A 115343-nucleotide genomic window follows, 5' to 3' on the forward strand; every position below is an offset into this window, starting at 1 on the left:
AAAAAACGTATCTTCCGTATGTAAACGATATATCTATGAAACCGACGATGAATTTAGTATTGGTCTTATTGCATTTAATGAAGCAATTGAAAAATATTCAGCTGAGAAGGGCAGTTCCCTGCTAAGTTTTGCTGAAGTAATCATTAAACGAAGGGTAATTGATTATATTCGGAAGCAGACGAGAAACCAACATGTTAGTATTGACTTAACTTATACTACAGTTGAAGAAGAGTCCGCCGGTATGGTAATTGTGAACGAGTTGTCACTAGAAGAATATAAGAGAAAGTCTGATGATGAAATACGGAAAGAGGAAATTATTCAATTTCAAGCATTATTAACATCATTTGATTTAAGCTTCAGTGATTTGGTTGAAAATTCACCAAAGCATACCGATGCAAGGGAGAACGCAATCAAAGTAGCTAAGCTAATAGTTGAAAATAAAGAATTATGGGACTCCTTATATGAGAAAAAGCGTCTTCCCATAAAGCAGCTAGAAAAAATGGTGAATATCAGTAGAAAAACAATTGAACGTAACCGGAAATATATTATCGCAATTGCACTTATATTATCTAGTGATTATGTATATTTAAACGATTATTTAAAGGGGGTGCTTGAAACATGAAAAGGGGAGTTGTAATGGAAGTTAATGACCCTTATTTGACATTATTAACTTCTAATGGAGAATTTTTGCGTGCCCGCAAAATGGAGAGAGATTATTCCATTGGTGAAGAGATAGATTTTTTTCCTGTAACGGATTATTTAGAAAAAACAAAATCATTTAAAAACTTTTTTACCTTCAAAACAGTTTGGATGACAATGGCTGTTATTATAATTAGTTTAGGGTCTATTATCCCAGTGTATCAAGATAATAAAGCTTACGCGTATATGGCTATCGTTGCTGGCACTGATATTGAAATGGGATTAAATAAGGATATGCAGGTAGTTGAATTAAAAGCATATGATAAGGAAGCTGAAAAGTTTATTTCTCAGCTGGAAGGCTGGAGAAAGATGGACGTTTCTGAATTAACTTCTATTATCCTAAATGAGTTGAAAGATGATGGTCAAATAACGGAAGCTAAGCCAGTTGTAATTTCTACTGTTAAAACGGATGGGCTAAAGGCGATTGGAACAACAAATCTCAAAAAAAACATCAAGGAAATTCAACAAACAGTGGATAAAAATTATATAGAAGTCAACATGTATTCTAGTACAGAAGAAGAAGTTGAAAAAGCCCAAAGTTCAGGTGTTCCAGTCGGGGTCTATCATAGAAATAAGAATAAATCCGCACAAAAAACAAAAGTAAAAAGTCAGCAGACAAAAATGGATAAAGTAGAACCTGCTGTTATCACTCCACCAGATTCTTCATCGGCTGTTTTGCCTCCGGGACAGCAAAAGAAACAAGAAATTGACAATAACAATACTAATAATAAACAACAACAAGGTGAATTGAACCAAGATATAAAACAAGGTGATTTGAACCAAGATATACAACAAGGAAATGGACAACAGACTCCACCTGGATTAAATGAAGATGGCAATGGAAAAGGTAAACAAAATCAAGTCAACCATAAAGAAAAAATTAAACCGGATATGCAGGAAGCCAATAGTCAAAAGCAACAAGAGAAAAATGATAAAAAATAAGTCCGGCAAAAATGCCGGACTTCTTCCATGTTTATTTAATTCAATTATTGTTGTTGTCCAGCCATTTGAGCTTGCGCCTGTTTTACTAATCTTTTTGTGATTTCGCCGCCAACAGATCCATTCGCACGGGACACTGTATCAGAACCTAAATTAACCCCAAATTCTTGAGCGATTTCATATTTAACTTGGTCCAGGTATTGCTCAATTCCTGGAACTAATAATTTATTGCTGCTGTTAGCCATTTTTTTCAACTCCTTAATATCTATACAGAGATTGAATTCTCTGTAGTTGTATTATGATTCAATTCGCTATTAAAATAAGTGGTAATGTTTTGCGGTTATGGTACGAATAAGTAAATAAATTAATCAGTACCTTTGCTGACATCGATTGTTGGGTGCATAAAGGGATAGGCTTTGGGTTTCTTTTTGCTTTCAAGCAGTTCCCGATTTTCCGCCGTATTCCAGCCAATATCATTTGTAGGATGAACCCACTCATCCCCCGCCATAATTTCTGGGTCGGTATTCTCTGTCCAATTCTCTAATGGAGAGTTTGGAGAGGAATAATTGCTGTCACCAATTACAACCCCATGCTCATTTACAAATGGAGGCTGCATTTTAATACCGGTACCCTCAAAACTTGGGGCATTTATTTGATGCGGCATAGTTTCGTCGATCGTTAAATTTTCATCAGTTTCTTTGTTGTTTCTCGTCATTTTTCCTCACTCCTATTTTTCTTTATTTTTCGCTGCTGTGACAATTTTATTTATGAAAAATAAGGAAGTGATTGAATTTCTGCTTTTGTACAAGCTAATGATGTAACATAATAATGGGAGGCTGAAAAAATGGCTAAAAGAAAAGCAGAACATGACGCTGTAAATAAGTATTCGAAAACTCCTCATAAGAACGTTCAGGAAAGTGAATTTTCAGCAGAATATGCTGGTACAGAAGATGCGATTAAAGTTCAAAACCGTAACTCGAAGCTTGGAAAAAAAGGAAGAAGTTAATGAAAGATAAAAAAAAATTGCAAAAAACACGTGAGGAATTCAGCGTCGAATTTGGTGACGTTAATGGCATAAAGTTATACGAAATACTTCAAGCTAGAGACAACAATAAAAAGACTTCCAAAAAAGAAAAGTAAGCCGGCTATAATAAGCCGGCTATTTTTTAAATCTTAAATGGAAAAATAATCGTTCCTTTATTTGACGGGTCAAAATATGCTAATAAAAATGAACGGTGTTTTACAACTCTATCTGAAGCTAAGTACACGGACAGATCAAAAGACAATTCTTCAATCATGGTATGCTTATATAAATCTTTTTCATCCAGTTTCAGAGCCAAATAAGTTTCTCCCAAAAGGGTTGGGGTTTCTATAATTTGCTTATATATTTCTGTTCTAGTTTGTTTATTAGAGCTTTGCTCCCACCAAGGCTTACGCGGTTTGTACTTATGATTACTTAAGTAATCATATTTCATTAGACCAGCAATGATATCAATGTCGCTTACCTCTTTTGATTCTAGAAAAGAGAATAATCTTCGAAATAAATCTTCTAATTGATGGCCGATTCTAGACCAGCTCTGCTCATCCCAATAGGTCCCAAACTCCTGAAAAAAGTCAAAAGGTGAAGGAAAAGCACTGGTTACTAAATACTCAATCGTATGATTCATACGATGGTCATTCCAATATTTTTCTAAAACATCCTCTACCTGTTTAATTCTAAGAATGTCATTAAATGTAAGGACATTATTTCCTAAGATTTCATAAGGAGATTGATCCATGAAAATATAATTATGGTCAGACGCACGAAGTCTAAGACCGGTCCCTCTTAACATTTTTAAAAAACCTAACTGCAATTCTTCTGGGCGAAGTTCAAAAACATCATTAAAGGTTTTCCGGAACGAGGAATAATCCTCCTCTGGAAGACCGGCGATTAAATCTAAATGCTGGTCAATTTTTCTGCCTTCTTTCACCATCGTGACCGTCCGAGTCAATTTTTCAAAATTTTGTTTTCGCATTACAAGCTCGTTCGTATAATCATTGGTTGATTGTACACCAATTTCAAAACGGAACAGCCCTTTTGGTGCTTCCTTGTTTAAGAATTCGATAACTTCAGGTCTCATGATATCTGCTGTAATTTCAAATTGAAATACCGTTCCTGGCAGATGTTCATCTATTAAGAAGCGGAACATTTCCATCGCATAGCTTCTGCTTATATTAAAAGTGCGGTCAACAAATTTAATGGTTTTGGCACCGTTTGCCATTAAATAGCGTATATCATCCTTAATTTTTTCTCTATCAAAATAGCGTACTCCGACTTCAATGGAAGAAAGACAAAATTGACAGTTAAATGGACAACCTCTGCTTGTCTCAATATAAGTGACACGCTTTCCTAAATGTGGTGCGTCTTCAGGAAACCTATATGGAGAAGGAAGTTCTTTAAGGTCGAGTTTGTTCATTTGAGGGGTGACTCTTATTTTTCCATTATCACGGTAGGCGATTCCCTGGACGTTTCTATACTCTCTTTTTCCATTCAATTCAGTAAGTAATTGTTTAAAAGAATGTTCGCCTTCCCCAATGATAATAAAATCAACATTTGGCAGTTTTTCCATCCATTCTACTGTATCGTACGTAACCTCAGGACCGCCTAAAACAATTTGAATAGAGGGATCAATCTTTTTCAGCATATTGACAACTTTTATGGTCTCTTCAATGTTCCAAATGTAACAGCTAAAGCCAATTAGTGTTGGTTTTTGCTGATAGAGGTCAGCTACGATATTCATGGCAGGATCTTTGATTGTATATTCCTTCAGCTGGACATTAAATTCCGGAGCTGCAAAAGCCTTTAAGTAACGGATTGCTAAATTAGTATGAATATATTTAGCATTTAAGGTGCTGCAAATTATGTTCATTGTAAATCTCCTTCGACAAAATAAAAACAATAGTATATTATACCCCATTTTTAATAAAAACGATAATCGAAGCAGCGAAATACATCTGTTATACTACTGTCTGTTGGCTGTTGCATAATTATATCAATGAATAAATCCATATAAATAAGCGTTTTTTTTTGTTATTTAAATGTGTTATAGAATTTTTTTTAATATGTTTGATAATTGTCACAGCTTGAAATAAATTTATATCCTACAATGAATGAAGGGAATTTGTATTGTATGTATTTTCAGTCTTTTTGACATGAAGGGGGAGGGACATAATGTCTATATTACCGAAGAAAAATGAGCTTGGGTTCTTTGAGATTCGCCTGGAATCTATTGGAGGTCTTGGAGCAAACCTAGCCGGGAAAATGCTAGCTGAAGCAGGAGTATTAGGTCTTGGTTTGAACGGATCGAACTTCTCATCATATGGGTCCGAAAAGAAGGGGTCACCTGTTAAAAGCTTTATTCGTTATTGTGAGCCAGAAGTAGAAATAAGGGATCACAGTCCCATTGAGCAGCCGCATATTGTAGCGGTTTTTCATGAAGCACTTTATAAGACAGTTGATGTAGTCAGCGGATTAAATGCTGATGGTATTGCACTTGTAAATACTGCCAGAGAGTTTGATTCAGTCAAAAGGGACCTAAAATTAGAATATGGAACCCTTGCTATAGTTGATGCATTAACGATTGCAGTTGAGGAAAAAACAAAAGTTAACACAGCAATGCTTGGCGCTTTGTATCGTATTTGTAATTTTTTAGACCCTGATTCAATGAGAAACGTTATTCGGAAAACATTTGAAAAGAAGTACCCTCATCTTGTTGAACCGAATATACGTACGTTCGATCGTGGGTTTAATGAAGTTCAATTTAAGAAATATGAAGTACCCGAGGGTGCAGAGGGAAAAAGTTTTACACGTCCACTTCCGCAATTGGGCTACTTAACACAAGAAATTGGCGGAGTCCTGACCGCACAGGCAAATAGTATTTTAAAAGATTTAAGCGGATCACGACAAGGATTCCTTCCAGAGTTTCAACAGAAGAAGTGTATTAATTGTGCTGCTTGTGATAATGTCTGTCCAGACTATTGCTTTGTGTGGGAAGCTGGTGAAGATAAAAAAGGCAGAAAGCAAATGTTCCTGAAAGGGATTGATTATCAATATTGTAAGGGCTGTTTAAAATGCGTGGAGGCCTGCCCAACTGATGCACTTGGAGATCTTCGTGAAATGATTGGATATGCCGAAACTAACACAGTAAAACAAAACTTTCCTTATGTGGCAGGGGGGATTTCATAATGGCAATGTTAGAGGATAAAATCAATAGCTTAGCTGTTGCTGAGCAACTTTCAACCTTTGAGTCTGGAAATGAAATGGCTGCAATGGCAGCTGCACAAATTAATTACCATATTATGGGGTACTTTCCAATCACCCCTTCCACTGAAGTAGCCCAATTCTTAGACCAGATGAAAGCCCGCGGGGAACATGATATTAAGCTAATCCCAGCGGATGGTGAGCATGGCTCAGCCGGGATCTGCTATGGTGCAGCAGCTACTGGTGCCAGGGTATTTAATGCTACCAGTGCGAATGGCCTGCTTTATATGATCGAACAGCTTCCAGTACAAGCAGGGACTCGTTTTCCAATGGTAATGAACCTGGTTACGCGGGCAGTAAGTGGACCTCTCGATATTAGAGGAGACCATTCTGACCTTTACTTTGCCCTGAATACTGGATGGGTGATTTTAACTGCAAGAACACCACAAGCAGTTTATGATATGAATATTATGGCGCTTAAAATTGCAGAACACTCTAAAGTACGATTACCAGTCATCGTAGCCTACGATGGATTCTTTACTTCCCATCAGAAGCGCAGAGTGCAGTACTTTAAAGATAGAAAAGTTGTTCAACAATTTGTCGGTGAGTGTCCGACAGATTATCATTTTGCTAGAGATCCGAAAAAACCAGTCACAATTGGTGCACATATGAATGGTGAGGATTTAATTAATAACCATTTCCAACAATCTGAAGCTATCTATGCTGCTGGCGAGGTATTTAGAGAGGTTGCGGCAGAATATGCCCGCATTTCTGGCCGTGAATATCCAGTATTAGATTTATATAAGATGGAAGATGCAGAAGTTGCTTTATTCTTATTAAACTCTGCTGCTGAATCTGCGAAAGATGTAGTGGATCAATTACGTGCACAAGGAATTAAGGCAGGTGTGATCAGTCCAAATATCATTCGACCATTCCCGGCTAAAGAAATTCGTGAAGCGCTTAAAAATGTAAAAGCATTATTAGTGGGTGAGCGAGCAGATTCATATGGCGCAAATGGACCGAACTTAACTCATGAGGTAAAATCAGCACTTCAAGAAGACCGAAATAATCAAACTATTGTTCTTAGCCGTGTTTTTGGTCTTGGTGGTAAGGATTTCTACGCAAGTGACGCTGAAAAATTCTTCGATATGACAATTGAAGCGATGGAAAAAGGGTTTGCTGAAAAACCATTTGATTATTATGGACATGTACCAGGTAATCCGGAAAAGATTCTTAAGCCTGTCATTACACCACAGCACGGTGATGTATATAAATCTGGTTTAATCGATGTGAAAATGGACGAAGAAACAAATAAACTAAAGGTGAAAATCCCGCCGCTTCGAGCATTAACCGGAAAGCCTAAGCGAATTGCTTCCGGACATGGAGCATGTCCAGGCTGTGGTATTTTTGCTGGACTGGAACTATTCTTTAAAGGGATTGAAGGGGATATTGTCACATTATTCCAAACTGGTTGTGCATATGTAACAACTACTTCTTATCCGCACAGTTCTCATAAACAAACGATGATCCATAACCTATTCCAAAATGGGGCCGCTACGTTATCTGGAACATTAGAAGCATTCCTTGAATTAAAACGTCGTGGTGAAATAGAAATTTCAGATGATGCGACATTTGTAATGATAACTGGAGACGGCGGTATGGACATTGGAATGGGCTCTGCTATTGGTACAGCTCTTCGTGGACATAAGCTTATCATGCTGGAATATGATAATGAAGGTTACATGAATACTGGCTCACAAATGTCCTATTCAACACCAATTGGGCATATGACAAGTACTTCAGGTGTTGGCAAAGCTCAAAAGGGTAAAGGATTCCATCATAAGGATACGGCGCAAATTATGGCAGCAGCCAATATACCTTATATATTTACAGGGGCTGAAAGCTTTCCTCAAGACTTAATTAAAAAGGGTGCTAAAGCTCAATGGTATGCACAAAATGTAGGTACAGTTTATGGTAAGATATTAATAACCTGCCCGCTGAACTGGAAATCTGAAGACCGTTACGGAACAACAATATTAGAAAAGGCTGTTAATTCCTGCTTCTTTCCTTTATATGAGGTAGAGCAAGGTGTGACCAGCATTACCTACAACCCAGAAGATAAAAACAAACGTATAGCTATCTCTGAATGGCTGAAATACATGGGAAAAACAAAACATCTGCTTAAAGAAGAAAACAAATCTATTTTAGATGAGTTTGAGGCAGAAGTAGAGAAGAGATGGCAGCGTCTTAAGGCAAAGCACGAAAATCCATTCCTATAAATGATAGAAAGGTAGAACGGAAAATTCCGTTTTACCTTTTTTATTGGATTTTTCCCAACCAGATTTACTATCAATGTCATTATTTTTTTGTCAAGTAAAAAGGATTTTCTATTATAATGTAGAATATAGGATAAATAAAATTACCTTAATTTGGTTTCATGGGGCAGGTGTTTTAATGGAAAAAGAATTGCTTAAAAGCGAACAAAAATTCCGAAGAATATTTGAAGATTCCATGGACGGACTGATTTTATGGAATGACATGTACCAGATTGTCGATACCAATTGTTCTGCATTGAGAATATTTGGACTACCAAAAGATAAATTGGTAGGACGTTCTGTACTAGAATTATTTAGTCACTTAAATGAAAAAAAACAGGAAATAATTAATCATATTGAACAAGTTACAAATAATGGTAAGCAATCTTCATCTATGGTGATTGAAGGAATTGACGGGGGAGTGAGACATTTTGATTACTCCACAAAACGTGGAATTATCGATGGATTGAATCTCACTGTTATTATTGATGTAACAGAAAAGGCCCAAATGCAGGAACAGTTAAGAAAATCAGACCGGCTAAACCTAATTGGTGAACTTGCTGCAGGAATTGCACATGAAATTAGAAATCCAATGACTGCTTTGAAAGGGTTTATTCAATTACTTGAGCCAAGTATAAAAGCCGAACACTCAATGTATTATGAAGTCATTACCTCAGAGTTAGCGAGAATTGACTCTATTATTAATGAATTCTTAATTCTAGCAAAACCTCAAGAAACCAAATACCTAGATAAAGACATTTGTCAAATAATGAGAGAAACCATTGATTTATTAAGTGCACAAGCAGTGCTGTACAATGTTCAATTCTATACTCATTATGAAGAGCAATTACCGCATGTTTATTGTGAACCCAACCAATTAAAAAAGGTCTTTATCAATCTAATAAAAAACGCAATTGAAGTTATGCCGAATGGCGGAGAAATTACAATTGCGATCAATTCCATCAAGGACCAATTTATACAGATATCCATTCGTGATGAAGGAATGGGAATTCCCGTGGATAAAATAAAAAAACTTGGAGAACCGTTTTATACTACAAAAGAAAAAGGCACGGGGCTTGGATTGATGGTAAGTTACCGAATTATTGAGGAACACAATGGGAGTATAGAAGTAGATAGTGAAGAGGGAATAGGAACTTTATTTAAGATTAAGATACCATTGAAACCTTTTATTAAAGTATAAAAAAACCACTGCCGCATCAGGGGAAGTGGTTTTTTGGTTTAGTATAAATCTGGCCTTCTATCTTCGAAAATTGGGATTTGCCTTCGAATATCTTTTACAAGGTCTAACTCGATTACTGCAGTTAGTATTTCCTCGCTTGGGCCTGCTTCAGCAATTACCTCTCCCCATGGGTCAATAATCATGGAGTGACCGGCAAATTTATTATTTGGATCAGAACCGGCTCTGTTGCAAGCAATGACAAAACATTGGTTTTCAATCGCTCTTGCAATCAGCAAGGATCTCCAGTGTGCTAAGCGGGGAGCTGGCCATTCTGCAACAACGAATAATGCTTCTGTTCCGGCAGCGGTATGTGCACGAATCCATTCTGGGAAACGTATATCATAGCAAATAACCCCGCCAAAATTTAGATTATCTAATTTAAATAACCCTTTCTCCTCACCAGCCTCTAGGTAAAGATGTTCATCCATTAATTTAAAAAGATGTAGTTTGTTATATTTGTGAACAAGCTCACCTTCATTACTGATGATAAGGAGGGTATTTTTAACTCCTTGATCCCCGCGGTTTGCCACCGAACCTCCAACAAAATGAACTTGATATTTTTTCGCTGCTTTCTTTAAAAAATCAATGGTTTTTTCTGCATTCCTGTCTGCAATCTTGTCAAGTCGTGTCAAATCATACCCTGTTGTCCATAACTCCGGTAACACAATAATATCAGGATTGTCTTTCATTGCATTTTCGATAAGTTTTTCGGCGTGTTGATAGTTTTTATTTGGATCTCCAAAGGCAATATCCATTTGCAAACAAGTTATTTTAAATTTCACTCAACTTCACCTCGTTTGAAATTTCGGAATTTTTTCTTTACAAGCTGTCTTAAAAGTTATATCATTTGTGACTAGAATTCAACAATAAAATTTATACATTAAAGCAGGTGATATGATGAAAAAATTTCCAACATCTGAACTTTTAAACAATCTTCCGAAACAGTTTTTTGCCTCTTTAGTAAAAAAGGTAGGGAAATACATTGAAGCAGGTTATGATGTAATTAATTTAGGACAGGGTAATCCTGATCAGGCTACCCCCAGCCATATCGTAAAAAAAATGCAGGAAGCAGCTGCAAATCCTGCAAATCATAGGTATTCTCCGTTTCAGGGACATCGTTATTTAAAGCAGGCAGCTGCAGATTTTTACAAAAGAGAATATGGGGTAACCATTGATCCGGATAAGGAAGTAGCCATTTTGTTTGGAGGCAAAGCAGGATTGGTAGAGATTCCGCAATGCCTATTAAATCCTGGTGATATAATGCTTGTTCCTGATCCAGGTTATCCCGATTACTTATCTGGGGTAGCGTTGGCAAAGGCAGAAATGGTAACAATGCCGTTACGAGAAACGAATCATTTTCTGCCAGATTATAATGAATTATCTTCTGAGGTGATTGAAAAAGCCAAATTAATGTTCCTTAATTATCCAAACAATCCAACAGGGGCTGCTGCAACGAAGGGGTTTTTTGAAGAAACGGTCAAACTTGCAAGCCTTAATGATATATGCGTGGTTCACGATTTTGCCTATGGTGCAATAGGATTTGATGGAGAAAAGCCCGTGAGCTTTTTACAAATTGATGGGGCAAAAGAAGTAGGGATTGAAATCTATACTCTCTCGAAAACCTACAATATGGCAGGGTGGCGTGTAGGATTCGCTGTAGGCAATAGCAGTGTTATATCAGCGATTGAGCTTATACAAGACCATCTGTATTGCAGCTTATTTGGCGGCATTCAGGAAGCGGCAGCGGAAGCATTATCCGGTCCGCAGGATTGTGTTCAAGAATTGAATAATCTCTATGAGCGTAGAAGAAATGTTTTAATTAATGGTCTTCGTTCACTTGGCTGGAATGTTACGGCGCCAAAGGGATCATTTTTTGCTTGGCTAAAGGTTCCTGAAGGGCTTACGTCTACTGAATTTGCTGATATGCTGCTGGAGAAGGCACATATTGCCGTGGCACCTGGGATTGCATTTGGAGAATTAGGTGAAGGTTATGTCCGGGTAGGTTTGCTTACAAGTGAGGAACGTTTAGGAGAAGCCGTTAGAAGAATTAGTGAGTTACAAATTTTCAAAAAATAGATTGACAAAAAATAGGATTCTTGGGATAATGCAAAATATAGTTTACCAACATGATAATAGTAAATAATACGATCGTTTTCTTATCAAGAGCAGGCGGAGGGAAAAGCCCTATGAAGCCCGGCAACCGACTTAACACTTATGTTAGGCACGGTGCTAAATCTTGCAGCACAAGCTGAAAGATGAGAAGATGTTAGTTTGCGACGCTAACCTCTTCTTTTTGGAAGAGGTTTTTTATGTTTTTTGAGAAAGGAAGAGTAAAATTGACAGAATTAATAGCCACATACCTAGTTCATGGTGAAAAAAATCTTGAAAAAAAAGCTGAGGAAATAGCTTTAGGTTTGACTGTCGGTTCATGGACGAACTTACCTGAACTAGAACAGAGTCAATTACGCAAGCATAAGGGCAAGGTAGTATCGACTGAGGGTTTAAATGAGGATCAGTCGATAATCCGTATCGCATATCCAACAATTAATTTTTCTAATGATATTCCTGCAATTCTAACTACCGTTTTTGGAAAACTTTCATTAGATGGAAAAATAAAATTAATCGATTTACAGTTTGAGAATGAATTAAAAAGTAAATTCCCTGGCCCCAGATTTGGGATTGAGGGGTTACGAGAAAAGCTTGGGGTTTTTAATCGTCCCCTGTTAATGAGCATTTTTAAAGGAGTTTTAGGGAAGGATATTCGTTTCCTGACAGAGCAGTTAAAGCAGCAGGCTCTTGGCGGTGTTGATTTTGTAAAGGATGACGAAATTCTTTTTGAAAATGATCTGACTCCGTTTGAAAAAAGAATATCAGAAGGCAAAAAAGTTTTACAGGAAGTATTTGAACAAACTGGACATCGCACTTTGTATGCGGTAAATCTAACAGGAAGAACATCACAGTTGAGGGACAGAGCACGGAAAGCAAAAGAACTTGGTGCAGATATGATACTGTTTAATGTTTTTGCCTATGGATTGGACGTTCTGCAGGAGCTGCGCGAGGATGATCAAATTGGATTGCCATTAATGGCTCATCCTGCTGTAAGCGGGGCATTAACATCATCTTCTCATTATGGTCTCTCTCATTCCTTGTTATTAGGGAAGCTGCTCAGACTTGCTGGTGCCGATTTGTCATTATTTCCATCACCATATGGAACAGTGGCATTAGAGAAATCCTCTGCCATTTCTATAGCAGAGGAATTAATCAAAACGGACACTATAAAGCGGTCGTTTCCTGTCCCTTCAGCAGGAATACATCCAGGTTTAGTGCCATTGTTGATTCGTGATTTCGGAATTGAATCTGTCATTAATGCTGGGGGCGGCGTTCATGGTCATCCAAATGGTGCCCGCGGCGGCGGACTTGCATTCCGCCAAGCAATTGAAGTAAATCTGCAAGGTAAGACCCTAGCTGAAGGTGCCGAGCAATACCCAGAGCTTAAGATTGCATTACAGTTATGGGGAAATGCAGAGGGGACAGTATAAATGAGGTCCGTCATCTACTGCGATTTTGATGGTACGATTACCGAAAGTGACAACATTATTGCTATCATGAAAGAATTTGCTCCGCCTAATTGGGAAGATATTAAAGACCAAATTTTGTCACAAGAGATTTCCATTCGTGAGGGTGTAGGAAAATTATTTTCGGAATTACCGAGCAGCCAAAAAAATGAAATCACAAAGTTTGCAATAGAAAATGCCAGGATTCGTGAAGGGTTTGCTGAGTTCGTAGAGTTTGCTAAAAGTGAAAATATTCCACTTTATATTGTCAGCGGGGGAATTGATTTCTTTGTGTATCCAATACTTGAGAAATTCGGTCCATTTGAAGGGATTTATTGTAACCATAGCGACTTTTCAGGGGATCACATAAAAATACTTTGGCCGCATACCTGTGATTCTTTATGTGAAAATGAATGCGGCTGCTGTAAACCTACTATTATACGTAAGTTAAATGCAGATGAAGATACCTTTACAATCGTAATCGGTGACTCCGTAACCGATCTTGAGGCAGCTAAACAAGCAACATTTGTGTTGGCAAGAGATTTACTGGAGAAAAAATGTATTGAATGGGGTTTAAATCATAAAGGATTTAACACCTTTTATGATTGTATAAATGCAATTAAAAATCAGATTGAGGTGAGAGGACATCATGTTAAAGGAAAAATGGCTGGAGTTAGCGGATATAAAGGATGAACTAGCTGAGCGTGATTGGTTTATGGGAACAAGCGGTAACCTTGCTATTAAGGTAAGTGATCATCCTCTGCAATTTCTGGTGACGGCGAGTGGTAAGGATAAACGTAAACGTACAGAAGAGGACTTTTTGCTAGTAGACGAATATGGGCATGCAGTAGAAGAAACTCACTTAAAGCCTTCTGCAGAAACGCTGCTTCACGTCGAAATTTACCGAAAAACTAAAGCAGGCTGCAGTCTCCATGTTCACACTATTGATAATAATGTGATTTCAGAAGTTTATGGAAACCAGGGTGAGGTAACCTTTAAAGGGCAGGAGCTAATTAAGGCTTTCAACAAATGGGAAGAAGACGCAGAACTGACGATTCCAATTATTGAAAACTATGCTCATATTCCAACACTTGCCCAGGCTTTTTCTGAGCATATTCAAGAGGATTCAGGTGCTGTATTAATCCGTAATCACGGAATTACTGTATGGGGAAGAAATGCATTTGAGGCAAAAAAAATTCTTGAGGCATCTGAGTTTTTATTTAAATATCAATTACGTTTATTAGAACATAAAACATATCAATTGTTTAAAGTTGTTTAAATAATTAGGGAGAGGGAGATTTGATTATGGCATATATTACATTTCAAAATAGAGAAGACAAGATTCAAAACCATGCAGAAGTAGCAAGCTTTCTAGCATCACAAGAGGTCATCTATGAAAATTGGGATATTTCTAAACTTCCAGACAAACTAGTTGAAAAATATCTTTTAAGCGATGAAGAAAAAAATGAAATTCTAAATGTTTTTTCACTTGAGATTTCAGATATTTCTGCTAGAAGAGGATACAAAGCGCAAGATATCATTTCTTTATCTGATAATACTCCAAATCTAGACACCTTGCTGACGAACTTCAAAAATGAGCATCATCATACGGATGATGAAGTTCGTTTTATCGTAAGTGGTCATGGAGTATTTGTAATTCAAGGAAAAGACGGCGAGTTTTTTGAAGTTCATCTTAATCCAGGAGATTTAATTTCAGTTCCAGAAAACACAAGACATTATTTTACATTAGAAGAAGACCGTAAAGTAGTTGCTATTCGTATTTTCGTAACTACAGAGGGATGGGTGCCAATTTACGAAAAAGAAGAAATTCATCAATAATTTACATCAACTGGCTGCTGAAGAGCCAGTTTTTTTTGTTGTTTTAGTAAATTTGTTTACTAAAACATTACCAAGTGTAGCATGAAAATTGTCGTAAAAACACAGTGAAGCCTATGAATATTGTCGAAAATTGCAATAAAATGCTTGTTTTGTCTACTTTTGCGAAAGTATTTACTTTTTACTAAAATCTTGTCATAATTCATCAAGTAATCAATTTTTTAACAGTTTAGTGTAAAAGAGTAAGGAGTAGGTGAGAGATTGGAAATGGAAAGTAATAACCCTTCTGAGATGCTTAAAGCAATTAAAGTGAAACGTGCGATGATGATAAATTGTGCAAATAAAAAAGGATTTACTAGTGATGAGACGATAAAATACAGCCAGGAATTAGATGTACTTATAAATGAGTATCAGAAAGCTTCCCAGCAATTTTCCCAGCCAAACGAAGAAGTGAAATTTGCCTTTAATCAAATGATTATGATTTGGCCAAAAGTATTTGTATAAGCTTTACATTTGTACTTAAAAATGTCTATTAAAAAAACCATTACTGAGAGACCAGTAATAAATGCATAAGTTGAAACTCGTTCATTGCCATCTCCGTGGCTTTCTGGGATTAACCCTTTATATATGATAAACAACATCGCTCCAGCCTCAAAAGAAAGACCATAGGGGACAAGCCCTTCTACAAACGAGGTTAAATAATAACCAATAATAGATGTGACAATTTCAATTGTACCCATTAGAATTGCCAGTAAAAAGGCCTTGAATTTGCTTATTTGTTGATTGATTTAACAACAGTGCAACAAGAAGGCCTTCTGGTGCATTTTGAAACCCAATCGCAAGTGCGATCAAATTCCCCGTATCCTCTGTTTACGAAGCATAGCTGACACCAGCGGACAATGCAGTCATCATGATCCCAGCCTCAAAACCTTTCACAATTAAAAATAGTTCCAAATAAAATAAACTACATATTTAGACAGAAACTGTGATTTTTATCATTGTTTATATCTGAATATTTCTTATAGTTAAATTAGTGCTATTTTTACTATTATTCACCTAACAAAAAACTGCCTATCTTACACTACTAGATTTTACCTCAAATGTTAAATTTATCAATTTAAAAAAAGAAATCTATTATTGTTTGGTACTATGCTTGTGTTGCGATACATATATCGTAATATGGCATTTTTTATAACCAAGGAAGGCAAACGCTTTCAAAACAAACATAGCAAAAACGGGGGAGGGAAAGTACTACATGCACATTGTCGTATGTGTAAAACAAGTACCAGATACAAAAATCATTAAAATCAATCCCAAAACAAACACACTCGACCGACGAAGCGCACCAGCCATTTTAAATCCTTATGATGCTCATGCTGTACAAGAAGCTGTAAGCATTCGTGAAAAGAATGGCGGTACGATTTCAGTTTTGTCGATGGGACCGCCGCAAGCAACAGCTGTTATTAAAAAAAGTATTGAGATAGGTGCTGACCGGGGATATTTGATTACCGACCGTGCCTTTGCAGGGGCTGATACACTTGCAACCAGCTATGCCTTATTTAAAGCTTTAGAAAAAATCAACAAGGAAATTCCAATTGATATGATTATTTGCGGCAAGCATGCCATTGATGGAGACACTGGTCAGGTAGGACCTGGTATTGCCAGAAGACTGGATATTCCACCGGTAACCAATGTTATTGAGGTCTCTGAAGTTAACTTAGAAGAAAAAACTGTATTAATCAAAAGAAAACTATCCAGCGGGTATGAATTAATTCAAGCAGAAATGCCATGTCTGCTGACTGTTGAAAAAGAAATTAACCAGATTGAATACTCGCCCATGCCAAATATGATTAAAGCTGCTAGATATGAACCAATAATATGGGCTGTTAGTGATCTTGAAAATGTGGATCGTGTACAGCTCGGATTAAAAGGTTCCCCCACAATTGTTGGTAAAATGTTTACTCCTCCACGTCCTGAAGGCGGGAAAAAAATTGAAGGCTCCCCTGATGAGCAAGTTCAACAACTTATGGATATCTTACTGGAGCAAAAAGACGTTTTAACATTACAGCCATCTAAACAATAAAGATTACTCTATGATGCAAGGAGGGGTTTACATGAATTTTGATGATTACCGCGGCGTTTGGGTATTTATTGAACAAAATGGCGGTAAAATTGAAGGAGTTTCACTTGAATTGCTTGGTGCAGGCAGAAAGCTTGCTGATAAATTACAAGTGCCATTGGCCGGATTTTTACTGGGGAGTGGAATAAAACCATTGGCGAACCAAGTAATAGCTTATGGTGCAGATGAAGTATATCTGGTTGACCATCCGGTTTTGAAAGATTATCGGACAGAATCCTATATGAAGGGTGTCATGCAGCTTGTTCCAAAATACAAGCCCGAGATTATTCTTTATGGAGCAACGCCAAATGGCAAAGATTTAGCGAGTGCTGTAGCAACTGATTTAGTTACAGGTCTGACAGCTGATACAACCATGCTTGATGTTGACGTAGCTAACCGTTTGCTTGAAGCTAGTCGTCCTGCATTTGGCGGTAATATAATGGCAACAATTCTCTGTAAAAAGCACCGTCCGCAAATGGCAACTGTAAGACCTAAGGTAATGAAGGCCCTTGAACCAGATACAGGACGAACAGGTAAAATAATAGAAGAAAGCATAACGCTGAGAGAAGAAGATATGCGTACCAAAGTGCTGCAAATTGTGAATGACGTAACAAAAAAGGCAAATTTAGCCGACGCACACGTTATTGTCTGTGGCGGGAAAGGCATGGGCGATGCACAAAACTTTCAAATCCTTTATGAATTAGCGGATACGATTGGAGCCACTGTCGGCGGAACAAGAGATGTAGTTGAAGCAGGGTGGTTACCTCATGAATTGCAAATAGGTCAGACTGGCGAAACCGTAACACCAAAAATCTATTTTGCGGTTGCCCTATCCGGAGCTATCCAACATGTAGTAGGTATGAAAAATTCAGACTTAATCATCGCTATTAATAAGGATCCAAATGCACCGATATTTGATGTAGCCACTTACGGAATTGTAGGAGACGCATTGGAAATTGTCCCTAAATTAATACAACAATTTAAACAGCTGAGAACTGAAAAAGGCGGTGAAATGAGCTATGCCAGAAAAATTTGATGTTATTATTGTTGGGGCAGGACCAGCAGGTACTTCTTGTGCGCTTGTTTGTGCCCAAAATGGCTTAAACGTGCTGCTTATTGAAAGGGGAGAATATCCGGGAAGCAAAAACGTAATGGGCGGTGTGTTGTATCGGAAGCAAATGGAAGAGTTAATTCCAGAGTTTTGGAAAGAGGCTCCGCTTGAAAGACCCGTTATCGAGCAGCGTTTTTGGATGATGGATAAGGAGTCAGTGGTTCAATTTGGTTACAAAGGTCTCGAATGGGGAGTAGAGCCGTATAATAACTTTACGGTATTGCGAGCGCAATTTGATCAGTGGTTTGCAAAAAAAGCAGTTGAAGCAGGTGCACTGTTAATCAATGAGACAGTTGTAACAGAATGTATTGTTGAAAACGGTAAGGTTATTGGTGTCCGTACTGACCGTCCAAACGGAGAAGTCTATGCTGATGTTGTTGTCCTGGCAGATGGGGTAAATTCCCTGCTTTCAAAGCAGTTAGGCTTCCATAAAGAATTCCGGCCAGATGAGGTTGCATTAACGGTTATGGAAGTTATTAATTTACCAAAAGAAAAAATTAATGACCGATTTAACTTAGAAGATAATCAGGGCTGTACAATTGAAATTTTTGGTGATTCAACAAAAGGGAATCTTGGGACAGCATTTTTATATACCAATAAGGATAGTTTGAATATCGGGGTGGGAACCACTCTATCAAGTATGATCAAATCAAAAATGAAGCCTTATGATCTCTTAGACTATCTAAAAACACATCCAATGGTTAAGCCAATGCTCGCAGGCGGAGAATCAGCAGAGTATCTTGCCCATCTCATTCCAGAGGGAGGATATCGCTCAGTACCAAAGGTAGCAGGAAACGGTGTAGTGGTAGTCGGTGACGCCGCACAGCTTGTAAACGCAATCCATCGTGAAGGTTCGAACATGGCAATGCACTCCGGCTTACTGGCTGCAGAGACCGTCATTGAGGCGAAATACCGCGGGGACTTCTCCGAGTCTAGTTTAAATCTTTACCGACAAAAGTTATATGATAGCTTCATAATCAAAGATTTGGAGAAGTACAAAGATGCTACACACACATTTGAAAATAATCCACAATATTTTAAAGAATATGTTCCGATGATGAACAAGGCTATGAGCAAATTCTTTACAGTAGATGGAACACCAAAACGTGATAAGCAGAAAGAAATTATGAAAAGTATAACGGCTGAAAAAGGGACGTTTAAGGTTATACAAGATATTTATCGTGCTTGGAAGGCGGTGAAATAATGTCAACTAAGAATATCGAAGAAAAACAGTACCTTCTTCGTTTTAAAGCTGATACGAAATCCCATCTAACTGTTATGGACCATGATATCTGTATGACAAAATGCCCTGATAAAATTTGCACAATCTTCTGCCCTGCTGAAGTATACAAATGGGAAGGATTAAGGATGCAGGTTGGATATGAGGGCTGCCACGAATGCGGCAGCTGCAGGATTGGCTGCCCGTACCAAAATATTAAGTGGGAATACCCAAAAGGCGGACATGGTATTGTGTTTCGACTAGCATAATTTTAAAGGTGCTGCTTGCAAAGGCGAGCAGCACCTATTTTTTAACTTGCAATATTTTGCAGGTCTTCCTTATTAGTATGTAGTTGAATTTCACTATTTGTGGTTTTTTTCACAAGTAAGGTCAAAAAGAAGGTGAAGCTGAAGGGGAGTAATTTTTGAAGATTAACTAATTTTCTCTTGTAGGCTGATGGCAGTAAGTTGATCCAGTTTACCTGACGTAACTAATGAGCATGCCAGCTCATGCGCACTATCTATAGATACCATGATTGGAGAACAATAAAAAGGTCTCTTCCAATTAAAATCACCCTCAACATTTGACGGATAGATACTTACTTTCCAATGAAAGTATATATTTGACTGTGGGAGCTGTTCTCCTTCAACTGCAATCAGCCAATGGGTCGAAGGTGAATCACAATCATAAGTTCCATATTCCTTTAGTGCGAGTAAGTCATTATAACCAATGGGAATCAATGCCTTTTGATAAAAATCATGATAATTAGGTGTTTTCACGATTATAGCCCTCCCTTTTACGTTCTAACTATATTATATGATAGTTTTTTAGCTTTTTTGAGTACAAATGTTAAAATTTTTTGAAAATTTTAGATTTTTTATTAGTAATCTAAATTCTTGGTTATTGTGTGATGGGTGTCACAACGTTAATTGAAGGCAGCCCTTATACTAAAGATAAGATTTTTTAGATGAGGTGTTTGCAGATGAGCGGCTGTATAAGTAATTTTGGAGGGACATCCCCGGTAGAACTCAGTAAAGGACTTCGTCAATTGAAGTCGGAGCATCCTCCGTTATTAGCACAATTAGAGGGGTTATTCAATTTAACTTCTCAAATTCAAGAAAATTCTAATATAGAAAATATATTCGAGGAATTGATTATTAAGGTTAATGAATTTAAGGCCGCACTTGATCCTCACTCTAAACGAGAAGAGGGAGTTTTATTTCCGATGATGGGTGTATATATCGGCACAACATCTGGACCTATTGCAGTTATGGAATATGAACATGATCAAGCTAAGTCAAAAATTCACGAGTTCTTGGAGAAAGCCGATAGCAGTATTACAGAGCAAGAAAAGAAAATCTTAAGTGACTTGGTAAAGGACGCGTACTTTATCTTAACAGAGCATTTCGCAAAAGAAGAAAATGTCCTCTTCCCTATGGCAGAGCGTATGCTTTCAGATGATGAAAAAGAAGAATTATACAAAAGAATTCAATAAATTAATTAAGGATGGGCAACATGCCCATCCTTTTCTAAACCTCTTGATTCCATTCTCTCACCATTTGATCACTTGGCAGGAAGAAGGCCAATAACCCCAGCAATGGAAGAAACCCAATGGAAGAAACCATGGCTGACATACTAAATAGATCTGCAATATATCCAAGTCCTACCGAGCCGATAGCCCCCATACCAAAGGCGAGTCCCACAGTTAAACCAGACATTGTTCCAATTTTTCCAGGGACAAGCTCTTGAGCAAAAACCACAGTTACCGAAAAATTGGTCATTATAATAAATCCTGTAAGTGTTAAAAAGATGAATGCAATAGAAGATGGTACAAAAGGAATGAGGATCGAAAATGGTATAGTCAGTAACATTGAAACAGATATCAATTTTTTCTTCCCGAACCGGTCAGACAGCGGACCGCCAAAAAAAGTACCGAACGCACCAGCAATTAAAAAGGCAAATAGGAAAAGCTGTGATTCCTTAATCGTCAGTGAGTATTCCTCAATTGCAAAAAAAGCATAAAAATTAGTCATTCCCGATATATACCAAGACCTTGCAAATATAAGTAAAAGTATTAAAATTAGAGACTGTTTAACCCTTTTTGTTAGACCGGTATTTTTATCTGTTTTTGAATTTTTTTTCTTTATTAATGGTAGATTTTCAACTAATCTCCGTCTATACCAATTAGCGATATAGATTAGTAACAATACTGCCAATGCTGCAACAAGTGAAAACCACGAGGCTCCTTTTTGTCCTAGTGGAACAAGGATTAGCGCGGTAATAAGGGGAGCTAATGCCTGCCCTGTATTGCCGCCTACTTGATATATCGATTGTGCAAGTCCTCTTCTTCTGCCTGCAGCCATAAAGGCTACCCGAGATCCTTCTGGATGAAACACTGCAGATCCAAAGCCAATGAAAATGACCGATAATACAATGAAACCAAATGAAGGGGCAAACGCTAATCCAAGAACACCGCATAATGTAAGTGTAAGACCTATTGGTAAAGCGAAAGGCATTGGTTTTTTATCAGTCACTGCTCCAACTACTGGCTGAAGGACTGACGAAACCATATTTAAGGAAAAGGCAATAATACCAAGCTGAGTGAAGGATAACCCCATTGATTTTTCTAAAATGGGAAACATCGCAGGAACAACCGCTTGTATGGCATCGTTTAGCAGATGGCATAGCCCGATGATAAATAAAATATTAAACATAGTCGTGTCTGACACTTTTGCTGTGTTTGCAGACATGGCAGCTGGTTGGCTCATTTCTACACCTCTTTTTATGAAAATAACAATCTTTTATTATCCTTATCTTACATAAATTCTATAAAAATGAGAAATGGAATATTTCTAAGTTCGGAATATTTAAATATAATTAATGTGAGACTCGGCAGCCTGGCAATTGTAAAAACTAGGTTAAATTGACACCAACCCAAAAGTTTTTTATAATAATCTTGAAGTCGAGATAATAAGAAAAGCGTAGCGCCTAAAAGGCAAAAGCTAATAGGTGCTGGAGCTGGACAGCTCGAGATCTTATAAAAAGGATGATTCTCTATGGAAAATGATTCTGTAACCCAATCACTAAAGCTATATATTGTTCTATCAAGAGCCTATAAAGCGATTAATGAGCATGTTAATAAAGTTATACAAGCTAGTGGATTAAATCCAACGGAATTTGCGGTATTAGAGCTTTTATATCACAAAGGCGATCAGCCTATGCAGCAAATCGGCGGGAAGATATTACTTGCCAGCGGAAGCATTACCTATGTTGTAGATAAGTTAGAACAAAAAGGATTTTTAAAAAGGATTGCATGTCCTAATGATAGGAGAGTTACCTTTGCACAGATTACAGATAAAGGGAAAGAGTTTATTCAAGAAATATTTCCTGAACACGCTCAGCAGATTCATTCACTCATGTCTAGTTTGACAGATTCCGAAAAACAGGAAGCGATTGAATTGTTGAAAAAACTTGGATTACCAGCTGGCAAATTTTAATACGGCAATGGCCGTATTTTTTTTTGCATGAAGGAATATTAATGGTTAGTGTCGAAAGTAATTAGTTGCAAAAGTTTGCTATAAAGGGGTTGTATCAATGAAATTTGAGCAATATACATATACCCGTCCAAACCTTGACGAGGTAAAGGAGAAATTAGAGACTGCAATTCAAAAGTTTACGAATGCATCTTCTTTAGAAGAGCAAAGTGCAGCCATGAACGAAGTAAATGAAATTAGAAATGATATTGGGACGATGTTTAATCTTTGCTATATTCGTCACTCTGTTGACACCAATGATGAGTTTTATAAAGCCGAGCAGGATTATATGGATGAAGTTCAGCCTGAAATTGAGGGGCTTGTTACAAAATATTATCAGGCCCTAGTAACTTCTAAATTTCGGAACGAATTAGAAGTAAAATGGGGTAAGCAATTGTTTGCACTTGCAGAAGGACAATTAAAGACTTTTAAACCTGAAATTGTTCCTTTACTACAAAAGGAAAACCGTTTATCAACAGAGTATACAAAACTAATTGCTTCAGCAAAAATTAATTTTGAAGGGGAAGAAAGAACACTTGCTCAATTAGAGCCTTTCACCCAATCAACAGACAGGGAAACTAGAAAGCTTGCTTCTGAAGCAAAGTTCGGTTTTTTGGCTGAGCATGAAAGTGAGTTTGATCGTATCTATGATGATCTTGTTAAGGTAAGGACTGAAATTGCCCATGCATTAGGTTATAAAAACTTTGTTGAACTCGGCTATTATCGAATGATGAGAACTGATTATAATTCGGAAATGGTTGCAAACTTCCGCCAGCAGGTCAAGGACTTCATTGTTCCAATTGCAACCAAATTAAAAAGAAGACAACAGGACCGTATCGGTGTGGAACAGTTAAAATACTTTGACGAAGGCTTTAACTATAAAACAGGAAATGCTATGCCTAAAGGATCACCAGAATGGATTATTGAAAACGGTCAAAGGATGTATGAAGAATTATCAAAGGAAACAGGAGAGTTCTTTAAATTCATGCAGGATAACAACTTAATGGATCTTGTGGCCAAAAAAGGTAAAGCTGGCGGAGGCTATTGTACCTATATAGAAAACTATAAAGCGCCGTTTATCTTTTCTAACTTCAATGGAACTTCTGGTGATATTGATGTACTGACACATGAAGCAGGCCATGCCTTCCAGGTTTATTCGAGCAGGAATTTTGAAATCCCTGAATATTATTGGCCAACTTATGAAGCTTGTGAGATTCATTCCATGAGTATGGAATTTTTTACTTGGCCATGGATGGATCTTTTCTTTAAGGAAGACAAAGATAAATATAAATTTTCTCATTTAAGTGATGCATTATTATTCCTTCCATACGGAGTATCCGTTGATGAATTCCAACACTGGGTTTATGAAAATTGGGAAGCAACTCCCGAAGAACGGAAGCTGCAATGGCGTAAAATTGAGAAAAAGTATCAGCCGCATAAAGATTATGATGGAAATGCTTATTTAGAGAACGGAGGCTTCTGGCAGCGCCAGGGACATATATTTAACTCACCTTTCTATTATATCGATTATACTTTAGCTCAAATCTGTGCCTTCCAATTCTGGAAACGTTCGAGAGAAAATCTAGAAGAGGCTTGGGCAGACTATGTAAATCTTTGCAAACTTGGGGGAAGCATGTCATTTACAAAGCTTGTTAAAGAAGCTAATCTGATTTCACCGTTTGAGGATGGCTGTGTAGAATCAGTAGTCGGTGAAATTGAAAACTGGTTAAATTCCGTTGAGGATCAAAAATTGTAATAACGAAAGAAAAAAGCGAAGCCTCGTAGCTTCGCTTTTCCAATTAATGAACGTTTACACTTACTGCTGCTGTTACCTTCAATTGTTCATCTTCTAAAATGGCAGATAATTTATTTGCCTCAGGCTGGTCTAAAATATAGTCTGCAATTTTATCTTCAATATGTTCTTGAATTACTCTTCGAAGCGGGCGTGCACCGAATGCTGGATGGTAGCCTAGCTCCGCAAGTTTTTCTTTCGCTTCAGGTGTAATCGTAAATTCAATATTTTGATCTTTTAATGTTTCCTGTAAATCATTAACCATTAAATCGACGATTTGCATGATATGCTCTTTTTCAAGTGAGTTAAATTCGATAATACTATCAAAACGGTTTAAGAACTCTGGCTTGAAAAAGCTGCCCAAAGAATCAAGGATAGAAGCCTCTTCAATTGCTTCGTTTGTTCCAAAGCCAACATGGATAGTTTTGTGTCCCACACCAGCGTTGCTCGTCATAATGATTACTGAATCCTTAAAGCTTACTGTCCTTCCTTGACTATCTGTCAGACGTCCATCTTCGAGAATCTGTAAAAACATATGCTGAACATCTGGATGAGCTTTTTCAATTTCATCTAATAAAATGATGCTGTAAGGGTTTCTTCTGACTTTTTCAGTCAGTTGTCCTGCCTCATCATGCCCTACATATCCTGGAGGAGAACCAATTAATTTGGAAATACTGTGTTTTTCCATATACTCACTCATATCGAGACGAATCATTGATTCTGTTGAACCGAATAATTCCTCAGCCAATGTTTTGGTGAACTCGGTTTTACCGACGCCTGTTGGTCCGACAAATAGGAAAGAGCCAATCGGACGATGTTTTGATTTTAAGCCGGCGCGGCTTCTTTTAATGGCTTTTGAAACCTTTTCTACAGCTTTCTTCTGACCGATGACTTTTGCATTTAAGCTTACCTCAAGAGCTTTAAGTTTTTGCTGCTCATCCTCTTGTAATTTGCCAACAGGAATACCGGTCTTTTGTTCAATGATTTCATGAATATGTGATAGCTCAACAACAGGTCTGTTCATTTCTGAAGTTTCAGTTAACTTTTTCTCAAGTAAAACTTCTTCATCACGAAGTGTGGCAGCTAATTCATAATTCTCATTTTTGAGAGATGTATCTTTTTGAACAGCTATTTCTTGTAAACGTTTCTCAATCTGATCCTTGCTATGACCTTCCAAAGTAAGGTTTATTTTAGATCCTGCTTCATCAAGTAAATCAATCGCCTTATCTGGTAAGAAACGATCCTGGATATAACGGTGAGACAACTGAACACAAGCTTTTATAGCAGCATCAGAATAGGTTACTTCATGAAAATCCTCGTATTTATTCTTAATCCCTTTAAGGATTTCAATTGCTGAATCAGGTGTAGGTTCAGCTACTTGAACAGGCTGGAATCTTCGTTCTAGTGCTGAATCTTTTTCGATTTGGCGGTACTCTTTCAGTGTTGTTGCGCCTACAAGTTGAAGTTCGCCGCGTGCAAGAGCTGGTTTTAATATGTTACCAGCATCCATGGAGCCTTCAGCTGAACCCGCGCCAACCAGGAGATGAATCTCGTCAATGAAAAGAATTATATTTTTACGCTCCTGTAATTCTGCTATCAACTGCTTCATTTTTTCTTCAAATTGCCCGCGAATACCAGTGTTCGCGACCAAAGAAGCCACATCTAGTAAATAAACTTCTTTATTTTTTAATTTACCAGGTACCTTCCCATCTACTATTTTCAATGCTAAACCTTCGGCGATAGCGGTTTTACCGACACCTGGTTCGCCAATTAACACCGGATTGTTTTTATTACGACGATTCAATATTTCGATGACCCTTTTAACTTCTTCATCACGGCCAATTACAGGATCAATGAGACCAGCAGTAGCCATATGAGTTAAATTGCGGCCAAATTGATCAATAAACCCTCCCTTGTTATTCCGAGCATTTTCAGAAGAAGGTGTCTGCCCATTTAGATGGTTATTTTCAGTTCCCTTTATATTAAAAAATAAATCATTAAATGGAAAACTAGGGAAGGAGCTCATTTTTGGACCGATTCCTGAATGGAGAGCGTTTTTATTGTTTGTATAACATTCATGACACAGCTTCATATTGCTGTGTTGACCGTTGATGTTTAAATTTAACTGAACATTTGCTTGGTTTTGATTACATAATTGACACAGCATAATATAAAACCTCCTACTAAACATTTGTTTGATTTTGACTATATTTGACCTTGTGGAAATAGTATACTTTGACCTTTTTTGACTTTCAAGTAATGTGCCTATGGTAATTTTTTCATGTAACAAATTACGCTTGTTTAAAAAAAGCTCGTCTTTGTTTGTCCTCTTGCTCATATATTGTATTTGAGGGGGAGATGAGGTGAAAAAGAATTGGTCAGCAGCATTTCAAATCGCCGCAGTGTACGTTGGTACAGTAGTGGGGGCTGGATTTGCTACAGGAAGGGAAATCGTTGAGTTTTTCTCACGGTTTGGCTTCATTGGCTTTTTAGGTATTTTGTTGAGCGGCTACCTCCTAATCGTACTAGGCTCAAAGTTAATGAGAATTGCTGCTCGAATTAATGCGGTTTCATACCAAGAATTTAATGTACACTTGTTTGGGAAATGGGCAGGCAGGGGTATTAATATAATTATGCTTTTTATGCTTCTTGGAGTAAGTGCCGTAATGCTTGCTGGTGCAGGAGCAGTGTTTGAAGAGCAACTGGGCCTAACGAAAAATTTAGGGGTTTTTATAACGATTTTTCTGTCCTTTATCGTTATGCTGGTTGGCACTAAGGGGTTATTTGCAGTCAATTCGTTTGTTGTACCTATCATGGTTAGTTTTAGCCTTATGTTAATGTCACTTTCCATAAAACAGTCGGATTTTGTAAATCAATTACTATTTGTACCACATGTAGAGGATAGCTGGAAAAGTATGCTGGCTCCTTTTTCTTATACAGCATTAAACCTAGCTTTAGCACAGGCAGTGCTCGTTCCGATTGCCAATGAAATTAAAGATGATTGGACTATAAAGTGGGGCGGTATTTTAGGAGGAGCAGCTCTAACTCTCATTTTAATTTCCAGCCACTTTACATTAATCATGCTGCCAAATCTAGAGATTTATGAGATACCGATGGCCATCATTATGAAGCAAATTGCTCCTTTTTTTTATTGGATATTTGTACTTGTTATTTATGGTGAAATCTTCACATCGGTTATTGGAAACGTTTTTGGACTAGACCGTCAATTAAAGCAGTTTGTTCAAGTTCCTACTTTCATTACAATTTCAGTTATTTTTATCGTATCTTATCTAATCAGTCTTATTGACTATAGCAAGTTATTGTCTAATCTTTACCCATTGTTTGGCTATATTAGCCTATTCTTTTTTATCCTGCTATGGAGGAAGCCTCTGAATGAATAAATCATAAAAATAGGAAAAGCCTTGTCAATTATTTTGACATGTGCTTTTCCTATTTTAATGGAAGTATAATAAAAATCATAATGTCAAAGACAATATGCGAAACAATAACTAAAGGCATACTTTTCTTCCATATATATAAAGCACCCCACATAAGACCAGAGAGGAAAGCAGCAAGCATTAGAATAAATGTTCCTGAATAGATATGAACAGAGGCATAAAGCAGAGCAGCAATTAAAATACTCTTTAAAGGACTGAAGTAACGGAGTAGTCTTTTCTGAACAAATCCGCGCCAAAAAAGTTCTTCACCAGGTGCTGCAACTAAAATTAGTGCAAGGTATTGCCAAAATAACTCAGGAGCAAACCAACGGTAGAGCTTTTTAATACTTTTTTCAAAAGGCAAGTTTAGCAGGTCAAAGGCTTGTACTCCCAGCCAAAATAAAAAAAAGAGTATTAGTCCCGATATTATTCCCATTGAGATATATTTGAAAAAAGACGCTTCATCCTCGACAGCTTCTTGAAACATCGCGTAAGTAATTAAAATCAGAAGTGAACCAGTAAATATGTACCAGAATATAGCTCGGTCATAAAAGGTGAAATACATAAGAGCATGAGCAAGAATTAGCCCAGTGATTAACCGAAGATCAAAAATGCTATTCCGCATCTTTTAATTACCTCCTTCCTTACAATAAAATTTATTTTAACAAAAATAATTTATTAAAGGAAATGTTTACATCACACTTTTGAATGAATCCAATAATAAGAACTAAGAAATTGCAAAAAATATAAAAGTAAAGAGAAAGGAGGAAAAACATTGACCAAATCCCAAAGCCAACAAGAGCGACAATGGACAGTTCGTAAACAAGACCAAAACCCTCACGGAAAAGTAAAATCCAAAGACGAGCTTTTAAAAGAAGCAGGGCGAGAAAAATAATAAATAAAAAGGCAGCCTTTCGGCTGCCCTAATCTACAAAGCTATTAATTTAATAAGCGCTTTCTTTTACTATCTTATAATTTTTATGGTTTACAACAGTCCGCTGGTCCAATTCTAAGTCTCTATAATTATCCATAAGTGTTAGGTCGACTATTACAGAGTTTTCATTGACCTTTTCTACAATACCTTTTAATCCGCCGCGAAATTCAATGACATTTCCTACTTCTGCTTTTTTCAATTAGTCTCTCTCCTTTACCTGACAATCTATATATATTCATTTAAGTAACAGTTTGCACTACTTTATATGTTTCGTAAAGGCTTTTTTTTGCCAATTTTGTTAATTATTAATAAAATAAACGAAAAAATGCAATCGTTTACATTTAAAGATGATATTTTTAAGGTAAATTGTTTAAATATTGACTACCGAAGTGGACCTTACTATAAAATGGGAATAAAGGTGGTGCAGTTTATGAACGATCAGTTTGTGCAAGAAGTGTTGGAAAAACTAAAAAACGGTGAGCTGTCAGAGTTCTATGTTAAGAAAGAAGATTTTATGGACTTTCGTCAAGTCCTTGTTAAGAGGGATGACTTTAAACATTTTCGCGGCATAGGTCAACGGGGTGGAGATGTACTATATCAATATTTAAAGGAGCCTAGAAGCTAATATAAAGTAATCTAGTAAAGTAAAAATAAAGCAAATAGTGAAAAGGGGGATTTCAATGGAGACGTTTATTCTCTCTATAGACCAAGGGACAACAAGTACACGGGCTATATTATTCAATAAGCAGGGGGGAATTGTTTTTGTAGCTCAGAAAGAGTTTACTCAGTACTTTCCTAAACCTGGCTGGGTAGAGCATAACGCAAATGAAATATGGGGTTCCGTTTTATCCACTATTGCGGAGATATTTGCTGAATCAGGAATTAAACCCGAGCAGATTGCTGGGATAGGTATCACGAATCAACGAGAAACTACGGTCATTTGGGATAAAGAGACAGGTGAGCCTATCTATAATGCAATCGTTTGGCAATCAAGACAAACGAGTGATATTTGTGAGGAATTGAAATCAAAGGACTACGATGATCTTTTTCGCTCAAAAACGGGTCTATTAATAGATGCCTATTTTTCCGGGACAAAGGCTAAGTGGATTTTGGATCATATTGATGGTGCACGCGAAAAAGCGTTGAAAGGTCAACTTTTATTTGGAACTATTGATACCTGGATTGTATGGAAACTGTCAGGAGGCCGTGCTCATGTTACTGATTACTCCAACGCCTCAAGAACATTAATGTTTAATATTCATGAGCTCCGGTGGGATGATGAATTATTACGGATATTGGACGTTCCAAAATCTATACTGCCTGAAGTAATGCCATCCTCTGCCATTTATGCGAAAACAGTTGATTATCATTTTTTCGGGAGGGAGATACCTATCGCGGGGATAGCTGGTGATCAGCAGGCAGCACTTTTCGGGCAAAACTGTTTCGAAAAAGGGATGGCTAAGAACACTTATGGTACAGGTTGCTTTATGCTGATGAATACAGGTAATATAGCCGTGCGGTCTAAGAATGGGTTATTGACAACGATAGCATGGGGACTTAATGGTAAGGTTGAATATTGCCTTGAAGGAAGTATTTTTGTTGCTGGTTCTGCGGTTCAATGGCTCCGTGACGGATTAAGGATATTTAAAGAGGCGAAAGATAGTGAGTCCTATGCAGTTAAAGTGAAATCCACAGAGGGTGTATATGTGGTTCCTGCTTTTGTAGGATTGGGGACGCCATATTGGGATAGTGATGTAAGAGGGGCTGTTTTTGGTTTAACAAGAGGAACTACAAAAGAACATTTTATCCGGGCTACACTCGAATCTTTAGCTTATCAAACCAAAGATGTACTATCGGCGATGGTAGCCGATTCCCACATAGAACTTAAAACACTGCGCGTAGATGGCGGCGCTGTAAAAAATAATTTCTTAATGGAGTTCCAAAGTGATATTTTAGATGTACCAGTAGAAAGACCGACAGTTAGTGAAACAACTGCACTTGGAGCAGCATATCTAGCAGGACTTGCGGTGGGTTACTGGGAGAACCAAGAGGAAATTTCTAAACAATGGGCTACTGAGCAAAAGTTTGTTCCGAAGATGACCGATCAGGAGCGAAGTAGTCTCTATAGCGGGTGGACTAAGGCAGTAAAAGCAGCTATGGTCTATAAATAAGTTTAAAATAAATACTTTACGTAAGGAAATTTTTCTCAAAATCGGCTTATTTTTGTGGCTAATTTGTGAACATTTAAAAAAAAACGATTTGTCGATTTTTTAATGCGCTTACATAAAGTTTTATAGGTTGTCTGTACTGTTTGAACGTGTTATCCTAGCAATTGTACTAATTTGAAATAATAATAATAAAATGGACCCGCAACTTACATACTTCATTTCCTTTTGGAGAAAATATAACAATTAGTTCAGTTGTCTTATATGACTATAAGTGGTTATGCAGTATTAAGCGGCACCATTTTACATTAATGAGAAGGAGTTTGATTTAACATGGCAGAAAAACAATTTAAAGTAACAGCTGATACAGGGATTCACGCTAGACCAGCAACATTACTAGTACAAACTGCGAGCAAATTTGATTCTGAGATCAATTTAGAATATAAAGGTAAAAAGGTTAACTTGAAGTCAATTATGGGCGTTATGTCTTTAGGAATTGGTCAAGGTGCAGATATTTCTATTAGTGCAGAAGGCAGTGATAGTGAAGAAGCTCTAAGAAGCCTAGATGAATTATTAAAAAAAGAAGGATTGGCTGAGTAATGACATTTTTACAAGGAATTGCTGCTTCCAATGGGATTGCTATAGCAAAAGCCTATCGGTTAGTAGAACCAAATTTATCATTTGAAAAAAAGACAATTGATGATACTGCTTCGGAGGTAGCTCGTTTTCAAGCAGCAATTGAGAAATCTAAAGATGAACTTGAGGCCATTCGTGATCGTGCCCAGATTGAACTTGGTGCAGATAAAGCAGCTATCTTTGAAGCACATTTACTTGTTCTTACGGATCCAGAATTAAATGGACCGATTGAAGATAAAATTAAGACAGAAAAAGTAAATGCTGAAGCTGCATTAAAAGATACAGCAGACATGTTTGTTATGATGTTTGAACAAATGGACAATGAATATATGAAAGAACGCGCTGCTGATATCCGGGATGTTACAAAACGTGTACTATCTCATTTACTAGGCGTTCAATTGAGTAATCCAAGCATGATTGCTGAAGAAGTAATTATAGTTGCTGAGGATTTAACTCCTTCTGATACTGCTCAATTAAACAGACAGTATGTACTTGGATTTACTACCGATATTGGCGGACGGACTTCTCATTCAGCTATTATGGCTCGGTCAATGGAGATACCGGCAGTAGTAGGTACAAAAACAGCCACAGAAGAAATCAACAACGGTGACTTAGTTATTGTAGATGGTCTGAAAGGTGAAGTACATATTAACCCGACTCCAGAGCTTGTTGCCGAATACCGTAATATCCATCAGCAATTTGAAGCTCAAAAGATAGAGTGGGCTAAACTTGTAAATGAAAAGACTGTATCAGCGGATGACCATCATGTTGAGTTAGCGGCAAATATCGGAACGCCTAATGACTTAAAGGGTGTTCTAGCTAACGGCGGAGAAGGCGTAGGTCTATACCGGACTGAATTCCTTTACATGGGCAGAGACCAGCTTCCTACCGAAGAAGAACAATTTGAGGCTTATAAAGCCGTTCTAGAAGGTATGAATGGGAAGCCAGTTGTTGTACGAACTTTGGACATCGGCGGTGATAAAGAGCTTCCGTATCTTCAGCTGCCAAAAGAGTTGAATCCATTTTTGGGATTCCGGGCTATTCGATTATGCTTAGAGGAGCAGGAGATTTTCCGTACCCAGCTTAGAGCACTTCTCCGTGCAAGCATCTATGGAAACTTAAAAATAATGTTCCCGATGATTGCAACTCTAGATGAATTCCGTGAAGCCAAAGCGATTCTAGAAGAAGAAAAACAAAAGCTCATTGCTTCTGACCAAAAGGTTTCAGATCAAATTGAGTTAGGAATAATGGTTGAAATACCATCAACTGCTGTTTTAGCAGATCAATTTGCTAAAGAAGTTGACTTCTTTAGTATTGGAACGAATGACCTAATTCAATATACGATGGCTGCAGACCGCATGAATCAACGTGTATCCTACCTTTATCAGCCATATAGCCCATCTATTTTACGTTTGGTTAAGATGGTTATTGATGCTGCACATGCAGAAGGAAAATGGGCTGGGATGTGCGGTGAAATGGCTGGAGACGAAACAGCAATCCCGCTTCTTCTTGGTCTCGGATTAGACGAATTTTCAATGAGTGCTACGTCTATTTTAAAAGCGCGTTCACTTATTAAAAAGTTGAATAAATCCGAAATGGAGAACCTTGCTAAACAAGTATTAAATATGCAGACAACCGATCAGGTGATTGAAGCGGTTAACGCTGCTACAAAATAGAATTGATTTTAAAAGAGACAGAATGATTCTGTCTCTTTTTTTGTACATGTTTTAGAAATTAGAGGAAATTTTTAGTATAATGGTGATAGAAAGGTTCAAGGAGGATGGATCGGATGGATTTGAATTTGAGCGGAAAAACAGCAGTAGTTATGGCTTCAAGTCAGGGCTTAGGATATGCGATCGCAGAACGACTAGTCAGAGAGGGTGCGAATGTAATGATCTCTGGCCGAGATGAGGAAAAACTTATAACGAAGACTGCTGAATTAGAATCAATTGGTCCCGGCAAAGTTGCTTTCCAAAAAACAGATATAACTAAAGCTGAAGATATTAAAACACTTATCTCTAAAACAATTGAGGTATTTGGAAGTCTTCATTTACTTATCAATAATGCAGGTGGCCCACCGGCAGGAGCTTTTGAGGATTTAACAGATGCTAATTGGCAGAACGCCTTTGAACTAAATTTGCTATCATATATCCGTGCAATACGTGAAGCATTGCCATACTTAAAAAAGCAAAGCGGCAGAATTCTTAATATTGCCTCCTCTTCAATAAAGGAACCTATACCAGGCTTAATACTATCTAACACCTTCCGAACAGGTATTGTTGGACTTTCCAAAACATTAGCTTCAGAATTAGCACCGCATAATATCTTGATAAATACGATAGCACCTGGTCGAATTGCTACCGACCGTGTAAGACACTTAGATCAAATTAATGCTGATAAACAGGGTGTCGATATAGCAAGTGTTGAATTGTCAATGAAAGCACAAATTCCACTAAAAAGATATGGGACCCCGGAAGAATTTGCTAATATAGCGGTATTTCTCCTTTCCGATGCTAATACCTACATGACCGGGAGTTCTTTTTTAGTTGATGGTGGAATGATAAAATCTATTTAGCAAGGTGTACTTCTAAAATCAACCTCGTTTAACGTTTATTACCAGAAAAATATGGCTAAGGTAAAAACATAAAGGAGTGTTTATCATGCTGAGAAGTATAAAAATGGTTTTAGTTTTAGTAAGTATAATTCTAATAGGAACTTCACTTACTGGATGCGGACTTCCTCTCTCGAAGGAACTAATTGTAAACCGGTACGCGGATGCCTTGTTAACAAAGAATAATGAACTTCAATTTCGGTTTAGAATTAACAATGAAATCTTAGATAGACATGAACTATATAAGGTAAAGGTTACCATTCATGATGATCGCTTAGCTTCAGCTATTGGAAAAAGGGAAATTATATATGGTGAGGAACAGGTTCTAAATGGTGAATATTTAGAAGTAAAGGGTAAAAGTGAAAAATATATTTTCATGGATCCGCTTCCTTTAAAAAATGACTTACACATCCATGAACTTCAAACGATGATTGAAAAAAACCAAGCAGTTTCGATAGAGATATATAACAATCAAGAAGTTTTTGGGAGAGTATTCTTAACAAATTTTTCGTCAGAGCTTTGAAAAAGTGTTTATCACGTTTTTATCTAGGAGAGACTAAAAAGGTGCATAAATTTGGAGATTGAGCACGATAACCGGAAAGTACTTAGTTCCGGTTTTTTTGTGTTATAAATTATATAATTGAATTGTGAAATTAATAATTGGGGGATTGATATAACGTGCTTAATCCAGAAAATACAGTAATTGGTTTTATTGGGACAGGCGTTATGGGAAAAAGTATGGCAGGACACTTAATGGATGCTGGATATCCATTAATCGTTTATTCAAGGACAAGGGAAAAAGCCGGTGACCTCCTAGAAAAAGGTGCAATTTGGGGGGAGAATCCACGAGATGTAGCCTCAAACGCAAATGTTATTATTACAATGGTCGGCTATCCCTCTGACGTTGAAGAAATCTATTTGGGAGAAGATGGATTGGTTCATCATTCGAAACCTGGCAGTTATCTCATCGATATGACTACCTCTGCTCCATCACTGGCAGTAAAAATATTTCAAGCGGCGAAAGAAAAAGGTATTCACACGATTGATGCACCAGTTTCTGGCGGGGATATAGGAGCAAAGGAAGCAAAGCTTTCCATAATGGTCGGGGGTGAGGAAGAAGACGTTGAAATAATAAGACCGCTGCTAAATCTATTGGGTTCAAATATTGTCTACCAAGGGAAAGCTGGTGCAGGACACCACACCAAAATGTGCAATCAAATTGCCATAGCCTCTAATATGATTGGTGTTTGCGAAGCGATCATATATGCTGAAAAAGCGGGATTAAACCCAGATTCGGTTTTAAAAAGTATTACGACAGGCGCTGCAGGAAGCTGGTCATTAAGCAATCTTGCACCAAGAATGCTCAACGGTAATTTTGAGCCAGGTTTTTATATTAAACATTTTATTAAAGATATGAAAATTGCCTTAGATGAGGCCGAAGAAATGGACATGAAAGTTCCAGGTTTATCTTTAGCCAAAAACCTTTATGATCAACTTGCTAATATGGGTGAGGAAAATAACGGGACACAGGCTCTATATAAATATTGGAAGTCCTAACAGTTTAGAATAATTAACTCCTGATTTCAGAAACTATAATAGAAGCTGAAATAGGAGGGAAACTTTTTATGGCAAAAAGAACAAAAAAGAATGACCCACAGCAAAAAAATAAAAAGGGATTTGATTCTGCTGTCTTGAATGAAGAATTTGCTCATGAGATGGGTTCAGCTGCAACCAATAAAATTCATAAAGATAAAGCGAAAAAAGAAAAAGCACCGAAAAATAATGGGAAGTACAAAGGCCAATAATAAGATATACCCTCACTGTAATCAGTGAGGGTATTATTTATTTTTTCAAATTTAAAAATGTCTCGATTCGGTTTAATCCGGTTTCCAATGTTTCTTGTGAACAGGCAAAAGATAATCTAAAATAACCTTCCCCGTATTCAGAGAATGCACTTCCCGGAACTACCGCTACTTTTGCTTGATGAACCATCTCTAGAGCAAAGTCAAAACTATTTAAATGAAAGGAGTCAGGTATTTTTACAAAGAAATAAAATGCCCCATCTGGCTTGACTACATGAAGCCCCATTGCGGTTAAACGATTGAAAACATAGTCGCGTCTTATGATATATTCCTTCTTCATTGGAATTGCGTCATCGATTCCCGTTGTTAAAGCAGATAAAGCCGCTTTTTGCGCAATTGAATTGGCACAGGAAACGTTATATTGATGCACCTTTAATATGTGCTTAGTAATATGTTTCGGTGCATATAAAAACCCAATCCTCCACCCTGTCATTGAATGAGATTTTGACAATCCGTTAATTACAATCGTTTTCTCTTTTAAGTATGAAGCAATAGAAATATGGGGTTGATCATAAGTTAATTCACTGTAAATTTCGTCTGCAAGTATAAATATTTCTCTGTCTTTCAAGTAATCAGCAATTTCTTTTAACTCTGTCTCTGTGAGACTGACACCTGTTGGATTAGATGGATAAGGTATTACAATGCAACGGGTCTTATCGGTTATATAAGGTTTGATCATTTCTAAGGTAAATCTGAATTGATTATCCCTGATGTCGACATGAACGGGTACAGCTCCGCACATCCGTATGATGGGTTCATATCCTGGATAAATTGGTCCGGGCAATAGAACTTCGGTACCTTCAGTTAGTATGGTTCTAAATGTGATATCAATAGCTTCACTTGCCCCTACAGTAACAATGACCTCCGAATCTGGCTCATAAGCTAGATTGTATTTCTTTGCAACAAAACCACATGCGGCAGTTCGTAATTCGCTGATACCGGCATTATGGGTATAGGAAGTAAAATTTTCATTAATTGCTGAAATTCCAGCCTCTTTCACATGCTCTGGTGTCTGAAAATCTGGCTGACCGATTGTTAAAGAAATAACATCCTCAATGTGTGATACCATATTATAAAATTTCCTAATTCCAGAAACCTCGATTTCTTGGACTTTGGTATTAATTAAATGCTCCACCCTTGTTCATCCTTCCATTCGGTTACATCAATACCTTTGATTATAAACAGATTTGTAGAAATATTCTACAATAATAGACAAGGAGAGATGGGGAAGAAAAGTTCGAATAATAAAAAAACGTAAAAAAGACGGTCGAGTCCGGCTTTTTTACGTATATCTTTCCCCTAACTTTTTAAAAATAGGTTTTTGGTAAGGACGGTTTTTGTTTCTGTTTGAAGGTGGCTGCTCCATTTCTTTTATTCCGGTGTATGTCTGTAAAACAGACTTAGCTTGACTTAGTGAAAGTGCTGTTTTTGGGTTTCTAACACTATCATCTAATTTGCCTAAATGAGGCAATTCAGCAAAATCAGACTTGGTCGGAGGAATATGAAATGTATAAAGGCCGCATTCGACGAGGACGTCGGACTGTTGTTTACTATTACGTGGATTTTGCGAGAAATGAAGGCCAATTTTTTTTGCTTTACCTTCTGCTATTAGTTTTTTTAATGACTCATGCTTTAATCTGTATAAAAATTTGGGGTTTGGAGCTGTTTTTGCATGGCGATTAACAATAAAGAGAGCTTGTGAGAGGTTATCGATCGTTAGCTTTCCTGTATTATGGGGGTGTTTTCTATCATCAGTCAAAATAGCTGCTCCTTTTACGTTTATATTATCTATCATTTATTATTATTAATTGTAAAATAGAAATACAAGAAAGTAAAAACATTATTATAAAATTAAAAATCCTTTCCAATTAGTGGCAAGGATTTTTAATCAATTTCTGATGAAATGAGAGTAAATACAGTTAATTCAGGTTTCGCCATGAATCGAAAAGGAAGACGGGTCGTACCAATTCCTCGATTTACATATAATGATAAGGGATTTTCCTTGCCAATCGCATATAGACCCTCAGGGTAATTCTGTGCGTAAGGCGGGATTACAAGTGCACCAACAAAAGGTATTTTTACCTGACCGCCATGACTATGCCCGCTTAATTGCCAATGTATTCCATAATCTAAAGCTTGATCAGCAACATCGGGAGCATGTGATAACAGAAGTTTAAATGAGTCTTTAGGTACTTGTTTCATGGCCGTTGCTAAATCTGGTTTACCCAGCATACGATCGTCTATACCTACGAGAGAAATGGAACTGCCATCTTTTTGTTTTATAAGTAGTGATTCATTCAAAAGTACTGTAAAGTTAGATAATTCCATTAGCTTTCGGTAGATTTCAGAACCATAACCTCCATGGTCATGGTTTCCATAAATACAAAATTTACCGATAGTGGCATTTAATTGTTGTAGTATCGGAGCAACTTTATTAATTTCAGCATATTTATTTGGCTCGTCCAATAAGTCTCCCGTAAAAAAAATTATGTCAGGCTCTAATTGATTAATTTTTTCTACTAATTTTTTAAATTGGTTTACATTATAATGAAACCCTAAATGTGTATCACTAAATTGGACAATTTTTATGCCGTTAAAACTAGTTGGAATTAAGGAATGTTTTATTTCGAGTTTATTTATTTCTAAAAGTGAAGGTTCTACACGATTGGCATAAAAGTACCCTCCGGAACTAAGTCCAAGAACTGTGAGGAATGTACCAAAGGTACTTTTCAAGAATGTTCTCCTTTTTATTTTTTTTGCCATAGTTATTCAACCAACCTATCTCCGATTTTTTATCTATTACTTAAAAGACAGTCATTCGTATTTTCGTTAAATTTAGAGTAATTTGCAAGTAATATGATAATTAATATTTATTAATAAAAAGGTGTATACTACTTGATATTCAAAAATTAATAATAAATACCTAAAAGCAGCCATTATGGCTGCTTTTAGGTATTTATTTATAACTAATTGCCCTGTTCTGTAGAGCTTTCCAGGATTCTATAAATTGATTTTTTCCTACTCGTACTTGTTTTTTGCCGGAAAGCGGATCATTCAAATATACATAGTTTGCATCGTAACCTACAAGAACTACGGCATGCAGATCAAGAGGTGTTTTTATTATATGCTGGCCGTGATTCCATGACTCCCAGCGATCAGGTAATCGATAATCCCCCGTTGTCCAAACGACTACGGGATAACCAGCAGAAACATGCTCTAGAATCCGTTCGAATGGTTGATTTGTTAGGTTTATTGCCCGCCCTGGCAGCTTCTGGTTTACTAGTGCCTCCATTGGTTTATCAAAGACGGCATAACCAGCTTGCCTTCCCGTCATATCGCCAACAAAACCATCCGCAGGGTTGCCCCAATTTAAGATATCGCCGTTTCCTGCTCTTTTAATTGGATCGGGATCTTTTTGAATGGACCGATACAAATCCATTTTGTCTGTCTGTACACCAGCATGATTTAGGACCATTGCAAGGCTTGTTACTTCACATCCATATTTAAGTTCTGGATTTTGTTTTATTAATACAACGTCCAGCATCACTGAATCCTTTTTAGCTCGAGGAGTGTTAATTTCTTTCTGAACAGCAGCTTGGTTTCCCGTTTTCTTAATAGCAGGGCTCGGTACTTGTTCATAGATTTCCGTGTAACTGTTTTTTTCTGATTGTTGAGTAACAGTTTCATCGGCGTTGTTACATCCAAAAAGAGGAAGAATTGAGACCATTAAACAAAGTTTTTTCAAGCGTTCTCCTCCAATCATATGGACTTGGTTTTAGCATTTGATTGTTTCAGAATTGCTATGATGGTATCCTTTTGGAAAGAACAAGAGATGTAAGTTGAGCGTATTGTATATTAGGGTATGGTATAATGAGGAAAATCTTTTTCTGGAGGGTACTTGAATGGATGCATTGGATATCCTAACGGATCTTGAAAATGTCATTCCTTATTTTCAACCAATTTTTAGTGCTGATGAGCAGCGTGTTATTGCATATGAGGTTTTGGGCAGATATCAATCGGAAGGTAACATCATAAGCTTAGGTCAATTTTTTCATGATGATCAGATTCCAGATGAATATAAATATGAAGTTGATTTACTTTTAGTTCAGAAAGCGTTAGACCTGGCAATTGGACTGGATGATGATGTCAGTATCTATTTGAATCGCGATGCCGATTTACTCATGTATCGACACGGAGAGCCATTCTTACAAGAACTGCTGGCTTTTGAAAAAAGAGGATTGAATTTAAAGAGAATAGTCCTTGAAATTTCTGAAGGAAATTATGAGGGTGATTTTGCTCAGTTGGATCATTTATTACAATACTATCGGACGTACGGCATCAAGGTTGCAATTTCCAGTATTGATAGTGATACCAATTATTTTGAGAGAATCGGCCAATTAAATCCCGAAATCATTAAAATAAATTTACAGGCCTTGAAATCTAACGCCACCTCATCAGGTTTTACCGATGTCTTATTTTCTCTGTCATTATTAGCCAGGAAAATCGGGGCCACATTACTGTTTGAAAATATAGAAATGAGTTATCAGCTTCAGTTTGCTTGGAAAAATGGCGGGAGATATTATCAAGGGTTTTATCTTCATCCACCTTCACCGGAGTTTATTGAGCGGGAATTGTTAAAAGAGCGTTTAAAAGGGAAGTTTCATGAATTTATTGCCTACGAGAAGAAAAAGCTGGAGGCCATTTATTCAGCCGCTGAGTATTTCCAAAATAAAGTACAAGACATTTTGCTGAAAAATAAAAAAGCTAATTATGAGGAGTTATTTACGTCACTTTCTAAGGAAATGGATGGCATTGCATTTCGAATGTACGTATGCGATGAAGATGGTTTTCAAAAATCTTCTAATATCTTTAAAGGAGCAAACGGCTGGTATACGCAAAAAGAATATTTGTTAAAGAATTGGAGCTGGCGTCCCTATTTCTTAGAAAATATTATTAAAATGAGAAAAGAAGGCAAAGGAATTCTCTCTGATTTATATAGTGATATTGAGTCCGGGGAAACGATTCGGACCTTCTCAATTCCTATAAATGGGAATGACTATCTATTTATCGATATCACTTACCAATATTTATTTGACCATGATCAGTTGTTATAACAAAATTGCATAGATTGCATTAGACGGTGGAAACTTAGTATTAACTTTCTTAAAGGAGAAATCGCTCATGAATTTATTTGTTAATGCTCTCTCCATCGTTATTGTGGGTGTTCTTGCGGTTTCGCTTGTTTATACACTGATTGTAGCCAGAAAACAAAAAGCTGCAGAAGGACACATTGATACAAATATACCTAAGCCAGTTCAAAAACATATTTATCTTAGCAATCCGATATTTTTATCATACGGAATATTTTTTGTTTTGGTTCTCTTTATCATCCTTTTTTGTGCAATAACCTTTACACGATAAGGCCTCCTCTAGGGGGCCTATTTTTTTGTAAAACTAAGATGAAACTCTTTCAAGAGAAGTATATATCATCTACAATTTTTCCTTCCAATCAATTATTGGGAATGTATATTGAAAAAAACTTCCCATTTTTTTCATTTTTGCTTGGACAAATGCTGTCTGTTATTTTATTCTTTTAATATTGGCATATTTGCTGTCTGAGATTACTGCTGGAAATAATCCATAAGGATAGAAATATGCTAAAAGAGAAACATAACAGTAGAAAGTTTGCTTGTGTTTGAAAGGAGACGGAGCATATGTCACAGCTTCAAGGTATATTAACCCGGTTAAAAAACCTTCAGGAACAGTCTAATGGAGGTGAACCGGCACAACGCTATTTCGAAGTGAATGGCGAAAGAAAGTGTCAAGTAACATTTCATCCAAAAACAGAAACATTTGAATTGGAAATATATAATGAAAAGGAAAAGCCAAAACGTTATCAATTTGATAATGTTGACATGATTACAATCGAAATCTTTGATTTAATCCAGTAGGAACCGTAATCGGTTCCTATCTTTTTCTGTATTTTCATAAAAAAACCCAGTTCTCCGAAAACTATGGTAGAATATACATGTGGTAAAACAAACATTGAGGAGTTTTCGGCGATGATAAGTCTTCACAGTGGAGAATTTTTAGAGATAGATATACGAAAATTAATGATTCCATCTGAGCGAGTTGCACATGTTCAGGTTGGTAATAATCTTGAGCATGCCTTATTAGTATTAACAAAGAGTGGATATACTGCTATACCGGTATTAGATCCAAATTATAAATTACACGGTCTAATCAGCACCCCCATTATAATGGATTCCATTCTGGGTTTAGAAAGAATAGAATTCGAACAACTCGAAAAAAAAAGAGTGGAAGAGGTTATGAATGTATCTGTACCTCGAGTAAAAGTTACTGCTTCCATTAGAACTTGCCTACGGCTATTAGTAAATCATCCCTTTCTTTGTATCGATACAGAGGATGGTTATTTTGAAGGGATATTGCCGAGAAGTACTGTGCTGACGCAGCTAAATTTCGCTATAAATAAAATGAATAAAAGTGATAAATAAGGCTCCCAAAAGGGGGCTGTATTATTTTCTTGTAAAATGAGGGGTGAGATAATGTGAGTGCTCCAATTTCCCAGTCTAAAAGAGGTCAGACAAATAGACCACTTGTTCTAGCGGCAGTCATGCTTGCGATGTTTATGGGCGCAATTGAGGCTACGATTATTTCAACCGCCATGCCGGCAATTGTGGCAGACTTAGGCGGATTTACTTTATACAGTTGGGTTTTTTCTGCTTATCTTTTAATGAATGCGGTAACAGTGCTGATTTATGGTAAATTATCTGATTTATTTGGTAGAAAACCAATTCTTTTTATCGGGATCACGATTTTTTTAATTGGGTCTATACTTTGTGGATTTGCTACATCGATGGAATCACTTATTCTTTTCAGGTTAATTCAAGGGTTCGGGGCAGGGGCTGTAACTCCTATTGCCACCACGATTGTCGGCGATATTTATTCACCCGAGGAAAGAGCGCAAGTTCAGGGTTACCTAGCAAGTGTTTGGGGAATTTCTGCTGTTACGGGTCCAGCTGTGGGTGGATTGCTGGTTCAGTATGTTAGCTGGAACTATGTATTTTGGATAAACATTCCACTAGGAGTACTTTCTTTAATTGGTATAGGATTCTTTTTACACGAAAATGTTGAGAAGAAAAAACATAAGATTGATTACATAGGGGCCCTTTTATTAACTATTTCCATATCATCATTAATGTTTTTACTTGTTGAGGGAGGCGGACGATGGTCCTGGGGTTCCTGGCAAATCATTAGTTTGGCACTTTTATTTATCGTTACCATTAGTATCTTTGTTTATTATGAAAGCCGAGCAAAAGAGCCTGTGATGCCGTTTAATATCTGGAAGGAACGTTCTATCTTTGTTGCGAATGTAACAAGTTTAACGACAGGAATCATGCTGATTGGAATTTCAAGTTTTCTTCCTACCTTTGTTCAGGGAGTAATGGAACAATCACCGATTGTTGCCGGATTTACATTAACAGCCATGTCCATTGGCTGGCCGATTGCGTCTACATTTTCTGGAAAGATGTTAAATTCTATAGGTTACCGTAAGACATCTCTAATTGGCGGCACAGCCTTAATCATTGGCAGTGTGGTATTTGTTACTATGACTTCCTCCTCAGGCCCTCTGTGGGCGGCTGCTGGTTCTTTCATCGTTGGGGTGGGGATGGGATTAACATCAACTGCCTTTATTGTTTCCATTCAAAGCACCGTAAGCTGGCAGCAAAGAGGAGCTGCAACGGCTGCTAATATGTTTATGAGGAATCTTGGAAACACAATAGGTGCAGCTTTACTTGGTGGTATACTAAATAATCGGCTTGCGAACTACCTAAGTGCAAATGCTGGCAGAACGGAAGAAAAACTGACGGTCGATTCTGCAAACCTTTTATTAAAAGAAAATGAACGGGCCGATTTACATGTGCAAGTGAAAGAAATGCTGCAGGAGGGTCTTACTCAATCCTTACACTGGGTATATTATGTAGTACTTACCTTTGCCATAATAAGTTTAATCCTGATAACGTTCATTCCCAAACAAAACCAGGGCTCTGCATAATAAGCAGAGCTTTTTTATAATTAAAATGCAGCTTATGTAATGAAAAGTTTTAATTTTCTCTATATAATAAGATGCGGATGTTTAATAAAGTATAAAGGTGGATAGGTTTTGTCCTCTATATCTGAATTTCACTTATTATCTGTTTTAGCTCAAGAGATGAATATGCGAAAAGCTTCAGAAAGGCTTTTTGTATCACAGCCAGCATTGTCACAACGTTTGCAAACCATAGAGAAAGAATGGGGAACTAAATTATTTATCCGCTCACAAAAAGGACTTGCCCTTACTCCAGCAGGTGAACATGTCATACAATTTGTAAACGAGGTTCTTGTTAAAGAAGAAAAGGTTCGGGAAATCATTCACTCCCTACAGTCGGGAGTATCGGGAACATTAAAAATAGCGGTGGCTTCAATTGTGGGTCAAAACTGGCTGCCTCCAGTATTAAAAAAATATAGTGATACCTATCCTCAAGCAAAAATTTCACTTATCACTGGATGGAGCAGTGAAATATTGAAGAGTTTATATGATGATCAAGTACATATTGGTATCATTCGAGGAATGCCGGATTGGAAAGGGGTGAAAATTAAACTATTCAGTGATCCGCTTTTTTTAGTTGATCGAGATATTACCAAACCTGAACAGTTGCTCGAAACAGACAGACCTTTCATCCAATTTAAAAGTGATTCGAATTATTATCAGGAAATACAAGATTGGTGGATGCGGCAATTCAAAACCTCTCCCAAAAGAACAATTATCGTCGACCAAATTGAGACATGTAAGCAATTAACCTTTAATGGTTTAGGATATTCAATCTTACCGGGCATAACTTTAAATGATGGGGAAAAAGAAATTTATAAGGTTCCGTTATTAGATGAAAATGGAGATTCTCTTCAACGTGATACATGGCTACTTGCGTATGAGTCTTCCTTTAAACTTAAACAAGTGCAGGCATTCGTGGATCTCATTAAAGAACACAGCCGTCAAAACAGCTAATAATTATGTTCATTTTTCTTGTTTTCAATACTTTTGTTTGGTAAAGTAAATTTTAATTAAAGTTGGAGGTAATATGATGAAAATGATGGATGCAAATGAAATTATTTCTTTTATTCAAAACAGCAAAAAGTCTACGCCGGTGAAGGTTTATGTGAAAGGTGATTTAGAAGGTATCGATTTTGGCAGCAATTCTAAGACCTTTATTAATGGTAATACGGGTGTAGTTTTTGGTGAATGGTCTGACATCAACCCGGCGTTAGAATCAAACCAGTCAAAGATAGAAGATTATGTAGTTGAAAGTGATCGCCGCAATTCAGCGATTCCATTATTAAATACAAAAAATATTAATGCTCGTATAGAACCTGGAGTAACAATTCGTGACCAGGTAGAAATTGGGGATAATGCAGTTATCATGATGGGTGCCGTTATTAACATTGGTGCAGTTATTGGTGAAAAAACCATGATAGACATGGGTGTTGTTCTTGGCGGAAGAGCAACTGTAGGGAAAAACTGTCATATTGGTGCTGGAACAGTTTTGGCAGGTGTAATCGAACCACCATCCGCACAGCCTGTTATTATTGAAGATGATGTGCTAATTGGTGCAAATGCAGTTGTTTTAGAAGGAGTTAGAGTTGGACAAGGATCAGTTGTTGCTGCTGGTGCAGTCGTTACAAAAGATGTTCCTCCGTATACAGTCGTAGCTGGAACTCCTGCTCGAAAAATTAAGGATATCGATGAGAAAACAAAATCTAAAACAGAAATTATGCAAGAACTTCGTCAGTTATAAACCTAAGACAAAGGAAAGCGTGGATTAACTCCACGCTTTCTTTCTAGTAAAGGAGTGATACAATGAACCCTTTTATAAAAATTAGACGTGATTTGCATTTAATACCTGAATTAGGATTTCAAGAATTTAAAACACAAGCTTATCTATTATCGTATATTGAAAACTTATCACAAGAGAGATTATCCATTAAGAAATGGAAGACAGGACTCTTCGTTAAAGTTCATGGTTTAAATCCAAGAAAAACAATTGGTTATCGTGCAGATATCGACGGGCTGCCAATCGTTGAAGAAACAGGTTTAGAGTTCTCATCAACCCATGAGGCTGAGATGCATGCATGCGGACACGATTTTCATATGAGTATTGCTCTAGGTGTGTTAACGCACTTTGTGGATAATCCCATTGAAGATAACGTTTTATTTATTTTTCAACCTGCAGAAGAGGGGCCAGGCGGAGCTGAACCAATGCTAAAATCTGACATTATGCAGGAATGGAAGCCAGATATCATTTTTGCCCTACATATAGCACCAGAATATCCTGTCGGTTCTATTGCGCTAAAAGAAGGGTTATTATTTGCTAATACGTCAGAGCTATTTATTGATCTAAAAGGGAAGGGGGGACATGCTGCATATCCACATTTAACAAATGATATGGTTATAGCTGCTTGCTCGCTAGTTTCACAGCTTCAAACAATTATTTCTCGCAATGTTAACCCGTTAGATAGTGCGGTCATTACAGTTGGAAAAATTACTAGTGGAACCGTTCAAAATATAATTGCTGAAAAGGCAAGACTTGAAGGAACCATCCGTACACTTTCTGATGAATCTATGGATAGAGTTAAACATAGGATTAATGCCGTAGTAAAAGGGATTGAAACTAGTTTTGAATGTGAAGCGTTAATTGATTATGGTGCGATGTACCACCAGGTATACAATCATGAGGAAATAACCAGAGATTTTATTCAATTTATGCGGACACAAACCACTGTTGACGTCATTGAATGCCAAGAAGCAATGACAGGGGAAGATTTCGGATATATGTTGAAGGAAATACCTGGATTAATGTTTTGGCTCGGAGTAGATTCACCGTATGGACTGCACCATGCCAAACTAAATCCAAACGAAGAGGCAATAGAGGTTGCTATAAATATACTCACTAGCTATATCGCGTATAAAGGAAATTAAAATATAAATATGTTATTCTTTTGTATAATAATGTTAAACTGAAAAATAGAAAAGATTGTTATTTATCGTCGTTTATTCTTTATATAAATAGGGAAAACCAATGAAGGGACAAATGATTACACTAAATGGAGGGATCAAATATGCCTGAACGTATGGTAGCAAAGCAAGCACCTAGATTTGAAATGGATGCTGTTTTACCCAACAAGGAATTTGGAAAAGTAAGTCTGGAAGAAAACATGAAAAACGACAAATGGACTGTGCTGTTCTTCTACCCAATGGATTTTACTTTTGTATGTCCAACAGAAATTACGGCAGTATCAGATCGTTATGAAGAATTTGATGATCTTGATGCAGTTGTTATTGGTGCTTCTACTGATACAATACATACACACCTTGCATGGATTAATACAGACCGCAAAAACAATGGCCTTGGTCAGCTAAACTACCCATTAGCAGCGGACACTAACCATGTTGTTGCACGCGATTATGGCGTTTTAATTGAGGAAGAAGGTATAGCGCTTCGCGGCTTATTTATCATCAGCCCAGAGGGTGAATTAATGTATTCAGTTGTTAATCACAACAATATCGGTCGTGATGTAGATGAAACTTTACGTGTATTGCAAGCCTTACAAACCGGCGGACTCTGCCCGGCTAACTGGAAACCAGGACAAGCTACACTTAATGCTTAAATTCTAAATCTAAAAAGTTAGACCTAACCCTTCGTGTTAGGTCTTTTTTAAAAAGGGGATATGTTATGAAACTACGCGAGCCAATGCCAGAATTAACTGGTGCGGTTGAATGGTTAAATGGAGAGGTTACAAGAGAGGATTTAATAGGTGATAAACCTACACTTATTCACTTCTGGTCCGTCAGCTGTTACTTATGTAAAGAAGCTATGCCGCAAGTTAACCAATTCCGTGATCAATATAAAGATAAATTAAATGTGATGGCAGTCCATATGCCTAGATCTGAAGAGGATTTGGAACTAGAGCAAATTAAGCAAGTGGCAGCAGACCATGGAATCACTCAACCGATTTTTGTCGATAGTGAACATAAACTAACGGAAGCATTCGAAAATCAGTATGTCCCTGCCTATTATGTATTTGATCGTGAAGGCAAACTTCGTCATTTTCAAGCAGGCGGCAGCGGTATGAAAATGCTCGAAAAGCGAGTAAACCGTGTATTAGATGAATTAGAATAAACTGAATAAACATTCGAAGGACTGTTCGCATCTCAAGAACAGTCTTTTTTCTTTTATTGTAACCATCCTCGTTTTTTAACGTCGGTATTATTAAATAGACAAAGAGGGGGTTATCAAAATGAAAAAGGTTATCGGATTATTTGTTTTCCTTACTCTGTTCCTTTTGCTGGCTGCTTGCAGTTCAAGCAGTGAAAGTAAAGGATCAAAAGAAATCAGTGATAGTAGTACGGGAATGGATTCTTTTGAGAATGCAAAGCAAGAACAGTCACTTGTATCATTAGATAATAACGCAAAGCAAGAAAATGCTGCTCCGAAAGAATTAGAAGTTCCTAACCAAATGGTTATTTATCAGGCAGATTTACAAATACGTGTAAAAAAATTTGAAGAAACCCTGCAAAAGATAGAAGAACAAGTGGGGAAATATGGCGGGTATATCTCAGAATCAATGGTCGCTAAGGACGGTGAAGAACAAGTAAGCGGTCAAATTACTGTTCGCATCCCTCAAAAGAATTTCCAGGCTTTTTTGCATGATACCGAAGGGCAAGCGGCTGAGGTCCTCCAGAGAAATATTACTGGTACGGATGTGACAGAAGAATATATTGACCTTGACTCACGACTGAAGTCAAAAAGAGTAGTTGAGGAACGTCTAACTTCATTTATGCAATCGGCACAAAAGACAGAAGATCTTTTAAAAATTTCAGCAGACCTCGCCGCAGTTCAAGAGGAGATTGAAACGATTCAAGGAAGGATGAAATATTTAGAAAATCAGACTTCATTTTCAACCGTTCATCTATCACTATTTGAAAAAAAAGTAATCGTCCCTAATCTTGACGATGAAGGTCTAAATACTTGGGACAAAACTAAAAAGCAGTTTATGCAAAGCACGAACATGCTGTTAGCAGCCATTTCAAGTTTGTTTGTGGTTATAGTCGGTAATATACCTATATTAGTTATCCTAGCAGTTGCTGCTGTTTTCATCTATCTATTTATCAAGAAGGTACGGAAACGCAATGATAACGAATAAATAAGTATATTCGACTAATTTGGATATGCTAAAATGAAAATGGTTAATTGAATTTGCTGGAGGAGTTTTTAGTGAGAAAGAATTTTGCAGTAATAGGACTTGGCCGTTTCGGCGGCAGCATTTGTCGTACTCTATCCGATGAAGGTTTTGAGGTATTGGCAATTGATAAAAATGAAGAAAGAGTAAATGCATATGCTATGATAGCCTCTCATGCTGCGGTGGGAGATACAACCGATGAGGCGGTACTAAAGAGTCTTGGCATTCGAAATTTCGATCACGTTATCGTAGCGATCGGAGATGATATTCAATCAAGCATTTTAACCACTTTAATCTTAAAAGAGCTAGGGGTAAATCATATTACCGTTAAAGCACAAAATGATTATCACGAGAAAGTGCTGGTCAAAATTGGCGCTGATAAGGTTGTGCACCCTGAACGAGATATGGGCAGAAGAATTGCACATAATATGGCGTCAAGCAGTGTGTTAGATTATCTAGAATTATCGGATGAACATAGTATCGTCGAAATTGTAGCAAACAGTAAGATAAGCGGCCATACCATCATTGATTTAGATATTCGAAAGAAATATGGATTAAATATTGTGGCCATTAAAAGAGGTATGGATATCATTGTCTCCCCAAAGGCAAATGAAGATATCCGTGCAAACGATGTATTAATCGTTATTGGTACAGACGAAGACATCGACCGATTCGAAAGGAAAGTTATGCAATAAGAAAAGCGGAAGCGCCTTGTCCAGGGGCGACAGGCATAAGCCAATCCGGCGAGAAGGTTGGTTTTTCCCTTCTAGTCGGATTGGCTTATGACCCCGAGCCCCTAGGCGCTGGAGCTAGACAATAAGAAAAGCGGAAGCGCCTCAAGGGTGCTTCCGCTTTCTTTTATACTTCCATAATGATTGGTAAGATCATTGGTCTGCGTTTTGTTTTCTCATAAAGGAATGGTGCTAATGTATCAGTAATTTCATTCTTAATTTCTGACCATTGACTTGTTTTTCGTTCCATTACCTTGTTTAAGTGCTTAGTAATTAGGTTTTGAGCATCGTTAATTAAATCACCTGATTCTCTCATATAAACGAAACCTCTAGAAATAAGGTCAGGCCCTGAAGCTATTTTGAAGTCTTTCATATTAATGCTTACTACTACAACTACCAATCCTTCTTCTGAAAGGATTCGTCTATCACGTAAAACGATATTACCGATGTCACCGATACCGCTGCCATCAATATAAACGGAACCTGAAGGGATTTTCCCTGCCACTTGTGCGGTGTTTTCGGAAAGAGCTAATACTTCCCCATTGTCCATAATAAAACAATTCTCTTCTTCAACACCACAGTCTACCGCTAGTTTTGCATGCATTCTTTGCATTCTATACTCACCGTGAATTGGCATAAAGAATTTTGGTTTGATTAAGCGCAGCATTAACTTTTGTTCCTCTTGACCGCCATGTCCAGATGTATGGATGTTACTGAGTTTACCATGAATAACTTCAGCACCTGCTCTAAACAACTGGTTAATCGTTCGATTTACACTAATGGTATTCCCAGGAATCGGTGAAGATGAGAATACGACCGTATCACCCGGAATAATTTGAATCTGTCTATGCGTACCATTAGCAATCCTCGATAAGGCTGCCATAGCTTCACCTTGGCTGCCAGTACATAGGATTGTTACTTTGTCTGCAGGCAGTCGGTTGATTTGATTGGCTTCGATAAATGTTTCTTTTGGTGCATTTATATAGCCGAGCTCTTGACCAATCGTAATAGCCGATTCCATACTGCGGCCAAAAACAGCGACTTTTCTTCCGTTGGCAACTGCAGCTTCGACTACTTGCTGAAGTCTGTAAATATTAGAAGCAAAAGTAGCGAATATAATACGACCAGAAACCTTACGGAAAATATCATCAATGCTTTCACCTACAAGACGTTCAGACATTGTAAATTCCGGAATTTCACTATTTGTGCTATCTGATAATAAACACAGTACTCCTTCTTTTCCGATTTCAGCCATTTTTGTTAAATTTGCAGGTTCACCAACTGGTGTAAAGTCAAATTTAAAGTCGCCTGTGTGGACAATTTGTCCTGGCGGTGTTTTTACAACGATACCGTATGAATCAGGGATACTATGTGTTGTACGGAAAAAAGAAACAGATGTCTTGCGGAATTTGATGACATCATCTTCTTGAATTACATTTAATTTTGCCGTTCTTAAAAGTCCATGTTCTTCAAGTTTATTTTTAATAAGTCCTAAGGCAAGCTTTCCACCATAAATTGGAACATTTACTTGTCGTAACAAATAGGGGATACCGCCAATATGATCCTCATGTCCGTGGGTAATAAATAAGCCTTTTATTTTATCTTCATTTTTCACTAAGTAGGTATAATCAGGAATAACATAATCAATCCCTAATAACTCATCCTCTGGGAACTTGATCCCTGCATCAATCAGGATTATTTCATCCTGGAATTGTACTGCATATGTGTTTTTTCCGATTTCGCCCAAACCGCCTAAAGCAAAAACAGCAGTTTGGTCATTTTTAACAAATTTCATAAATTATCAAATCTCCAATACATTATAATCTTCATTTTGTTTTTCATATTCTAAATATGCTCCGCTTACTTCTTGTACAAATTCTACATTATATCCACGATCTGCAATTTTTTTTCGAACATCCCTTACAGATTCTCCTTCGACATAAAGAATCTTTGTTTTTTCCCTTACTGGAACTTCCTTGAGGTTTTCTTGAAAATAAACTTTAAATACCATAATAAATCGCTCCTTAATCGATCATGACTTTTTCTATTATATAAAATAATTACATTTTTTTCATTTATATTCACTTTTCACCTAAAAAGTAAACGCTTGGACCTATTAGAAAAAATATGTAAATAATACACTGATAATCAATTTACAATAAGGAAGGAGCCCTTCGCAAGTTTGAAGGGCTCGAAAAAAGTTGTAGTTAGGCAATTGATTTTTTTCGCAGTAAATCGTTCCACTGTTTTAAGAGCTTCTTTCTTAGCTTCTTTAACATAGTGGATCATCTCCTTACTTCCTATTTTAAACGATCCTTGTCCAATGTAAAGCAAGCCATGATAGATTATTGCAGTTTTTTTTTATTCAAACATTTTTATACTAATATTATATGGTATAAACAGGATTTCTTTCATGGATAAACATGGAAGAATTATGAAAGATTAATAAATTGAGCTTGCAAGCTCGAAACTGATAAAGATAAAAAATGCGCAAGAGCTAGGAGCACTTGCGCATTTTTTATCTTTCAATAGCAATGGCACCCTCAATCGGTTTAAAGGGGTCCTGTTTATTGATATGATCATAAAACATAACTCCATTTAAATGGTCGATTTCATGTTGAAAGCATATTGCCGGAAGACCTTTTAAACGAAGCTTAATCTCTTCCCCTTCAAGGGTGATTCCTTTGATTGTAATTCGAGCAAACCTTTCTACATAACCTGGAAAATCCTCATCCACAGAAAGGCATCCTTCCCCTGAAACTAAATATGCTTTTTCGACAGAATGACTGACAATTTTAGGATTGAACAATGCATAGCTGTATAGATTCCCTTTATCATCATGAAGATGAACAGCAATCATGCGTTTGGAAACATTGATCTGAGGTGCAGCCAAACCAATGCCAGGTCGTAACCCATATTGTGATGATATATCAGGGTTTTGGCTATTTTTTACATACTCTAAAAGGCTATTAAGTATTTTTTTCTCTTCATCCGTTGGCGGCATGGATACTTCAGCTGCTACTTTACGCAATGTAGGGTGGCCGTCTCGAATGATATCATCCATCATTAACATGATTTCATTCACTCCTGTTAAAAAACTAAAAATATAGATATTCATTAGTCTATCAGACAATTCGCGAAAAGTTAATTATTGAAGGAGATATTATTGTCAAACATATGAAGTATCGATATAGTAAGAATTGTAACCATAGGGGGTGCGAGGTGTCTATCGTTAGAATGTATAAAGTTATTTTTCTTATTTTGACAGTCTGTACCTTATTAGCTGGCTGTGTTAGTAAAGAAGAGACAACGGAAAGAATGTATCAAGCCTTAGAAAACGTAGCTGAAGCAGAAAAAGAATTTGAAGAACAGCAAGAGCCTCTTGTTGAGCTAGAAAAGCAAGAAAAGAAAATTTATAACCAGATAATGGCACTTGGTTTGAAGAAGCATGTTGAGATCGATCAACTTGCTGACGAAGCACTTTCTATTATTGATAAAAGAAGAGATTATTTACAAAATGAAATCACCAGTATCAATGACTCAAAAACAAAATTTATGCAGGTTGAAGAAATAAAGAATGAAATAGACGATAAAGAGCAAATGAAAAAAGCTACTGAGTTAATGGAAATAATGCGGAATAGATATGGAGTACATAATGAGCTTACCAAGGAATATAAAAAGGCTTTGGATATTGATGAAGAATTATACCTAATGTTAAAAAATGAAAGTGTTCCATATGAAGAGTTAGAAAACCATGTTAGGAATTTAAATACTATCTATCAAAAGGTATATGACGCTAATGAAAAATTTAATTCCTTAACTGCTCAATACAATGAAAAAAAGCTTGAATTTTATGAAGAAGCAGGGCTAAATCTCGAAAAACCATAAAAAATCGACTGTGTTGGTCGATTTTTTTGTTTTTTGTACATTATATCAGTGTAACAGAGTGGAATCACAAGTGGTACAGAGGGATTTTGATGGATAATGGTTTATTATTATTTTCATGTTGTAAAATTATTAAATCATAGTATTTGACGAGTGTATGGAGTTGATGTAAACTCAATATGGACTTAATTATTGTACTATTAATTTTCTTTAAAAGAATAGTACAGAACAACATGAAACGAAAGAAAGCTAATTGTTAATGTTGTTAAAGGTTTTGGGGTAATCTAATATGAGTGAATTTATTTTTTTACATTATTGTTATGAGAGAAAGGAAGATGTGACGAATGGCATCTAAAACCCAAAATGCTCAGCTCGATGGTAAGAAGGTACTCGAAGCTGTAGAAAATCAGTTTACAACGCTTCAAATTTTAAATGAAGAAGGCGAAGTTGTTAATGAAGCAGCAATGCCTAACTTAAGCGATGAGCAGCTTCAAGAATTAATGCGCCGTATGGTATATACGCGAATCCTTGACCAGCGTTCTATTTCTTTAAATCGCCAAGGTCGTCTTGGATTTTATGCACCGACTGCAGGACAGGAAGCATCCCAATTAGCTTCTCAATTTGCATTAGAAAAAGAAGATTACATCTTACCAGGTTATCGCGATGTTCCACCAATCGTATGGCATGGTCTTCCATTATATCAAGCATTCTTATGGTCCCGAGGTCATTTAGCAGGCGGACAAATTCCTGAAGGAGTGAATGTTGCAATTCCTCAAATTATTATTGGTGCGCAGTACGTTCAGACTGCAGGTGTTGCACTTGGCTTCAAAAAACGTGGAGTGAAAGCTGTTGCTCTTACATACACAGGTGATGGCGGTACATCTCAAGGTGATTTCTATGAAGGAATGAACTTTGCAGGTGCATATAATGCTCCAGCAATCTTTATCGCTCAAAATAACCGCTTTGCGATTTCGACTCCTGTTGAAAAGCAAACCGCAGCAAAAACACTTGCTCAAAAAGCTGTTGCGGCAGGTATCGTAGGTATCCAGGTAGACGGTATGGATCCATTAGCAGTATATGCGGCTGTTCGTGAAGCACGTGAGCGTGCCGTTAACGGAGAAGGGCCTACTTTTATTGAAACGTTAACATATCGTTATGGTCCGCATACAATGGCCGGTGATGATCCGACACGTTACCGTACAGCTGAATTAGATAATGAATGGGAAAAGAAAGACCCGCTTGTACGTTTCCGTAAGTTCCTAGAAAAGAAAGGCCTATGGAATGAGGAAAGAGAAAACGAAGTAATTGAGCAGGCAAAAGAGGAAATTAAGGAAGCTCTTAAACAAGCAGATGCTGCTCCTAAGCAAAAGGTAACGGATTTAATTAACATTACGTATACCGACTTACCTGAAAACTTAAAAGAGCAATTTGAAATTTATTCAGCAAAGGAGTCGAAGTAAGTCATGGCTCAAATGACAATGATTCAAGCAATTACAGATGCAATGCGTGTAGAATTAAAAAATGATCCGAACGTATTAGTTTTTGGTGAAGATGTCGGCGTAAACGGCGGTGTATTCCGTGCAACAGAAGGATTACAAAATGAATTCGGCGAAGATCGCGTATTTGATACACCTTTAGCTGAATCAGGTATCGGAGGTTTAGCGGTTGGTCTAGCATTACAAGGATTCCGCCCAGTTCCTGAAATTCAATTCTTTGGCTTCGTTTATGAGGTAATGGATTCCATTTCTGGACAAGCTGCGCGTCTTCGTTTCCGTACAGGCGGGAAATTCAGTGCTCCTATCACATTCCGTTCACCATTTGGCGGCGGCGTACATACACCTGATATGCACGCAGACAGCTTAGAAGGCTTAATGGCACAACAGCCTGGATTAAAGGTGGTTATCCCATCAACACCTTATGATGCAAAAGGTCTTCTTATCTCAGCAATCCGTGATAATGACCCAGTAATTTTCCTAGAGCATATGAAATTATATCGTTCATTCCGTCAAGAAGTTCCAGAAGGCGAATATACGATTCCACTTGGAAAAGCAGATGTGAAGCGTGAAGGTACAGATATTTCTATCATCACTTACGGTGCAATGGTACACGAATCCTTAAAGGCAGCAGAAGAGCTTGAGAAGGAAGGTTTTTCTGCAGAAGTAGTGGATTTGCGTACGGTTAGCCCGCTTGATATCGAAACGATTATTGCGTCTGTTGAAAAAACTGGCCGTGCAATTGTTGTTCAAGAAGCACAAAAGCAAGCTGGTGTGGCAGCAAATGTAGTAGCTGAAATTAACGACCGTGCGATTTTAAGCTTAGAGGCACCAGTATTACGTGTAGCAGCACCAGACACAATTTACCCATTCCCGCAAGCAGAAGCAGTTTGGCTACCAAACTATAAAGATGTCATTGAAACAGCGAAAAAAGTTTTAACATTCTAATATAAGTTGGGGAATAGTATTGCTGTTTCCCACTTATTTCTTAACATTGAACGGTAGAAATCTATGCAAAAATAGGAGGATGAATCCCAAGTGAGCGCAACCGCAACCACATTCCAATTTAAAATGCCTGACATTGGTGAAGGTATACATGAAGGCGAGATTGTTAAATGGTTCATAAAGCCAGGTGATAAAGTCCAGGAAGATGATGTACTTTGTGAAATACAAAATGATAAAGCAGTTGTAGAGATTCCTTCACCTGTTGAAGGTACTGTACTTGAAGTTTTAGTAGCTGAAGGAACTGTTGCGACAGTTGGACAGGTATTAGTAACCTTTGATGCTCCTGGTTACGAGAACCTTCAATTCAAAGGTGACGAACATGCTGAAGAAGCACCAAAACAAGAAGCAGCACCAGCGCCGGCAGCTGCAGCCGCAGCTGCTCCAGAGGGACAAACAACACCACCGCCAGCACCACCTGCCTATGGTATCGGTGTTACAGAACCACAAGTAAATGTAGAAGTAGACCCTAACCGTAAAATTATTGCGATGCCTTCAGTTCGTAAATATGCACGTGATAAAGGTGTAGAAATCACACAAGTTCCAGGTTCAGGTAAAAATGGACGTATCGTAAAAAGTGATATAGATGCATTCTTAAGCGGCGGTGCAGCTGTTACAGCACCACAAGCAGCAGCAACTCCAGCACCAGCAGCTGCTCAAGCTGAGGAAGCACCAAAAGCTGCTCCAATCCCACAAGGGGAATATCCTGAAACACGTGAGAAAATGAGCGGAATCAGAAAAGCGATTGCCAAAGCAATGGTAAATTCAAAACATACTGCTCCACACGTAACTCTTATGGATGAAGTTGATGTAACGAAACTTGTTGCACATCGTAAAAAATTCAAAGAAGTTGCTGCGGCTAAGGGTATCAAGTTAACATTCTTACCATATATCGTAAAAGCATTAACGAGTGCTTTACGTGAATTCCCTGCTTTAAATACATCACTTGATGACGCAACAAGTGAAATTATCCATAAGCATTACTACAATATTGGAATTGCTGCTGATACTGAAAAGGGCTTATTAGTACCAGTTGTAAAAGACGTTGATCGCAAATCAGTATTCGCAATTTCAAATGAAATCAATGAATTAGCTGGAAAAGCACGTGATGGAAAGCTAGCTCCAAACGAAATGAAAGGTGCATCTTGTACTATTTCGAATATCGGATCTGCTGGCGGTCAATGGTTTACACCAGTCATTAACCATCCTGAAGTGGCTATCCTTGGTGTTGGCCGTATTGCAGAAAAACCAATCGTACGTGATGGTGAAATTGTGGCTGCTCCAGTATTAGCATTATCATTAAGCTTTGACCACAGAATGATTGACGGAGCAACAGCTCAAAATGCATTAAATCATATTAAGAGATTATTGAACGATCCAGAACTATTGTTAATGGAGGCGTAACAAATGGTAGTAGGAGATTTTGCAATTGATACTGATACTATAGTCATCGGGGCAGGTCCTGGCGGATATGTGGCTGCAATTCGTGCAGCCCAGCTAGGCCAAAAGGTGACAATAGTTGAAAAAGAATATATCGGCGGCGTTTGTTTAAACGTAGGTTGTATCCCATCAAAAGCGGTAATTGCTGCTGGACATCGTTATGAAGTAGCAAAGCACTCCGATTCATTCGGAATTAAAGCTGAAAATGTATCAGTTGACTTTTCAAAGGTTCAGGAATGGAAAGCTGGAATCGTGAAAAAGTTAACTGGTGGTGTAGAGGGTCTATTAAAAGGTAATAAGGTAGAAATCGTACGTGGTGAAGCATACTTTGTGGACGGAAATTCATTACGCGTAATTGGTGAAAATTCTGCACAGACGTACAACTTCAAAAATGCAATTATTGCATCAGGTTCTCGACCAATCGAACTGCCAACTTTTAAATACTCAAAACGAGTACTAAACTCAACAGGTGCCCTAAATTTACAAGAACTTCCGGAAAAAATCGTAGTTATCGGCGGCGGAGTTATCGGAATCGAGCTTGGCGGTGCTTATGCGAACTTTGGTACACAAGTTACAATCCTTGAAGGTGCAGATGAAATCTTAGGTCTTGGAGTATTTGAGAAGCAAATGGCTGCGCTTGTTAAGAAAACCTTGAAGAAAAAAGGTGCTGAATTCTATACTAAGGCAATGGCTAAAGGTGTAGAAGAAACTGAAAATGGTGTAGTTGTAACATTTGAAGTTAAAGGCGAAGAAAAGAAAATTGAAGCAGATTATGTATTTGTAATGGTAGGCCGTCGTCCAAATACCGATGAAATGGGTCTTGAACAAATCGGTGTTAAGCTAACAGATCGAGGACTAATTGAAATCGACAACCAGTGCCGTACAAGTGTTTCTAACATTTATGCGATTGGTGATGTTGTAGCAGGCCCTCAATTAGCACATAAGGCTTCATACGAAGGAAAAATTGCTGCTGAGGCAATCGGTGGACATAATGCTGTAATTGATTACTTAGCAATTCCTGCTGTTGTATTCTCAGATCCAGAACTAGCCAGCGTAGGTTACACTGAAGTACAAGCTAAGCAAGAAGGAATCGATGTAACTTCAGCGAAATTCCCATTTGCAGCTAATGGGCGTGCTCTATCTTTAGATAGTGCAGATGGATTTGTTAAATTAGTTTCACGTAAAGAAGACGGTGTATTGATTGGGGCACAAATAGCTGGTGCAAGCGCATCAGATATGATTGCTGAACTAGGATTGGCAATTGAAGCAGGAATGACAGTCGAGGATTTAGCACTGACTATTCATGCTCACCCAACTTTAGGTGAAATTACGATGGAAGCTGCTGAGGTAGCACTTGGTACTCCGATTCATGTTTTAAAATAATTAAAGAGAAGTCCTTTCCAATTTTATTTTGGAAAGGACTTCTTTTTTCTTTAAATAATAAATTATCTACAAGTTTTATTCATATATTTAAAATACTATTAACTTAATGAAAAAGATTTAGAGTGGTGAGTATATGATGAGGATTTACGTTATTATGATATTACAATTGATGATTTGGAGTGCTTTTACGCTGGTAGAATGGTTATCTAAGCACGACCAGCTTCTTTACAAGGTTATAATGTTTTTTGTATTCTTTTATTTGGCTTTTGTGCTCTGCAATAGAGTGACACAATCAACTGCAAAAACTCTTTTTATAACTTCTTTAAGCCTCATGATATATTCTTCGATTCATTATACACTTGCATTACTAACTCATTAAAAAAACTCCCTTAACGGGAGTAGAGTAGTTTTACTTTCGTGGATAATAATACATGATTCGTCCGTTAAAAAGGTGTAATTCGCCTTGTAATTTTTTTGCTAAGAATTTACAAAATTCATTTGCTTTGCCTTTATCACCGAATGTAGACAGCTCTGGAAGAGTGACTTGTATGTATGTTTGAATTCTTTCGGTACCATCTTCATCACGAACCATTTCTTGGTCAATACCAAATAAAATAGCATAATATCGTTCATTTGAGGATTGTAAATAAAACCATTTCCCTTTACCTTCGCTTTTTTCTTTTATTTCGTAAGGAAAAGCAGAGTCGCCATATTCCCAATCAACTTGATTCCCTGTTTTGCTGGTAATATTTTTATAATAAAATAAGAGATCCTTTACTTCTTCTACCGTAATTGTTTGTTGCGCAGATGAAGGCACTAGTTTAATAAATGCATTTTCAGCCATCATCATCCCCCCTAGTCCCATTGATATCTCCTTTATTCTAGCATTGTAAAAACCAAGATGACAAGAATTACTCCCATAAATGTCCCGTTTGTTACCCATAAACTAAAGGGAGATAAAAAAGCCTGACAGAAAATCTCATTATGTCAAAAAATATTTAAATGTGACATACAATTTAGGCTTGAAAAATTAAATGTGTTATATTATTATTAAATTATCAACAATAAAACGTTTCCAAATTAGTGTACATTTCATAATGAAAAGGGGATTGAAAAAGATGGGTACAATCGTTTGCCAAACTTGCGACTCAACAATTGATCATTTTGAAGATGAAAAAGTAACAGTTCTCTATTCTAAATGTAATTGTTGCGATCATCATTCCGAAGAAGAAAGATAAAATAACTTTTCTAAAAATAAAAACAGGATTCCGATGCGGAATCCTGTATTTTTATTTTATAGCCTTATATTCTTTAATAACCCGTATGGTTTTTATTTCCTCGTCTTCAGGTCCCTGAACAGGCAGTCCAGCCTCTAGGTTTTCACGAATATAATGTAGATTCTCTTTAGTGATAATTTCGCCAGGAATGAAAATTGGAATCCCTGGTGGATAGACCATAATAAATTCTGCAATGATCCTTCCTTCTGATTCCTCGAATGGTATCACCTCTGTATCCGCATAAAAGGCGTCTCTTGGTGTTAATGCAAGAACAGGAATGTCCGGAAGAAGTACCGGCTTAGGTTCGGGCTTTTCCTGCCTATGTTCTTGCTCGTCCGCAAGCTCTTTTAGCGCTTTTACTAACATATCGGCTTCATAATCAGTATCACCTAGTGTAACGATACACAGAATATTGTATAGGTCAGACATTTCTACTTCAATATTATGTCTCTCTCTTAACCACATTTCAACTTCATAACCTGTTAAGCCTAATTCTTTAACAGAGATGATTAATTTTGTTGGATCATAATCGAAGGTTGCTTTGGATCCTAAAATTTCTTCCCCAATACAATGTAAATGGTCAATTTCATTTATCCTTTTTCGGATGGTTTGGGCAAGACCGATTGTTCTATCAATTAATTCTTTCCCCTTGGTTGCTAATTGCTTACGAGCAACATCTAGAGAAGCAAGTAATAAATAGGAGGTTGAGGTAGTTGTAAGCATACTGAGAATTGCTTGAACGTGCTTAGCAGAAACAAGACCCTCTTTTACATTGAGAATAGAGCTTTGTGTCATCGAACCGCCTAGTTTATGAACGCTTGTTGCTGCCATATCGGCACCAGCCTGCATGGCTGATAGTGGCAATTCATCATGAAAATGAATATGAACGCCATGCGCTTCATCAACAAGAACGGGAACGTTATGAGAATGAGCAATTTCAACAATCTTCTTCAAATCTGCGGATATTCCAAAATATGTTGGATTTATGACTAGGACCGCTTTTGCATCTGGATGCTGTTTCAGCGCTTTTTCAACAGAATCAGTTGTGATACCATGGGATATACCTAAATCCTCATCAATCTCAGGATGGATAAACACAGGAATAGCACCAGAGAAGACAATAGCTGACATTACGGATTTATGCACATTTCGAGGAACAATAATTTTATCCTCTGGCCCACAAACCGCCATAATCATAGCAATAATGGCGCCGCTTGTTCCTTGAACTGAAAAAAAGGTTCTATCTGCACCGAAAGCTTCAGCAGCCAAGTCTTGTGCTTGTTTAATCATTCCTTTCGGCTGGTGCAGGTCATCGAGCGGACCAATATTTATTAGGTCTATTGATAAGGCATTATCACCTATGAAATTACGAAAATCTGGGTCAATTCCAACGCCCTTCTTATGACCAGGAATATGAAATTGAACTGGATTTTTCTTTGCATGTTCTAGTAAACCGCTAAATAACGGTGTTTGGTTTTGAGACAATTTATTTCCACACCTCTTTATATACAAAATGCTTTATTATCAGTACAAAACATATGAATTATAGCACTAATAACATTCTTTGCATAGAATTTTATGTCTTAAATAAACACTTTTTGATGTGTGTGTTATGTTAGTTTCTCAATAAAAGAGGAAAATTAACCTATAAAGAAGAAATATGAAGGTAACATAATTGGGAGGGGTTTCGATGAATTGGCAAACGCGTATTACAGAAATACTTAATATCCAATATCCAATAATACAGGGTGGCCTGGCTTATCTTGCATATTCTGAACTAGCTGCAGCTGTTTCAAATGCGGGTGGACTTGGACAAATTACAGCTATGTCTCTTGAAAGCCCAGCCAAACTTAGGGAAGAAGTGAGAAAGGTAAAAGAGATGACGGAAAAACCATTCGGGGTTAATTACGCAATTGGTCAGCATAATAGACCTTTTAAAGAAATGCTTCAAGTAGCTATTGATGAAGAGGTCCCGGTAGTATCTATGACAGGTGGAAATCCAGCGCCCATTTTTGAACAGTTAAAAGGAACATCGATAAAAAAATTGGTTCTAGTAGCAGCTAGAAGGCAGGCTGAAAAGGCGGAAGAATTAGGTGCCGATGCCGTTATGGTAGTGGGACAAGAAGGCGGCGGCCACCTTGGCAGGGATGATATTGGGACAATGGTATTAATTCCTCAAGTGGTAGATGCCGTTTCTATCCCGGTAATAGCATCTGGTGGAATTGGGGATGGCAGAGGCTTAATGGCTGCTCTTAGCTTAGGGGCTGAGGGAATTGAAATGGGAACTCGTTTTATCGCGACTAAGGAATGTGTACATGCTAATGACCTTTATAAGAAAAGGCTTGTAGAAGGATCAGAAGCTAATACAGTTGTTATCAAACGAACTCTTGGAGCGCCAGCAAGAGCAATTTCGAATACGTGGACAAATAAAATTCTTGAAATTGAGAAAGAATATGGCGATTATGAACAGTTAAAGAATTATATTAGCGGCCAAGCCAACAAACGATATATATATGATGGAGTAGAAGATGAAGGTTTTGCATGGGCAGGACAAGTAATGGGACTTATAAAAGATATCCCAACAGTTGCAGAATTATTTAATCGAATGATAACCGACGCAGAACAAATTCGTGAAAAATGGGCAAAATAAAGGTATTATACATATAGGTAAATTATAATAAGCAGGTGAATGTATGGAATACCAATACCCCATTGATTATCATTGGACAACAGATGAAATTGTTGACGTCATAAAATTTTACGAAGCAATAGAAAGAGCCTATGAAAAAGGAATTGACCGTGACGAATTAATGGCTATATATCGTCGATTCAAGGAGATTGTCCCAAGTAAAGCAGAAGAAAAAACAATCTGTGGCGAATTTGAGGAAATCAGCGGCTATTCTTCCTATAGGACAATAACAAAAGCCAAAAACGCATCACCAGGTGAAAAAATCTCAATGAAATAAGCAAGAAAACTCCGAACTAGGTTCAGGAGTTTTTTTATTTTCTATTAAGAGCAATTTTATATAAAGGCGCTACTGTATTGAAGACTTTTTCCACTTGCTCAAGGAAATCCTCGCTGCTTAAATTCAGTACATCTTCTCGTTTTATTTCAAGTCCGCATAAGATTTCTGCCTTTTTTACATTTTCTAGACGATCAAACATGCCTAGTAAATCCTCTTTTGTTAATTGTCCATGCAGGAATGATTCCGGTTTTGTATGATCTAAAGACCAAACAAACTCTTTAGGTATCTCTTTATAGATTTTACTTATTTTCTTTGTGAATCTGGCAGCAATTTCTTGTTTTTGAGGTGCTTCGTATATAACCGCAAACCATATAAATAAGTGAGTATTCCACAATCCAATTTGAAAATGGGGGAGCATTTTGTAACCTCGGGGGTTATCTGCAAAGGCAACCCATGTATCTTTGGGAGGATTGATTGTCCGTCTCGCATGTTTTGCTACATGCACATGCATTTCATCACCGGTTAAGGCTGTTAAGGTTGGTGCGAAATAATGCCCTAAAAATTCTAGTTTAGGGCGAATCTTTTCTTTTAAAGCTTCCATTCTTGCTTCTAATCCATCTATTTTAAAAACATCGAAATCTTCATTACTAAAGCCTTTAAAGTCCATTTGCTAAACCTCCATTTGAAGACATTTGTCATACATTGTAGCATACTAGCGGAAATTCTTGAAACTAAGTGCTTATATGGGTTAACGCACATATTTGTTGCAACCTTACATGGTGGCTCATATTATATTACTAAAAATAGTCTGAAAAATTAAATAACAATGAAAGGAGAAACTAAAATGAAACAATTAATGAATACTTCACTAAAAAAAATTGGCGAGAAGGAAAGATTAGCTTATTTAAGATTAGAAATGGATTACGAACTGGCAACATTATTTGAAGCCATTGAAGAAAAAAATGAAAAAAAGATGAAGGAATGCAAACAGAAGTTAGAAAAAATCCGCCAAGAGTTAATTAAACTTAAAGCTCTTTGATAATTTGTTTTCAAAGGGGATACCATTTAGAATGAAAATAAAGAATTGCATATTACTATTATAAAACGAACTCTGTGAGGGAAATAGGGAGTTCGTTTATTGTTTTGCCCTTTCTAATAAGGGTTGTTTAAAGTTGAAGGAAGGTCTGAATTTGTTTAAGCTTAGGGTATGTTACATACAACAATTGAAAAAATTGGAGGGAAAATATGGACTGGGAGTACATTGATCTTCATGCAAAACAATGGGTAATGGAAGCCGGAGATAAAATTAGAAATTCTTTTGATAAGACATTAAATATTCAAACCAAATCCAACCCCAACGATTTAGTAACAAATTTAGATAAAGAAATTGAACAGTTCTTCATTAATAAAATCAGAAATACTTTCCCATATCATAAAATATTGGGTGAAGAAGGTTATGGGGATGCAGTAAGTAATCTTGATGGCGTTGTATGGATAATTGACCCGATTGATGGAACAATGAATTTTATCCATCAACAACGCAACTTCGCTATTTCTTTAGGGGTATATGAAAATGGTATAGGGAAAATCGGAATTATTTATGATGTTGCACACGGTGAATTATATCATGCCATTTCTGGTAAGGGTGCATTTATGAACGACATTGAGCTGCCCCCTTTAAATAAAGTGACAGTAAAAGAATCAATTATTGCATTAAATGCAACTTGGTTGTTGGAAAATCATCGGATTGACCATAATCTGCTTATTCCACTAGTTAAAGAGGCAAGGGGAACGAGATCATACGGAACAGCTGCTCTTGAAATGGTGTTTGTGGCAACTGGCAGAGTGGATGCCTATATTTCAATGAGGTTGTCACCTTGGGATGTTGCTGGAGGTACAGTGATAATTGAGGAACTAGGTGGAGTCGTAACCAATATAAGAGGAAATAAGTTGGATTTCCTTTCGAAAGATTCATTGCTTGTGGCTAAGCCAGGTTTGCACCAAACCATCATGAATGATTACCTCAAACAAGGTAAATGGTAAAAAAAGAAGCCCACAAAGGCTTCTTTTTATAATTCACCATTTTCTCTATATTTTGCTTTTGTTTTAAATCCAAAACCCATGACAACAACTAATGCAAGGATACTGCCAATTACCCCTAAGATACTTTCTTCACCAATTGCCACACCTATCCCGATTATACTCGCAGCTGCCAGTATAGCAAAAACAATAAAAATCCATTTAACTTGCTTCATTTTGCTAGTCCCCTTTATTATATAAAAAATAGGCTGTGTTAAAGCTAATTGTTGTTTTAGCACCCTGTTGATTGGAACGGAAGGCACGAAGACTCCTGCGGGAGTACGGGGCTGGTGAGACCCCACAGGCGCTTAAGCGCCGAGGAGGCTCACCGGCACGCCCGCGGAAAGCGAAGTGCCTGGAGTGGAAAGCAACAGGCCGTATAAACAGCCAAAAAATAAAATAGTTTTATGTGATATTTTACATAGCTTTATTCTACATAAAATGCAGTTAGCTTTCCACAATAAATGTGGTATAATACTTTAGTTGTATATGGGAAACTATAAATAGCTAAAATTTTTTGAAATAGAGGCAGGAGTGAATTACTTGAAAATTAGAGAAGATATCCGCAACATAGCGATCATCGCACACGTTGACCACGGGAAAACAACATTGGTTGACCAATTGTTAAAGCAATCTGGGACATTTCGTTCAAACGAGCATGTTGAAGAACGTGCTATGGATTCAAACGATTTAGAAAGGGAACGTGGAATTACGATTCTCGCTAAAAACACAGCGATTCAATATAAAGACACAAGAATTAATATTTTAGATACACCAGGACATGCTGATTTCGGCGGAGAAGTTGAACGGATCATGAAAATGGTGGACGGAGTATTACTAGTTGTGGATGCTTATGAAGGCACAATGCCTCAAACTCGCTTTGTACTTAAAAAAGCATTAGAGCAAAACTTAACTCCAATTGTCGTTGTTAATAAAATTGACCGTGATTTTGCTCGTCCACTAGAAGTAATTGATGAAGTAATTGATTTATTTATTGAACTGGATGCAAATGAAGACCAGCTTGAGTTCCCTGTCATTTTTGCTTCTGCTATAAATGGAACTGCAAGCACAGATCATGAAAAACAAGATGAAAACATGCAATGCTTGTATGATGCGATTGTTGAACATATCCCAGCACCAATTGATAATCGTGAGGAGCCATTACAATTCCAAGTTGCGCTTCTTGACTATAATGATTATGTTGGAAGAATTGGAATTGGCCGTGTATTCCGCGGTACAATGAAAGTTGGACAACAGGTTGCATTAATGAAAATAGACGGTTCCGTTAAACAGTTCCGTGTAACGAAAATTTTTGGTTTCTTTGGCTTAAAGCGTCAGGAAATTCAAGAAGCAGTAGCAGGTGACTTAATTGCAGTATCTGGTATGGAAGATATCAATGTTGGTGAAACAGTTTGTCCAATCGAGCACCAAGATGCATTACCAATTTTAAGAATTGATGAACCAACATTACAAATGACGTTTGTTGTTAACAACAGCCCATTTGCAGGAAGAGAAGGTAAGTATCTAACTTCTAGAAAGATTGAAGAGAGACTTCTTGCTCAATTGCAAACGGATGTAAGCTTACGTGTTGAAAATACAGATTCTCCAGATGCATGGATCGTATCAGGCCGTGGTGAGCTGCATTTATCTATCTTAATTGAAAACATGCGCCGTGAAGGGTATGAGCTTCAAGTTTCAAAACCTGAAGTTATTGTCAAAGAAATTGATGGTGTTCGCTGTGAACCGATTGAAAGAGTGCAAATTGATGTACCTGAAGAGCATACAGGTTCTGTAATGGAATCAATAGGTGCACGCAAAGGCGAAATGATTGATATGATAAATAATGGTTCTGGTCAAGTACGATTAATTTTTAACGTACCAGCACGTGGTTTAATTGGTTATACAACTGAGTTTTTAACCATGACTCGCGGTTATGGAATCATCAATCATACGTTTGACAGCTATCAGCCAATGGTTCAAGGACAGGTTGGAGGAAGACGTCAAGGTGTTCTAGTTTCTATGGAGTCAGGAAAAGCTTCAACATATGGTATCATGCAAGTAGAAGATCGTGGTACAATCTTTGTTGAACCAGGCACTGAAATTTACGAGGGTATGATTGTTGGCGAACACACGCGAGAAAATGACCTAACGGTTAATATTACCAAAGTAAAACAGGCGACAAATATCCGTTCAGCTAACAAAGATCAAACATCTGTCATTAAAAAACCAAGAATCATGACATTAGAAGAATCATTAGAATACCTAAATGAAGACGAATATTGCGAAGTTACACCAGAATCAATTCGTTTGCGTAAGAAAATTCTTGATAAAAATGAACGTGAAAAAATGGCTAAAAAGAAAAAATACGCAGAATTAAGCTAATATCCTTCGGGGGAGGTTTTACTGTGAATGTAGCGGATCGGCTTTCTTTTTTTCCAGCGCTTTATAATGTTACAGAAAATCCTAAATTGGGAATGTGGCTTCTTTATATTACAATTGTCGCACTGTCGATCTTGGTTTACAAACTTGGTTTTGCTCAAAAGCTGCCATTAGGAAAATCAATCATGATCTATATTTTTTTAGCAGCAGGTTGTACGATTCTTACGGCGTTAGGAATTTTCCTGCCAATAACAGAAGGCTTAGTGGTTGCAGCCTTAATATTAATCATTTACAAAATTCGCTTGCACCAGTCGAAAAAACAGCAAGTTGAGGCAAAGTAACGGGGGATATTAATATGAGATTGGTTCAGGATGCGCTTTATAATTGGCTCTCAATAAAGGTTGTATGTGACGCTCGTCCTGAGGATACAGCTGCACGAGAAACATTAGATCTATTTGATGAAATAATTAAGGATGAACATCATTTAACCAACATAGAAGTCTCAACGGATGAAGTGATGTATTATGTTTCCTTTATTCACGAAGGTGAAACGAAGAAGACTCGATTTCCTCGTGACCTCATTGAAGTAATGCTCAACCAAATTAACCAAGAGCCAGATAAATATTGTAATTTTCCATTTGAGGATTAAAAAAATTCATGCCGGTTTCGGCATGAATTTTTTTTACCAATCATCTTTCTCAGACTGTGCACGGTAAAATCTAAAGTTACCTGTATCAATTCTAGCTTTTGTCTTTTCGGAGATTCTACTGCTGCAGTCTTGACACATATATGTATGGATTGGACGATTTCGAAGACGTTTTGCAATAAAGGACTCATCTTCAATCGATTCAATTTTGTCACAAATCACGCATTTAACTCTCATCATACACCTCAAGTCTCTAGTCTTCCTTTGTTTATACTATAGTATAGCACGCAAATATCATGACTAGTAAATCATTCTGGTTAAGTTGCTGAAAAAAACAGATAATAGTACTATGAGAATGTCTGTTTTTTACCATAGAGTAAGGATATGAATGAAGGGGATGTAAAAAATGCCAAATCAAGTAGAACCAAAACTCATAAAGCCATTATATGATGAATTGCAAAAGGAAAGGTTTGTAACATTGGCAACAGTCGATTATGAAACTGGTGGTCCTAATGTTAGCGCGATATCTTGGATTTTAGCTAAAAATGATACAACAATCTATTTTGCTATAGATAATAAATCAAGAATAATACAGAACATTACACAAAATAACAAAGTAGTTATTAATTTAATTGCGAATGAATCTACATATTCCATACAAGGTGTAGCTGCCATAAAAGAAGAGAGGCTGCAGGAAGTACCTTTAAAGCTAGCCTTAATTGAAGTAAGGATTCACGATGTTAGAGACGTTATGTTCTATGGCTCTAAAATTGTCACTGAGCCGCAGTATGACAAAACGTATGATAAAAATGCAGCTGCTAAACTAGATAAGCAGGTAATGGAGGCAATGAAAAAGGCTTAGTCTCACGACTAAGCTTTTTTACTTATAATGATTAGATTGATCTTCCTGATCTTTTTCTAACTCCCTTTTTTCATTATCTTGCAGCTTTTTCTTTGGTTCCTCAGGCGCGTTTCTAGGATTAGGGTCTATTATATCCCCAGGAATTTCAGGCATTAACCTGCCCGCAACGTCGGCTAGTTCTTCCATTATACCTTGGATGGGTCTCCCTTTTTCAATATCTGCTGCAATCTCTTTCAGACGTTGATTGGTATCTGCATCAGCTACAACAATTGCACGTGCACCATAAGGATCTTCTTTTAGACTTTCAGCCACGGAATACTTTATTAACCCCACTTGAGAACGTTCAATTTTCGAATTTACATCAATGCCAACGATTGCGTACCTGCCAATAACAACAGCAGTTGCATCATGAACATTAGGAATACTAGTAGCAAGCTCGACTAATCGTTTGGAGACCTCCTGACCTGTTTTCCTGTCTACATTTTCAATATTGCTGTTCTTGACATTAACTAATGATTGCTTCTCATTATTTTGAGCATTGTTAGTGTTGTTGTTACAAGCAGACAAGATTAATAATAAACAACTAAGCATTAAAACCTTTTTCATTTAAAATATCCACCTCCACATAGAGTTGTATAAATGATTCAGCATGAATACACAAGTTTTGTTTACCAAACTTACATTTATTGTGCGGAAATCCTTCTATCTTTATTCGAACAAACATATATTTTACCAAAGTCCTATCTAGCAAACGGTTTGTTTGAATCATGAACAAGCCACAACTAGAAAAAGTGGAGGCGTCGCTTTGAGTAAAATATACGTGTTAGATACAAACGTCTTATTACAAGACCCGTATTCCATCTTCTCATTCGAAGATAATGAAGTAGTTATTCCTGCAGTTGTCCTTGAAGAAGTGGACTCAAAGAAAAGATACATGGATGAAATTGGTAGAAATGCTCGCCATGTATCAAGATTAATTGATGAAATGCGAGCAGCGGGGAAGCTTCATGAAAAAATCCCACTTGAAAATGGCGGTACCATTAGAATTGAACTTAACCATCGTGCATTTCATGAATTACAGGAAATTTTTGTTGAAAAAACAAATGACAATCGAATCCTTGCTGTAGCAAAAAATTTATCGACAGAAGAACAGCAAAAGGAAGATGGAAAACCCGTGATCCTTGTAAGCAAGGACGCCCTAGTCAGGGTGAAAGCTGACGCAATTGGGTTATTAGCAGAGGATTTTTTGAGTGACAGGGTAGTCGAAATCGACCATATTTATACTGGATACTTAGAAGTTTATTTATCCGGAGAGTTAATGGGTACGTTTTATGAAAAAGGGGAGTTACCTTTATCAGAGATAGGTAAATATTCATACTACCCTAACCAATTCTTAATCATGAAAGATGCGCTGGGCGGATCTGCTTCAGCTCTAGGGATAGTTGATAAAACAAAGCAAAAGGTAAAGAAACTTGCAATTAATCAAGAACATGTATGGGGAATACATCCAAGAAATGTTCAGCAGACAATGGCAATTGAGTTATTACTTCGAAAAGATATACCGCTAATAACATTAATCGGTAAAGCAGGAACTGGAAAAACGCTTTTAGCTCTAGCATCAGGATTAATGCAAACGGAGGATTTTAGGGAGTTTAAAAAATTATTAGTAGCTAGACCGATTGTACCAGTTGGAAAGGATTTAGGGTATTTACCAGGAGAAAAACAAGAAAAACTAAGACCTTGGATGCAGCCAATATTTGATAATTTGGAATACCTATTTAATACAAAGAAACCTGGTGAATTAGATGCCATACTCGCGGGGATGGGATCAATAGAGGTAGAGGCTTTAACCTATATAAGAGGAAGAAGTCTGCCAAAACAATTTATTATCATTGACGAAGCACAAAATTTGACCAAACATGAAGTAAAGACAATATTAACACGTGTAGGTGAGGGAAGTAAAATTGTCTTAATGGGTGATCCAGAGCAAATCGACCATCCATATCTTGACGCCTACAATAATGGGTTAACCTATGTCGTCGAGCGTTTTAAAGATCAAGTTATATCTGGACATGTTAAATTACTAAAAGGAGAGCGATCTGGATTAGCAAGGCTGGCAGCAGATTTGCTGTAAACCGTATAGGAAAATAAAGAGAAAATTTGAAGCGGGTACCGAATTGGCACCCGTTGTTTATCATTTGATAATAATCTCCCTGACGTTTTTAATTGGGTTATGCCGATTAGATCCATCACCGAAATAAACGTGGACAGGTCCATCTTCTTTAAGTGGTTTCCCAGATTTTGAAAACCCTAAGACTAGCTTCATTGCCTTATCTAGAGAAATTTCGTGTTCTGATGTTATTGTTTTTATCACTAGTCCAGTTGCATTTTCATTTGGCTCTGCATTCTTTAAAAAAGGTTGAAATGGGATTCCGAAACTACCCGTTAATACCTTTTCTTTCTCATATTTCTTTTCTGTTTTTAAGGTTGGCGGATAGACTGCGCCTTCCATAATCTCACGGTCCCAGTGTTTCGAAACAGCTTTGGTATATTCCTCAAGGTCGTTAGAGGGGGTTGAGGCGGTTGAAAAGTAAGTAGTCAAATCAACTTTTCGATCATCAAATATCCAAACAGTGGGCTCGAGAGTAATAGTATACTTGACATTTCCGGACAGTAAAATTATGTTTTCCATCTTTCATTCCTCCCGTTTATTCTATTAAAGTATACCTTGAAATAGAGTGAATGTCATATAAGTTATGTGATGGAACAAAGAACTAAGCAGTTATTGTTCTTGCATTTTTCTGTGGTAAAAGGTAAAATTTATAGATAAGTTGGGTTATCGCTCTGAATGGGGGGATCAATGTTGGCGTCTGAAATGATTGTGAATCATCAGGAAAAAGCCTATGCCTTGTTACAGGCAGACGCTGAAAAAATATTAAAGCTTATTAAAGTGCAAATGGAAAATCTCACGATGCCTCAATGCCCACTTTATGAAGAGGTATTGGATACGCAAATGTTTGGATTATCTAGAGAGATAGAATTTGCGGTTAGATTAGGCTTAATTGAAGTCAAAGATGGTAAGGCGATACTAGATAAATTAGAAAGAGAATTATCTGCGCTTCATGAAGCATCCATTAGAAAATAGCTAAAAAAACTCAAACAATGATGACGTGTTGTTTGAGTTTTTTATTAACTTTTACTATTTTCAGAATATTCCTAAACGAAATATTGGAGATATGTAACTTTTCCTCAACCCATCCGTTTCATTTTCTATTATAATAGCAATAACGACAATTTTAAAAACGAGGAAGTTATAAGATGTTTAAAAAAATACTGAAATCCTATGATTATTCATTAATCATTGCGATCGTTCTCTTATCATTATTCGGACTTGTGATGGTTTATAGCTCTAGTATTGCGTCGGCGGTGCAACGATACCACGTTTCGAGTGATTATTTTTATCAAAAACAAAAGATATATTTAATTGTTTCGGGATTGGTCTTTATAATTATTGCATTATTTCCCTATAAAATTATGAAAAGTACAAAGTTTTTACTCCCAATGGTGAGTTTATCGATTTTGGGACTTTTAGGTCTATTTGTATTTGGACAAGTTAGAGGAAATGCACAAAGTTGGTATGACATTGGTTTTATTAGTATTCAGCCGGCTGAATTTGTAAAAATATCTCTTATAATATATCTTTCAGCCGTTTACGCGAAGAAGCAGGCATACATTAATAAATTCAATCATGGTGTACTACCCCCATTAGCATACTTAGTAATTGTGCTTGGATTGATAGCTTTTCAACCAGACTTTGGAACTGCGCTGATTATTGGTCTAATTGCAGGAACCATCATTCTTTCCTCAGGAATGAATATTAAAAATATAACTAAATTAATCTTGCTGGGTGTGATTCTCATATCACCAGTCTTTTTAGTACTGCAGGATGAAATTTTTTCTGAAAAACGTTTACAACGTTTTGAAGTTTTAAGTAATCCATTCGAGGATGAACTCAATTCCGGTTTTCATCTAGCGAACTCGTATATTGCAATTGGGTCTGGCGGCGTGAATGGTCTTGGATTAGGAAAGAGTGTCCAGAAGTTAGGGTATCTGCCGGAATCACATACTGACTTTATTATGGCAGTCATTGCAGAAGAGTTAGGAGTGTGGGGCGTTAGTTTTGTCATCCTTACAATCGGTTATATTGTGTTGCGGGGGATCTATCTTGGCATACGATGTAATGATCCATTTGGCAGTTTATTAGCAATTGGGATATCGAGCATGATTGGTATACAATCTTTTATCAATCTGGCAGGAATTTCGGGAATTATTCCTTTGACTGGTGTACCTTTACCATTTGTAAGCTATGGCGGATCTTCACTTCTACAATTAGCATTGGCATCTGGTATTTTAGTTAATGTTTCTATGTTTGTTAAATATGAAAATAAATATAAACAAAAGCACCAAGAAAAAAATAATAACCATCAAGATGGAAACGTATACCAATTTCGAACCTAGCGCGGGGAAAATTGCATCCCTGCGCTTTTATATAAATAGAAGTAAAGAAAGAGGTGCTTAAGGTGACAAGACAAATTAACAAAGTGTTAGTCGCAAACAGAGGAGAAATTGCCATTCGTGTTTTTCGGGCATGTACTGAATTAAATATTCAAACAGTAGCCATTTATTCCCGAGAAGATACAGGGTCATACCATCGATATAAGGCGGATGAGGCCTATTTAGTTGGCGAAGGAAAGAAACCGATTGACGCCTATTTAGACATTGATGGAATCATCGAAATTGCCAAATTCAGCGGTGCAAATGCAATACATCCAGGTTATGGTTTTTTATCTGAGAACATTCATTTTGCCAGACGATGTGAAGAAGAAGGAATCATTTTTATCGGACCAACATCCACCCATCTTGATATGTTTGGTGATAAGGTTAAGGCAAGAAGGCAGGCAGAATTGGCTGGTATACCAGTAATCCCTGGCAGTGATGGACCAGTCAAAGGAATTGAAGAAGTTCAGGAGTTTACGTCCCATCATGATTTTCCAATTATTATTAAAGCAGCCCTTGGCGGCGGCGGACGTGGGATGCGTATTGTAAGAAATCATGAAGAAATGCAAGAAGCATTTGATCGAGCTAAATCAGAAGCTAAGGCAGCTTTTGGCAGTGACGAAGTTTATGTGGAAAAATTAATCGAAAAACCAAAACATATAGAGGTTCAAATATTCGGGGATAAAAATGGTAACATCGTCCACTTATATGATCGTGATTGTTCGGTACAGCGCCGTCATCAAAAGGTTGTGGAAGTAGCTCCAAGTGTATCGATATCTGATTCATTGCGTGAGAAAATATGTGCCGCAGCGGTTAAGTTAATGAAGAATGTTGCTTACATAAACGCGGGAACGGTTGAATTTCTTGTTTCGGAACAGGACTTTTATTTCATAGAAGTTAATCCGAGGATACAGGTTGAGCATACCGTAACAGAAATGGTTACCGGCATTGATATTGTTCATACACAAATATTAGTTGCTGAAGGGCAAGATTTACACAGTCCAATTGTTGGTATACCTCCACAAGAGAAGATTGTACTTAATGGTTTTGCTATTCAGTCTCGTGTTACAACAGAAGACCCGCTAAATAATTTTATGCCCGATACTGGAAAGATAATGGCTTATCGTTCTGGAGGAGGCTTCGGTGTTCGACTTGACGCAGGAAATGGATTTCAAGGTGCAGTCATCACTCCCTATTATGATTCATTACTTGTGAAACTTTCTACATGGGCATTAACCTTTGAACAAGCAGCGTCAAAAATGGTTCGAAATTTAAGAGAGTTTAGAATTCGTGGAATCAAAACCAACATTCCATTTCTTGAGAATGTAGTTAGACATGAGAAGTTCAGAAGAGGGGAATACGATACATCATTTATTGATTCAACTCCTGAGTTATTCGTGTTTCCAGTTAGTAAGGACCGTGGAACCAAAATGCTTTCGTATATTGGAAACGTGACGGTGAATGGTTTCCCTGGTATTGAAAAAAAGAAAAGACCTGTTTTTTCTAAACCACGCATTCCTAAATTAAAATATGATTTTCCTTACCAGAATGGGTCGAAACAAATACTGGACCAAAATGGTGCTGACGGACTTGTCCAATGGATAAAAGCTCAAAAAAAGGTATTGCTAACCGACACCACCTACCGGGATGCACACCAGTCGTTATTAGCAACCAGGGTAAGAACAACAGACATTTTGCATATTGCTGAACCGACTGCAAAGCTATTACCAAATCTGTTTTCCTTTGAAATGTGGGGAGGAGCTACCTTTGATGTAGCCTATCGTTTCTTAAAAGAAGATCCATGGGAAAGATTACAAATACTTAGGGGAAAAATTCCGAATGTTCTGTTTCAAATGTTAATCCGTGGATCCAATGCAGTAGGGTATAAGAATTATCCTGATAACCTAATCCGTGAGTTTGTAAGAAAATCTGCAGAAGAAGGTATTGATGTATTCAGAGTTTTCGATAGTTTAAATTGGGTGCCAGGAATGGAAATTGCAATTGAGGCGGTCCGAGACAGTGGAAAGATTGCAGAAGCAGCGATTTGTTATACTGGTGATATTTTAGACGAAACAAGAGTGAAATATAATTTGAACTATTATAAAACACTTGCAAAAGAGCTTGAGAACCAAGGGGCACATATTTTAGGTATAAAGGATATGGCAGGCTTACTAAAACCGGAAGCAGCCTATCGACTAGTTTCTGAACTAAAAGAGACCATAGATATTCCGATCCACCTTCATACACATGATACAAGCGGGAATGGAATCTACACATATGCACGTGCCATTGATGGTGGAGTAGATATTGTGGATACAGCTTTAAGTACAATGGCAGGGTTAACTTCTCAGCCGAGCGCAAATTCGCTCTATTATGCATTAGAAGGCAAGGAAAGAAGACCAAATGTTAATATTGAGGCACTGGAACAGCTTTCTTATTACTGGGAGGATGTCCGAAAATACTATCATGATTTTGAGAGTGGAATGGTAGCACCTCATTCAGAGGTATATCAGCATGAAATGCCGGGTGGACAATATAGTAATCTTCAGCAACAAGCCAAAGGTGTCGGACTTGGCGAGCAGTGGGATGAAGTTAAGCAAATGTACACCAAAGTTAATAACATGTTTGGGGATATCGTAAAGGTTACCCCATCTTCTAAGGTTGTCGGGGATATGGCACTCTTTATGGTGCAAAATAATCTATCAGAAGCAGATGTCCTTACTAAAGGAGATTCCATTGATTTTCCGGACTCGGTAGTAGAAATGTTCCAAGGATATCTCGGTCAGCCCCATCAAGGATTCCCGCAAAGACTTCAGAATGTCATATTAAAGGGGAAGAAGCCTTTGGAGGTCCGTCCAGGAGAGCTGCTTCCAGAGATAAATTTTACGGACTTAAGGGAAGAGTTAGGGAAGGAGTTAGGACGAAAAATCTCAGATATTGACTTGATTTCCTACGCACTCTATCCAAAGGTGTATAAAGAATATTTAAATACAGTTGAGCAATATGGAAATCTTTCCTTTTTAGATACCCCAACATTCCTATATGGTCTAAGGCTTGGAGAAGAAATTGAGGTAGAAATTGAGACAGGTAAAACCCTTATTGTTAAACTTGTCTCTATTGGTCAGCCGCAGGCAGATGGAACACGAGTGGTCTATTTCGAACTAAATGGTCAGCCGCGTGAGGTTAATATTAAAGATGAAAGTATCAAAGCGTCGGCATTAACTAGAGTAAAAGCAGATCCTAAAAATGAGACTCATATTTCGGCAACTATGCCTGGTACAGTTATAAAGTTATTAGTTGAAAAAGGGGAAAAAGTAGAACGAGGGGATCACCTTCTGATTACGGAAGCAATGAAAATGGAAACAACGGTTCAAGCCCCATATTCAGGAGTAATAAAGGAAATTTATGTAAAAAATGAAGACGCTATTCAAACCGGTGATTTACTGCTCGAACTAGATAAACAATAAAATAAAAAAAGTTGCCAAGATTAAACTGGCAACTTTTTTTTTATTTCGATTGATTCTTTCGTGATCTTGAGAGCAACAAGAGAAAATAACTTAATACACCAAATAAACAAGTAATAAATAGAGCATGCATTAATGCAATGTAGAGATTCAATTGTGTAAAAATAATAACAGCTCCCGATAATACTTGCAGGGAAACTAATGTAAATGCGCTAATCCATCCCCAATAGATGACCTTTTGCTGCCTATATTTTTTTACTGCTAAGTAAGTTACATAGGCTATCCAAATGAATATACCAGCTGCGGCTGCACGGTGACCCATTTGCACCCATTCATAAAGGTTACTTGGTAGGGCTGGACTATCATTGATGCATAATGGCCAATCACGGCAAACCAAGCTCGATTGGGTATGACGGACCAATGCACCTGTATAAATAACAAAGTAGCTATAAATGGTAATAGAGATAATATGAAAGCCCATTCTTTTATCAATAATGAGTTTATCCGCGTCAAACTTTTTGTCAATTTCAAAGATTAATAAAGTAAGCAAAAACACAGCGGCAAAGGAAATGAGTGAGATACCAAAGTGCAGAGCAAGGATAAAATCAGACTGTTCCCAGATTACTGCAGCTGCTCCAATCAATCCTTGTAACAACAAAAAGAAAAACGAAAGAAAAGATAAGAATTTGGTTTCCCTAATGTGCCCAATTACTTTCCAAGACCAAATAGATAAAATAAGTACCAAAAAACCAACAGAACCTGAAACAAGCCTGTGAGCAAGTTCTATCACTAGCTCAGGAGTTATTTCTGTTGGCACGAACTCCCCGTTACATAATGGCCAAGATCTCCCGCACCCCATACCGGACTCCGTTTTTGTGACAAGGGCGCCCCCAAGTAGAACCAATATCATTCCAATAGTAGTTGCCACAGCTAACCACTTTAAAGAACGCTGCAAAAAATCACCTTCTTAAATAAAAGTTTAATCATTTTTATCAAAATTTTGTAAATATAATGATTGGGAATAGGAAGTGATAAAAGTACCTACTTATCATAACGAAAACATAGGAAAAAGAACAGAATTAAAACTGAAATTTTTGCATAACTTTTTTAAAAAATTAACGTAATGGATAACTTTGGATTTTCACTATTATTATAGTGAAAACTATTGCTAGAAAAAGGAGTGTCTGTTAGTAATATAAAGTAGGGTTATTTGAACTTATATATAACAATCTGTAAAATTGGTTTTGTTGTCTATAACACGGAGAAAATATTTAGAAATTCCTAAAAATAGAGTGTATTTTATTATCTAAAGATTCTAATATATAGTATAATGGTTAATAAATATAGGCGGACACAATTTAGACAAAAATTATTCGAAAAAAATTCACAAAAATGTACCAAAGTGTGATTTAATATACAGAGAAAGTGTTCCTTAAATAACAATATTATAAAATAATAATAGCTTATAAATAACTATTATAATTTGGTAAAGTTATCTATCGAGTTTATAATAATAATTAGAACATTTTAGGAGGGGGAAAGATGCCAAACTCAAAGGCATTTGGTGAAGTGACGATCGAGAATAGTTCTACGGCTCTTAATTCACAAATGGAAAAAGCCACAATGTGGAAAGACTTTATGGCACTTATAAAAATTGGGATTGTAAATTCAAATCTTATAACTACTTTTACAGGAATATGGCTTGCACTCCATTTTAGCGGTCAAAGTTTCCTGAATAATTTAGATATCGTTTTATTTACGGTTATAGGTTCCTCCCTCATCATTGCGGGTTCATGCAGTATAAATAATTATATTGATCGTGATATTGACCCGTTAATGGAAAGAACTAAATCAAGACCTACGGTTACTGGGAAAATAGTTCCTTCGAAGGTACTTGGATTGGGTATATTCCTTATTGCTTTAGGTACAATTTTTCTATTGTTTACTACTGTAACTGCAACAGTGATTGGGCTGCTTGGGGTTTTTAGTTATGTTGTCCTGTACTCCATGTGGTCAAAACGGCAATTGGTATCAAATACTATCATAGGCAGTATTTCTGGAGCCGTACCGCCATTAATTGGCTGGGCTGCAGTAGACGGTAACCTTGATATTATTGCTTGGTCATTGTTTATTATTATGTTTATTTGGCAGCCTCCCCATTTTTATGCGCTTGCCATGAGAAGAGTAGAGGAATATCGCGCTGCTGGAATTCCAATGCTTCCGGTGGTTAAAGGATTTAAAACAACGAAGAAACACATCCTAGTATGGGTAGCTGCACTACTGCCAACACCCTTACTACTTACTTCTTTAGGAATCCCATTTCTAATTTTGGCAACCGTGTTAAATATCGGTTGGCTTGTATTAGGGATTTATGGATATAAGATCAAAGATGATATTAAGTGGGCTAAATTAATGTTTGTGTACTCATTGCAATATTTAACTATCATTTTTGTTGCAATGGTCATTGTAACATTGGTTTAGCCAGGATGTTCTTTCTTAATTAAGGGGAGTATAAGTATTCCTAGCTGTTATAAAAAAATTCTGGAGGCATTAATAACCTATATGCCTCCGGTGTTTCTTTAACTTTTAAGAAAGAATGATACTACATACATTTTTGATCACAGATAATTTAAGAAATCATTTAGCGAAAGAGGGGTATGATTTAGCTATGAAAAGGCTTGCAAAATGGCGTTTAATCTCGATATTTGCGATTCTTTCGCTTATCCTTTCAGGATGTGGCGAACCGTTCTTATCAACGTTAAGGCCTGCTGGTGAAGTTGCAGACATTCAATATGATCTGATGAAACTAAGTACATTGATTATGGTAGGGGTTATTGTTGTTGTAATGGTAATCTTCTTTATCGTTATGTTTAAGTTCAGACGTAAAGATGAAAAGATACCTAAACAAGTAGAAGGAAGTCATAAACTAGAAATTATTTGGACTGTTATACCTATTTTATTACTATTGCTTTTAGCGGTTCCAACGGTATCTGCTACATTTAAATTAGCGGATGTATCACCAATGGAGAAGAAAGATTCTGACGCACTGGTTATCAATGTACGCTCCAATTTATATTGGTGGGAATTTGAATATCCTGGACAAGGGATTGTTACTGGTCAAGATTTAGTAGTTCCAACAGATGAAAAGGTATATTTTAATTTAATATCTTCTGATGTTAAGCACTCTTTCTGGGTTCCGTCTGTAGGCGGTAAGCTTGATACCAATACCGAAAATGTTAATAAATTCTGGTTAGAGTTCGATAGCGCGAAGGCAGAAGAAGCTGGGAACCTATTTTATGGTAAATGTGCTGAGCTTTGCGGACCTTCACATGCTCTAATGGACTTTAAGGTAAAAACATTGAGCCGAGATGATTTTGACAGCTGGGTTGCGGATATGAAGGAAGTTAAAGAACCTGCAAAAGCTGAAACAGATTTGGCTCAGCAAGGTCAAGAAATCTTTAATCAGAGCTGTATTAGCTGTCATGCTGTAACACCAGGAAATACAACACCTCCTGAAGCGCGGTTAGCTCCAAATTTAACAAACTTTGGTGAACGTTCTCGTATTGCTGGTGTATTAGACCATAATGAAGAAGAGTTAAAAAATTGGCTGCGCACACCTGAAAAATACAAGCCAGGTAATTTAATGACAGATAAATATCCACAATTAAGTGAAGAACAGCTTGATGCTTTAACGGCATATTTAATGGGATTAAAAGTTCAGGAATAATAGGGGAATTGGAAGAAAGGGAGGTAAAAAGCGTGAGTACCTACGCACAAAAAAAGGGATTTGGTGCGACTTTATGGGACTACTTAACAACTGTTGACCATAAAAAGATCGCCATCCTATATCTTATTGCAGGTGGATTATTCTTTGTACTTGGCGGACTTGAGGCAGTTTTTATCCGCATCCAGCTTGCAGTACCTAACAATGATTTTGTAAGTGCAGGATTATTTAATGAAATTATTACCATGCATGGAACAACAATGATATTCCTTGCAGCAATGCCGCTCGTTTTTGCATTTATGAATGCGGTAATGCCATTACAAATTGGGGCACGTGATGTTGCGTTTCCATTTGTCAACGCTTTAGGGTTTTGGTTATTCTTCTTTGGAGGAATATTTCTAAATCTTTCATGGTTTTTTGACGGAGCACCTGATGCTGGGTGGACTTCATATGCTTCACTCGCAATGGCCTCCAAAGGTCACGGGGTAGATTTCTATGTCCTTGGGTTACAGATATCGGGTCTAGGCACATTAATTGGTGGTATTAACTTCCTAGTAACGATAATAAACATGCGTGCCCCAGGTATGACTTATATGAGGATGCCGTTGTTTACTTGGACGACTTTTGTTACATCAGCACTTATTTTATTTGCATTCCCTCCATTAACGGTTGGTCTAGTCTTAATGATGTTTGACCGTATGTTTGGATCTAATTTCTTTGTTACAACCATGGGTGGTAACACTGTTATCTGGGAGCATTTATTCTGGATTTTCGGACATCCAGAAGTATACATTTTAATTCTGCCTGCTTTCGGGATTTTCTCGGAAATATTCCCGATTTTTTCAAGAAAACGTTTATTTGGATATTCATCAATGGTTTTTGCAACTGTATTAATCGGCTTCTTGGGATTCATGGTTTGGGCACACCACATGTTTACAACAGGTTTAGGACCGGTTGCCAATGCGATTTTCGCAGTTGCAACAATGGCAATTGGTGTTCCAACTGGTATTAAGATTTTTAACTGGCTATTAACGATTTGGGGAGGCAGTGTGAAATTCACTACTCCTATGCATTGGGCCTTGGCATTTATCCCTTCGTTTCTTGCAGGTGGGGTAACTGGAGTAATGCTTGCTGCAGCAGCTGCTGATTATCAGTACCACGATACTTATTTCGTTGTAGCACACTTCCACTATGTTATTGTGGGAGGCGTGGTTTTTGCAATCTTTGCTGGTACCCACCTATATTGGCCAAAAATGTTTGGAACAATGTTAAATGAAACATTAGGAAAGATCACTTTCTGGTTATTCTTTATTGGTTTCCATATGACATTCTTTATCCAGCACTTCTTAGGTTTATGGGGTATGCCTCGCCGTGTATTCACATATCTGCCAGGTCAAGGATTTGAAACATCTAACTTGATTAGTTCTCTAGGTGCAGTATTTATGTCATTAGGTGTACTCGTTCTGCTTTACAATATCACTGTGACGTCTGTGAAAAATGAAAAGGTTGGAAATGACCCATGGGGAGATGGAAGAACGCTTGAGTGGGCAATTCCTTCACCGCCGCCATTCTATAACTTTAAACAGCTTCCACTTGTACGTGGTTTAGATGCTTACTGGTTAGAAAAGATGGAAGGCAAGAAGGGTATGACTCCTGCTGAGCCGCTAGGTGATATCCACATGCCGAATGCTTCATTCCTTCCATTTGTTATTGCTTTCGGATTATTCGTAGCAGCATTTGGCGCGTTGTTTAATATGGATGATAAAGCATGGTCAGTACCAGTAATCATTATTGGTTTATTGATCACTTTTGGAGCAATGTTCTTACGTTCTGTGAAGGATGACCATGGTTTCCATATTCATAAAGAAGAATTAATGGAAGATGATAATGATAAGGGGGTTAAGGCATAATGCACGCAGAAGAAAAATTAACATATGAAACATGGCCTGCTGAGCCTGAAAAATCAACCCTTGAGGCAAAAAATAAATTTTTAGGCTTTTGGTTCTTCTTAGGTGGAGAGACTGTGCTATTTGCTTCGCTCTTTGCTACCTATCTTGCATTAAAAGATAAGGGTCCTGGGGATCATGTATTAGCGAAAGACATATTTGATCTGCCGCTTACATTTGTTGCAACAATGTTGTTATTAACAAGCTCTTTAACAAGTGTTTACGCAATGTATCACATGAAAAACTTTAATGCTAAAAAAATGAACCTTTGGTTAGTGCTGACTCTATTACTAGGGCTTGCCTTCCTTGGTTTAGAGATTTATGAATTCAACCACTATGTGCATGAATACCATCATACCTTTACAAGTAGTGCGTTTGGTTCTGCATTTTACACGTTAGTTGGTTTCCATGGAGCTCACGTTGCATTTGGTCTTTTATGGATCACTACACTAATTGTTCGAAATGCTAAGCGAGGCTTAGACCTTTATAACGCTCCTAAATTTTACGTAGCCAGCCTTTATTGGCATTTCATTGACGTAGTTTGGGTATTCATCTTTACAGTAGTATATTTAATGGGGATGGTGGGATAAACTGATGGCAAATCCACAATTAAATTCAGGTAACCCAAGAGTTGACATTGAATATCGCCGCAAAAAAAGTGCTGAAGAAATGAAACATCAGGTCGTTTCATTCGCCTTGATGATCTTTTTAACATTAATTGCTTTTGCAGCAGTTGCCATGAAAGGATTCTCGGCATGGTTTATCGTGCCGTTCATACTTCTTTTGGCTGTTGTTCAAGTGATCTTTCAGTTATACTATTTCATGCATATGAGCCATAAAGGCCACGAAGCACCTTCAATGTTCCTCTATTCGGGAGTACTGGTTGGCGCTGTAACTATATTGGCTTTCACCACAATTATTTGGTGGTAAATTTTTTAGAAAATCGGCTTTAGGCCGATTTTCTTTTTATAGGGAAATAATTCATTTCTTTGCTTCTTTAATTTGCTTACGTATATAATAGAATTATGATTATACTATTTCGAGGTGATATGCGGTGCTTACATTAGATATTTTTGGCTTTAAAGCACTTTGGAGCCCGTACTTCCTATTAACTTTACTAGCGGTTATAGCTATATATTTTTTAATAACAGTTACATTCCGCAGCAAATTTGTTAATAGTGAACCATTGACTAAAAAACAGGCTGGGTTATTTTTGCTCTCTATGACCCTTATTTATGCAATTAAGGGGTCTCCCTTGGATTTAATGGCTCATTTAATGTTTTACGTCCATATGATTTCAATGGCACTATTAGTTCTCGTGATACCGCCAATCTTTATATTTGGTGTTCCTGTATGGATTTGGAGAAAGCTTTTCAACATAAAATTGGTTCATTCATTATTTAAATTTTTTACAAAGCCTCTCATTGCGTTAATTATATTTAACGGGTTATTTTCTTTTTACCATATTCCAATGATTTTTGACCAGGTTATGCAAAGTTTCTGGTTACATGCCGGTTATTCACTTCTTTTGTTTATCGTTGCGATTTTCATGTGGTGGCCGCTCATTAACCCTGTTCCGGAACATCAAAGGTTAAGTGGTCTTAAGAAAGTGGGATATATCTTTGCGGACGGTATTTTAATTACTCCAGCGTGTGCCTTAATTATTTTCGCTCCTGGTTCCATCTACGCAACCTATTCTGATCCTGAAGTATGGGCTCAGGTGATGAGTCTTTGTGTTGGACCGGCAACATTTGCTGGTTTAGACATTAGCGGCCCAGAATTATTCAGTTCGATGTCATTACTACATGATCAGCAGCTTGGCGGCGTCCTTATGAAAATCATACAGGAAATTGTTTATGGTATTATCTTGGGACATGTTTTCTTTGAATGGTATCGGAAGGATCAAGCAGAAAGTGATAAAGAAGTAAATCAGACTTTAAAGCCCTCTATTATTGAATAATCTCCCATACTATTGGGAGATTTTCTTTTTATTGAAAAAATCGGGTAACTAAACTAAAATTATTGTAGAATATATAAAAAGTGAGGCTCATGCCATGAATTCCCTACCAATTTTACCAACGATTAGTACAAGCTTTATCGTATTAAGTGCGATAACGGTTGCCATTGGCTGGTGGCAAATTAAACAAAGAAAAATTGAGGCACACAAGAAGACAATGTTTACAGCTGCTATATTTGCACTTATATTTTTTATTATTTATGCTTCTAGGACAATCTTTATCGGAAATACAGCCTTTGGCGGTCCAGATAATCTTAAAATTTACTATACTATCTTTTTAATTTTCCATATCTTTTTGGCAACCACTGGAGCTGTTTTTGGTATCGTTACACTCTATACTGGTTATAAAAATAACCTAACGAAACATAGGAAACTTGGCCCGGTGACAAGTGTTATCTGGTTTTTTACAGCCATCACTGGGGTTGCAGTATACTTATTGCTATATGTCTTTTTCCACGGTGGAGAAACAACTTCAGTTATTAAAGCAATTCTAGGATTTTAAAGTGTCTAAAATAGGCACTTTTTTTCTTTTTATAAAGGGAATTTTTACTTTTTAATAGAAATAATGTAGAAGGGGAGTGAAATACGATGGAAATTAAAGAACTTACTGAAAAAGATTATACTGAATCAATGAAGCTTTCAATGTATGCGTTTCAATATAAAATACCTGAAGACAGCATTGCTTCAAGATTAGAAATGTTGAAGCGCCACACAATAATAGGAGCGTGGGAGAATGATAATCTTGCTGCAAAGCTGCATATTATTCCCTTCCATATTTACTTGAATGATCAAGAGTGGAAAATGGGTGGAGTTGCAGGGGTAGCTACTTACCCTGAATTTAGAAGAAACGGATATGTCAAAAGGTTAATCAGAGAAGCACTAGAAACAATGCGCAAAGAAGAGCAAATTGTTTCACTGTTGCATCCCTTTAATATCGGGTTTTATCGAAAATTTGGGTGGGATATATTTACCGAGAACAAAATGATTCTTATTGAGAAGAAGGATCTTAAATTTCTAAAAGATCAACCTGGTTCTATTATAAGGTTTCAAAAGGAGAGTCATAACCCGGACATTGAAACTGTTTATGCTCAGTTTAGTAAAAATTATATAGGTATGCTTGTACGTGATTTAACCTGGTGGAAGAATAATATATATGATGATAGCCAGGCTGCCGTATACTACGATAATAGTGGTGAGGCGAAGGGATATATCTTATTTGAAGTAAAAGAACGAAAAATGGACATTCAAGAGTTTATAACGTTAGACAACGAGGCAAGAGCTGGTTTGTGGAATTTTATTTGTCAACACGACTCTATGGTTGATCAAGTCAGCATTCTAACTTCTAATCATGAGGTATTACCTTTTATCCTGCCGCAGCCAAAAGTCAAAACAGAGGTCACACCATACTTTATGGCACGAATTGTCGATGCAGAGCAATGCTTGCAAAAGTACAAGTTTAATGATGGTAATGGCAAGGTTTTCATTCATCTGGAGGATGAATATGCACCTTGGAACAATGGAAGTTATTTGATTGGTAGTGGGGAAGTTAAGGTGTTTAAAGAAAAACAGGGCAGCAGTTGTATACAGCCTCCTCAAAGAGGGGTAAGGATGGATGTTAATTCTTTAACAGCATTACTATTTGGCTACAAGCGGCCTATGGAATTACTTGAATTAGGGTACATAAACGGGTCAGAATCAGAGATTGCCGCATTAGAAAAACTATTCCCGCATTCCAAGCCATTTTTTTATGACTTTTTCTAGAAAAGCTGGATAAATAAAAATGACGCATGAATATTTTTCATGCGTCGTTTTGCTTATAAAGCGAATTTTTCAACTTCGTTTTTTACATCATCAAGAATTTTTTTGCACTGATTCACGAGTGATGCTGGGAAGTTTTCACCTTCACCGTATTCCACTCCATGAGGATAATAATGTTTTCCTAATAACGGCGGCAATAACTGTATGACTGCCTTATTGGTATCAACAGCCCCTTCGATCGCATAACCGCGAACACGTAAGTAAAATACGCCTTCTTTTAACTCAAACTTACGGTCATATGTAACACGCTCGTAATCCCACTGACCTTCACGGACTAAACCGTAATCAAGCATAACATCATCTAAACGGTTTAAATCAGCTTTTAACTTGTCTAAGCCAGTATTCTCGAATTTCATATCGTAGTCCCTCCTAGAAACATGCCTAACCCCTTTGTTATTTACTTAATAGGATAGCAAATTAATTCAATTTAATAATAGTTGAAAATGTTTAAACTTGCAATGAATACATTATCGAATAAATCAATCCTTTTTGGTAAACATAAGTAAATGTTAAGAATAATTTAAACGCAATTGGGGGCGAAGATGTGGAAAAGATTCGTGATATTATGACAGACCAAGTAGAATGCTGTACATTGTTGGATAATGTTTTTGAAGTGGCAGTCAAAATGAAAGAATTAAATGTTGGAGCCATTCCTATTGTTGATAAAGATAGACTTGTCGGAATGATTACTGATCGTGACATCGTTGTAAGAGGGGTTGCAGAAAAACACCCTGGTTCAACAAAAGTAGAGGACATAATGAGCGACAAACTTATCACTATCTCTGCTGACGCGTCAACAAAAGAAGCAGCAAATCTAATGGCAGAACATCAAATCCGCCGACTTCCAGTAGTAGAAGGAGACAAGCTAATTGGAATTGTTTCTTTAGGCGATTTTGCAATAAGAAAAATGACTGACGACCAAGCAAAAGAAGCTCTTACTGAAATCTCAGAACAAAATTATAATGGAGTACAACATTAAACAATGAAAACAGATACATCAACTGGTGTATCTGTTTTTTTTATATAGGCTGTGTTAAAGCTAAATATTGATTTTGCACCCTGTTGATTGGAGCGGAAGGCACGAAGACTCCTGCGGGAGTACGGGGCTGGGGAGACCCCACAGGCGCTTAAGCGCCGAGGAGGCTCCCCGGCACGCCCGCGGAAAGCGAAGTGCCTGGAGTGGAAATCAACCGGCCTTTTTAACACAGCCTTTACATAAATATTATTTTTCTGATAAGTTTAATAATCTCTATTACTAACAAAGTTAATGGTGATATAATTAAAAATAACATAATAATTTATGAAGAAAAGTAATAGAGAGGGTGAATACAACTGCGTACTCTCTTCAGAATTCTCATCCTAGCGTCTATTTTCGTGACGATTGGTTTTTATGCTAGTATAAATGAAAATGACGAAAATGAAGTATTAATAACTGATGAACATACGTTAGAAATAAATGAATCATTATATCAAAATCAGGAAAACGGTGCCCAAGAGAAAACGACAGCTGAACGTCCAACAAAAGGTATGGGTTCCCTTATTGGTCAAGATCTTGCTTTTCTAAAAAATATATTAGGTGAACCACAGAGAATAGATGAATCTTTGTATGGTTACCAATGGTATATATATAATCTCGATTACTCTCGTTATGTACAGGTGGGGGTAGAAAATAATCAAGTAGTAACTGTGTATGCAATAGGGGAGGATGTGGATGTTTCTCCTTTTAAAATTGGACAGCCAATTGAGGAAGTATTTAATACGCAGTTTATCGAAACAAATATAGATATTGATTATAAGGGGAGTTCTTACCGTTTTGAATTGAATGACACAGATTTAAATATTCGGCCATTAATACAGTTGGGTGATGTTTACGTTCAACTATATATCGATAAATTTACCGGAAGCCTTTCAAGTGTCCGATTTTTGAATGATGTAACGTTAATAAAACAACGGCCATACGAACTGGGATATACTGGGGAATTAATCGAGGTAGAAGAACCTACAGAAGATGTGTGGCGATTAATTGAGGAAGGGACAGAAAAGGAAATACTTGATATTACCAATGTGATGCGGCTAAGGCATAATGTTAAAACGCTCCAATGGGACCAAGAAACTTCAGAAGTCGCCTATAACCACAGCAAGGATATGTCAGACAGCAACGAGTTCTCCCATACTTCTAAGAAATTTGGAAGTCTTTCCGATAGACTAGAGGCAGCGAACGTTGCTTATAAGTCTGCAGGTGAGAACATTGCCGCTAATTACCCGGATGGACCCGCAGTAGCAGAAGGATGGTTAAATAGTAAGGGGCATCGGGAGTCGTTACTAAACGAGGAATTTACCCATTTAGGTGTTGGTGTATATCAAAAATATTATACACAAAACTTTATCCGAAAAACGGATGATCAATAGTTATAAAGCTAAAAGGTGACAAGTAGTCACCTTTTTACTTTTGAGGATGTAAAATTTGGTATTCATTAAAGTGAAAAAAATTCCCTTCCCAACTGCCGTATATTCGTATTACTTCGCCAATCGAGAAGGTATCTATCTCAATATTGCTTTTTATAGGAATTATTTTTTTTGCCTTAATTAATTTCGTTTCTGTTAGCAATGTAAGTTCATAGACCAGTATATATCGATGATAATAAAAGCGTTGTTTCTCAAGGCTAATACTTTTAATTTCACCTGTAGCCACTGCTTCTTTTTTTGTTTCAGCTAATGCCAGCCATTTACGGTCATTTAATTTCATTTCTTTTTTTGTTATCCAGTAGAAGTAAAGACAAATTATAGGTATTACAACTGCGGTAACCATTATGTGCCTTCTCTCACTTATTTTTTGATGATAAAAAATGTGCCTGTTGCATGTGCAATTTTTCTTCCATCAGAACGGAAAGCTTCTCCTGATATAACTACTGTTTTATTTCCATGATGAATGATTTCCGCTTTACACTTTAGCGTATCACCTATTCCAGGGGCTATGTAATGGATATTCAACTGATTCGTAACTGCGCCATAACCTTCTGGGAGAATGGCATGTATGGCTGTTCCCATAACAGTGTCTAGGAGTGTGGCAGTAATACCCCCGTGTACAATTCCTAAGGCGTTATTCCAAACTGGATTTAATGGTACCGTGATTTCACAAATTTTCTTCTCCTGATCTATTTTCCTTTCCAAATGGAGAAGACCATCAATAAATTGTGGAAGATTATGATCTATTTTCTTTTCAAATCCTTTTAGCACATGGGCAAGAGCGCTTAATTCCTCTTCCGATCCTTTTTCAATACAATTATTTAATAATTGCTGTAATGTTTCTTTCATAAAGTAATCCCTCTCTCATTTCATTCTGAAGACATCTTACCATAAAAAAACAATTTTCACAGTAAGCAGCATTTTCACCAATCTGAATTAAAAAACATATGGTATAGGGGGCATTGATATGGGCAGGAGTGAAGAAATATGCAAAAAAATTTACATCCTTCCGTGATAAAGTTTAAAGAATTTGTGAAAAATCATCCGTCTTTAATTAAGGAAGTACGAAATGGAAATACGACTTGGCAGGAGTTATATGAAGACTGGTATCTGCTTGGGGAAGAGGATAGCCGCTGGGAAAACAGCAGGGGCGAGCAAAGTCTCAATGATAAAAAGGCAGATGAGAAAAAAGGAGACTGGATTTCAACGATCCTAGGGACCGTACAAAAAATGGACCCTGATCAAATTCAGCATTATATAAATAATTTAAGTCAAGCTCTAGGAGCCATACAAGGCGTAATATCCCAATTTCAAGGCAGTCAGCCAAGGCAGAACAAACCAAAAGCAGAACACAAACATCCTTTTTCATTTCGTAAAGACTAATAGAAGGGAAATTTTCTCATGAGAAGAGATGTACACGAATATCTAAATCGTCAAAAAGAACTAAAAAAATTTATACGTGAACAGCCGATTTGGTACCGAAAGCTTTCAAGAAATCCCTATGAATTGCAGAAGTTAGAAATTGCTTCGCTGCACTATTATAAAAAAACAATCCCTCATCGAGTTGAAAAATTTACAAATAATGTCCAAATGGCGTCGATGATGTTTTATATGCTCCAGTCAATGAAAGACCAGAGTTGAAGGTTAGACCACAATGCGATGTGGTCTTTTTTTTTGTAGAACAGAGTATGGAGTAAAAAGAATAAAGGAGGCGAACAATACAATTAAAGGAGTGATCATTTTGAAAAGGTACATAGAATTAACGATTCTATCTATATTCTTAGTAGGTATCCTTTCAGGGTTCCAACAGTCAACTGTTTTACCTAAGGTTAGTGAGTATTCAGATAAGGCTCCATCGTTATATGTTCAATCCCAAACCAAAGGAAATAATGTATTTGTAGAGTGTATTTTATCTGGAATTAGTTTTCGGCAATCGGACCAACAAGGCAGAAAGACAGGCAAGCTTATAATTTGGCTGAATGGAAAAAAAACAAAAGAAGTAAACTCAGCTGCATTTATTATTAAAGGTCTGCCTCCTGGTGAACATACTGTTAAGCTTGAGGTGGTTGACTTAAAAAACGTACCGTACGGAGTTTCAAAGGAATTCTTGGTAAATATCCCTAAGTGACAGTTTATTTCACTTTCTCCATCTATTCATGTTAAAATGTGAATGGAGGTGTGGGCGTACATGCTTGCAACATCAGAAAGAATAGAACTTTTAGTATATGCTGAGCAATTAGCTCAAATGGTATTAGAATCGGATATTGTAGAACAATATCAAATTTGTTTATATAAAATGCAAAACAATAGGTCGACACAAGAAAAGATTAATCGTTTTGTAAAAATTAAAGAGCTTTATGAAGAGGTACAGCGCTTTGGCAAATACCATCCAGACTACAAAAGGGTAATGAGCCAAATTCGCGAATACAAACGGGAAATGGATTTAGATCCCCATGTGGCTGAATTCAAATTAGCTGAAAATGACCTGCAAAGTTTGTTGGATGAAATAAGTATGTTAGTTGGCGGTGCTGTTTCCAAGCATATTAAGGTGCCTTCTGGAAATCCTTTTTTTGATACAGGTTCTCACGGCTCAGGCTGTGGCGGCGGCGGGAGCTGCAGCTGTTCCGCCTAAAGAGATCGGCTTAATGTTACGTTAAGCCGATTTTTCTTAACCTTGTGCAATCAACACATAAGTTCCCACAGCAGAACATTTTTTCTTGAGGTACATAAAATCGGTGACGATATACTAAAAGTACATCATCTTGACGTACAAATATGGTTTCACTGTGCAATCGGTAACCTTTCATTGCAGAAGCAGAACATTTTTTGATGATAGCCTCAAGAGTATGCTGCGATAATTCAGGGGTAATGTTAATATATAAAAATGGAATACCTGCTACTTTTCTCCAATAAACACTCGTAACGCCTTTATTTAAGGTAAGTTTCTTCATAAACTGTTCCCAAACGGGCTCTAAATCCATTTCAATCACCGTGTTTTCGATTAAATTTTGAATCATCAGTAAAGTTTGAATTGAAAAAGAGTGTTTTACTATGCTAGACTTATAAAAATGATGGTTTATTGAAGGAGAAAATAAGTATGTTCGTACAAAGACAAGGATTGGTTATTTGGCTCTACTCCTTAAAGCAAGCAAAGATGTTAAGACGTTTTGGGAATGTTCATTACGTTTCGAAAAAATTAAAGTATGTTGTACTATATTGTAATCAAGACGAACTTGAATTGATTATGGAAAAAATCAATTCCTTTTCATTTGTTAAGAAAGTAGAACCATCATATAAACCGTTCTTAAAGATGGAATTCGAAAATGCAGCACCAGATAAAGCCAAAGAATATGATTATAAAATGGGAATATAAAAAGCTTCTGTGCCTGGCACAGAAGCTTTTCTTTATGTCTAGCTCCAGCGTCTAGAGGCTCTCAGGTCTAAGCCAATCCGTCAAGAAGGTTAAAGAGCAACCTTCTCGCCGGCTCGTCTTATGCCTGTCGCCTCTGGGCACCAAGGGAAGCTCCTTTGAGTATACCTCGCAGGAACAAGCTGTGCTTGTTCCGAGACGCTTCTGCTTTTCTTAATGCAGAGGTTTTATATAATGATTTAATCTCAGGATTGCAATCAAATGCTGATAGTACAATTCTTTTTCATGGAAATTAGTCGAAGGTTTAACTGTCAGCTGAATAATTTCCTTCCCTAGCTCCTCTGCAGTCTGTTGAAACAAATCATATCTTTTATTTGGATTGAAGTTAGGATTTGGGATACCTTCACGGCAGATATAAAGTGCCTGAAATTTTCCGGGATCTGTGAGCTGCAGCACGACTGCTAAAGAAGTCACCTGCTTTTCATTTTTAACGGTGTGGAAAGCCATCATATGGAGAAGACGGTGCTGGTTTGCCTTCGCTAGTTCTAGCAGCTCATATAAATCTGAATAACCTTCACCCAGCTCAATAAATCGTTGTATCAAATATAACTCTCCTTTGTCTTAAGATCTCATTCCCATACTTTACTATATTATCGGATATAATGCTTAACTAAAAGAAAAAAACCCTGCAGATTTACATCTGCAGGGTCCTTCTACATCCTCATAAAGGATAGAAGGCAAAGGGAGAGGAGAAACCGGAGGAAGAACTTATGGGGAAACGTAAGTCTTCTCCGCGGTTGGCAACAACATCCTCGAATTGATGTTGTTAGTTACATTATCCCCACAACTTACAAGCTTATACGTATTTAAAATAATTTTTCAGAAATAAATCAACAAGTTGGCTAGAGTATTTAAGGTATGATAGGATATTCTTAAAAATAGAATACTGGAAAAATTGTGGTGATAACTATTGAGAGTTGTTTCAGGTGTTTGTAAAGGAAGGCCATTAAAAGCTGTTCCAGGAAATACTACTAGACCAACAACGGATAAAGTAAAAGAAGCGTTATTTAATATGATTGGCCCTTATTTTGACGGCGGGATGGGTCTAGACCTTTTTGCTGGCAGCGGTGGTTTAGGACTGGAAGCTCTAAGCAGAGGGTTAGATAAAGTCATTTTTGTCGACCGTGATGTTAAGGCAATTCAAACCATTTATGAAAATATCCAAAACTGTAAGATGGAGGATAAGGCAGAGGTTTATCGAAATGACGCAGATAGAGCGTTAAAGGCCCTTATAAAAAGGGAAGTTTTTTTTGATTACATATTTTTAGATCCGCCTTATAAAAAGCAGCAGCTGCTCAGTCTAATGGAAAAAATATCAGAAAATGGGCTGCTAACAGACGGTGGATACATTATTTGCGAACACAGTCATGATGTTGAATTGCCGGCAAGAGCAGGGAAGTTTTCACAGTATAAGCATGAAAAATATGGAATCATTGCGATAACAATTTATTCGCAATTTAGTGAGGAATAGGGGGAGTCTGTTGTGGCTAGTATTGCGGTTTGTCCTGGGAGTTTTGATCCAATCACATATGGACATTTAGATATAATCAGAAGAGGCGCAAAGGTTTTTGATAAGGTCTATGTGAGCGTTATGAATAATTCATCCAAAAACCCGCTTTTTAGTGTCGAGGAGCGGATAAAGCTAATAAAAGAAGTGACAAAGGATCTTTCAAATGTGACGGTAGATGAACATTCTGGACTTCTTGTGGATTATGCTAAGTCAGTTAAGGCGAATGCCATCATTCGCGGCTTACGCGCGGTCTCAGACTTTGAATATGAAATGCAAATAACATCTATGAATAGGGTACTAAATGACGAAATTGAGACCTTCTTTATCATGACAAACAGCCAATATTCATTTTTAAGCTCTAGTATTGTTAAAGAAGTATCAAAGTACAATGGAAATATTTCAGAGCTTGTACCACCCATTGTTGAACAGGCCTTACATAGAAAATTTAATCGATAAAAAATAGCAAAAAGCCTTGGCAGACCAGGGCTTTTTTTCTTCTGCTAATAACTTTTGCGCAACTGACGATAGAGTAAGAATACATATATCATAAGTGAACTAATGGTTATCAGCGGGCCTAATTCCGTTAATTTATGAAAATAAATTTGCGGCCAAGTACCTTCACCAAAAAGGTTCACGGGGATTGCATTAGACGGCTGTTCATCTTGATAAAACCGGACATAAATTGGTTTCCATAAAAGTAAAGCAAAGAAGCTGGCGAATAAACCTTGGGCAATTCTTGCGAAAAAGAACGGTTTAAATCGTATGTCCGTCTGTGCAAGAATACTAGCAACCTGCGCTTGAACACTAAATCCGCTAAATCCTAAAATAAAGCTCGTTACAATGGCCTGCTGAAGCAATGTAGCGTCACCAACGCGGCTTGTTAAATCGCTCCCAAGTGTAATTTCGAATAAACCAGAAATAAATGGAATACTGAGCATGTCAGGCAGTGAAAGGGCAGAAAATAAAATGTCAAACCCTCTCGCAAGTGCAGCAGTAATATGTAAATGAAACAGCAGCTTGTTGATTACTGAAAATAAAATAATAAATCCGCCAACCATTAATAATGTTTGAATGGAAGAATTTACAGCGTCGCCAAGAAGTTTGCCAATTGGCCGCTTATCTTTAATTCTCGTTTGATGCAAGGCAGAAAAAGCAGACTTTAGAATAAATTTTTCTTGCTTGTCCTTCTTTTTATCCGGTGTTTCATTTCCGTAAAACCGCATCATTAGGCCGACACAAATATTCCCTAAATAATGGGCCAAGGCTAATATGACTCCTAATTGCGGGTTATGGAAAAAACCAACCGCTACTGCACCAAAAATAAATAAGGGGTTAGAGGAATTCGTGAAGGAAGCAAGCCTTTCTGCTTCAATTTGTGTAAGCTGCCCTTCCTGACGGAGCCTTGCGGACAGCTTAGCTCCTGCTGGAAATCCTGAAGCCATTCCCATTGCCCAAACAAACCCTCCTACTCCAGGAACTCTGAAAAGCGGCCTCATGAGCGGCTCTAATAACACCCCAATAAACTTAACAACACCAAAACCAATTAACATTTCGGATATAATAAAAAACGGCAGTAAGGACGGAAACACAATTTCCCACCACATATTAAGCCCGCGGAGAGACGCTTCAAACGACTCCTTAGGAAAAGCAATCATGGACCCAGCTAGAATAATCACTGATATAGATAAAAAGATTGTTTTTAATTTTGAATAATACAATGAATATCCTCCTTTCCGAGGGTTTTGTTATACTGTATAAATAAAAAATGTTAAAATAAGGATTACTTACAGTTTATAGATTCGACCTTGTCCCCATATAACACAAATATACTCATAGAACGCTATTTTAGACCATAAGATTCAACGAGATTTCTCCTAACAAATTGGCACAGTCATAATGCTTTTAAAGCTTATGAAAAGGGAGGGAAAAGTTTTGAAGCGTCCTAAAATAGGATTAGCGCTAGGCTCAGGCGGAGCAAGGGGGTTTGCGCATTTAGGGGTCATAAAAGTTTTGAAGGAAGCAGGTATTCCTATTGATTTAATTGCAGGAAGCAGTATGGGAGCACTTGTTGGCAGTTTTTATGGTGCAGGTATTGAAATAGACCGTTTATATAAATTATCAACTGCGTTTAAACGGAAATATTTTTTAGACTTTACCGTGCCGAAAATGGGCTTTATTGCTGGGAAACGTGTAAAGGAATTTATTAAAGTGTTTACCCACGGTAAAAATATTGAAGAATTATCCATCCCCATAGGCATCGTTGCAACTGATTTACTCACAGGTGAGAAAGTTATTTTTAAACAAGGCCCGGTGGCGGAAGCCGTGAGAGCGAGTATATCGATACCAGGAATCTTTGTACCTGAAAAGTATAATGGAAGAATCTTAGTTGATGGCGGGGTTTCAGATAGGGTTCCCGTATCGGTCGTGAAAGAAATGGGAGCTGATATTGTAATAGCTGTCGACGTTTCTAGAGTAAAGCGGAATGCAGAAATCACTTCTATTTACGATGTCATCATGCAAAGTATTGATATCATGCAAACTGAGATTATTAATTATCGTGAAATTGCTTCTGATGTTATGATTCGCCCGCCTGTAGAGGTATATAGCTCCCGAGCATTTACCAACATTGAAGAAATTATTGCATTAGGAGAAGTAGAAGCTAATAAACATTTAGATTTAATAAATAGGGTTATAAAGGAATGGAAGGGGTAGGGTGTTTTGAGAAGCAAAATATTTGTATGGTCTTCCATTATTATCGCACTAATGATGATAGCAGGGATATTTTTTTCATTACCTTATTATGTTTCAAAACCAGGTATAGCAAAAGAATTAGCACCCATCATCCAAGTTGCAGACGGTACGGAGGGAAAAGGAAGCTTTATGCTGACAACAGTGAGGATGGGGAGAGCGAATATCTATTCCTATGTTGAAGCTAAACTCTTTGATTATGTTGAACTCTACCCAGTGGAAGCGATATTACACGAAACAGAAACGCAAGATGAATATAACGCCAGGCAGCTGCATATGATGGCTGGTTCCAAGTTGAATGCCATAGAAGTGGCGTATAAAAAAGCAGGATACCCTGTTGAATACAAATACAAGGGAGTTTATGTTGTCCAGATAGTCCCTGACATGCCGGCGGAAGGAAAGTTACAATCCGGCGATCGTATCACTAAGGTAGATGGACAAGAATTTCCCTCCTCTGAAAATTTTATTGAGTATGTGGGCAAAAAAAAGAAAGGCGATCAAGTAGTTTTAACCTTCGAAAGGAAAGATAATACAGAGACGGTAAAAGTTACGGTTGAGCCCTTTAAAAATGATCCAGAGAAAATTGGTATTGGAATATCTTTAGTTGATGATAAGGACATTATTGTGAATCCTAAAGTTACAGTTAAAACGGATGAAATTGGCGGGCCTTCCGCCGGGTTGATGTTTTCACTAGAAATCTATGATCAATTAATGGAGGAGGACCTTACCAAAGGTTATAAAATCGCAGGAACAGGGACAATCGATACAAAGGGAAGTGTAGGGCCAATTGGGGGAATTGATCAAAAAATCGTTGCTGCTGACAAAGCAGGAGCGGAAATCTTCTTTGCTCCGAATGAAAAAGGAATCAAAGATTCCAATTACAACCTAGCAGTAAAGACAGCCCGTGAAATTAATTCAAAAATGAAGATTGTTCCGGTTGATGTAATAGATGACGCGATTATTTATTTAGAAAAATTACCTATGAAATAAAGAGGATGGTGCCTGCGTGGCACCATCTTCTTTAGTCTATATAAATAGGCGGTTGTTTATATTCCTGGTGTAATAGGCTATTACTAGCTTGGTTTGCTATCCCAAAGGAATAAACCCGTGAAGCTTTAACATCTAATAAGATATCTTTTTCCTTATAAGCTGATAGTTTAGCAACGAGTGGAAGAGCAAATTGAGACTTATATTTGTTCAAGTACTCTTTTCCATTTCTTGTCATACCTAACAGTCGTAAATAAGAAGCAGCCTCTGCTGTGCTTTTCATATCAATCTTTTTTGTATTGGTTAATATATGAACACATATTCTTTGCAGCCTTGTCCAAGTATAGCGTTTTGTTTTTATCTTCTGCATAAATTCCTTGAAATTCGTGGAATCAAGTGCCGCAGCTATTAGACGATGCTCTATTCCTTCTTCCACCTCATAAAATTCACTCAACTCTTCCGAACTCGTATGTATCAAGCGGTAGCGTAAATAGCTCCAGTAATTTTCCCACTGGTGCAATTGTCCGTATTCAGTTAAATATTCTTTCAAAAGCGTGCTCGTTGCTTCTGGAACATATTGTTGAATTGAACTTCTTTTTTCTTTATTCATAAACAATGCTTTCCTTATGCTCGTCGCACTAGCAATGGTCTCAGTGGCAAAGTGTTCATCATGGTAATCAGCATTTTTCCTTTTTACTGTAAGAGGAATGATTGAACTTTTTTGTTGAATGATTGATTTGACATAATGATAACCAAGGATATTATTCGGTTTATCTAGACTCAATAAATTTTCAGGGCTTGACAATGATTGAAAAGACAACGATAATGCTCTAGGGTAGCTAACACCTGTTTTTATATTCATTTTAATCTTTTCTTCAAAACGCTCTTTATGTGTTTCCAAATAGTCTGCTGTTTGCAAGAAGGATGAAATATCTCCGCTTTCACTGCCAAAGCACAGTGAATGGCATCCAATTGCGTCTAAAATAGATATGGCACCATTTGCAAAAGTTTCTGCTTTTTGTGTTGCAAATCGGTAAGGTAGTTCTAGTACAATATCAACACCATTTAGCAGAGCCATTTTTGTACGATACCATTTAGAAACTAGAGCAGGTTCACCACGTTGAAGGAAATTACCACTCATAACGGCTATAGCTATGTCAGCATCGGCTATTTCCTTCGCTGCTTGCAGATGGTAGGCATGACCATTATGAAAAGGGTTATACTCAACTATTACACCAACAGCTTTCATCATAAACGTTCTCCTTATATGTTAGAAAATCATCCTAATATTTATAGTAATGGTATTATAGCAAATATTGCCATGATAAGATAATGGAATAGGAAATCGAAGCAGCTGGATTGTAATCTGTTTTATCTGGGTAAACTAATATGAAGGTATTGTTTTTAGAAGAATATAAAACGAAAAATATGCATTTTTAGGTGTAAAGAAAAAACATTGACAAAAATTTAATCGAAGGCTATAATTACCTTTGTTGCCTTGGGGTGATTCAATTGAAATGGACATTAAGCCAATTACAAAAATATCGAAACAAGGATTTTCTGATTGATGATATTATTCGAGTTGATGAAATTATTCAAACGGATCCGTCGATTCGTGAAGTATCTCCGATGCATATTACTGGTCGGGGTGATATTGATTCAACGAAAGTAACATTTCATTTGAAAATAGAAGGTTTTTTAATCCTGCCTTGTTCTCGAACTTTAGTGGATGTAAAACTTCCGATTAATGTCGAAACAACTGAAACTTTCCTCTTACAAGGTTCAGTTTATGAAACTGAAGAGGAAGTTTATCAAGTAAAAGGGGAAGTAATTGATCTGATGCCAGTCATTAGAGAAATTCTTTTACTAGAGGTTCCAATGCAGGTGTTCTGTGAAGATGGCGAGTCTGAGGGTGCTGCACCACAATCCGGTAAGGACTGGGAAGTACTGAGTGATGAAGAAGATCAATCGAAAAAGATTGATCCGAGACTAGCAGATCTTGCAAAGTTTTTTGACAAAAACAATTCTTCTTCCGAATCATAATCAGCAAAACAAGAAGCAAAGTGAAGAACCAGCAATCCTGGCCTTCATTACTTTCTTAATACTCTTTAAGGAGGTGGGAAGAATGGCTGTACCTTTTAGAAGGACTTCTAAAACTGTAAAAAGAAAACGTCGTACACATTTTAAATTAAACGTACCTGGTATGGTAAGTTGCCCAAACTGTGGTGAAATGAAACTTGCTCACCGCGTATGTAAAGCTTGCGGTACTTACAAAGGAAAAGACGTTGTTAACGACTAATTTCCATTAGGATAAAAAGCACAAGGAGCAGTATGCCCTTGTGCTTTTGTCGTTTTCAAAGAAATTCTACATACAAACAATATTACAGGATAAAGGGGGATATCTGTTTGTCATTCACTATTGAAAAACGTGAAAAGGGTTATTTATTATTCACGATTGCCAGAAGCGAAAAAAGAAATGCGATTAATTATGATGTAATGCAGGGATTAACAGAGGTTATTTCTTTAGCACATGATCCAACAATTAAGGCGCTGGTTATAATGGGCGAAGGGAATCAGGCTTTTTGTTCAGGGGGAGATTTATCTGTTTTTCATCTGCTTAAGACAAAGGAGGAAGCATATGAAATGCTTTCAGAAATGTCTCACATTCTTTATAAAATGATGACACTAACAAAGCCAACGATTGCCCTTTTAAATGGAACAGCTATCGGCGGCGGGTGTGAACTGGCTATTGCTTGTGATTTTCGTTTAGCGAGAGAAGGGGTAAAAGCAGGCTTTGTTCAAGGTAAACAAGCTATTACCACTGGCTGGGGCGGGGGGACGATTTTAGCGGAGAAACTACCAGCAGCACATAGTATGAAACTTTTAATGGATGCAGAAATTCAAACAGTTGAGAATTTAAAAGAAACTGGCTTTATCGATCATATTTATTCGAATGATGACATCACTGCATGTGAGACCTTTATGGAGAAGCTTTTAGCAGTTGAATTAAGTGTATTAGAATCATATAAAATGATGTGGATTTCCAAGTGGGAAGAAAACAAGCTAAGAGAAAGAATAGAAAAAGAAGTAAGGAATTGCAGTGTCCTATGGGAAAGTGACTCCCATCATAAGTATGTCCAAAACTTTATTAGTAAAAAAATAAAGAAATAAGAATAAAGACAATCTGTTAGCAGTCTATCTTTTCTAGTAGATGCATATGTATGAATAAAAACACTAGGAGGGATTTGACTTATGTCACCAACTCGCCAAGATGCATGGTCCCAAGATGAAGATTTATTACTTGCTGAAGTTGTATTAAGGCATATTCGAGAAGGCGGGACACAGCTGCAAGCATTTGAGGAAGTTGGAAAACAGCTTTCTAGAACGTCTGCGGCATGCGGATTTAGATGGAACTCATTTGTAAGAAAGCAATATAAATCTGGAATTGAATTGGCTAAAAAACAAAGAAAAGAATTAAAAAAACAAAGTATTCCGACGGATCAAGAAATAACAAACGAGATTGTTGCAGAAGAAACGCCATCCTCAGCTGCGGCTAGAAGTGAAGGGATAACCTTTCAAGCGGTTGTTCGCTATCTGGAAAATCTCCAAAAGCAGGCGGCAGCTGCCTCAAGCATAGAGGAATCGAGAGATAAGTCTATCCAGAAAATAAAAGAGCTTGAAAAAAAATCCTATTCGCTTGCAGCTGAAAATGAAAGATTAGCGAAAAATTTAAAAGCAATTGAAGAGGATTATCGCTCTTTAATTGAAATTATGGAAAGAGCACGAAAAATGGTTGTCTTACAAGAAGAAGATAGACAGCAAAAAGTTAAATTTCAAATGGATAAGAACGGAAACCTCGAAAGAGTGGAAAAATAGTAAAAAGCGGACATGATGTCCGCTTTTTACGTTTATTCATTATGTTGTTGTGCTTCTACACCTTCTGGATACCAAACAAGTGGATTTTCGCCTCGGTCACGCTCCATATCGTATTCAACATTTTTAAATTCCATATGCTCCCAAAAGCTTCTTGATTGTACTCTTGGGTTTGTTTTAATTGGCAGACCGAAACCTTTAGCAAACTCAACCAGTTTTTTTCCATAACCCTTGCCCTGATAATCAGGAAGTACCTCAAGTTTCCATAATTCTAAATAATTTTGCGGAGGATAGAAATAACGATCAAACTTAGCGCCAATTTGATATAGACTCATTCGAGCTACTAGTTTGTCTCCGAAATAGATTCCGTAAAAAGGAGAGTCAATATCATTATCAATCATATTTGCTTCCAAGTCCTCAATCATGGAGAGTTCTTGAATTCCATATTCTTTAAATTTTTTAAATTCTTCTAGTGTTTTAAAATTAATTTTCAGTTTTTCAACATTCATCACCATTTATAAGCCCCCCTAGAATGATTCGCATATTAACTGTATATTCAATTTATAGCTGAATAATGTAAAAGTAAATGTAATAATAATTATTCAACATGAACTAATATCATTATATAACAAAGATACAAAAAATTCTTTATATATTCCTGGAAAGCGGTTTATTTCTTTTTAATGATAAACGTACAAACTAGGTGCAGCATCTGATAAAATATATAATAAAAAAGACAATAAATGGGTGGATATTATGAAGATTGGCATAATAGGTGCTGGTTCTATTGGGTTATTATTTGCAGCGTACCTAAGTAAGGCTTTTTCGGTCACACTTTATACCAAAACTAGCGAACAAGCAGAAATCATTAGTCAAAACGGGATATACCTACAAGAAGGTTCTGCACGCAGCAAATTTAGTGTAAGCGCTAAACCAATTTCCCAATGGGAAGGCGAAGAAGGATTATCCATTATTGCTGTAAAACAATATCAACTTCACTCAATAATAAAACAGATATGTAAATTGGAGTTCATTCCTCAGAATCTACTATTTTTACAAAACGGAATGAGTCATTTAAAATTACTAAATACTATTCCAGCAGCAAATATTTTTGTTGGATCGGTTGAACATGGGGCCAGTAAGGTTAATAGTAATACTGTTTCTCATAATGGTAAAGGGGACATTAATGTTGCTCTTTTTAAAGGCAGTTTGCAAATTATAAAGGAGTTTACTGTTCCTTGTGGTTCTATTAATTTCCCGATTAGCCTGAAAGACGATTATTATAATATGCTTCTAAATAAATTAATTGCTAATGCTGTCATTAATCCATTAACCGCAATTCTTCAAGTCAAAAATGGCGAATTAATTGTAAACTCTTTCTATTTTTCTGCAGTGAAAAAACTATTTTTAGAAATCTCCTATATACTAAACCTTGAAGATCCTATTAAAAGATTTAGAGATGTCGTGAGAATTTGTAAAAAAACAGGGAATAACCAGTCGTCAATGCTGAAAGACTTGGAGGCAGGGAGAAGGACTGAAATTGATGCCATTCTCGGATTTTTAATAGAGGAAGCTCAGATACAGCAAAAAACTGCACCGAACATTGAAAGCTATTATAATTTAATTAAAGGGATAGAAAAGGACCGGAGGGGAGCTCATTGAATTCATTCATCTCATCAATTATAACCATTTTCTTAACAGTACCACTTCTCGGTTTCTTCATCATTTACGTATTAAGTAAGCTGATAACAAAGAATACTCGAAGGTCATTTCATAAAGCGTTGGATTACTCAACGATTCTTTTTATAGTCGCCGTCCATTTTTTGTTACTAACCATTTGGGACAAGTCATTTTTTGGTCTAATCCTGCTAATCCTCCTTGTCATAGCGATGATTTTCGTGGTATTACATTGGAAGATAAAAGGAGAAATTATAATTAACAAGGTTTTTAAAGGGTTTTGGCGATTTAATTTTCTTATTTTCTTTCTAGCTTATATATCCCTGACTGTTTTTGGCATACTGCGGAGTGCGTTAACTTTTACATTTTCTTAAGCAAAGATTTTTTTTATTATGGTGGATAATGCTATACTCATATGGAATGAATATGGTTGATCAGAAAGGAAGTACTTAAATGGAGATTTTAAATCTCTCATTGTCAGCAACGAATCGATTTGCTTCAAATTATTTAGAGCAATCCTCTGAAATTATGCCTTTTTTCCATTATCGGTTTAATGACTTTGCCGAAGATCGGAAAAGGTTAGACGAATTAAGCAATCGAGACTTTCCTCGGGAAAAAGTAGCTGGTCACATAGAGAAATTTATGGAACGTTTTCCAACATCAGAAGCAGTGAAAAATTCACTTGCAAAACTAAAACAATTAAATAGTGTAGTTGTTATTGGTGGTCAACAAGCAGGTATCCTAACAGGACCTCTTTATTCGATACATAAAATAATCTCAATTATTAAATTAGCGGAGGAAAAAGAGAGGCAGCTTGGTGTTCCAGTCATACCTATATTTTGGATAGCTGGGGAAGATCATGATTTTCATGAGGTAAATCATGTCTTTATGCCTGTAGAGCATCAAGTTGACAAATGGGCTTACCCTGAAAAAGTTAAACAAAAGGTCATGGTCTCTGATATCACTCTTAACAAAGACGTTTGCCGAGAGTGGGTCATTAATTTAATTGAAAACTTCGGTGAGACCAATCATACAAAGAAGCTAATCAACTTTGCAGAAGAAACATTGCGTAATTCTTCAACGTTTGTAGATTTCTTTGCTAACATTGTAATGGAGCTCTTTAAGGATTATGGATTATTAATTGTAGATTCAGGTGACCGTAATTTTCGTCTCTTGCAAACAGAGCAATTTTCTCGACAAATTGAGCAGCACAATGAAATTACCAATTACTTACTTGAACAGCAAACTACGATAAGGAAACAGGGGTTTCCTATCACAATCGACTCACATGATAAAGCTGCTAATTTGTTTTATTACAATCCAAAATCAAATGAGCGAATACTGCTTGAATTTGATTCAGAAAAAAATATTTTTGTGGGGAAAAGTGGGGTGGTTTCCTTTACAAAAGAAGAACTAATTGAAATTGCCTATCAGGACCCGGCGAAACTTAGTAATAATGTGGTGACGCGGCCGTTGATGCAAGAATGGCTGTTCCCAACGCTGGCATTTATTGCAGGACCTGGAGAAATTTCTTATTGGGCTGAATTGAAGCTCGTTTTTGAGCATTTTAAAATAAAAATGCCTCCAATTGTTCCGAGGTTAAACATTACCTTAGTGGAGAGAGCGGTTGAAAGTGATATTCATGAGTTAAACTTAGAACTATCCAAGATATTGAGCAGGGGAACGGTGGAGGAAAGAGACCTATACCTCGAGTCGATTAAGGATAAAGAAGTTTCTGAGCTATTTTCTAACCTCAAATCACTGTTAGAAAAGCAGTATGAATTAATTGAAATGAAAACCAATCAGCTTGATAGAAGTTTGCTTCCGCTTGTAAAGAAAAATGAAGCTTATATCTTAAAGCAGGTTGGATTTATGGAGACGAAGCTTGAGGATTCTGTAAAGTCTAAGTTTAATGTGACTCTTAGTAAGTTTAATCGTATTGATTTATCGTTGCGTCCTGATGGATTTCCGCAAGAACGAGTATGGAACATTTTCTATTATTTGAATCAGTATGGAACAAGTTTTATTAAAGAATTGATGGAACTAGAGTTTGTATTTGATGGAAAGCATAAGGTTATAAAACTTTAAAGGGACTTCACTTATGGTGAAGTTTCTTCTTTTTGAGGAACTTCAACGGGCTGAGGTTTCTTTTTTTATGGAAATTTATTGCCTAAAAAAGGATTTTGGGAAGCGAGAGAAGAATAATTAAAAAATAGGTGGAGGAAAGTGGGGGATTGTGGTACATTTTATATAGAAAGTGGGGGTACCGGGTATGTTTATGGGTGAATACCATCATAGCATTGATAATAAGGGCCGGATGATAGTGCCTTCCAAATTCCGCGAAGAGCTTGGAGAAATGTTTATCATCACACGCGGTTTGGATCAATGTTTGTTTGGTTACCCATTATCAGAGTGGGCGCTTATTGAAGAAAAATTAAAAGGTCTGCCACTCACAAAAAAAGACGCCCGTGCATTTACCCGATTCTTCTTTTCTGGTGCAACAGAAAGCGAACTTGATAAACAGGGAAGAATTAATATTCCAGCACCATTACTTCAGTATGCAAAACTAGAAAAAGAATGTGTAGTTTTAGGAGTATCCAATCGAATAGAAATTTGGAGCAAACAGATTTGGGAAGACTATTTCACAGAATCTGAAGAATCTTTTGCCGAAATTGCAGAAAATATGATTGGTTTTGATATATAATGGACAAGTTATTCTATTATAACTATAACTCATATTTTTTGTTCGATTGGAAAAGGTGATTAATGATGTTTGAACATACAACCGTATTACTAGATGAAGCTGTTAATGGATTAAATATTAAACCTGACGGCATTTATGTTGATTGTACATTAGGCGGAGCTGGTCACAGTTCGCTGATACTATCGAAACTTACTGAAAACGGAAAATTGTTTGCCTTCGATCAAGACGAAGTAGCAATTAAAAATGCAAAAGAAAAATTGTCACTCTATGGTGAGCAGCTAACAATAATCAAAAGTAATTTCTTATATCTTAAGGAAGAACTTGAAAAGCTGGGGATTGAAAAAGTTGATGGAGTTCTGTATGACCTGGGTGTTTCCTCCCCACAATTAGACACTCCAGAAAGAGGGTTCAGTTATCACCATGATGCACCGCTGGACATGAGGATGGACAATGACGCTGATATTTCAGCTTATGATGTGATTAACCATTGGTCTTACGAGGATTTAGTCAGGATCTTTTTTCGCTATGGAGAAGAGAAATTCTCTAAGCAAATTGCCCGAAAAATAGAGGCGAAAAGAGAAATTAAGCCAATTGAAACCACCTTTGAGCTGGTTGAACTTATTAAGGAAGGGATTCCTGCTCCAGCAAGAAGAAAGGGCGGACATCCGGCTAAGAGGATATTTCAAGCAGTGAGAATTGCTGTTAATGATGAATTAGCAGTTTTTGAAAAGTCTTTGCAAAAAGCAATTGATATCCTTAACCCGGAAGGAAGAATCAGTGTAATAACTTTCCATTCATTAGAAGACAGAATATGTAAAGCCACTTTTAAAAAGGCAAGTGAAACACCGGATTTACCGCATGGCTTGCCTGTGATTCCTGAAGAATTTAAGCCTATTTTAAAGTTAATTACTAGAAAACCTATTCTTCCTTCAGAAGAAGAATTAGAACATAATAATCGAGCCCGATCTGCAAAATTGCGGATTGCCGAAAAACTTTAAACATAAATAAAAAAATAACTATGTGGAGGGGAAAGAATGAGTAATCTTGCCAGGAAATTTCAGCAACAACAGCATGTAGAACGGACAGTACAGGAACATAGTATTGTAAAAACAAAAAAGCACTGGCTTACACCTGGAGAGAAAATAATCGGAATCGTATTTACAGGGTTAGTTTGTTTTGGTGCCGTCAATCTCATCTCGAATCAAGCGGAAATTTACCAGGTAAACAGGGAAATTCAGGAGATCCAAACCTCCATAAATGAGGTTGAAAAGGTAAACAGTGACTTGCAGGTGCAAGTTAGTGAACTTAGCACCTATGAACGAATTTGGGAAAAAGCAAAAGAAATGGGACTTGTTCTAAACGAAAATAACGTCAAGGTTGTGCACGAGAAATGAACAAGAAACAGCCATATATGAATGTTGGGGCAGCCGGTTTGTTTGCGTTATTCGGCCTGCTCTTTTTTATATTGCTTTTTAGATATTTTTCTATTCAAATTACAGGGGAGGTCGGTTCACAGCCTCTAGCAGCAAAAGCCCAGCAAAAATACAGCAGAACTGGGAATTTAGAGGCGGTCAGAGGTGTCATCTTTGATCAGAAAGGAGAAGTAATTTCTGAGGATACAACCTCTTATACATTAATTGCCATTCTGGATAAAAAGATGACGACAAACCCTAAAAAGCCAAACCATGTGATGGATCCCGAGAAAACAGCAAGGGAACTAGCAAAAATTATTAAAATGAAAGAATCGGAGATTTATAAAATTTTAACCAAAGATCAATTTCAGGTTGAATTTGGGAAAGCGGGTAGAGACATATCCCATCAAACAAAAAAAGAAATTGAAGCCCTTAAGCTGCCGGGAATAACATTTAAACGCGATTCAAAAAGGTTTTATCCGAATGGAATTTTTGCTTCTCACCTTGTTGGTTATGCTGACAGAATCGAAGAAAAGGACGGAACCTACAGCTATGTTGGCAAAATGGGGATCGAAAAAACGTTAGACAAAGAGTTAACAGGCAAGGATGGTAAAATTGATTACGAGAGTGATTTATGGGGGTATCTACTGCCAGACGGAGAACAGAAGGTTTCCCCAGCACAAAATGGAAATGATGTCTATTTAACAATCGATAAAAAGATTCAAACCTTTTTGGAAGACGCCATGAACAAAGTAGTAGATGAATATAACCCTAAGAAAATCATTGCTATTGTCGCTGACCCTAAAACAGGAAACATCCTAGCCATGGGGCAGAGACCTTCCTTTCATCCGAAAACAAAGGAAGGGATTGATAACAGCTGGCATAATGAAGCAATAGAAACTTCTTTCGAACCTGGTTCAACGATGAAGATTTTCACACTTGCAGCGGCAATTGAAGAAAATAAATTTGATCCGAATGAATTGTTTCAGTCTGGTTCTTATAAAGTAACATCGAAAGATAAGCCGATACATGATCATAAAAGGTCCGGCTGGGGAACCATTTCCTACCTAGAGGGAGTTCAGCGCTCTTCGAATGTTGCGTTTGCAAAACTGGCAAATGAAAAATTAGGCTTTGATAAGTTCCGGGAATATTTAACTAAATTTGGTTTTGATAGCCCAACTGGGATTGATTTGCCTGCGGAAACCACAGGGAAAATCCAATATAATTGGCCGGTTGAAAAAGCAACCACTGCATATGGACAGGGGACTGCTATTACACCCATTCAGCAAATTCAAGCGATGACTGCAATTGCTAATAATGGAAAAATGATGAAGCCGCAAGTAATTGATAAAATTGTCAACCATGACACTGGTGAGGTAATTAGAGATGTGACACCTGAGGTTGTTTCGACGCCAATCTCCGCTGAAACCGCAAAGGAAGTACGTGATATTCTCGAGACGGTTGTGACAAATAAAGAAACGGGTACGGGGACTCGTTATCAGATTGATGGCTATAGTGTTGCTGGGAAAACAGGAACTGCAAGTATTCCTGATCCAAAGGGCGGCTACTTAGATGGGCAGGAAGATTATATTTTTTCATTCTTAGGTATGGCGCCAAAAGATAATCCGAAGTTAATTGTATATGTTGCTGTTCAACAGCCTGAGATTGATCACTATTCCCTGGGGTCAATACCAGTTTCTTTAGTCTTTAATCCTGTAATGAAAAATAGTCTACAGTATTTAAATATACAGCCTTCCCAGCAAGAAAAAGCGTCAACTACGAAATTAGCCGATTTAAAAGGTGAAGATGTGTCGAAAACAGTTAAACAACTTGAGGAAGCAGGTTTAGAAGTTGTTGTTTTAGGAAAAGGGGAGAAAATCACAAGGCAGCTTCCTGCAGCGGGTACAAACGTCCTTAAAGGTGAGAAAATAATTATCCAAAGTGATGGTAAATTGGCGGCGCCAAACATGACAGGATGGTCACTCAGAGACGTAATGAAGGTTGCCAAGGTATCGGGTATGAAGCTAAATTCTACAGGCAGCGGTTACGTTGTTAAGCAAAATATTAAAGAAGGGGCTGCGTTACGAAAGGGAGATTTCCTAATCGTAGATTTAAGATCGACAGAAGAAAAGCTAGAAATAGAAGCAAAGGAAGCCGGGGAAAACACCGAGGTATCTGAGGGAGGATTAGAGGATCTCCCAAAGGAATAATAGTTTAGAACAGTAACCGCAGACGTTCTATTCGATATAGTACAAGCATATAAATGAACGAGTAGGATAAAGGAGGCTCGTTCATTTTATGCGTGTTTCAAATGTAACTGTCCGTAAAAGGTTAATGATTGCAATGTTCGTAGGAATTCTAATCTTTTTAATCATTGATGTCCGACTTGGTTATGTGCAGTTTGTTTTAGGTGATAAATTGACCAGTCAGGCAAAGGGGTCATGGAGCAGAAATATTCCCTTTGAACCAGAGCGCGGCGAGATTATCGATCGTAATGGTGTGCCATTAGCCACAAATATTAGTGCTCCAACTGTTTATGTGGTACCAAGACAGGTTAAGGACCCGGCAACTACATCTGAAAAATTGGCAGCAGTATTAAATATTCCTAAAGAAAATGCTTACCGGCAGATTACTCAAGGCGAATCTATTGTGAGAATTAAAGAAGGAAGAAAAATTTCTCATGAAAAAGCGAAGGAAATCAGGGCATTGGGTCTTGAAGGAGTATATATAGGAGAAGATTCGAAAAGGCACTATCCGTTTGGAAGCTACCTTTCTCATGTACTAGGATTTTCTGGGGTGGACAACCAGGGATTAATGGGATTAGAGCTATATTACGACAAAGAGCTAAGTGGTGAAAGAGGCTCTGTTAAGTTTTATGCAAATGCTAAAGGAGAAAGAATGAATGATATGGCTGACGATTATGAGCAGCCAGTGGATGGACTTGATTTAAAGCTTACCATTGATACAAAAATACAAACGATTATTGAGAGGGAGCTTGATATTGCCGAGGCCACCTATAATCCCGATGGAATCATCGCAATTGCGATGGACCCGAATAATGGAAAAATTTTAGGAATGTCTAGTCGCCCAACCTTTGATCCAGCTGAATTTCGTAACGTTCCACAAGAGGTATACAACAGAAACCTGCCTGTATGGTCAAGTTATGAGCCAGGGTCAACCTTTAAAATTATCACTCTTGCTGCAGCTTTAGAGGAAGGGAAAGTTAATTTAGAAAAGGAACATTTTCATGACTCAGGTTCCGTAGAAGTTGCCGGGGCACGACTTAAATGCTGGAAAAGAGGAGGGCATGGCAGTCAATCCTTCCTTGAGGTTGTACAAAATTCATGTAACCCTGGTTTTGTAGAGTTGGGGCAGAGGTTAGGTAAAGATACTTTGTTTAAATATATAAAGAATTTTGGTTTTGGACAGAAGACAGGGATAGATCTAGCTGGTGAAGGCTCAGGGATTTTGTTTAATTTAGATCGAGTTGGTCCAGTTGAATTAGCCACTACAGCTTTTGGTCAGGGGGTATCGGTGACTCCAATCCAACAGGTTGCAGCAGTGGCAGCAGCCGTAAACGGGGGAACTCTCTATAAGCCCTATATCGCTCAAGAGTTAATAGATCCTGTTACGAAGGAAGTAGTGATGAGAAATACTCCTGTTGCGAAAAGAAAAGTAATTTCTGAAGAAACCTCTAAAGAAATCCGTCATGCGCTTGAGACAGTAGTCGCTCAAGGGTCTGGGTTCAGGGCATTTGTTGATTCTTATCGAATTGGCGGTAAAACAGGAACAGCTCAAAAAGCGCAAAACGGAAGATATTTAGAAAATAACTTTATCGTATCCTTTATGGGGTTTGCCCCAGCAGATGATCCACAAATCATTGTATATGTCGCTGTTGATAATCCGAAAGGCGGACTTATTTTCGGTGGAACCGTAGCTGCCCCAATTGTCGGAAGTATTATGAAAGATGGACTCATGGCATTGGGGGTTGAACCTCGTAAAGATCAAATTGAAAAAGAAATCAAATGGCCTGATAGGCCATTGATTACGCTTCCTGACCTAACGGGTTTAACCAAGTTAGAAATCACAGAACAACTGTTGGATCTTAAAATTGATGCAAGTGGTGAAGGTGATATAGTAGTAAGACAGTCACCTGAAGCAGGTTCAAAAGTCAAAGAAGGGTCAACTATTCGACTTTATTTTGATAAGGATGAATAAATAGTTACAAACATTAAAGTCAGGCGGCCGGAATGATTTCCGCCGCCTGTTCTTTTGAAAAAAATAAAATTTGAATCTTAATGATAAATAGCATTCTATTGTGTTTTGCTGTAAAATAAGGTGAATCTTTTATAAGATTAAACTTTTGTGAAAAAATGGTAATTTTCTAACGGCAAGAGAGGATTTGAGTATATGAAACTACATGCCTTACTTCAACATTTGCACCTTCTTGTTCCTTATCAAGGAACAAATCCAGAAATCACTTCGATTGAGAACGACAATCGAAAGGTGCAAGCGGGAAGTTTATTTATTTGTATCAAAGGGTATACGGTTGATGGTCATGATTTCGCAGAATCAGCAGTGAAAAATGGGGCAGTTGCTGTACTGGCTGAGCGTGCACTCCCACTATCAGTACCGGTAATAATTGTTAACGATACAACGCGGGCAATGGCAGTATTGGCTGATGCTTTTTATGAACATCCAACAAAAAAACTACACCTAATAGGTATAACAGGGACAAATGGTAAGACAACCACTAGCCATTTAATTGAAAAAATATTTTCTGATGTAAATCACTGCACGGGTTTAATTGGAACCATGTATACAAAAATTGGTAACCAGAAGTTTGAGACTAAAAATACAACACCTGAAAGTCTTGTCCTTCAAAAAGGTTTTCAACAAATGCTTAATGCAGGCGTTGATACAGCAATTATGGAGGTTTCATCGCATGCCTTACATATGGGAAGAGTCCATGGCTGTGACTACGATATAGCGGTATTTACAAACCTTACCCAAGATCATTTAGATTATCATAAAACTATGGAAGATTATATGCAGGCTAAGAGTTTATTATTTTCACAGCTTGGAAACACATTCGACGTTAATAAACCGAAATTTGCAATCTTAAATGCAGATGATCCTGCTTCAGATATGTATCGTAAATCAACAGCGGCAATTGTTTATACGTACGGAATTGATAATAATGCGGATTTCCAAGCAAGAAATATCCATATGACTTCTGCTGGGACTTCTTTTGAAATACTAATAAAAGAGAAGAGTTATTCCATTAACATACAATTAATTGGTAAGTTTAGTGTTTATAATGTTTTGGCTAGTATTGCAACTGCGTTTGTTTCAGGAATCCCGATGGAAAAAATTATCGAGTCAATTGAGAGTGTTAAAGGAGTAGACGGTAGATTTGAGTTAGTTAATGCAGGACAAAACTTCACCGTTATCGTAGATTATGCTCATACACCCGATAGTTTAGAAAATGTACTGAAAACAATACGCAGTTTTGCAGATAAGAAGATTTTTGTAATAGTGGGCTGTGGTGGAGACAGGGATAAAACGAAGAGACCATTAATGGCAGAGATTGCATGCCGATATGCTACAAACCCAATATTTACTTCAGATAACCCAAGGAGTGAGGATCCTTTAGCCATATTAAAAGATATGGAAGAAGGTGTCATAGGAGAAAATTACATCACAATTCCTGATAGAAAAGAAGCTATTGTAACGGCAATTAACCAAGCTTCTTCTGGTGATGTGATTTTAATTGCTGGTAAAGGTCACGAAACATACCAGATTATTGGCAGTAATGTTTATGATTTTGATGACCGGCTTGTTGCTCGGGAGGCTATCGAGGGGAGATAGAAATGTATTTAGCGTTTAATGATTTAGTAAGGTTATTCTCTAATATGAGGGGTATAAAAGAAGCGGATCATTTTTATTTTACGGTAACGGACGATGCCAATGCTGTGCAGACAAAAGGTTTATTCGTACCGTTAAATGAAGATTCAGGGGAACTGTTAGAGGCAATTGCCAATGGAGCGATTGCAGCCATATGGGATATAAAGAAACAGCTGCCAAAATACGCACCGAATCACTTTCCCATTTTTTTTACTGATAACCCAATTGAAGCTGTTAGAGAACTTTTACAATTTTACATTGAAAAAATGGATGGAGATAAAGCAGAGCAAATGAATATGACAAAATTCGTATTTTTGAATAGAAAACTTCTCAAAGAAAATAAAGAAACATATGATATAGCTGTAATGTTGGATAAGGTATCGAAGACATTTCCAAAACATGATTCCGAAAGGAGGGGATAAAATGCTGGAGCAAGTTATTTTTTTCACAATTTTAATGGGATTTTTGATTACAGTGCTGCTTTCTCCCATTTTTATTCCCTTCTTAAGAAGGTTGAAATTTGGACAAAGCATTCGTGAGGAAGGGCCAAAATCCCATCAAGTAAAAACAGGTACGCCAACGATGGGTGGAATTATGATTTTATTCTCGATCATCATTACCACACTGGTCATGACTGGGAAATTTTCTGAACCAACCGTTAAAACTTACTTACTTATCCTTGTGACTTTTGGATTTGGATTACTTGGGTTTTTAGATGATTTTATTAAAGTCGCTCTGAAGCGTAATCTAGGATTAACCTCTAGACAAAAGCTGTTAGGGCAAATAATCATTTCTGTTATTTTTTATCTGGTCTATAAACAAAATGGCTTTCCTACTGAAATTTCTGTTCCTGGAAGTAGTTTATCCATTGAACTTGGCTGGTTTTTTGTATTTTTCATTGTCTTTTGGCTGGTGGGTTTTTCGAATGCAGTCAATTTAACAGATGGATTAGACGGATTAGTTTCTGGTACGGCTGCGATTGCATTTGGTGCATATGCTGTCTTAGCCTGGAACCAATCACAGATAGAGGTTGCAATCTTTTCGGTGGCTGTTGCAGGTGCAGTTTTAGGTTTCCTCGTTTTTAATGCACACCCTGCAAAAGTGTTTATGGGTGATACAGGTTCGCTGGCGCTTGGTGGTGCGATAGCGACCATTGCTATTCTTACCAAGTTAGAGTTATTGTTAGTCATAATTGGCGGTGTATTTGTTATTGAAACGTTATCCGTTATTTTACAAGTCATCTCTTTTAAAACGACAGGTAAAAGGATTTTTCGAATGAGTCCGCTCCATCATCATTATGAGCTAATCGGCTGGTCAGAATGGAAGGTTGTTGTCACTTTTTGGAGTGTTGGATTAATATTCGCGATACTAGGTATCTATATTGAGGTGTGGTTATAATTGAAGCAGATAAATACGTATCTC

General features: G+C 37.2%; 127 protein-coding genes, 1 pseudogene and 1 riboswitch (2 of these 129 running past the window's edge). Of the genes and pseudogenes, 95 read left to right on the forward strand and 33 right to left on the reverse strand.

Going from position 1 to position 115343, the window contains the following annotated elements; all coding sequences use genetic code 11:
- Together sigI and QNH29_RS08075 are read left to right on the forward strand one after the other, a co-directional pair.
- Nucleotides 1–622, forward strand: partial view of an RNA polymerase sigma factor SigI gene (sigI, locus tag QNH29_RS08070; protein ID WP_283864301.1) — the 3' portion only. It extends 125 nt beyond the left edge of the window; 622 of the gene's 747 nt are visible here — the last part of the coding sequence; the start codon falls outside the window, past its left edge; its stop codon occupies nucleotides 620–622.
- 14 nt (nucleotides 623–636) lie between these two features.
- Entirely contained in the window at nucleotides 637–1641 is a 1005-nt protein-coding gene (locus QNH29_RS08075) for an anti-sigma factor domain-containing protein (RefSeq protein WP_283864302.1), read from the forward strand.
- Between the two features lie 44 nt (nucleotides 1642–1685).
- Here the strand turns inward: QNH29_RS08075 and QNH29_RS08080 are convergent, their stop codons facing one another.
- Both QNH29_RS08080 and QNH29_RS08085 read right to left on the reverse strand, forming a co-directional pair.
- On the reverse strand, nucleotides 1686–1883 hold the full coding sequence (locus QNH29_RS08080; protein WP_090763659.1) for an alpha/beta-type small acid-soluble spore protein: 198 nt from the start codon (nucleotides 1881–1883) through the stop codon (nucleotides 1686–1688).
- 119 nt (nucleotides 1884–2002) lie between these two features.
- Nucleotides 2003–2353, reverse strand: coding sequence for a DUF3905 domain-containing protein (locus tag QNH29_RS08085; RefSeq protein ID WP_283864303.1), 351 nt, complete (start codon nucleotides 2351–2353; stop codon nucleotides 2003–2005).
- 129 nt (nucleotides 2354–2482) lie between these two features.
- On the opposite strand from QNH29_RS08085, the gene QNH29_RS08090 reads away from it, so the two are divergent.
- Nucleotides 2483–2644: a protein YkzP gene (locus QNH29_RS08090; protein WP_169803640.1), complete on the forward strand. Its 162-nt coding sequence runs from the start codon at nucleotides 2483–2485 to the stop codon at nucleotides 2642–2644.
- Complete coding sequence (locus QNH29_RS08095; protein ID WP_283864304.1) at nucleotides 2644–2778, forward strand: hypothetical protein; 135 nt, start codon at nucleotides 2644–2646, stop codon at nucleotides 2776–2778. Before QNH29_RS08090 ends, QNH29_RS08095 begins: the two co-directional genes overlap by 1 nt.
- 26 nt (nucleotides 2779–2804) lie before the next feature.
- Here QNH29_RS08095 and QNH29_RS08100 read toward each other — a convergent pair whose 3' ends face one another.
- Nucleotides 2805–4547, reverse strand: coding sequence for a B12-binding domain-containing radical SAM protein (locus QNH29_RS08100; protein ID WP_283864305.1), 1743 nt, complete (start codon nucleotides 4545–4547; stop codon nucleotides 2805–2807).
- 302 nt (nucleotides 4548–4849) lie between these two features.
- Between QNH29_RS08100 and QNH29_RS08105 the strand changes: the two genes are divergently transcribed.
- The 3 genes from QNH29_RS08105 to QNH29_RS08115 all read left to right on the forward strand — a co-directional run bounded on the left by QNH29_RS08105 (nucleotide 4850) and on the right by QNH29_RS08115 (nucleotide 9394).
- Nucleotides 4850–5863: a 2-oxoacid:acceptor oxidoreductase family protein gene (locus tag QNH29_RS08105; RefSeq protein ID WP_283864306.1), complete on the forward strand. Its 1014-nt coding sequence runs from the start codon at nucleotides 4850–4852 to the stop codon at nucleotides 5861–5863.
- Nucleotides 5863–8157 carry a thiamine pyrophosphate-dependent enzyme gene (locus tag QNH29_RS08110; RefSeq protein WP_283864307.1) on the forward strand — a complete coding sequence of 765 codons (2295 nt, stop codon included), beginning with the start codon at nucleotides 5863–5865 and terminating at the stop codon, nucleotides 8155–8157. The genes QNH29_RS08105 and QNH29_RS08110 overlap by 1 nt, the downstream gene beginning before the upstream one ends.
- Before the next feature lie 175 nt (nucleotides 8158–8332).
- Nucleotides 8333–9394, forward strand: coding sequence for an ATP-binding protein (locus QNH29_RS08115; protein ID WP_283864308.1), 1062 nt, complete (start codon nucleotides 8333–8335; stop codon nucleotides 9392–9394).
- Between the two features lie 38 nt (nucleotides 9395–9432).
- On the opposite strand, the gene QNH29_RS08120 is transcribed toward QNH29_RS08115, so the two are convergent.
- Complete coding sequence (locus QNH29_RS08120; RefSeq protein WP_283864309.1) at nucleotides 9433–10215, reverse strand: carbon-nitrogen family hydrolase; 783 nt, start codon at nucleotides 10213–10215, stop codon at nucleotides 9433–9435.
- Nucleotides 10216–10330: 115 nt separating this feature from the next.
- Here QNH29_RS08120 and QNH29_RS08125 point away from each other — a divergent pair, with 115 nt between their 5' ends.
- The 6 genes from QNH29_RS08125 to QNH29_RS08150 all read left to right on the forward strand — a co-directional run bounded on the left by QNH29_RS08125 (nucleotide 10331) and on the right by QNH29_RS08150 (nucleotide 15327).
- The gene (locus tag QNH29_RS08125) at nucleotides 10331–11509 is read left to right on the forward strand and encodes a pyridoxal phosphate-dependent aminotransferase (protein ID WP_283865556.1); all 1179 of its coding nucleotides are present in this window, start codon (nucleotides 10331–10333) and stop codon (nucleotides 11507–11509) included.
- Nucleotides 11510–11586: 77 nt separating this feature from the next.
- Nucleotides 11587–11695, forward strand: a riboswitch (SAM riboswitch).
- Nucleotides 11696–11742: 47 nt separating this feature from the next.
- Nucleotides 11743–12972: a 2,3-diketo-5-methylthiopentyl-1-phosphate enolase gene (gene mtnW, locus QNH29_RS08130; RefSeq protein ID WP_283864310.1), complete on the forward strand. Its 1230-nt coding sequence runs from the start codon at nucleotides 11743–11745 to the stop codon at nucleotides 12970–12972.
- Nucleotides 12973–13680 carry a 2-hydroxy-3-keto-5-methylthiopentenyl-1-phosphate phosphatase gene (locus QNH29_RS08135; RefSeq protein ID WP_283864311.1) on the forward strand — a complete coding sequence of 236 codons (708 nt, stop codon included), beginning with the start codon at nucleotides 12973–12975 and terminating at the stop codon, nucleotides 13678–13680.
- A complete protein-coding gene (locus tag QNH29_RS08140) occupies nucleotides 13637–14266 on the forward strand; it encodes a methylthioribulose 1-phosphate dehydratase (RefSeq protein WP_283864312.1) in 630 nt (209 codons plus the stop codon). Before QNH29_RS08135 ends, QNH29_RS08140 begins: the two co-directional genes overlap by 44 nt.
- Before the next feature lie 26 nt (nucleotides 14267–14292).
- Nucleotides 14293–14826, forward strand: a complete 534-nt coding sequence (locus QNH29_RS08145) for a 1,2-dihydroxy-3-keto-5-methylthiopentene dioxygenase (protein ID WP_283864313.1) — start codon at nucleotides 14293–14295, stop codon at nucleotides 14824–14826.
- A gap of 264 nt (nucleotides 14827–15090) precedes the next feature.
- A complete protein-coding gene (locus QNH29_RS08150) occupies nucleotides 15091–15327 on the forward strand; it encodes an aspartyl-phosphate phosphatase Spo0E family protein (protein WP_283864314.1) in 237 nt (78 codons plus the stop codon).
- Here QNH29_RS08150 and QNH29_RS08155 read toward each other — a convergent pair.
- Nucleotides 15291–15723, reverse strand: a pseudogene (locus QNH29_RS08155) (ZIP family metal transporter); the annotation flags it as partial. The gene QNH29_RS08150 and the pseudogene QNH29_RS08155 overlap by 37 nt on opposite strands.
- 355 nt (nucleotides 15724–16078) lie before the next feature.
- Here QNH29_RS08155 and QNH29_RS08160 point away from each other — a divergent pair.
- The 4 genes from QNH29_RS08160 to QNH29_RS08175 are packed head-to-tail and all read left to right on the forward strand — an operon-like array spanning nucleotide 16079 to nucleotide 19541.
- A complete protein-coding gene (locus tag QNH29_RS08160) occupies nucleotides 16079–16906 on the forward strand; it encodes an electron transfer flavoprotein subunit beta/FixA family protein (RefSeq protein WP_283864315.1) in 828 nt (275 codons plus the stop codon).
- Between the two features lie 31 nt (nucleotides 16907–16937).
- Complete coding sequence (locus QNH29_RS08165; RefSeq protein ID WP_283864316.1) at nucleotides 16938–17978, forward strand: electron transfer flavoprotein subunit alpha/FixB family protein; 1041 nt, start codon at nucleotides 16938–16940, stop codon at nucleotides 17976–17978.
- Nucleotides 17962–19257, forward strand: a complete 1296-nt coding sequence (locus QNH29_RS08170) for an FAD-dependent oxidoreductase (RefSeq protein WP_283864317.1) — start codon at nucleotides 17962–17964, stop codon at nucleotides 19255–19257. The genes QNH29_RS08165 and QNH29_RS08170 overlap by 17 nt, the downstream gene beginning before the upstream one ends.
- The gene (locus QNH29_RS08175) at nucleotides 19257–19541 is read left to right on the forward strand and encodes a ferredoxin family protein (RefSeq protein WP_283864318.1); all 285 of its coding nucleotides are present in this window, start codon (nucleotides 19257–19259) and stop codon (nucleotides 19539–19541) included. The genes QNH29_RS08170 and QNH29_RS08175 overlap by 1 nt, the downstream gene beginning before the upstream one ends.
- A gap of 162 nt (nucleotides 19542–19703) precedes the next feature.
- On the opposite strand, the gene QNH29_RS08180 is transcribed toward QNH29_RS08175, so the two are convergent.
- Nucleotides 19704–20051, reverse strand: a complete 348-nt coding sequence (locus QNH29_RS08180) for a hypothetical protein (RefSeq protein ID WP_283864319.1) — start codon at nucleotides 20049–20051, stop codon at nucleotides 19704–19706.
- A gap of 203 nt (nucleotides 20052–20254) precedes the next feature.
- Between QNH29_RS08180 and QNH29_RS08185 the strand changes: the two genes are divergently transcribed.
- A complete protein-coding gene (locus QNH29_RS08185) occupies nucleotides 20255–20767 on the forward strand; it encodes a hemerythrin domain-containing protein (protein ID WP_283864320.1) in 513 nt (170 codons plus the stop codon).
- 34 nt (nucleotides 20768–20801) lie between these two features.
- Here QNH29_RS08185 and QNH29_RS08190 read toward each other — a convergent pair whose 3' ends face one another.
- The gene (locus QNH29_RS08190; protein ID WP_481858784.1) at nucleotides 20802–22040 is read right to left on the reverse strand and encodes an MFS transporter; all 1239 of its coding nucleotides are present in this window, start codon (nucleotides 22038–22040) and stop codon (nucleotides 20802–20804) included.
- Nucleotides 22041–22328: 288 nt separating this feature from the next.
- On the opposite strand from QNH29_RS08190, the gene QNH29_RS08195 reads away from it, so the two are divergent.
- Nucleotides 22329–22769, forward strand: coding sequence for a MarR family winged helix-turn-helix transcriptional regulator (locus QNH29_RS08195; RefSeq protein WP_283864321.1), 441 nt, complete (start codon nucleotides 22329–22331; stop codon nucleotides 22767–22769).
- Nucleotides 22770–22866: 97 nt separating this feature from the next.
- Nucleotides 22867–24561 (forward strand): M3 family oligoendopeptidase, encoded by a 1695-nt coding sequence (locus QNH29_RS08200; RefSeq protein WP_283864322.1) that lies wholly within the window; start codon nucleotides 22867–22869, stop codon nucleotides 24559–24561.
- Nucleotides 24562–24604: 43 nt separating this feature from the next.
- Here the strand turns inward: QNH29_RS08200 and QNH29_RS08205 are convergent, their stop codons facing one another.
- Nucleotides 24605–26764 (reverse strand): ATP-dependent Clp protease ATP-binding subunit, encoded by a 2160-nt coding sequence (locus tag QNH29_RS08205; RefSeq protein WP_283864323.1) that lies wholly within the window; start codon nucleotides 26762–26764, stop codon nucleotides 24605–24607.
- Between the two features lie 196 nt (nucleotides 26765–26960).
- Between QNH29_RS08205 and QNH29_RS08210 the strand changes: the two genes are divergently transcribed.
- Nucleotides 26961–27998 (forward strand): YkvI family membrane protein, encoded by a 1038-nt coding sequence (locus tag QNH29_RS08210; protein WP_283864324.1) that lies wholly within the window; start codon nucleotides 26961–26963, stop codon nucleotides 27996–27998.
- A 49-nt stretch (nucleotides 27999–28047) separates the two neighbouring features.
- On the opposite strand, the gene QNH29_RS08215 is transcribed toward QNH29_RS08210, so the two are convergent.
- Nucleotides 28048–28659, reverse strand: a complete 612-nt coding sequence (locus QNH29_RS08215; RefSeq protein WP_283864325.1) for a CPBP family intramembrane glutamic endopeptidase — start codon at nucleotides 28657–28659, stop codon at nucleotides 28048–28050.
- Between the two features lie 150 nt (nucleotides 28660–28809).
- Here QNH29_RS08215 and QNH29_RS08220 point away from each other — a divergent pair, with 150 nt between their 5' ends.
- Nucleotides 28810–28929: a DUF6254 family protein gene (locus tag QNH29_RS08220; protein ID WP_283864326.1), complete on the forward strand. Its 120-nt coding sequence runs from the start codon at nucleotides 28810–28812 to the stop codon at nucleotides 28927–28929.
- A gap of 49 nt (nucleotides 28930–28978) precedes the next feature.
- Here the strand turns inward: QNH29_RS08220 and QNH29_RS08225 are convergent, their stop codons facing one another.
- Nucleotides 28979–29167, reverse strand: coding sequence for a YkvS family protein (locus tag QNH29_RS08225; RefSeq protein WP_063251529.1), 189 nt, complete (start codon nucleotides 29165–29167; stop codon nucleotides 28979–28981).
- Nucleotides 29168–29398: 231 nt separating this feature from the next.
- Here QNH29_RS08225 and QNH29_RS08230 point away from each other — a divergent pair, with 231 nt between their 5' ends.
- The 8 genes from QNH29_RS08230 (at nucleotide 29399) to QNH29_RS08265 (ending at nucleotide 36185) form a co-directional block, all read left to right on the forward strand.
- Nucleotides 29399–29593 carry a protein YkzS gene (locus tag QNH29_RS08230; protein WP_283864327.1) on the forward strand — a complete coding sequence of 65 codons (195 nt, stop codon included), beginning with the start codon at nucleotides 29399–29401 and terminating at the stop codon, nucleotides 29591–29593.
- Nucleotides 29594–29648: 55 nt separating this feature from the next.
- A complete protein-coding gene (glpK, locus tag QNH29_RS08235) occupies nucleotides 29649–31139 on the forward strand; it encodes a glycerol kinase GlpK (protein WP_283864328.1) in 1491 nt (496 codons plus the stop codon).
- Between the two features lie 327 nt (nucleotides 31140–31466).
- Nucleotides 31467–31733 carry a phosphocarrier protein HPr gene (locus tag QNH29_RS08240; RefSeq protein WP_221820464.1) on the forward strand — a complete coding sequence of 89 codons (267 nt, stop codon included), beginning with the start codon at nucleotides 31467–31469 and terminating at the stop codon, nucleotides 31731–31733.
- Nucleotides 31733–33445: a phosphoenolpyruvate--protein phosphotransferase gene (gene ptsP / locus QNH29_RS08245; RefSeq protein ID WP_283864329.1), complete on the forward strand. Its 1713-nt coding sequence runs from the start codon at nucleotides 31733–31735 to the stop codon at nucleotides 33443–33445. Before QNH29_RS08240 ends, ptsP begins: the two co-directional genes overlap by 1 nt.
- Before the next feature lie 113 nt (nucleotides 33446–33558).
- Nucleotides 33559–34344, forward strand: a complete 786-nt coding sequence (locus QNH29_RS08250; protein WP_283864330.1) for an SDR family oxidoreductase — start codon at nucleotides 33559–33561, stop codon at nucleotides 34342–34344.
- An 85-nt stretch (nucleotides 34345–34429) separates the two neighbouring features.
- Entirely contained in the window at nucleotides 34430–34903 is a 474-nt protein-coding gene (locus QNH29_RS08255; RefSeq protein ID WP_283864331.1) for a hypothetical protein, read from the forward strand.
- A 155-nt stretch (nucleotides 34904–35058) separates the two neighbouring features.
- Nucleotides 35059–35937, forward strand: a complete 879-nt coding sequence (locus tag QNH29_RS08260; RefSeq protein ID WP_283864332.1) for an NAD(P)-dependent oxidoreductase — start codon at nucleotides 35059–35061, stop codon at nucleotides 35935–35937.
- A 68-nt stretch (nucleotides 35938–36005) separates the two neighbouring features.
- Nucleotides 36006–36185: a hypothetical protein gene (locus tag QNH29_RS08265; protein WP_283864333.1), complete on the forward strand. Its 180-nt coding sequence runs from the start codon at nucleotides 36006–36008 to the stop codon at nucleotides 36183–36185.
- A gap of 37 nt (nucleotides 36186–36222) precedes the next feature.
- On the opposite strand, the gene QNH29_RS08270 is transcribed toward QNH29_RS08265, so the two are convergent.
- The 4 genes from QNH29_RS08270 to QNH29_RS08285 form a co-directional block, all read right to left on the reverse strand.
- Complete coding sequence (locus tag QNH29_RS08270; protein ID WP_283864334.1) at nucleotides 36223–37377, reverse strand: aminotransferase A; 1155 nt, start codon at nucleotides 37375–37377, stop codon at nucleotides 36223–36225.
- A 147-nt stretch (nucleotides 37378–37524) separates the two neighbouring features.
- Nucleotides 37525–38001, reverse strand: a complete 477-nt coding sequence (locus tag QNH29_RS08275) for a YkyB family protein (RefSeq protein ID WP_481858785.1) — start codon at nucleotides 37999–38001, stop codon at nucleotides 37525–37527.
- Between the two features lie 125 nt (nucleotides 38002–38126).
- Nucleotides 38127–39005 (reverse strand): metallophosphoesterase, encoded by an 879-nt coding sequence (locus QNH29_RS08280; RefSeq protein ID WP_283864335.1) that lies wholly within the window; start codon nucleotides 39003–39005, stop codon nucleotides 38127–38129.
- Between the two features lie 193 nt (nucleotides 39006–39198).
- Nucleotides 39199–39987 (reverse strand): C39 family peptidase, encoded by a 789-nt coding sequence (locus QNH29_RS08285; protein WP_283864336.1) that lies wholly within the window; start codon nucleotides 39985–39987, stop codon nucleotides 39199–39201.
- A 157-nt stretch (nucleotides 39988–40144) separates the two neighbouring features.
- Here QNH29_RS08285 and QNH29_RS08290 point away from each other — a divergent pair, with 157 nt between their 5' ends.
- The 12 genes from QNH29_RS08290 (at nucleotide 40145) to QNH29_RS08345 (ending at nucleotide 50233) form a co-directional block, all read left to right on the forward strand.
- Nucleotides 40145–41356, forward strand: a complete 1212-nt coding sequence (locus QNH29_RS08290) for an EAL domain-containing protein (RefSeq protein ID WP_283864337.1) — start codon at nucleotides 40145–40147, stop codon at nucleotides 41354–41356.
- 67 nt (nucleotides 41357–41423) lie between these two features.
- The gene (locus tag QNH29_RS08295) at nucleotides 41424–41663 is read left to right on the forward strand and encodes a hypothetical protein (protein WP_283864338.1); all 240 of its coding nucleotides are present in this window, start codon (nucleotides 41424–41426) and stop codon (nucleotides 41661–41663) included.
- Nucleotides 41664–41956: 293 nt separating this feature from the next.
- The gene (locus QNH29_RS08300) at nucleotides 41957–42193 is read left to right on the forward strand and encodes a YkuJ family protein (protein ID WP_045515459.1); all 237 of its coding nucleotides are present in this window, start codon (nucleotides 41957–41959) and stop codon (nucleotides 42191–42193) included.
- Between the two features lie 111 nt (nucleotides 42194–42304).
- Nucleotides 42305–42757 carry a cyclic-di-AMP-binding protein CbpB gene (cbpB, locus tag QNH29_RS08305; RefSeq protein ID WP_283864339.1) on the forward strand — a complete coding sequence of 151 codons (453 nt, stop codon included), beginning with the start codon at nucleotides 42305–42307 and terminating at the stop codon, nucleotides 42755–42757.
- A 119-nt stretch (nucleotides 42758–42876) separates the two neighbouring features.
- Nucleotides 42877–44319 carry an MDR family MFS transporter gene (locus QNH29_RS08310; RefSeq protein ID WP_283865559.1) on the forward strand — a complete coding sequence of 481 codons (1443 nt, stop codon included), beginning with the start codon at nucleotides 42877–42879 and terminating at the stop codon, nucleotides 44317–44319.
- A 108-nt stretch (nucleotides 44320–44427) separates the two neighbouring features.
- On the forward strand, nucleotides 44428–45309 hold the full coding sequence (locus tag QNH29_RS08315) for a transcriptional regulator CcpC (protein ID WP_283864340.1): 882 nt from the start codon (nucleotides 44428–44430) through the stop codon (nucleotides 45307–45309).
- 76 nt (nucleotides 45310–45385) lie between these two features.
- Nucleotides 45386–46096, forward strand: a complete 711-nt coding sequence (dapD, locus tag QNH29_RS08320) for a 2,3,4,5-tetrahydropyridine-2,6-dicarboxylate N-acetyltransferase (RefSeq protein ID WP_283865560.1) — start codon at nucleotides 45386–45388, stop codon at nucleotides 46094–46096.
- A gap of 62 nt (nucleotides 46097–46158) precedes the next feature.
- A complete protein-coding gene (locus QNH29_RS08325; protein ID WP_283864341.1) occupies nucleotides 46159–47277 on the forward strand; it encodes an N-acetyldiaminopimelate deacetylase in 1119 nt (372 codons plus the stop codon).
- A gap of 140 nt (nucleotides 47278–47417) precedes the next feature.
- Nucleotides 47418–47966: a peroxiredoxin gene (locus QNH29_RS08330; protein WP_283864342.1), complete on the forward strand. Its 549-nt coding sequence runs from the start codon at nucleotides 47418–47420 to the stop codon at nucleotides 47964–47966.
- Nucleotides 47967–48031: 65 nt separating this feature from the next.
- Complete coding sequence (locus QNH29_RS08335; protein WP_283864343.1) at nucleotides 48032–48478, forward strand: TlpA disulfide reductase family protein; 447 nt, start codon at nucleotides 48032–48034, stop codon at nucleotides 48476–48478.
- Between the two features lie 118 nt (nucleotides 48479–48596).
- Nucleotides 48597–49502 carry a DUF4349 domain-containing protein gene (locus QNH29_RS08340; protein ID WP_283864344.1) on the forward strand — a complete coding sequence of 302 codons (906 nt, stop codon included), beginning with the start codon at nucleotides 48597–48599 and terminating at the stop codon, nucleotides 49500–49502.
- 71 nt (nucleotides 49503–49573) lie between these two features.
- A complete protein-coding gene (locus QNH29_RS08345) occupies nucleotides 49574–50233 on the forward strand; it encodes a potassium channel family protein (protein ID WP_283864345.1) in 660 nt (219 codons plus the stop codon).
- Between the two features lie 163 nt (nucleotides 50234–50396).
- Here QNH29_RS08345 and rnjA read toward each other — a convergent pair whose 3' ends face one another.
- From rnjA to def, 3 genes are all read right to left on the reverse strand, one after another.
- Nucleotides 50397–52064: a ribonuclease J1 gene (gene rnjA / locus QNH29_RS08350; protein ID WP_283864346.1), complete on the reverse strand. Its 1668-nt coding sequence runs from the start codon at nucleotides 52062–52064 to the stop codon at nucleotides 50397–50399.
- Nucleotides 52065–52070: 6 nt separating this feature from the next.
- A complete protein-coding gene (locus tag QNH29_RS08355; RefSeq protein WP_283864347.1) occupies nucleotides 52071–52280 on the reverse strand; it encodes a DNA-dependent RNA polymerase subunit epsilon in 210 nt (69 codons plus the stop codon).
- Nucleotides 52281–52787: 507 nt separating this feature from the next.
- Nucleotides 52788–53342, reverse strand: a complete 555-nt coding sequence (gene def, locus QNH29_RS08360; protein WP_283865561.1) for a peptide deformylase — start codon at nucleotides 53340–53342, stop codon at nucleotides 52788–52790.
- A gap of 149 nt (nucleotides 53343–53491) precedes the next feature.
- On the opposite strand from def, the gene QNH29_RS08365 reads away from it, so the two are divergent.
- From QNH29_RS08365 to lpdA, 5 genes are all read left to right on the forward strand, one after another.
- Entirely contained in the window at nucleotides 53492–54157 is a 666-nt protein-coding gene (locus QNH29_RS08365) for a YkyA family protein (RefSeq protein ID WP_283864348.1), read from the forward strand.
- Between the two features lie 341 nt (nucleotides 54158–54498).
- Nucleotides 54499–55614, forward strand: coding sequence for a pyruvate dehydrogenase (acetyl-transferring) E1 component subunit alpha (gene pdhA / locus QNH29_RS08370; protein WP_283864349.1), 1116 nt, complete (start codon nucleotides 54499–54501; stop codon nucleotides 55612–55614).
- 3 nt (nucleotides 55615–55617) lie between these two features.
- A complete protein-coding gene (locus QNH29_RS08375; RefSeq protein WP_283864350.1) occupies nucleotides 55618–56595 on the forward strand; it encodes an alpha-ketoacid dehydrogenase subunit beta in 978 nt (325 codons plus the stop codon).
- Between the two features lie 123 nt (nucleotides 56596–56718).
- Complete coding sequence (locus tag QNH29_RS08380; RefSeq protein WP_283865562.1) at nucleotides 56719–58053, forward strand: dihydrolipoamide acetyltransferase family protein; 1335 nt, start codon at nucleotides 56719–56721, stop codon at nucleotides 58051–58053.
- A 3-nt stretch (nucleotides 58054–58056) separates the two neighbouring features.
- Nucleotides 58057–59472, forward strand: coding sequence for a dihydrolipoyl dehydrogenase (gene lpdA, locus QNH29_RS08385; protein ID WP_283864351.1), 1416 nt, complete (start codon nucleotides 58057–58059; stop codon nucleotides 59470–59472).
- 409 nt (nucleotides 59473–59881) lie between these two features.
- Here lpdA and QNH29_RS08390 read toward each other — a convergent pair whose 3' ends face one another.
- Nucleotides 59882–60316, reverse strand: a complete 435-nt coding sequence (locus QNH29_RS08390) for a DUF1885 family protein (protein WP_283865563.1) — start codon at nucleotides 60314–60316, stop codon at nucleotides 59882–59884.
- A 274-nt stretch (nucleotides 60317–60590) separates the two neighbouring features.
- Between QNH29_RS08390 and QNH29_RS08395 the strand changes: the two genes are divergently transcribed.
- On the forward strand, nucleotides 60591–60710 hold the full coding sequence (locus tag QNH29_RS08395; protein ID WP_283864352.1) for a GapA-binding peptide SR1P: 120 nt from the start codon (nucleotides 60591–60593) through the stop codon (nucleotides 60708–60710).
- 51 nt (nucleotides 60711–60761) lie between these two features.
- On the opposite strand, the gene QNH29_RS08400 is transcribed toward QNH29_RS08395, so the two are convergent.
- Nucleotides 60762–62234 (reverse strand): aminotransferase class I/II-fold pyridoxal phosphate-dependent enzyme, encoded by a 1473-nt coding sequence (locus QNH29_RS08400; RefSeq protein WP_283864353.1) that lies wholly within the window; start codon nucleotides 62232–62234, stop codon nucleotides 60762–60764.
- 205 nt (nucleotides 62235–62439) lie between these two features.
- Here QNH29_RS08400 and QNH29_RS08405 point away from each other — a divergent pair, with 205 nt between their 5' ends.
- Nucleotides 62440–63399, forward strand: a complete 960-nt coding sequence (locus tag QNH29_RS08405; protein ID WP_283864354.1) for an NAD(P)H-dependent flavin oxidoreductase — start codon at nucleotides 62440–62442, stop codon at nucleotides 63397–63399.
- Between the two features lie 43 nt (nucleotides 63400–63442).
- Nucleotides 63443–63715, forward strand: coding sequence for a UPF0223 family protein (locus tag QNH29_RS08410; RefSeq protein WP_283864355.1), 273 nt, complete (start codon nucleotides 63443–63445; stop codon nucleotides 63713–63715).
- Between the two features lie 34 nt (nucleotides 63716–63749).
- On the opposite strand, the gene QNH29_RS08415 is transcribed toward QNH29_RS08410, so the two are convergent.
- Nucleotides 63750–64382 (reverse strand): YktB family protein, encoded by a 633-nt coding sequence (locus tag QNH29_RS08415; protein WP_283864356.1) that lies wholly within the window; start codon nucleotides 64380–64382, stop codon nucleotides 63750–63752.
- Nucleotides 64383–64559: 177 nt separating this feature from the next.
- On the opposite strand from QNH29_RS08415, the gene QNH29_RS08420 reads away from it, so the two are divergent.
- Complete coding sequence (locus QNH29_RS08420; protein WP_283864357.1) at nucleotides 64560–64754, forward strand: hypothetical protein; 195 nt, start codon at nucleotides 64560–64562, stop codon at nucleotides 64752–64754.
- Between the two features lie 206 nt (nucleotides 64755–64960).
- Nucleotides 64961–65758 (forward strand): inositol monophosphatase family protein, encoded by a 798-nt coding sequence (locus QNH29_RS08425; protein ID WP_283864358.1) that lies wholly within the window; start codon nucleotides 64961–64963, stop codon nucleotides 65756–65758.
- A gap of 26 nt (nucleotides 65759–65784) precedes the next feature.
- Here the strand turns inward: QNH29_RS08425 and QNH29_RS08430 are convergent, their stop codons facing one another.
- A complete protein-coding gene (locus tag QNH29_RS08430; protein ID WP_283864359.1) occupies nucleotides 65785–65970 on the reverse strand; it encodes a YlaF family protein in 186 nt (61 codons plus the stop codon).
- 367 nt (nucleotides 65971–66337) lie between these two features.
- On the opposite strand from QNH29_RS08430, the gene typA reads away from it, so the two are divergent.
- Genes typA through QNH29_RS08445 form a run of 3 tightly spaced genes read left to right on the forward strand, consistent with a single transcriptional unit; the run spans nucleotide 66338 to nucleotide 68822 of the window.
- The gene (gene typA / locus QNH29_RS08435; protein WP_283864360.1) at nucleotides 66338–68176 is read left to right on the forward strand and encodes a translational GTPase TypA; all 1839 of its coding nucleotides are present in this window, start codon (nucleotides 66338–66340) and stop codon (nucleotides 68174–68176) included.
- A 23-nt stretch (nucleotides 68177–68199) separates the two neighbouring features.
- The gene (locus QNH29_RS08440; protein WP_283864361.1) at nucleotides 68200–68514 is read left to right on the forward strand and encodes a YlaH-like family protein; all 315 of its coding nucleotides are present in this window, start codon (nucleotides 68200–68202) and stop codon (nucleotides 68512–68514) included.
- A gap of 14 nt (nucleotides 68515–68528) precedes the next feature.
- Entirely contained in the window at nucleotides 68529–68822 is a 294-nt protein-coding gene (locus QNH29_RS08445) for a hypothetical protein (protein ID WP_283864362.1), read from the forward strand.
- A gap of 33 nt (nucleotides 68823–68855) precedes the next feature.
- Here QNH29_RS08445 and QNH29_RS08450 read toward each other — a convergent pair whose 3' ends face one another.
- Complete coding sequence (locus QNH29_RS08450) at nucleotides 68856–69056, reverse strand: YlaI family protein (protein WP_081954315.1); 201 nt, start codon at nucleotides 69054–69056, stop codon at nucleotides 68856–68858.
- Between the two features lie 169 nt (nucleotides 69057–69225).
- On the opposite strand from QNH29_RS08450, the gene QNH29_RS08455 reads away from it, so the two are divergent.
- A complete protein-coding gene (locus QNH29_RS08455; RefSeq protein ID WP_283864363.1) occupies nucleotides 69226–69681 on the forward strand; it encodes a pyridoxamine 5'-phosphate oxidase family protein in 456 nt (151 codons plus the stop codon).
- An 18-nt stretch (nucleotides 69682–69699) separates the two neighbouring features.
- Here the strand turns inward: QNH29_RS08455 and QNH29_RS08460 are convergent, their stop codons facing one another.
- Nucleotides 69700–70287, reverse strand: a complete 588-nt coding sequence (locus QNH29_RS08460; RefSeq protein ID WP_283864364.1) for a YhcN/YlaJ family sporulation lipoprotein — start codon at nucleotides 70285–70287, stop codon at nucleotides 69700–69702.
- Between the two features lie 199 nt (nucleotides 70288–70486).
- On the opposite strand from QNH29_RS08460, the gene QNH29_RS08465 reads away from it, so the two are divergent.
- Nucleotides 70487–71815, forward strand: coding sequence for a PhoH family protein (locus QNH29_RS08465; RefSeq protein WP_283864365.1), 1329 nt, complete (start codon nucleotides 70487–70489; stop codon nucleotides 71813–71815).
- A 60-nt stretch (nucleotides 71816–71875) separates the two neighbouring features.
- Here QNH29_RS08465 and QNH29_RS08470 read toward each other — a convergent pair whose 3' ends face one another.
- The gene (locus tag QNH29_RS08470) at nucleotides 71876–72373 is read right to left on the reverse strand and encodes a peptidyl-prolyl cis-trans isomerase (RefSeq protein ID WP_283864366.1); all 498 of its coding nucleotides are present in this window, start codon (nucleotides 72371–72373) and stop codon (nucleotides 71876–71878) included.
- A 171-nt stretch (nucleotides 72374–72544) separates the two neighbouring features.
- Here QNH29_RS08470 and QNH29_RS08475 point away from each other — a divergent pair, with 171 nt between their 5' ends.
- The 3 genes from QNH29_RS08475 to pyc all read left to right on the forward strand — a co-directional run bounded on the left by QNH29_RS08475 (nucleotide 72545) and on the right by pyc (nucleotide 77705).
- Entirely contained in the window at nucleotides 72545–72826 is a 282-nt protein-coding gene (locus QNH29_RS08475) for an Fpa/YlaN family protein (RefSeq protein ID WP_063251657.1), read from the forward strand.
- Between the two features lie 173 nt (nucleotides 72827–72999).
- Entirely contained in the window at nucleotides 73000–74199 is a 1200-nt protein-coding gene (locus tag QNH29_RS08480; RefSeq protein ID WP_283864367.1) for an FtsW/RodA/SpoVE family cell cycle protein, read from the forward strand.
- Nucleotides 74200–74261: 62 nt separating this feature from the next.
- Nucleotides 74262–77705, forward strand: coding sequence for a pyruvate carboxylase (gene pyc / locus QNH29_RS08485; RefSeq protein WP_283864368.1), 3444 nt, complete (start codon nucleotides 74262–74264; stop codon nucleotides 77703–77705).
- A gap of 40 nt (nucleotides 77706–77745) precedes the next feature.
- Here the strand turns inward: pyc and QNH29_RS08490 are convergent, their stop codons facing one another.
- Entirely contained in the window at nucleotides 77746–78657 is a 912-nt protein-coding gene (locus tag QNH29_RS08490; protein WP_283864369.1) for a COX15/CtaA family protein, read from the reverse strand.
- 587 nt (nucleotides 78658–79244) lie between these two features.
- Between QNH29_RS08490 and cyoE the strand changes: the two genes are divergently transcribed.
- The 8 genes from cyoE to QNH29_RS08530 all read left to right on the forward strand — a co-directional run bounded on the left by cyoE (nucleotide 79245) and on the right by QNH29_RS08530 (nucleotide 87150).
- Nucleotides 79245–80183, forward strand: a complete 939-nt coding sequence (gene cyoE / locus QNH29_RS08495) for a heme o synthase (protein ID WP_283864370.1) — start codon at nucleotides 79245–79247, stop codon at nucleotides 80181–80183.
- A gap of 187 nt (nucleotides 80184–80370) precedes the next feature.
- Entirely contained in the window at nucleotides 80371–81429 is a 1059-nt protein-coding gene (gene coxB, locus QNH29_RS08500) for a cytochrome c oxidase subunit II (RefSeq protein ID WP_283865564.1), read from the forward strand.
- Between the two features lie 32 nt (nucleotides 81430–81461).
- Complete coding sequence (gene ctaD / locus QNH29_RS08505; RefSeq protein WP_283864371.1) at nucleotides 81462–83336, forward strand: cytochrome c oxidase subunit I; 1875 nt, start codon at nucleotides 81462–81464, stop codon at nucleotides 83334–83336.
- Entirely contained in the window at nucleotides 83336–83962 is a 627-nt protein-coding gene (locus QNH29_RS08510; protein ID WP_283864372.1) for a cytochrome c oxidase subunit 3, read from the forward strand. The genes ctaD and QNH29_RS08510 overlap by 1 nt, the downstream gene beginning before the upstream one ends.
- 4 nt (nucleotides 83963–83966) lie before the next feature.
- Nucleotides 83967–84302 carry a cytochrome c oxidase subunit IVB gene (ctaF, locus tag QNH29_RS08515; protein ID WP_283864373.1) on the forward strand — a complete coding sequence of 112 codons (336 nt, stop codon included), beginning with the start codon at nucleotides 83967–83969 and terminating at the stop codon, nucleotides 84300–84302.
- A 124-nt stretch (nucleotides 84303–84426) separates the two neighbouring features.
- On the forward strand, nucleotides 84427–85332 hold the full coding sequence (gene ctaG, locus QNH29_RS08520; protein WP_283864374.1) for a cytochrome c oxidase assembly factor CtaG: 906 nt from the start codon (nucleotides 84427–84429) through the stop codon (nucleotides 85330–85332).
- 94 nt (nucleotides 85333–85426) lie between these two features.
- Nucleotides 85427–85891 carry a DUF420 domain-containing protein gene (locus tag QNH29_RS08525; RefSeq protein WP_283864375.1) on the forward strand — a complete coding sequence of 155 codons (465 nt, stop codon included), beginning with the start codon at nucleotides 85427–85429 and terminating at the stop codon, nucleotides 85889–85891.
- Between the two features lie 86 nt (nucleotides 85892–85977).
- On the forward strand, nucleotides 85978–87150 hold the full coding sequence (locus tag QNH29_RS08530; protein ID WP_283864376.1) for a GNAT family N-acetyltransferase: 1173 nt from the start codon (nucleotides 85978–85980) through the stop codon (nucleotides 87148–87150).
- Nucleotides 87151–87203: 53 nt separating this feature from the next.
- Here the strand turns inward: QNH29_RS08530 and QNH29_RS08535 are convergent, their stop codons facing one another.
- A complete protein-coding gene (locus QNH29_RS08535) occupies nucleotides 87204–87563 on the reverse strand; it encodes a YugN family protein (RefSeq protein WP_283864377.1) in 360 nt (119 codons plus the stop codon).
- 188 nt (nucleotides 87564–87751) lie between these two features.
- On the opposite strand from QNH29_RS08535, the gene QNH29_RS08540 reads away from it, so the two are divergent.
- Nucleotides 87752–88186 (forward strand): CBS domain-containing protein, encoded by a 435-nt coding sequence (locus QNH29_RS08540; protein WP_283864378.1) that lies wholly within the window; start codon nucleotides 87752–87754, stop codon nucleotides 88184–88186.
- Between the two features lie 395 nt (nucleotides 88187–88581).
- Nucleotides 88582–89616: a CAP domain-containing protein gene (locus QNH29_RS08545; RefSeq protein ID WP_283864379.1), complete on the forward strand. Its 1035-nt coding sequence runs from the start codon at nucleotides 88582–88584 to the stop codon at nucleotides 89614–89616.
- 34 nt (nucleotides 89617–89650) lie between these two features.
- Here QNH29_RS08545 and QNH29_RS08550 read toward each other — a convergent pair whose 3' ends face one another.
- Both QNH29_RS08550 and QNH29_RS08555 read right to left on the reverse strand, forming a co-directional pair.
- Nucleotides 89651–90016 carry a hypothetical protein gene (locus tag QNH29_RS08550; protein ID WP_283864380.1) on the reverse strand — a complete coding sequence of 122 codons (366 nt, stop codon included), beginning with the start codon at nucleotides 90014–90016 and terminating at the stop codon, nucleotides 89651–89653.
- Nucleotides 90017–90033: 17 nt separating this feature from the next.
- The gene (locus QNH29_RS08555; protein WP_283864381.1) at nucleotides 90034–90522 is read right to left on the reverse strand and encodes a PaaI family thioesterase; all 489 of its coding nucleotides are present in this window, start codon (nucleotides 90520–90522) and stop codon (nucleotides 90034–90036) included.
- A gap of 138 nt (nucleotides 90523–90660) precedes the next feature.
- On the opposite strand from QNH29_RS08555, the gene QNH29_RS08560 reads away from it, so the two are divergent.
- The 4 genes from QNH29_RS08560 to QNH29_RS08575 all read left to right on the forward strand — a co-directional run bounded on the left by QNH29_RS08560 (nucleotide 90661) and on the right by QNH29_RS08575 (nucleotide 92305).
- A complete protein-coding gene (locus QNH29_RS08560; protein WP_283864382.1) occupies nucleotides 90661–91056 on the forward strand; it encodes a YlbD family protein in 396 nt (131 codons plus the stop codon).
- Between the two features lie 18 nt (nucleotides 91057–91074).
- Complete coding sequence (locus tag QNH29_RS08565) at nucleotides 91075–91314, forward strand: YlbE-like family protein (protein ID WP_283864383.1); 240 nt, start codon at nucleotides 91075–91077, stop codon at nucleotides 91312–91314.
- A 100-nt stretch (nucleotides 91315–91414) separates the two neighbouring features.
- A complete protein-coding gene (locus tag QNH29_RS08570; protein ID WP_283864384.1) occupies nucleotides 91415–91801 on the forward strand; it encodes a hypothetical protein in 387 nt (128 codons plus the stop codon).
- A 60-nt stretch (nucleotides 91802–91861) separates the two neighbouring features.
- Nucleotides 91862–92305 (forward strand): YlbF/YmcA family competence regulator, encoded by a 444-nt coding sequence (locus tag QNH29_RS08575; RefSeq protein ID WP_283864385.1) that lies wholly within the window; start codon nucleotides 91862–91864, stop codon nucleotides 92303–92305.
- A gap of 16 nt (nucleotides 92306–92321) precedes the next feature.
- Here QNH29_RS08575 and QNH29_RS08580 read toward each other — a convergent pair whose 3' ends face one another.
- Complete coding sequence (locus tag QNH29_RS08580; protein ID WP_283864386.1) at nucleotides 92322–92690, reverse strand: hypothetical protein; 369 nt, start codon at nucleotides 92688–92690, stop codon at nucleotides 92322–92324.
- An 80-nt stretch (nucleotides 92691–92770) separates the two neighbouring features.
- Here QNH29_RS08580 and QNH29_RS08585 point away from each other — a divergent pair, with 80 nt between their 5' ends.
- Nucleotides 92771–93046 (forward strand): YlbG family protein, encoded by a 276-nt coding sequence (locus QNH29_RS08585; RefSeq protein ID WP_283864387.1) that lies wholly within the window; start codon nucleotides 92771–92773, stop codon nucleotides 93044–93046.
- Between the two features lie 210 nt (nucleotides 93047–93256).
- Here QNH29_RS08585 and QNH29_RS08590 read toward each other — a convergent pair whose 3' ends face one another.
- The gene (locus QNH29_RS08590; RefSeq protein ID WP_283864388.1) at nucleotides 93257–93646 is read right to left on the reverse strand and encodes a DUF7147 family protein; all 390 of its coding nucleotides are present in this window, start codon (nucleotides 93644–93646) and stop codon (nucleotides 93257–93259) included.
- A gap of 367 nt (nucleotides 93647–94013) precedes the next feature.
- Here QNH29_RS08590 and rsmD point away from each other — a divergent pair, with 367 nt between their 5' ends.
- Entirely contained in the window at nucleotides 94014–94574 is a 561-nt protein-coding gene (gene rsmD / locus QNH29_RS08595; RefSeq protein WP_283864389.1) for a 16S rRNA (guanine(966)-N(2))-methyltransferase RsmD, read from the forward strand.
- 12 nt (nucleotides 94575–94586) lie between these two features.
- A complete protein-coding gene (gene coaD, locus QNH29_RS08600) occupies nucleotides 94587–95069 on the forward strand; it encodes a pantetheine-phosphate adenylyltransferase (RefSeq protein WP_283864390.1) in 483 nt (160 codons plus the stop codon).
- A gap of 44 nt (nucleotides 95070–95113) precedes the next feature.
- On the opposite strand, the gene ylbJ is transcribed toward coaD, so the two are convergent.
- Nucleotides 95114–96331: a sporulation integral membrane protein YlbJ gene (gene ylbJ / locus QNH29_RS08605; RefSeq protein WP_283864391.1), complete on the reverse strand. Its 1218-nt coding sequence runs from the start codon at nucleotides 96329–96331 to the stop codon at nucleotides 95114–95116.
- Nucleotides 96332–96545: 214 nt separating this feature from the next.
- Here ylbJ and QNH29_RS08610 point away from each other — a divergent pair, with 214 nt between their 5' ends.
- A complete protein-coding gene (locus QNH29_RS08610) occupies nucleotides 96546–97325 on the forward strand; it encodes a patatin-like phospholipase family protein (RefSeq protein ID WP_283864392.1) in 780 nt (259 codons plus the stop codon).
- Nucleotides 97326–97331: 6 nt separating this feature from the next.
- Nucleotides 97332–98351, forward strand: coding sequence for a SepM family pheromone-processing serine protease (locus QNH29_RS08615; RefSeq protein WP_283864393.1), 1020 nt, complete (start codon nucleotides 97332–97334; stop codon nucleotides 98349–98351).
- A gap of 31 nt (nucleotides 98352–98382) precedes the next feature.
- Here the strand turns inward: QNH29_RS08615 and QNH29_RS08620 are convergent, their stop codons facing one another.
- A complete protein-coding gene (locus QNH29_RS08620) occupies nucleotides 98383–99600 on the reverse strand; it encodes a nucleotidyltransferase (RefSeq protein ID WP_349654894.1) in 1218 nt (405 codons plus the stop codon).
- Between the two features lie 260 nt (nucleotides 99601–99860).
- Here QNH29_RS08620 and QNH29_RS08625 point away from each other — a divergent pair, with 260 nt between their 5' ends.
- The 4 genes from QNH29_RS08625 (at nucleotide 99861) to QNH29_RS08640 (ending at nucleotide 102224) form a co-directional block, all read left to right on the forward strand.
- Nucleotides 99861–100391: a YceD family protein gene (locus QNH29_RS08625; protein WP_283864394.1), complete on the forward strand. Its 531-nt coding sequence runs from the start codon at nucleotides 99861–99863 to the stop codon at nucleotides 100389–100391.
- Nucleotides 100392–100473: 82 nt separating this feature from the next.
- Nucleotides 100474–100647 (forward strand): 50S ribosomal protein L32, encoded by a 174-nt coding sequence (gene rpmF, locus QNH29_RS08630; protein WP_045515396.1) that lies wholly within the window; start codon nucleotides 100474–100476, stop codon nucleotides 100645–100647.
- Between the two features lie 107 nt (nucleotides 100648–100754).
- Nucleotides 100755–101519, forward strand: coding sequence for an enoyl-CoA hydratase/isomerase family protein (locus tag QNH29_RS08635; RefSeq protein WP_283864395.1), 765 nt, complete (start codon nucleotides 100755–100757; stop codon nucleotides 101517–101519).
- 81 nt (nucleotides 101520–101600) lie between these two features.
- Nucleotides 101601–102224: an RsfA family transcriptional regulator gene (locus tag QNH29_RS08640; protein WP_283864396.1), complete on the forward strand. Its 624-nt coding sequence runs from the start codon at nucleotides 101601–101603 to the stop codon at nucleotides 102222–102224.
- 32 nt (nucleotides 102225–102256) lie between these two features.
- Here QNH29_RS08640 and QNH29_RS08645 read toward each other — a convergent pair whose 3' ends face one another.
- Complete coding sequence (locus QNH29_RS08645) at nucleotides 102257–102736, reverse strand: N-acetyltransferase (RefSeq protein WP_283864397.1); 480 nt, start codon at nucleotides 102734–102736, stop codon at nucleotides 102257–102259.
- Between the two features lie 241 nt (nucleotides 102737–102977).
- Here QNH29_RS08645 and QNH29_RS08650 point away from each other — a divergent pair, with 241 nt between their 5' ends.
- From QNH29_RS08650 to murD, 12 genes are all read left to right on the forward strand, one after another.
- Nucleotides 102978–103883: a 2-dehydropantoate 2-reductase gene (locus QNH29_RS08650; protein ID WP_283864398.1), complete on the forward strand. Its 906-nt coding sequence runs from the start codon at nucleotides 102978–102980 to the stop codon at nucleotides 103881–103883.
- Entirely contained in the window at nucleotides 103880–104272 is a 393-nt protein-coding gene (locus QNH29_RS08655) for a DUF3397 domain-containing protein (RefSeq protein WP_283864399.1), read from the forward strand. The genes QNH29_RS08650 and QNH29_RS08655 overlap by 4 nt, the downstream gene beginning before the upstream one ends.
- A gap of 79 nt (nucleotides 104273–104351) precedes the next feature.
- Entirely contained in the window at nucleotides 104352–105986 is a 1635-nt protein-coding gene (gene bshC / locus QNH29_RS08660; RefSeq protein WP_283864400.1) for a bacillithiol biosynthesis cysteine-adding enzyme BshC, read from the forward strand.
- 184 nt (nucleotides 105987–106170) lie between these two features.
- Nucleotides 106171–106602, forward strand: coding sequence for a division/cell wall cluster transcriptional repressor MraZ (gene mraZ / locus QNH29_RS08665; RefSeq protein ID WP_283864401.1), 432 nt, complete (start codon nucleotides 106171–106173; stop codon nucleotides 106600–106602).
- A 65-nt stretch (nucleotides 106603–106667) separates the two neighbouring features.
- Nucleotides 106668–107600, forward strand: a complete 933-nt coding sequence (gene rsmH / locus QNH29_RS08670; RefSeq protein WP_283865566.1) for a 16S rRNA (cytosine(1402)-N(4))-methyltransferase RsmH — start codon at nucleotides 106668–106670, stop codon at nucleotides 107598–107600.
- A 36-nt stretch (nucleotides 107601–107636) separates the two neighbouring features.
- A complete protein-coding gene (ftsL, locus tag QNH29_RS08675; RefSeq protein ID WP_283864402.1) occupies nucleotides 107637–107996 on the forward strand; it encodes a cell division protein FtsL in 360 nt (119 codons plus the stop codon).
- Nucleotides 107993–110224, forward strand: coding sequence for a penicillin-binding protein (locus tag QNH29_RS08680; RefSeq protein WP_283864403.1), 2232 nt, complete (start codon nucleotides 107993–107995; stop codon nucleotides 110222–110224). The genes ftsL and QNH29_RS08680 overlap by 4 nt, the downstream gene beginning before the upstream one ends.
- Before the next feature lie 88 nt (nucleotides 110225–110312).
- Nucleotides 110313–112232, forward strand: coding sequence for a stage V sporulation protein D (locus QNH29_RS08685; protein WP_283864404.1), 1920 nt, complete (start codon nucleotides 110313–110315; stop codon nucleotides 112230–112232).
- Between the two features lie 192 nt (nucleotides 112233–112424).
- On the forward strand, nucleotides 112425–113885 hold the full coding sequence (locus QNH29_RS08690; RefSeq protein WP_283864405.1) for a UDP-N-acetylmuramoyl-L-alanyl-D-glutamate--2,6-diaminopimelate ligase: 1461 nt from the start codon (nucleotides 112425–112427) through the stop codon (nucleotides 113883–113885).
- Between the two features lie 2 nt (nucleotides 113886–113887).
- Nucleotides 113888–114343: a hypothetical protein gene (locus QNH29_RS08695; protein WP_283864406.1), complete on the forward strand. Its 456-nt coding sequence runs from the start codon at nucleotides 113888–113890 to the stop codon at nucleotides 114341–114343.
- A 1-nt stretch (nucleotide 114344) separates the two neighbouring features.
- Nucleotides 114345–115319, forward strand: coding sequence for a phospho-N-acetylmuramoyl-pentapeptide-transferase (mraY, locus tag QNH29_RS08700; protein WP_283864407.1), 975 nt, complete (start codon nucleotides 114345–114347; stop codon nucleotides 115317–115319).
- Nucleotides 115320–115343 carry the 5' portion of a UDP-N-acetylmuramoyl-L-alanine--D-glutamate ligase gene (gene murD / locus QNH29_RS08705; protein ID WP_283864408.1) on the forward strand. The gene runs 1329 nt beyond the window's last position, so the window shows 24 of its 1353 coding nt (coding positions 1–24); the start codon lies at nucleotides 115320–115322; its stop codon lies beyond the right edge, outside the window.

This window comes from Neobacillus sp. DY30 (assembly GCF_030123065.1).
In the GTDB taxonomy this organism is placed as follows: Bacteria; Bacillota; Bacilli; order Bacillales; family Cytobacillaceae; genus Neobacillus.

Excerpts from the sequence above, each read along its gene's own strand:
- QNH29_RS08115 (WP_283864308.1), top strand. The coding sequence starts at position 8,333 with ATGGAAAAAGAATTGCTTAAAAGCGAACAAAAATTCCGAAGAATATTT.
- QNH29_RS08125 (WP_283865556.1), top strand. The coding sequence starts at position 10,331 with ATGAAAAAATTTCCAACATCTGAACTTTTAAACAATCTTCCGAAACAG.
- QNH29_RS08310 (WP_283865559.1), top strand. The coding sequence starts at position 42,877 with ATGCTTGCGATGTTTATGGGCGCAATTGAGGCTACGATTATTTCAACC.
- QNH29_RS08395 (WP_283864352.1), top strand. The coding sequence starts at position 60,591 with ATGGGTACAATCGTTTGCCAAACTTGCGACTCAACAATTGATCATTTT.
- QNH29_RS08555 (WP_283864381.1), bottom strand. The coding sequence starts at position 90,522 with ATGAAAGAAACATTACAGCAATTATTAAATAATTGTATTGAAAAAGGA.
- QNH29_RS08095 (WP_283864304.1), top strand. The coding sequence starts at position 2,644 with ATGAAAGATAAAAAAAAATTGCAAAAAACACGTGAGGAATTCAGCGTC.
- QNH29_RS08650 (WP_283864398.1), top strand. The coding sequence starts at position 102,978 with ATGAAGATTGGCATAATAGGTGCTGGTTCTATTGGGTTATTATTTGCA.
- QNH29_RS08205 (WP_283864323.1), bottom strand. The coding sequence starts at position 26,764 with ATGCTGTGTCAATTATGTAATCAAAACCAAGCAAATGTTCAGTTAAAT.
- QNH29_RS08105 (WP_283864306.1), top strand. The coding sequence starts at position 4,850 with ATGTCTATATTACCGAAGAAAAATGAGCTTGGGTTCTTTGAGATTCGC.
- glpK (WP_283864328.1), top strand. The coding sequence starts at position 29,649 with ATGGAGACGTTTATTCTCTCTATAGACCAAGGGACAACAAGTACACGG.
- QNH29_RS08550 (WP_283864380.1), bottom strand. The coding sequence starts at position 90,016 with ATGGTTACCGCAGTTGTAATACCTATAATTTGTCTTTACTTCTACTGG.
- QNH29_RS08580 (WP_283864386.1), bottom strand. The coding sequence starts at position 92,690 with ATGATTCAAAATTTAATCGAAAACACGGTGATTGAAATGGATTTAGAG.
- lpdA (WP_283864351.1), top strand. The coding sequence starts at position 58,057 with ATGGTAGTAGGAGATTTTGCAATTGATACTGATACTATAGTCATCGGG.
- QNH29_RS08390 (WP_283865563.1), bottom strand. The coding sequence starts at position 60,316 with ATGGCTGAAAATGCATTTATTAAACTAGTGCCTTCATCTGCGCAACAA.
- coxB (WP_283865564.1), top strand. The coding sequence starts at position 80,371 with ATGAAAAGGCTTGCAAAATGGCGTTTAATCTCGATATTTGCGATTCTT.
- QNH29_RS08190 (WP_481858784.1), bottom strand. The coding sequence starts at position 22,040 with ATGAGCCAACCAGCTGCCATGTCTGCAAACACAGCAAAAGTGTCAGAC.
- QNH29_RS08685 (WP_283864404.1), top strand. The coding sequence starts at position 110,313 with ATGCGTGTTTCAAATGTAACTGTCCGTAAAAGGTTAATGATTGCAATG.
- QNH29_RS08170 (WP_283864317.1), top strand. The coding sequence starts at position 17,962 with ATGCCAGAAAAATTTGATGTTATTATTGTTGGGGCAGGACCAGCAGGT.
- QNH29_RS08200 (WP_283864322.1), top strand. The coding sequence starts at position 22,867 with ATGAAATTTGAGCAATATACATATACCCGTCCAAACCTTGACGAGGTA.
- QNH29_RS08075 (WP_283864302.1), top strand. The coding sequence starts at position 637 with ATGGAAGTTAATGACCCTTATTTGACATTATTAACTTCTAATGGAGAA.
- QNH29_RS08640 (WP_283864396.1), top strand. The coding sequence starts at position 101,601 with ATGTCACCAACTCGCCAAGATGCATGGTCCCAAGATGAAGATTTATTA.
- QNH29_RS08405 (WP_283864354.1), top strand. The coding sequence starts at position 62,440 with ATGAATTGGCAAACGCGTATTACAGAAATACTTAATATCCAATATCCA.
- QNH29_RS08080 (WP_090763659.1), bottom strand. The coding sequence starts at position 1,883 with ATGGCTAACAGCAGCAATAAATTATTAGTTCCAGGAATTGAGCAATAC.
- QNH29_RS08480 (WP_283864367.1), top strand. The coding sequence starts at position 73,000 with ATGTTTAAAAAAATACTGAAATCCTATGATTATTCATTAATCATTGCG.
- QNH29_RS08140 (WP_283864312.1), top strand. The coding sequence starts at position 13,637 with ATGTTAAAGGAAAAATGGCTGGAGTTAGCGGATATAAAGGATGAACTA.
- QNH29_RS08565 (WP_283864383.1), top strand. The coding sequence starts at position 91,075 with ATGAGAAGAGATGTACACGAATATCTAAATCGTCAAAAAGAACTAAAA.
- QNH29_RS08560 (WP_283864382.1), top strand. The coding sequence starts at position 90,661 with ATGCAAAAAAATTTACATCCTTCCGTGATAAAGTTTAAAGAATTTGTG.
- QNH29_RS08420 (WP_283864357.1), top strand. The coding sequence starts at position 64,560 with ATGAAACAATTAATGAATACTTCACTAAAAAAAATTGGCGAGAAGGAA.
- QNH29_RS08240 (WP_221820464.1), top strand. The coding sequence starts at position 31,467 with ATGGCAGAAAAACAATTTAAAGTAACAGCTGATACAGGGATTCACGCT.
- QNH29_RS08415 (WP_283864356.1), bottom strand. The coding sequence starts at position 64,382 with ATGGACTTTAAAGGCTTTAGTAATGAAGATTTCGATGTTTTTAAAATA.
- bshC (WP_283864400.1), top strand. The coding sequence starts at position 104,352 with ATGGAGATTTTAAATCTCTCATTGTCAGCAACGAATCGATTTGCTTCA.
- QNH29_RS08325 (WP_283864341.1), top strand. The coding sequence starts at position 46,159 with ATGAACCCTTTTATAAAAATTAGACGTGATTTGCATTTAATACCTGAA.
- def (WP_283865561.1), bottom strand. The coding sequence starts at position 53,342 with ATGTTAATGATGGATGATATCATTCGAGACGGCCACCCTACATTGCGT.
- QNH29_RS08230 (WP_283864327.1), top strand. The coding sequence starts at position 29,399 with ATGAACGATCAGTTTGTGCAAGAAGTGTTGGAAAAACTAAAAAACGGT.
- QNH29_RS08195 (WP_283864321.1), top strand. The coding sequence starts at position 22,329 with ATGGAAAATGATTCTGTAACCCAATCACTAAAGCTATATATTGTTCTA.
- QNH29_RS08295 (WP_283864338.1), top strand. The coding sequence starts at position 41,424 with ATGAATTTATTTGTTAATGCTCTCTCCATCGTTATTGTGGGTGTTCTT.
- QNH29_RS08340 (WP_283864344.1), top strand. The coding sequence starts at position 48,597 with ATGAAAAAGGTTATCGGATTATTTGTTTTCCTTACTCTGTTCCTTTTG.
- QNH29_RS08620 (WP_349654894.1), bottom strand. The coding sequence starts at position 99,600 with ATGATGAAAGCTGTTGGTGTAATAGTTGAGTATAACCCTTTTCATAAT.
- QNH29_RS08280 (WP_283864335.1), bottom strand. The coding sequence starts at position 39,005 with ATGGCAAAAAAAATAAAAAGGAGAACATTCTTGAAAAGTACCTTTGGT.
- QNH29_RS08455 (WP_283864363.1), top strand. The coding sequence starts at position 69,226 with ATGCCAAATCAAGTAGAACCAAAACTCATAAAGCCATTATATGATGAA.
- QNH29_RS08410 (WP_283864355.1), top strand. The coding sequence starts at position 63,443 with ATGGAATACCAATACCCCATTGATTATCATTGGACAACAGATGAAATT.
- ctaF (WP_283864373.1), top strand. The coding sequence starts at position 83,967 with ATGGCAAATCCACAATTAAATTCAGGTAACCCAAGAGTTGACATTGAA.
- QNH29_RS08425 (WP_283864358.1), top strand. The coding sequence starts at position 64,961 with ATGGACTGGGAGTACATTGATCTTCATGCAAAACAATGGGTAATGGAA.
- QNH29_RS08110 (WP_283864307.1), top strand. The coding sequence starts at position 5,863 with ATGGCAATGTTAGAGGATAAAATCAATAGCTTAGCTGTTGCTGAGCAA.
- ptsP (WP_283864329.1), top strand. The coding sequence starts at position 31,733 with ATGACATTTTTACAAGGAATTGCTGCTTCCAATGGGATTGCTATAGCA.
- QNH29_RS08510 (WP_283864372.1), top strand. The coding sequence starts at position 83,336 with ATGCACGCAGAAGAAAAATTAACATATGAAACATGGCCTGCTGAGCCT.
- pdhA (WP_283864349.1), top strand. The coding sequence starts at position 54,499 with ATGGCATCTAAAACCCAAAATGCTCAGCTCGATGGTAAGAAGGTACTC.
- QNH29_RS08150 (WP_283864314.1), top strand. The coding sequence starts at position 15,091 with ATGGAAAGTAATAACCCTTCTGAGATGCTTAAAGCAATTAAAGTGAAA.
- QNH29_RS08145 (WP_283864313.1), top strand. The coding sequence starts at position 14,293 with ATGGCATATATTACATTTCAAAATAGAGAAGACAAGATTCAAAACCAT.
- QNH29_RS08535 (WP_283864377.1), bottom strand. The coding sequence starts at position 87,563 with ATGAAATTCGAGAATACTGGCTTAGACAAGTTAAAAGCTGATTTAAAC.
- QNH29_RS08100 (WP_283864305.1), bottom strand. The coding sequence starts at position 4,547 with ATGAACATAATTTGCAGCACCTTAAATGCTAAATATATTCATACTAAT.
- ftsL (WP_283864402.1), top strand. The coding sequence starts at position 107,637 with ATGAGTAATCTTGCCAGGAAATTTCAGCAACAACAGCATGTAGAACGG.
- QNH29_RS08330 (WP_283864342.1), top strand. The coding sequence starts at position 47,418 with ATGCCTGAACGTATGGTAGCAAAGCAAGCACCTAGATTTGAAATGGAT.
- rsmH (WP_283865566.1), top strand. The coding sequence starts at position 106,668 with ATGTTTGAACATACAACCGTATTACTAGATGAAGCTGTTAATGGATTA.
- QNH29_RS08695 (WP_283864406.1), top strand. The coding sequence starts at position 113,888 with ATGTATTTAGCGTTTAATGATTTAGTAAGGTTATTCTCTAATATGAGG.
- QNH29_RS08160 (WP_283864315.1), top strand. The coding sequence starts at position 16,079 with ATGCACATTGTCGTATGTGTAAAACAAGTACCAGATACAAAAATCATT.
- QNH29_RS08185 (WP_283864320.1), top strand. The coding sequence starts at position 20,255 with ATGAGCGGCTGTATAAGTAATTTTGGAGGGACATCCCCGGTAGAACTC.
- QNH29_RS08355 (WP_283864347.1), bottom strand. The coding sequence starts at position 52,280 with ATGGTATTTAAAGTTTATTTTCAAGAAAACCTCAAGGAAGTTCCAGTA.
- QNH29_RS08165 (WP_283864316.1), top strand. The coding sequence starts at position 16,938 with ATGAATTTTGATGATTACCGCGGCGTTTGGGTATTTATTGAACAAAAT.
- QNH29_RS08090 (WP_169803640.1), top strand. The coding sequence starts at position 2,483 with ATGGCTAAAAGAAAAGCAGAACATGACGCTGTAAATAAGTATTCGAAA.
- QNH29_RS08255 (WP_283864331.1), top strand. The coding sequence starts at position 34,430 with ATGCTGAGAAGTATAAAAATGGTTTTAGTTTTAGTAAGTATAATTCTA.
- QNH29_RS08430 (WP_283864359.1), bottom strand. The coding sequence starts at position 65,970 with ATGAAGCAAGTTAAATGGATTTTTATTGTTTTTGCTATACTGGCAGCT.
- QNH29_RS08085 (WP_283864303.1), bottom strand. The coding sequence starts at position 2,353 with ATGACGAGAAACAACAAAGAAACTGATGAAAATTTAACGATCGACGAA.
- QNH29_RS08380 (WP_283865562.1), top strand. The coding sequence starts at position 56,719 with ATGCCTGACATTGGTGAAGGTATACATGAAGGCGAGATTGTTAAATGG.
- rpmF (WP_045515396.1), top strand. The coding sequence starts at position 100,474 with ATGGCTGTACCTTTTAGAAGGACTTCTAAAACTGTAAAAAGAAAACGT.
- QNH29_RS08530 (WP_283864376.1), top strand. The coding sequence starts at position 85,978 with ATGGAAATTAAAGAACTTACTGAAAAAGATTATACTGAATCAATGAAG.
- QNH29_RS08175 (WP_283864318.1), top strand. The coding sequence starts at position 19,257 with ATGTCAACTAAGAATATCGAAGAAAAACAGTACCTTCTTCGTTTTAAA.
- QNH29_RS08445 (WP_283864362.1), top strand. The coding sequence starts at position 68,529 with ATGAGATTGGTTCAGGATGCGCTTTATAATTGGCTCTCAATAAAGGTT.
- mtnW (WP_283864310.1), top strand. The coding sequence starts at position 11,743 with ATGTTTTTTGAGAAAGGAAGAGTAAAATTGACAGAATTAATAGCCACA.
- QNH29_RS08335 (WP_283864343.1), top strand. The coding sequence starts at position 48,032 with ATGAAACTACGCGAGCCAATGCCAGAATTAACTGGTGCGGTTGAATGG.
- rnjA (WP_283864346.1), bottom strand. The coding sequence starts at position 52,064 with ATGAAATTTGTTAAAAATGACCAAACTGCTGTTTTTGCTTTAGGCGGT.
- QNH29_RS08135 (WP_283864311.1), top strand. The coding sequence starts at position 12,973 with ATGAGGTCCGTCATCTACTGCGATTTTGATGGTACGATTACCGAAAGT.
- QNH29_RS08290 (WP_283864337.1), top strand. The coding sequence starts at position 40,145 with ATGGATGCATTGGATATCCTAACGGATCTTGAAAATGTCATTCCTTAT.
- mraY (WP_283864407.1), top strand. The coding sequence starts at position 114,345 with ATGCTGGAGCAAGTTATTTTTTTCACAATTTTAATGGGATTTTTGATT.
- cbpB (WP_283864339.1), top strand. The coding sequence starts at position 42,305 with ATGATAAGTCTTCACAGTGGAGAATTTTTAGAGATAGATATACGAAAA.
- QNH29_RS08585 (WP_283864387.1), top strand. The coding sequence starts at position 92,771 with ATGTTCGTACAAAGACAAGGATTGGTTATTTGGCTCTACTCCTTAAAG.
- mraZ (WP_283864401.1), top strand. The coding sequence starts at position 106,171 with ATGTTTATGGGTGAATACCATCATAGCATTGATAATAAGGGCCGGATG.
- QNH29_RS08450 (WP_081954315.1), bottom strand. The coding sequence starts at position 69,056 with ATGAGAGTTAAATGCGTGATTTGTGACAAAATTGAATCGATTGAAGAT.
- QNH29_RS08215 (WP_283864325.1), bottom strand. The coding sequence starts at position 28,659 with ATGCGGAATAGCATTTTTGATCTTCGGTTAATCACTGGGCTAATTCTT.
- dapD (WP_283865560.1), top strand. The coding sequence starts at position 45,386 with ATGAAAATGATGGATGCAAATGAAATTATTTCTTTTATTCAAAACAGC.
- QNH29_RS08300 (WP_045515459.1), top strand. The coding sequence starts at position 41,957 with ATGTCACAGCTTCAAGGTATATTAACCCGGTTAAAAAACCTTCAGGAA.
- QNH29_RS08575 (WP_283864385.1), top strand. The coding sequence starts at position 91,862 with ATGCTTGCAACATCAGAAAGAATAGAACTTTTAGTATATGCTGAGCAA.
- QNH29_RS08250 (WP_283864330.1), top strand. The coding sequence starts at position 33,559 with ATGGATTTGAATTTGAGCGGAAAAACAGCAGTAGTTATGGCTTCAAGT.
- cyoE (WP_283864370.1), top strand. The coding sequence starts at position 79,245 with ATGCCAAACTCAAAGGCATTTGGTGAAGTGACGATCGAGAATAGTTCT.
- QNH29_RS08645 (WP_283864397.1), bottom strand. The coding sequence starts at position 102,736 with ATGGTGATGAATGTTGAAAAACTGAAAATTAATTTTAAAACACTAGAA.
- QNH29_RS08680 (WP_283864403.1), top strand. The coding sequence starts at position 107,993 with ATGAACAAGAAACAGCCATATATGAATGTTGGGGCAGCCGGTTTGTTT.
- QNH29_RS08470 (WP_283864366.1), bottom strand. The coding sequence starts at position 72,373 with ATGGAAAACATAATTTTACTGTCCGGAAATGTCAAGTATACTATTACT.
- QNH29_RS08375 (WP_283864350.1), top strand. The coding sequence starts at position 55,618 with ATGGCTCAAATGACAATGATTCAAGCAATTACAGATGCAATGCGTGTA.
- QNH29_RS08690 (WP_283864405.1), top strand. The coding sequence starts at position 112,425 with ATGAAACTACATGCCTTACTTCAACATTTGCACCTTCTTGTTCCTTAT.
- QNH29_RS08265 (WP_283864333.1), top strand. The coding sequence starts at position 36,006 with ATGGCAAAAAGAACAAAAAAGAATGACCCACAGCAAAAAAATAAAAAG.
- QNH29_RS08525 (WP_283864375.1), top strand. The coding sequence starts at position 85,427 with ATGAATTCCCTACCAATTTTACCAACGATTAGTACAAGCTTTATCGTA.
- QNH29_RS08460 (WP_283864364.1), bottom strand. The coding sequence starts at position 70,287 with ATGAAAAAGGTTTTAATGCTTAGTTGTTTATTATTAATCTTGTCTGCT.